Origin of the sequence: Salicibibacter cibarius (genome assembly GCF_016495725.1) — a bacterium.
Lineage (GTDB): Bacteria > Bacillota > Bacilli > Bacillales > Marinococcaceae > Salicibibacter > Salicibibacter cibarius.
In genome coordinates, this window is record NZ_CP054705.1 from 4,260,982 (window position 1) to 4,376,324 (window position 115,343).

The 115,343-nt window shown below is 46.6% G+C and carries 121 protein-coding genes, 2 pseudogenes and 1 riboswitch (2 of these 124 only partly in view); of the genes and pseudogenes, 31 read left to right on the forward strand and 92 right to left on the reverse strand.

Annotated elements, in window-relative coordinates; translation table 11 throughout:
* The 11 genes and pseudogenes from uvrB to hpf all read right to left on the reverse strand — a co-directional run.
* Positions 1–1,907 carry the 5' portion of an excinuclease ABC subunit UvrB gene (gene uvrB / locus HUG15_RS21455; RefSeq protein ID WP_200125654.1) on the reverse strand. Its footprint begins 76 nt before the window's first position, so 1,907 of the gene's 1,983 nt are visible here — the first part of the coding sequence; it begins with the start codon at positions 1,905–1,907; the stop codon falls past the left edge of the window.
* 143 nt (positions 1,908–2,050) lie between these two features.
* Complete coding sequence (locus HUG15_RS21460) at positions 2,051–3,202, reverse strand: PDZ domain-containing protein (protein ID WP_200125656.1); 1,152 nt, start codon at positions 3,200–3,202, stop codon at positions 2,051–2,053.
* A 245-nt stretch (positions 3,203–3,447) separates the two neighbouring features.
* Complete coding sequence (locus tag HUG15_RS21465) at positions 3,448–4,908, reverse strand: S41 family peptidase (protein WP_200125658.1); 1,461 nt, start codon at positions 4,906–4,908, stop codon at positions 3,448–3,450.
* A 204-nt stretch (positions 4,909–5,112) separates the two neighbouring features.
* Positions 5,113–6,474 carry a murein hydrolase activator EnvC family protein gene (locus HUG15_RS21470; RefSeq protein WP_200125662.1) on the reverse strand — a complete coding sequence of 454 codons (1,362 nt, stop codon included), beginning with the start codon at positions 6,472–6,474 and terminating at the stop codon, positions 5,113–5,115.
* Positions 6,475–6,493: 19 nt separating this feature from the next.
* Positions 6,494–7,381 carry a permease-like cell division protein FtsX gene (gene ftsX, locus HUG15_RS21475; protein ID WP_200125664.1) on the reverse strand — a complete coding sequence of 296 codons (888 nt, stop codon included), beginning with the start codon at positions 7,379–7,381 and terminating at the stop codon, positions 6,494–6,496.
* Positions 7,371–8,047 (reverse strand): annotated as a pseudogene (locus HUG15_RS21480) (cell division ATP-binding protein FtsE). The gene ftsX and the pseudogene HUG15_RS21480 overlap by 11 nt, the downstream one beginning before the upstream one ends.
* 1,272 nt (positions 8,048–9,319) lie before the next feature.
* Positions 9,320–9,691, reverse strand: a complete 372-nt coding sequence (locus HUG15_RS21490) for a c-type cytochrome (protein ID WP_200125668.1) — start codon at positions 9,689–9,691, stop codon at positions 9,320–9,322.
* Positions 9,692–9,753: 62 nt separating this feature from the next.
* On the reverse strand, positions 9,754–10,623 hold the full coding sequence (locus HUG15_RS21495; protein WP_200125670.1) for a YitT family protein: 870 nt from the start codon (positions 10,621–10,623) through the stop codon (positions 9,754–9,756).
* Positions 10,624–10,641: 18 nt separating this feature from the next.
* Positions 10,642–11,743, reverse strand: a protein-coding gene (gene prfB / locus HUG15_RS21500; protein WP_200125672.1) for a peptide chain release factor 2 whose coding sequence is annotated in 2 segments (ribosomal slippage) — positions 10,642–11,670 and positions 11,672–11,743 — 1,101 coding nt in all. Because the reading frame shifts where the segments join, the coding sequence is not laid out codon by codon here.
* Between the two features lie 35 nt (positions 11,744–11,778).
* Positions 11,779–14,307: a preprotein translocase subunit SecA gene (secA, locus tag HUG15_RS21505; protein WP_200125674.1), complete on the reverse strand. Its 2,529-nt coding sequence runs from the start codon at positions 14,305–14,307 to the stop codon at positions 11,779–11,781.
* A 410-nt stretch (positions 14,308–14,717) separates the two neighbouring features.
* Positions 14,718–15,284 carry a ribosome hibernation-promoting factor, HPF/YfiA family gene (hpf, locus tag HUG15_RS21510; protein WP_200125676.1) on the reverse strand — a complete coding sequence of 189 codons (567 nt, stop codon included), beginning with the start codon at positions 15,282–15,284 and terminating at the stop codon, positions 14,718–14,720.
* A 550-nt stretch (positions 15,285–15,834) separates the two neighbouring features.
* Between hpf and HUG15_RS21520 the strand changes: the two genes are divergently transcribed.
* Positions 15,835–16,737 (forward strand): DUF6612 family protein, encoded by a 903-nt coding sequence (locus tag HUG15_RS21520; RefSeq protein ID WP_200125680.1) that lies wholly within the window; start codon positions 15,835–15,837, stop codon positions 16,735–16,737.
* Between the two features lie 41 nt (positions 16,738–16,778).
* Here HUG15_RS21520 and HUG15_RS21525 read toward each other — a convergent pair whose 3' ends face one another.
* From HUG15_RS21525 to HUG15_RS21550, 6 genes are all read right to left on the reverse strand, one after another.
* Positions 16,779–17,153, reverse strand: coding sequence for a DUF8042 domain-containing protein (locus tag HUG15_RS21525; protein ID WP_200125682.1), 375 nt, complete (start codon positions 17,151–17,153; stop codon positions 16,779–16,781).
* Between the two features lie 638 nt (positions 17,154–17,791).
* Positions 17,792–18,148: a hypothetical protein gene (locus HUG15_RS21530; protein WP_200125684.1), complete on the reverse strand. Its 357-nt coding sequence runs from the start codon at positions 18,146–18,148 to the stop codon at positions 17,792–17,794.
* Positions 18,148–18,561 (reverse strand): flagellar export chaperone FliS, encoded by a 414-nt coding sequence (fliS, locus tag HUG15_RS21535; protein WP_246516429.1) that lies wholly within the window; start codon positions 18,559–18,561, stop codon positions 18,148–18,150. The genes HUG15_RS21530 and fliS overlap by 1 nt, the downstream gene beginning before the upstream one ends.
* Before the next feature lie 11 nt (positions 18,562–18,572).
* The gene (gene fliD / locus HUG15_RS21540) at positions 18,573–20,345 is read right to left on the reverse strand and encodes a flagellar filament capping protein FliD (protein WP_200125686.1); all 1,773 of its coding nucleotides are present in this window, start codon (positions 20,343–20,345) and stop codon (positions 18,573–18,575) included.
* 26 nt (positions 20,346–20,371) lie between these two features.
* On the reverse strand, positions 20,372–20,710 hold the full coding sequence (locus tag HUG15_RS21545; protein WP_200125688.1) for a flagellar protein FlaG: 339 nt from the start codon (positions 20,708–20,710) through the stop codon (positions 20,372–20,374).
* 50 nt (positions 20,711–20,760) lie between these two features.
* The gene (locus tag HUG15_RS21550) at positions 20,761–21,105 is read right to left on the reverse strand and encodes a DUF8042 domain-containing protein (protein WP_211202299.1); all 345 of its coding nucleotides are present in this window, start codon (positions 21,103–21,105) and stop codon (positions 20,761–20,763) included.
* A gap of 248 nt (positions 21,106–21,353) precedes the next feature.
* On the opposite strand from HUG15_RS21550, the gene HUG15_RS21555 reads away from it, so the two are divergent.
* The gene (locus HUG15_RS21555; RefSeq protein WP_200125692.1) at positions 21,354–21,809 is read left to right on the forward strand and encodes a competence protein ComK; all 456 of its coding nucleotides are present in this window, start codon (positions 21,354–21,356) and stop codon (positions 21,807–21,809) included.
* Between the two features lie 37 nt (positions 21,810–21,846).
* On the opposite strand, the gene HUG15_RS23235 is transcribed toward HUG15_RS21555, so the two are convergent.
* From HUG15_RS23235 to HUG15_RS21620, 13 genes are all read right to left on the reverse strand, one after another.
* Complete coding sequence (locus HUG15_RS23235) at positions 21,847–22,548, reverse strand: helix-turn-helix transcriptional regulator (protein WP_246516430.1); 702 nt, start codon at positions 22,546–22,548, stop codon at positions 21,847–21,849.
* Between the two features lie 312 nt (positions 22,549–22,860).
* Positions 22,861–23,082, reverse strand: coding sequence for a carbon storage regulator CsrA (gene csrA / locus HUG15_RS21565; protein ID WP_200125694.1), 222 nt, complete (start codon positions 23,080–23,082; stop codon positions 22,861–22,863).
* Positions 23,057–23,518 (reverse strand): flagellar assembly protein FliW, encoded by a 462-nt coding sequence (gene fliW, locus HUG15_RS21570; protein ID WP_200125696.1) that lies wholly within the window; start codon positions 23,516–23,518, stop codon positions 23,057–23,059. The genes csrA and fliW overlap by 26 nt, the downstream gene beginning before the upstream one ends.
* A gap of 105 nt (positions 23,519–23,623) precedes the next feature.
* Positions 23,624–24,511: a flagellar hook-associated protein FlgL gene (flgL, locus tag HUG15_RS21575; RefSeq protein WP_200125698.1), complete on the reverse strand. Its 888-nt coding sequence runs from the start codon at positions 24,509–24,511 to the stop codon at positions 23,624–23,626.
* Between the two features lie 232 nt (positions 24,512–24,743).
* Positions 24,744–26,222: a flagellar hook-associated protein FlgK gene (gene flgK / locus HUG15_RS21580; protein ID WP_200125700.1), complete on the reverse strand. Its 1,479-nt coding sequence runs from the start codon at positions 26,220–26,222 to the stop codon at positions 24,744–24,746.
* Positions 26,223–26,249: 27 nt separating this feature from the next.
* A complete protein-coding gene (locus tag HUG15_RS21585) occupies positions 26,250–26,750 on the reverse strand; it encodes a flagellar protein FlgN (RefSeq protein WP_200125702.1) in 501 nt (166 codons plus the stop codon).
* A 6-nt stretch (positions 26,751–26,756) separates the two neighbouring features.
* Positions 26,757–27,020, reverse strand: coding sequence for a flagellar biosynthesis anti-sigma factor FlgM (gene flgM, locus HUG15_RS21590; RefSeq protein ID WP_200125704.1), 264 nt, complete (start codon positions 27,018–27,020; stop codon positions 26,757–26,759).
* 13 nt (positions 27,021–27,033) lie between these two features.
* Positions 27,034–27,441 (reverse strand): TIGR03826 family flagellar region protein, encoded by a 408-nt coding sequence (locus HUG15_RS21595; protein ID WP_211202300.1) that lies wholly within the window; start codon positions 27,439–27,441, stop codon positions 27,034–27,036.
* A gap of 373 nt (positions 27,442–27,814) precedes the next feature.
* Entirely contained in the window at positions 27,815–28,513 is a 699-nt protein-coding gene (locus HUG15_RS21600; RefSeq protein ID WP_246516704.1) for a ComF family protein, read from the reverse strand.
* Positions 28,503–30,035 carry an ATP-dependent helicase ComFA gene (locus HUG15_RS21605; protein WP_200125710.1) on the reverse strand — a complete coding sequence of 511 codons (1,533 nt, stop codon included), beginning with the start codon at positions 30,033–30,035 and terminating at the stop codon, positions 28,503–28,505. Before HUG15_RS21605 ends, HUG15_RS21600 begins: the two co-directional genes overlap by 11 nt.
* A 50-nt stretch (positions 30,036–30,085) precedes the next feature.
* The gene (locus HUG15_RS21610; RefSeq protein WP_200125712.1) at positions 30,086–30,925 is read right to left on the reverse strand and encodes a DegV family protein; all 840 of its coding nucleotides are present in this window, start codon (positions 30,923–30,925) and stop codon (positions 30,086–30,088) included.
* 71 nt (positions 30,926–30,996) lie between these two features.
* On the reverse strand, positions 30,997–31,701 hold the full coding sequence (locus tag HUG15_RS21615; protein WP_200125714.1) for a response regulator: 705 nt from the start codon (positions 31,699–31,701) through the stop codon (positions 30,997–30,999).
* A gap of 47 nt (positions 31,702–31,748) precedes the next feature.
* A complete protein-coding gene (locus tag HUG15_RS21620; RefSeq protein WP_246516431.1) occupies positions 31,749–32,885 on the reverse strand; it encodes a sensor histidine kinase in 1,137 nt (378 codons plus the stop codon).
* Positions 32,886–33,125: 240 nt separating this feature from the next.
* Between HUG15_RS21620 and HUG15_RS21625 the strand changes: the two genes are divergently transcribed.
* The 3 genes from HUG15_RS21625 (at position 33,126) to HUG15_RS21635 (ending at position 36,428) form a co-directional block, all read left to right on the forward strand.
* A complete protein-coding gene (locus HUG15_RS21625) occupies positions 33,126–33,758 on the forward strand; it encodes a YigZ family protein (RefSeq protein WP_200125716.1) in 633 nt (210 codons plus the stop codon).
* Between the two features lie 144 nt (positions 33,759–33,902).
* Complete coding sequence (locus HUG15_RS21630) at positions 33,903–34,943, forward strand: LCP family glycopolymer transferase (protein ID WP_200125718.1); 1,041 nt, start codon at positions 33,903–33,905, stop codon at positions 34,941–34,943.
* A gap of 177 nt (positions 34,944–35,120) precedes the next feature.
* Positions 35,121–36,428: a UDP-glucose dehydrogenase family protein gene (locus HUG15_RS21635; RefSeq protein ID WP_200125720.1), complete on the forward strand. Its 1,308-nt coding sequence runs from the start codon at positions 35,121–35,123 to the stop codon at positions 36,426–36,428.
* A gap of 72 nt (positions 36,429–36,500) precedes the next feature.
* Here HUG15_RS21635 and galU read toward each other — a convergent pair whose 3' ends face one another.
* The gene (gene galU / locus HUG15_RS21640; RefSeq protein WP_281393572.1) at positions 36,501–37,370 is read right to left on the reverse strand and encodes a UTP--glucose-1-phosphate uridylyltransferase GalU; all 870 of its coding nucleotides are present in this window, start codon (positions 37,368–37,370) and stop codon (positions 36,501–36,503) included.
* A gap of 301 nt (positions 37,371–37,671) precedes the next feature.
* Between galU and HUG15_RS21645 the strand changes: the two genes are divergently transcribed.
* Positions 37,672–38,043, forward strand: a complete 372-nt coding sequence (locus HUG15_RS21645) for a single-stranded DNA-binding protein (RefSeq protein ID WP_200125724.1) — start codon at positions 37,672–37,674, stop codon at positions 38,041–38,043.
* Between the two features lie 1,360 nt (positions 38,044–39,403).
* On the opposite strand, the gene HUG15_RS21655 is transcribed toward HUG15_RS21645, so the two are convergent.
* Genes HUG15_RS21655 through ribD form a run of 5 tightly spaced genes read right to left on the reverse strand, consistent with a single transcriptional unit; the run spans position 39,404 to position 43,565 of the window.
* Entirely contained in the window at positions 39,404–40,177 is a 774-nt protein-coding gene (locus HUG15_RS21655) for a class I SAM-dependent methyltransferase (protein WP_200125726.1), read from the reverse strand.
* A gap of 3 nt (positions 40,178–40,180) precedes the next feature.
* The gene (ribH, locus tag HUG15_RS21660; protein ID WP_200125728.1) at positions 40,181–40,660 is read right to left on the reverse strand and encodes a 6,7-dimethyl-8-ribityllumazine synthase; all 480 of its coding nucleotides are present in this window, start codon (positions 40,658–40,660) and stop codon (positions 40,181–40,183) included.
* 10 nt (positions 40,661–40,670) lie between these two features.
* The gene (locus HUG15_RS21665) at positions 40,671–41,867 is read right to left on the reverse strand and encodes a bifunctional 3,4-dihydroxy-2-butanone-4-phosphate synthase/GTP cyclohydrolase II (RefSeq protein WP_200125730.1); all 1,197 of its coding nucleotides are present in this window, start codon (positions 41,865–41,867) and stop codon (positions 40,671–40,673) included.
* Positions 41,860–42,522 carry a riboflavin synthase gene (locus HUG15_RS21670; RefSeq protein ID WP_200125732.1) on the reverse strand — a complete coding sequence of 221 codons (663 nt, stop codon included), beginning with the start codon at positions 42,520–42,522 and terminating at the stop codon, positions 41,860–41,862. Before HUG15_RS21670 ends, HUG15_RS21665 begins: the two co-directional genes overlap by 8 nt.
* Positions 42,507–43,565, reverse strand: coding sequence for a bifunctional diaminohydroxyphosphoribosylaminopyrimidine deaminase/5-amino-6-(5-phosphoribosylamino)uracil reductase RibD (gene ribD, locus HUG15_RS21675; RefSeq protein ID WP_200125733.1), 1,059 nt, complete (start codon positions 43,563–43,565; stop codon positions 42,507–42,509). Before ribD ends, HUG15_RS21670 begins: the two co-directional genes overlap by 16 nt.
* A gap of 154 nt (positions 43,566–43,719) precedes the next feature.
* Positions 43,720–43,849, reverse strand: a riboswitch (FMN riboswitch).
* Between the two features lie 200 nt (positions 43,850–44,049).
* Here ribD and HUG15_RS21680 point away from each other — a divergent pair.
* Positions 44,050–44,572, forward strand: a pseudogene (locus HUG15_RS21680) (tyrosine-type recombinase/integrase).
* Between the two features lie 47 nt (positions 44,573–44,619).
* Positions 44,620–44,805, forward strand: a complete 186-nt coding sequence (locus tag HUG15_RS21685; RefSeq protein ID WP_200125734.1) for a hypothetical protein — start codon at positions 44,620–44,622, stop codon at positions 44,803–44,805.
* A 43-nt stretch (positions 44,806–44,848) separates the two neighbouring features.
* Here HUG15_RS21685 and HUG15_RS21690 read toward each other — a convergent pair whose 3' ends face one another.
* The 3 genes from HUG15_RS21690 to HUG15_RS21700 form a co-directional block, all read right to left on the reverse strand.
* Positions 44,849–46,174: a peptidoglycan-binding domain-containing protein gene (locus HUG15_RS21690; RefSeq protein ID WP_200125735.1), complete on the reverse strand. Its 1,326-nt coding sequence runs from the start codon at positions 46,172–46,174 to the stop codon at positions 44,849–44,851.
* A gap of 77 nt (positions 46,175–46,251) precedes the next feature.
* Entirely contained in the window at positions 46,252–46,446 is a 195-nt protein-coding gene (locus HUG15_RS21695) for a hypothetical protein (protein ID WP_200125736.1), read from the reverse strand.
* 4 nt (positions 46,447–46,450) lie between these two features.
* On the reverse strand, positions 46,451–47,017 hold the full coding sequence (locus HUG15_RS21700; protein WP_200125737.1) for a sigma-70 family RNA polymerase sigma factor: 567 nt from the start codon (positions 47,015–47,017) through the stop codon (positions 46,451–46,453).
* A gap of 715 nt (positions 47,018–47,732) precedes the next feature.
* On the opposite strand from HUG15_RS21700, the gene HUG15_RS21705 reads away from it, so the two are divergent.
* A complete protein-coding gene (locus HUG15_RS21705) occupies positions 47,733–47,987 on the forward strand; it encodes a glutaredoxin family protein (RefSeq protein ID WP_200125738.1) in 255 nt (84 codons plus the stop codon).
* 18 nt (positions 47,988–48,005) lie between these two features.
* Here HUG15_RS21705 and HUG15_RS21710 read toward each other — a convergent pair whose 3' ends face one another.
* Together HUG15_RS21710 and HUG15_RS21715 are read right to left on the reverse strand one after the other, a co-directional pair.
* The gene (locus HUG15_RS21710) at positions 48,006–48,692 is read right to left on the reverse strand and encodes an N-acetylmuramoyl-L-alanine amidase (RefSeq protein ID WP_200125740.1); all 687 of its coding nucleotides are present in this window, start codon (positions 48,690–48,692) and stop codon (positions 48,006–48,008) included.
* A 2-nt stretch (positions 48,693–48,694) separates the two neighbouring features.
* Complete coding sequence (locus HUG15_RS21715; protein WP_200125742.1) at positions 48,695–48,853, reverse strand: YvrJ family protein; 159 nt, start codon at positions 48,851–48,853, stop codon at positions 48,695–48,697.
* A gap of 182 nt (positions 48,854–49,035) precedes the next feature.
* Here HUG15_RS21715 and HUG15_RS21720 point away from each other — a divergent pair, with 182 nt between their 5' ends.
* The 5 genes from HUG15_RS21720 (at position 49,036) to HUG15_RS21740 (ending at position 52,144) form a co-directional block, all read left to right on the forward strand.
* On the forward strand, positions 49,036–49,602 hold the full coding sequence (locus HUG15_RS21720) for a hypothetical protein (RefSeq protein WP_200125745.1): 567 nt from the start codon (positions 49,036–49,038) through the stop codon (positions 49,600–49,602).
* A 4-nt stretch (positions 49,603–49,606) separates the two neighbouring features.
* Complete coding sequence (locus tag HUG15_RS21725) at positions 49,607–49,828, forward strand: hypothetical protein (protein ID WP_200125746.1); 222 nt, start codon at positions 49,607–49,609, stop codon at positions 49,826–49,828.
* 40 nt (positions 49,829–49,868) lie between these two features.
* Positions 49,869–50,300 (forward strand): IS200/IS605 family transposase, encoded by a 432-nt coding sequence (gene tnpA / locus HUG15_RS21730; protein WP_200125748.1) that lies wholly within the window; start codon positions 49,869–49,871, stop codon positions 50,298–50,300.
* A 221-nt stretch (positions 50,301–50,521) separates the two neighbouring features.
* Positions 50,522–51,829 (forward strand): peptidoglycan-binding domain-containing protein, encoded by a 1,308-nt coding sequence (locus HUG15_RS21735; protein ID WP_281393573.1) that lies wholly within the window; start codon positions 50,522–50,524, stop codon positions 51,827–51,829.
* Between the two features lie 117 nt (positions 51,830–51,946).
* The gene (locus HUG15_RS21740; RefSeq protein WP_200125752.1) at positions 51,947–52,144 is read left to right on the forward strand and encodes a hypothetical protein; all 198 of its coding nucleotides are present in this window, start codon (positions 51,947–51,949) and stop codon (positions 52,142–52,144) included.
* A 416-nt stretch (positions 52,145–52,560) separates the two neighbouring features.
* On the opposite strand, the gene dhaM is transcribed toward HUG15_RS21740, so the two are convergent.
* From dhaM to HUG15_RS21795, 12 genes are all read right to left on the reverse strand, one after another.
* A complete protein-coding gene (gene dhaM, locus HUG15_RS21745; RefSeq protein WP_200125754.1) occupies positions 52,561–52,953 on the reverse strand; it encodes a dihydroxyacetone kinase phosphoryl donor subunit DhaM in 393 nt (130 codons plus the stop codon).
* A complete protein-coding gene (gene dhaL / locus HUG15_RS21750; protein ID WP_200125756.1) occupies positions 52,953–53,567 on the reverse strand; it encodes a dihydroxyacetone kinase subunit DhaL in 615 nt (204 codons plus the stop codon). The genes dhaM and dhaL overlap by 1 nt, the downstream gene beginning before the upstream one ends.
* A gap of 12 nt (positions 53,568–53,579) precedes the next feature.
* Complete coding sequence (gene dhaK, locus HUG15_RS21755) at positions 53,580–54,551, reverse strand: dihydroxyacetone kinase subunit DhaK (protein WP_200125758.1); 972 nt, start codon at positions 54,549–54,551, stop codon at positions 53,580–53,582.
* A 78-nt stretch (positions 54,552–54,629) separates the two neighbouring features.
* Positions 54,630–54,782 carry a hypothetical protein gene (locus tag HUG15_RS23250; protein ID WP_246516432.1) on the reverse strand — a complete coding sequence of 51 codons (153 nt, stop codon included), beginning with the start codon at positions 54,780–54,782 and terminating at the stop codon, positions 54,630–54,632.
* 3 nt (positions 54,783–54,785) lie between these two features.
* A complete protein-coding gene (locus HUG15_RS23255; protein WP_246516433.1) occupies positions 54,786–54,938 on the reverse strand; it encodes a Uma2 family endonuclease in 153 nt (50 codons plus the stop codon).
* Positions 54,939–55,150: 212 nt separating this feature from the next.
* Positions 55,151–55,321 (reverse strand): hypothetical protein, encoded by a 171-nt coding sequence (locus HUG15_RS21765; RefSeq protein WP_200125760.1) that lies wholly within the window; start codon positions 55,319–55,321, stop codon positions 55,151–55,153.
* Positions 55,322–55,337: 16 nt separating this feature from the next.
* Positions 55,338–56,252, reverse strand: a complete 915-nt coding sequence (locus tag HUG15_RS21770; protein ID WP_200125762.1) for a cation diffusion facilitator family transporter — start codon at positions 56,250–56,252, stop codon at positions 55,338–55,340.
* Positions 56,253–56,263: 11 nt separating this feature from the next.
* Positions 56,264–56,569, reverse strand: coding sequence for an ArsR/SmtB family transcription factor (locus tag HUG15_RS21775; RefSeq protein ID WP_200125763.1), 306 nt, complete (start codon positions 56,567–56,569; stop codon positions 56,264–56,266).
* A 398-nt stretch (positions 56,570–56,967) separates the two neighbouring features.
* Positions 56,968–57,753, reverse strand: coding sequence for an SDR family NAD(P)-dependent oxidoreductase (locus HUG15_RS21780; RefSeq protein WP_200125765.1), 786 nt, complete (start codon positions 57,751–57,753; stop codon positions 56,968–56,970).
* Between the two features lie 21 nt (positions 57,754–57,774).
* Positions 57,775–59,385 carry a hydantoinase B/oxoprolinase family protein gene (locus HUG15_RS21785; protein WP_200125767.1) on the reverse strand — a complete coding sequence of 537 codons (1,611 nt, stop codon included), beginning with the start codon at positions 59,383–59,385 and terminating at the stop codon, positions 57,775–57,777.
* On the reverse strand, positions 59,378–61,465 hold the full coding sequence (locus HUG15_RS21790; protein WP_200125769.1) for a hydantoinase/oxoprolinase family protein: 2,088 nt from the start codon (positions 61,463–61,465) through the stop codon (positions 59,378–59,380). Before HUG15_RS21790 ends, HUG15_RS21785 begins: the two co-directional genes overlap by 8 nt.
* 110 nt (positions 61,466–61,575) lie before the next feature.
* Positions 61,576–62,250 (reverse strand): LuxR C-terminal-related transcriptional regulator, encoded by a 675-nt coding sequence (locus tag HUG15_RS21795; RefSeq protein WP_200125771.1) that lies wholly within the window; start codon positions 62,248–62,250, stop codon positions 61,576–61,578.
* A gap of 171 nt (positions 62,251–62,421) precedes the next feature.
* Between HUG15_RS21795 and HUG15_RS21800 the strand changes: the two genes are divergently transcribed.
* On the forward strand, positions 62,422–63,153 hold the full coding sequence (locus HUG15_RS21800; RefSeq protein ID WP_200129101.1) for a Fic family protein: 732 nt from the start codon (positions 62,422–62,424) through the stop codon (positions 63,151–63,153).
* A gap of 999 nt (positions 63,154–64,152) precedes the next feature.
* Here the strand turns inward: HUG15_RS21800 and HUG15_RS21805 are convergent.
* Positions 64,153–65,178: a DUF3231 family protein gene (locus tag HUG15_RS21805; protein WP_200125773.1), complete on the reverse strand. Its 1,026-nt coding sequence runs from the start codon at positions 65,176–65,178 to the stop codon at positions 64,153–64,155.
* Positions 65,179–65,281: 103 nt separating this feature from the next.
* Positions 65,282–65,599 carry an RNHCP domain-containing protein gene (locus HUG15_RS21810; RefSeq protein ID WP_200125775.1) on the reverse strand — a complete coding sequence of 106 codons (318 nt, stop codon included), beginning with the start codon at positions 65,597–65,599 and terminating at the stop codon, positions 65,282–65,284.
* A 117-nt stretch (positions 65,600–65,716) separates the two neighbouring features.
* Here HUG15_RS21810 and HUG15_RS21815 point away from each other — a divergent pair, with 117 nt between their 5' ends.
* From HUG15_RS21815 to HUG15_RS21885, 15 genes are all read left to right on the forward strand, one after another.
* On the forward strand, positions 65,717–65,887 hold the full coding sequence (locus HUG15_RS21815) for a hypothetical protein (protein ID WP_200125777.1): 171 nt from the start codon (positions 65,717–65,719) through the stop codon (positions 65,885–65,887).
* A 352-nt stretch (positions 65,888–66,239) separates the two neighbouring features.
* Positions 66,240–66,689 carry a hypothetical protein gene (locus tag HUG15_RS21820; protein WP_200125779.1) on the forward strand — a complete coding sequence of 150 codons (450 nt, stop codon included), beginning with the start codon at positions 66,240–66,242 and terminating at the stop codon, positions 66,687–66,689.
* 23 nt (positions 66,690–66,712) lie between these two features.
* Positions 66,713–67,501 carry a hypothetical protein gene (locus tag HUG15_RS21825; RefSeq protein ID WP_200125781.1) on the forward strand — a complete coding sequence of 263 codons (789 nt, stop codon included), beginning with the start codon at positions 66,713–66,715 and terminating at the stop codon, positions 67,499–67,501.
* Positions 67,501–67,965 carry a hypothetical protein gene (locus HUG15_RS21830; protein ID WP_200125783.1) on the forward strand — a complete coding sequence of 155 codons (465 nt, stop codon included), beginning with the start codon at positions 67,501–67,503 and terminating at the stop codon, positions 67,963–67,965. The genes HUG15_RS21825 and HUG15_RS21830 overlap by 1 nt, the downstream gene beginning before the upstream one ends.
* A gap of 16 nt (positions 67,966–67,981) precedes the next feature.
* A complete protein-coding gene (locus tag HUG15_RS21835) occupies positions 67,982–68,452 on the forward strand; it encodes a CBO0543 family protein (protein ID WP_200125785.1) in 471 nt (156 codons plus the stop codon).
* A 33-nt stretch (positions 68,453–68,485) separates the two neighbouring features.
* Positions 68,486–69,229: a DUF3231 family protein gene (locus HUG15_RS21840; protein ID WP_200125787.1), complete on the forward strand. Its 744-nt coding sequence runs from the start codon at positions 68,486–68,488 to the stop codon at positions 69,227–69,229.
* Between the two features lie 158 nt (positions 69,230–69,387).
* The gene (locus HUG15_RS23805; RefSeq protein WP_425504067.1) at positions 69,388–69,528 is read left to right on the forward strand and encodes a hypothetical protein; all 141 of its coding nucleotides are present in this window, start codon (positions 69,388–69,390) and stop codon (positions 69,526–69,528) included.
* Positions 69,529–69,564: 36 nt separating this feature from the next.
* On the forward strand, positions 69,565–70,491 hold the full coding sequence (locus HUG15_RS21850; protein WP_200125791.1) for a nuclease-related domain-containing protein: 927 nt from the start codon (positions 69,565–69,567) through the stop codon (positions 70,489–70,491).
* 279 nt (positions 70,492–70,770) lie between these two features.
* A complete protein-coding gene (locus HUG15_RS21855; protein WP_211202301.1) occupies positions 70,771–72,333 on the forward strand; it encodes a spore germination protein in 1,563 nt (520 codons plus the stop codon).
* Positions 72,334–72,368: 35 nt separating this feature from the next.
* Positions 72,369–73,466, forward strand: coding sequence for a GerAB/ArcD/ProY family transporter (locus tag HUG15_RS21860; protein ID WP_200125795.1), 1,098 nt, complete (start codon positions 72,369–72,371; stop codon positions 73,464–73,466).
* A complete protein-coding gene (locus HUG15_RS21865; RefSeq protein WP_200125797.1) occupies positions 73,463–74,662 on the forward strand; it encodes a Ger(x)C family spore germination protein in 1,200 nt (399 codons plus the stop codon). The genes HUG15_RS21860 and HUG15_RS21865 overlap by 4 nt, the downstream gene beginning before the upstream one ends.
* Positions 74,663–74,674: 12 nt before the next feature.
* Positions 74,675–74,875 (forward strand): CLC_0170 family protein, encoded by a 201-nt coding sequence (locus HUG15_RS21870; RefSeq protein ID WP_200125799.1) that lies wholly within the window; start codon positions 74,675–74,677, stop codon positions 74,873–74,875.
* Positions 74,876–74,896: 21 nt separating this feature from the next.
* Entirely contained in the window at positions 74,897–76,102 is a 1,206-nt protein-coding gene (locus tag HUG15_RS21875) for a Ger(x)C family spore germination protein (protein WP_200125801.1), read from the forward strand.
* 64 nt (positions 76,103–76,166) lie between these two features.
* Complete coding sequence (locus tag HUG15_RS21880; RefSeq protein ID WP_200125803.1) at positions 76,167–77,183, forward strand: DUF3231 family protein; 1,017 nt, start codon at positions 76,167–76,169, stop codon at positions 77,181–77,183.
* 905 nt (positions 77,184–78,088) lie between these two features.
* Positions 78,089–79,084 (forward strand): DUF3231 family protein, encoded by a 996-nt coding sequence (locus tag HUG15_RS21885; protein ID WP_200125805.1) that lies wholly within the window; start codon positions 78,089–78,091, stop codon positions 79,082–79,084.
* A 92-nt stretch (positions 79,085–79,176) separates the two neighbouring features.
* On the opposite strand, the gene HUG15_RS21890 is transcribed toward HUG15_RS21885, so the two are convergent.
* The 9 genes from HUG15_RS21890 to HUG15_RS21930 form a co-directional block, all read right to left on the reverse strand.
* Positions 79,177–79,476 carry a DNA primase gene (locus HUG15_RS21890; protein WP_200125807.1) on the reverse strand — a complete coding sequence of 100 codons (300 nt, stop codon included), beginning with the start codon at positions 79,474–79,476 and terminating at the stop codon, positions 79,177–79,179.
* A 177-nt stretch (positions 79,477–79,653) separates the two neighbouring features.
* Complete coding sequence (gene fabZ / locus HUG15_RS21895; protein WP_200125809.1) at positions 79,654–80,097, reverse strand: 3-hydroxyacyl-ACP dehydratase FabZ; 444 nt, start codon at positions 80,095–80,097, stop codon at positions 79,654–79,656.
* A gap of 1 nt (position 80,098) precedes the next feature.
* Positions 80,099–80,314 carry a DNA-directed RNA polymerase subunit beta gene (locus HUG15_RS21900; protein ID WP_200125811.1) on the reverse strand — a complete coding sequence of 72 codons (216 nt, stop codon included), beginning with the start codon at positions 80,312–80,314 and terminating at the stop codon, positions 80,099–80,101.
* A 44-nt stretch (positions 80,315–80,358) separates the two neighbouring features.
* Positions 80,359–81,174 carry a flagellar hook-basal body protein gene (locus tag HUG15_RS21905; RefSeq protein WP_246516435.1) on the reverse strand — a complete coding sequence of 272 codons (816 nt, stop codon included), beginning with the start codon at positions 81,172–81,174 and terminating at the stop codon, positions 80,359–80,361.
* 39 nt (positions 81,175–81,213) lie between these two features.
* The gene (locus HUG15_RS21910) at positions 81,214–82,038 is read right to left on the reverse strand and encodes a flagellar hook-basal body protein (RefSeq protein ID WP_200125813.1); all 825 of its coding nucleotides are present in this window, start codon (positions 82,036–82,038) and stop codon (positions 81,214–81,216) included.
* Between the two features lie 16 nt (positions 82,039–82,054).
* Entirely contained in the window at positions 82,055–83,056 is a 1,002-nt protein-coding gene (mreB, locus tag HUG15_RS21915; protein ID WP_200125815.1) for a rod shape-determining protein MreB, read from the reverse strand.
* Positions 83,057–83,256: 200 nt separating this feature from the next.
* Entirely contained in the window at positions 83,257–84,246 is a 990-nt protein-coding gene (locus HUG15_RS21920) for an LLM class flavin-dependent oxidoreductase (protein WP_200125818.1), read from the reverse strand.
* 246 nt (positions 84,247–84,492) lie between these two features.
* The gene (gene spoIIID, locus HUG15_RS21925; RefSeq protein WP_200125820.1) at positions 84,493–84,762 is read right to left on the reverse strand and encodes a sporulation transcriptional regulator SpoIIID; all 270 of its coding nucleotides are present in this window, start codon (positions 84,760–84,762) and stop codon (positions 84,493–84,495) included.
* 210 nt (positions 84,763–84,972) lie between these two features.
* Positions 84,973–85,599: a uracil-DNA glycosylase gene (locus HUG15_RS21930; protein ID WP_200125822.1), complete on the reverse strand. Its 627-nt coding sequence runs from the start codon at positions 85,597–85,599 to the stop codon at positions 84,973–84,975.
* Between the two features lie 444 nt (positions 85,600–86,043).
* Between HUG15_RS21930 and HUG15_RS21935 the strand changes: the two genes are divergently transcribed.
* Complete coding sequence (locus tag HUG15_RS21935) at positions 86,044–86,952, forward strand: nuclease-related domain-containing protein (protein WP_200125824.1); 909 nt, start codon at positions 86,044–86,046, stop codon at positions 86,950–86,952.
* Positions 86,953–87,200: 248 nt separating this feature from the next.
* Here the strand turns inward: HUG15_RS21935 and spoIIQ are convergent, their stop codons facing one another.
* The 28 genes from spoIIQ to prfA form a co-directional block, all read right to left on the reverse strand.
* The gene (gene spoIIQ / locus HUG15_RS21940) at positions 87,201–88,070 is read right to left on the reverse strand and encodes a stage II sporulation protein SpoIIQ (RefSeq protein ID WP_200125826.1); all 870 of its coding nucleotides are present in this window, start codon (positions 88,068–88,070) and stop codon (positions 87,201–87,203) included.
* A 364-nt stretch (positions 88,071–88,434) separates the two neighbouring features.
* Positions 88,435–89,520 carry a stage II sporulation protein D gene (gene spoIID / locus HUG15_RS21945; RefSeq protein ID WP_246516436.1) on the reverse strand — a complete coding sequence of 362 codons (1,086 nt, stop codon included), beginning with the start codon at positions 89,518–89,520 and terminating at the stop codon, positions 88,435–88,437.
* Between the two features lie 117 nt (positions 89,521–89,637).
* Entirely contained in the window at positions 89,638–91,098 is a 1,461-nt protein-coding gene (gene panF / locus HUG15_RS21950) for a sodium/pantothenate symporter (protein WP_200125830.1), read from the reverse strand.
* Positions 91,095–91,376, reverse strand: a complete 282-nt coding sequence (locus tag HUG15_RS21955) for a YhdT family protein (RefSeq protein WP_200125832.1) — start codon at positions 91,374–91,376, stop codon at positions 91,095–91,097. Before HUG15_RS21955 ends, panF begins: the two co-directional genes overlap by 4 nt.
* A gap of 616 nt (positions 91,377–91,992) precedes the next feature.
* Positions 91,993–93,318, reverse strand: coding sequence for a UDP-N-acetylglucosamine 1-carboxyvinyltransferase (gene murA, locus HUG15_RS21960; protein ID WP_200125834.1), 1,326 nt, complete (start codon positions 93,316–93,318; stop codon positions 91,993–91,995).
* A 378-nt stretch (positions 93,319–93,696) separates the two neighbouring features.
* Positions 93,697–93,936, reverse strand: a complete 240-nt coding sequence (locus tag HUG15_RS21965) for a DUF1146 domain-containing protein (protein WP_200125836.1) — start codon at positions 93,934–93,936, stop codon at positions 93,697–93,699.
* Between the two features lie 513 nt (positions 93,937–94,449).
* Positions 94,450–94,848 carry a F0F1 ATP synthase subunit epsilon gene (locus HUG15_RS21970; protein ID WP_200125838.1) on the reverse strand — a complete coding sequence of 133 codons (399 nt, stop codon included), beginning with the start codon at positions 94,846–94,848 and terminating at the stop codon, positions 94,450–94,452.
* Positions 94,849–94,881: 33 nt separating this feature from the next.
* Positions 94,882–96,282: a F0F1 ATP synthase subunit beta gene (atpD, locus tag HUG15_RS21975; protein ID WP_200125840.1), complete on the reverse strand. Its 1,401-nt coding sequence runs from the start codon at positions 96,280–96,282 to the stop codon at positions 94,882–94,884.
* Positions 96,283–96,318: 36 nt separating this feature from the next.
* Positions 96,319–97,191 (reverse strand): ATP synthase F1 subunit gamma, encoded by an 873-nt coding sequence (gene atpG / locus HUG15_RS21980; protein ID WP_200125842.1) that lies wholly within the window; start codon positions 97,189–97,191, stop codon positions 96,319–96,321.
* 30 nt (positions 97,192–97,221) lie between these two features.
* Positions 97,222–98,733 (reverse strand): F0F1 ATP synthase subunit alpha, encoded by a 1,512-nt coding sequence (gene atpA / locus HUG15_RS21985; RefSeq protein WP_200125844.1) that lies wholly within the window; start codon positions 98,731–98,733, stop codon positions 97,222–97,224.
* Between the two features lie 17 nt (positions 98,734–98,750).
* Entirely contained in the window at positions 98,751–99,296 is a 546-nt protein-coding gene (locus HUG15_RS21990; protein WP_200125846.1) for a F0F1 ATP synthase subunit delta, read from the reverse strand.
* Positions 99,293–99,796 (reverse strand): F0F1 ATP synthase subunit B, encoded by a 504-nt coding sequence (gene atpF, locus HUG15_RS21995; RefSeq protein ID WP_343073140.1) that lies wholly within the window; start codon positions 99,794–99,796, stop codon positions 99,293–99,295. Before atpF ends, HUG15_RS21990 begins: the two co-directional genes overlap by 4 nt.
* A gap of 86 nt (positions 99,797–99,882) precedes the next feature.
* The gene (gene atpE / locus HUG15_RS22000; RefSeq protein ID WP_200086201.1) at positions 99,883–100,104 is read right to left on the reverse strand and encodes a F0F1 ATP synthase subunit C; all 222 of its coding nucleotides are present in this window, start codon (positions 100,102–100,104) and stop codon (positions 99,883–99,885) included.
* 146 nt (positions 100,105–100,250) lie between these two features.
* Complete coding sequence (atpB, locus tag HUG15_RS22005) at positions 100,251–100,901, reverse strand: F0F1 ATP synthase subunit A (protein ID WP_200129104.1); 651 nt, start codon at positions 100,899–100,901, stop codon at positions 100,251–100,253.
* A 77-nt stretch (positions 100,902–100,978) separates the two neighbouring features.
* Positions 100,979–101,323: an ATP synthase subunit I gene (locus HUG15_RS22010; protein WP_246516710.1), complete on the reverse strand. Its 345-nt coding sequence runs from the start codon at positions 101,321–101,323 to the stop codon at positions 100,979–100,981.
* 44 nt (positions 101,324–101,367) lie between these two features.
* The gene (locus tag HUG15_RS22015) at positions 101,368–101,568 is read right to left on the reverse strand and encodes an AtpZ/AtpI family protein (protein ID WP_246516437.1); all 201 of its coding nucleotides are present in this window, start codon (positions 101,566–101,568) and stop codon (positions 101,368–101,370) included.
* Positions 101,569–101,789: 221 nt separating this feature from the next.
* Positions 101,790–104,003, reverse strand: a complete 2,214-nt coding sequence (locus tag HUG15_RS22020; RefSeq protein ID WP_200125852.1) for a S8 family serine peptidase — start codon at positions 104,001–104,003, stop codon at positions 101,790–101,792.
* Positions 104,004–105,209: 1,206 nt separating this feature from the next.
* Positions 105,210–105,839 carry a uracil phosphoribosyltransferase gene (gene upp / locus HUG15_RS22025; RefSeq protein WP_200125854.1) on the reverse strand — a complete coding sequence of 210 codons (630 nt, stop codon included), beginning with the start codon at positions 105,837–105,839 and terminating at the stop codon, positions 105,210–105,212.
* A 119-nt stretch (positions 105,840–105,958) separates the two neighbouring features.
* Entirely contained in the window at positions 105,959–107,194 is a 1,236-nt protein-coding gene (locus HUG15_RS22030) for a serine hydroxymethyltransferase (protein WP_200125856.1), read from the reverse strand.
* Positions 107,195–107,284: 90 nt separating this feature from the next.
* Positions 107,285–107,830, reverse strand: coding sequence for a TIGR01440 family protein (locus HUG15_RS22035; RefSeq protein ID WP_200125858.1), 546 nt, complete (start codon positions 107,828–107,830; stop codon positions 107,285–107,287).
* A gap of 18 nt (positions 107,831–107,848) precedes the next feature.
* On the reverse strand, positions 107,849–108,286 hold the full coding sequence (gene rpiB / locus HUG15_RS22040) for a ribose 5-phosphate isomerase B (protein WP_200125860.1): 438 nt from the start codon (positions 108,284–108,286) through the stop codon (positions 107,849–107,851).
* A 3-nt stretch (positions 108,287–108,289) separates the two neighbouring features.
* Positions 108,290–108,730 (reverse strand): low molecular weight protein arginine phosphatase, encoded by a 441-nt coding sequence (locus tag HUG15_RS22045; RefSeq protein WP_200125863.1) that lies wholly within the window; start codon positions 108,728–108,730, stop codon positions 108,290–108,292.
* A 66-nt stretch (positions 108,731–108,796) separates the two neighbouring features.
* A complete protein-coding gene (locus HUG15_RS22050; RefSeq protein ID WP_200125865.1) occupies positions 108,797–109,345 on the reverse strand; it encodes a manganese efflux pump MntP in 549 nt (182 codons plus the stop codon).
* Positions 109,346–109,942: 597 nt separating this feature from the next.
* A complete protein-coding gene (locus HUG15_RS22055; protein ID WP_200125867.1) occupies positions 109,943–111,100 on the reverse strand; it encodes an ArgE/DapE family deacylase in 1,158 nt (385 codons plus the stop codon).
* Positions 111,101–111,648: 548 nt separating this feature from the next.
* Positions 111,649–112,692 (reverse strand): L-threonylcarbamoyladenylate synthase, encoded by a 1,044-nt coding sequence (locus HUG15_RS22060; protein WP_200125869.1) that lies wholly within the window; start codon positions 112,690–112,692, stop codon positions 111,649–111,651.
* A 94-nt stretch (positions 112,693–112,786) separates the two neighbouring features.
* Entirely contained in the window at positions 112,787–113,374 is a 588-nt protein-coding gene (locus HUG15_RS22065) for a stage II sporulation protein R (protein ID WP_200125871.1), read from the reverse strand.
* Positions 113,375–113,458: 84 nt separating this feature from the next.
* Positions 113,459–114,343: a peptide chain release factor N(5)-glutamine methyltransferase gene (gene prmC, locus HUG15_RS22070; RefSeq protein WP_200125874.1), complete on the reverse strand. Its 885-nt coding sequence runs from the start codon at positions 114,341–114,343 to the stop codon at positions 113,459–113,461.
* Positions 114,330–115,343, reverse strand: partial view of a peptide chain release factor 1 gene (gene prfA, locus HUG15_RS22075; RefSeq protein ID WP_200125876.1) — the 3' portion only. 57 nt of this gene lie beyond the right edge of the window; 1,014 of the gene's 1,071 nt are visible here — the last part of the coding sequence; the start codon falls outside the window, past its right edge — the gene reads right to left on this strand; the stop codon is at positions 114,330–114,332. The genes prmC and prfA overlap by 14 nt, the downstream gene beginning before the upstream one ends.

Below are 115,343 nucleotides of genomic sequence, written 5' to 3' on the forward strand. Positions count from 1 at the left end.
GCGGCATCTTTCATTTCCTCCTCTATTTGGTCGATTAAACGATTCTTTTCGTCCTTCGTCATTTTCTTGTCTTTCGGCGTTGAGAAACTCACTTCATCTTCTGCGGCTACCGTAGCTTGTATCGCCTCTGGCACCGCTTTTTCAATGGTTTTCGGTGTAATGCCATGCTTTTCATTATACGCTTCTTGAATACCCCGTCGTCTTTTTGTCTCGTTTATCGCGACTTCCATCGATCGCGTTTCCTTATCGGCATACATGATCACTTGTCCATCCTCATGACGTGCCGCACGCCCCATCGTTTGGATCAAGGACCGTTCAGCGCGCAAAAACCCTTCTTTATCTGCGTCCAAAATCGCCACGAGCGAGACTTCCGGAATATCCAATCCTTCACGCAAAAGGTTGATACCGACAAGACAATCAAAATCACCGAGACGAAGTTGGCGAACAATTTCCAAGCGATCCAGCGTTTTTACATCCGAGTGTAAATATTTCACTTTAATGCCGACTTCTTTTAAATAGTCCGTCAGGTCTTCCGCCATTTTCTTCGTAAGCGTGGTCACTAACACACGTTCATTTTTTGTCTGCCGATCGTTAATCTCGCCGATTAAATCATCGATCTGCCCTTCGATCGGCCGCACGCTCACCTTCGGATCAAGCAACCCGGTCGGGCGAATGATCTGTTCGACCACCTCCGGTGCTTTCTCCTCTTCGTAGGGACCGGGAGTTGCGGAAACGTAGACTGCTTGCGACACGCGCTTTTCAAACTCCTCGAATTTTAACGGACGGTTGTCCATTGCCGAAGGCAACCGAAATCCGTGGTCGACCAATACTTGTTTTCGCGCCCGGTCACCATTATACATGCCTCTCACTTGCGGCAGCGTCGCGTGGGATTCGTCGATGATCATAAGAAAATCATCCGGAAAGAAATCCAGGAGCGTGTACGGCGCTTCGCCCGGTTCACGAAACGTTAAATGCCTGGAATAGTTTTCAATCCCGGAGCAAAAGCCCATTTCTTGCATCATTTCAATATCGTAGCGGGTACGCTGTTCCAGGCGCTGCGCCTCCACAAGCTTATCCCGGCTTTTCAGTTCCTGAAGCCGTTCGGCCAACTCTTGCTCGATATTGACGATCGCTTTTTTCATTTTTTGTTCGCGCGTAACGAAGTGGGAAGCCGGAAAAATCGCAACATGGTTGCGTTCGCCAAGCACTTCTCCCGTTAGTGCATCCACTTCGGTCATCCGGTCAATCTCATCTCCAAAAAATTCCACACGAATGCAATGTTCATCCCGGGAAGCCGGGAAAATTTCCACAACATCCCCGCGAACGCGGAAAGTCCCTCTTGTAAAATTAATATCGTTACGATCATATTGCACATCGACGAGATTATTTAAAAGTTCATCTCTTCCTTTTTCCATCCCCTTACGAAGGGAAACGACCAAATCGCGGTATTCTTCCGGCGAACCCAGTCCATAGATACAAGAGACACTGGCGATAATGATGACGTCATTGCGTTCAAATAACGCGCTCGTCGCAGAGTGCCGTAGTTTATCGATTTCATCGTTGATGCTGGCATCTTTTTCAATAAATGTATCCGACTGCGGGACGTAGGCTTCCGGTTGATAGTAATCGTAATAACTGACGAAATACTCGACAGCATTATTGGGAAAAAATGATTTAAATTCGCTGTACAGCTGACCGGCGAGTGTTTTATTGTGTGCCATGACAAGCGTCGGTTTGTTCACTTCCTGAATCACGTTTGACACCGTAAATGTTTTGCCCGTTCCCGTTGCTCCCAACAACACTTGGTGTTTCTTGTCTGCCTTAATTCCTTCTGCTATTTTTTCTATCGCTTTAGGTTGATCCCCTTCGGGTTGATAAACAGATTCAAGTGAAAACGTTTGTGGCAACGTTCACCCTCCTTCGCTGGCGATACCATTCCTTTATAGCGTATTATAACACAATTTGAAAATAAACGAACGTTTATTTGCTCACAGATGGCAAAAAGCCTCCCGAATGCATTTGAATGGCTCTTTCGGAAGGTTTTATTCCTTTATTCATCTTCCCATGATTCCTCGTTAGGATGCAAAAATAACAAGCCCAGCTCATGATGTTGATTGTCATACAAAGCCGCTTTCTCTACGCGCCGCTCCCCATTGGCGTCGATCACTTCAATACGGCCATATGCCGGATTGATCTGTAATTGCTGATAAAAATTCCATTCCGTATGGATGGGATTGCCATGCACCTTTGTCACAATTTCTCCGGGCAGAAGACCCATTTTCTCACCCGGGGATTCCGGTAATACACTGAGAATGACGATGCCATCATTTTTCGGTACAAAATAATAATCTTTCCTCCGATCGCTAACGTACTCGTAGAACTGCAAAAGCATCCGACCGATAATCGCGATAAGCACGACTGGCAACCACACCCATCCGGGGAGGTACATCACTAGAGCAGCGCCAACAAATAACAGCGCCCCAAATCCTATCATTCTCGTTCCGGCACTTTTTATTTTTATTTTCATGCGCTGCCCGAGCGTCGTTAGACGAAATCCAACGAGAAAAGGCACCAGGAGCATTGATACATCATCCGTAACCGGGAGTAATGGCCACCAATCTCCCGCTACGAACGTTTCACCGGGAATGAATATGCACACGGGGATGAGCCACATTCGATCAAGGCGTTGACCTCCGACCCATTTCCCCCTTTTGCTGCGTAAACGAAGGGGTGAAAACTGCTCGCGCTTTGACTGTAAGCGCATGAACACCCCTTCAATAAATAGCAATGACCCGATGATGATAAGGACGGGTAATGGGTCTACAGACGTTCCGCCGCCGAAAGGCAGAAAATAGGACAGAAGCAACGCTAACCCCAATGCATAGGCAGGAGAGGCAAATCCCGCGCCCCCGACAATAATCAGCACAAGATAGGTTGCTGTCGTTGTCAATAGGAATTCCGGGGTAAGCACAATACCGGACGCCAATGCAACAACCGATAAAACAACTCCTGCCAATACCCCCGGTAATAGACGGTGAAAAACGTCTTTCCCAACAGAGCCGGTGGACATATGAAACATCTTTCTTTCCCTTTTTAAACGGCGATAGCCAATGCCTATCATTGCCAATAAACCGATATAGGTCAACGGGTGAATAAAGAAGCTTCCTATACCAATCACTAGATCTATAAACCAATGATCCATTATTTGATCTCCTTCTAAAAGCATCGTTTGTTTAGCTCTTCATTTGATTTAAGTAACCGCTGCGGAAAAACACTACGCTAGCCAGTTGTCATGGCTACATTTATTCATATTCATATATTTCAACCATTGATTAAAGTGTTGAACATCTATTTTACTACACAATACAAAATAAAAAAGAGAAATACACCCTAGTGCTACGGATGTATTTCGACACAAAGTCATGGAATTCCTGCTTTTTCCCGAAATTAGGACACTTCACTAACTAAATGACTGATTGCCGTATCCAATTGGCGATCATTTTCATCGTCACGAATCTCATCCACAATTGCGCTATGAAGGTGCTGGGCAGTCTCTTCATCAATCTCCCCGCTTTCCTCCAAATCGTCCGTCTCTTGTTGGAAAGCAGCCACCGCTTCTTCTGTTTGCTCATCAAAATATCCATCGGTTCTGCCCGGATCAAAACCCAATCCCTCTAAAATATGTTGCGCGTTGCCCACTTGATCATTGTTGTCATCAAACGTGAGCGTCTCATCTACAGCAAGCGCGGCTGTATAGAAGTAATCCGGTTGGCTTTCCTCAATCGTCGGCTCCACGCCTTCTTCATGAATATTGTTGCCGTCGGAAGTCAACCATCTCGACATTGATAAATTCATTTCACTGCCATCTTCGAATTGATATCCTTGTTGTACCGTCCCCTTGCCAAACGTTGTATCGCCAATAAGGTCATATTCTCCCGCTTCATGCAGAGCAGCTGCCAATATTTCCGAAGCAGAAGCGCTACCTTGATTAATGAGCACCGCCATTGGATAATCTTTTTCTTCCTCGAGCGTAGAAGGAGTGGCGATCACCTCCCCGTCAGGTTGCTCAATTTGTACGATCGTCTCCCCTTCAGGGAGCAGCAAACTACCAATATCCTGAACACTGTTCAAGTATCCGCCCGGATTATCGCGAACATCAATGAGCAATCCATCAATGCCCTCAGATTCCAGTGCATTCAATTCATCTTCAAATTCTTGGGCTGTTTCCGCGGAAAAAGAAATAACTTCGAGTAAACCGATGGTCTCTCCATCCCGGTCAATCGTTCGGCTTTCGACGGTTTCCATCGGGATCGCGTCACGCTCCACTTCGACTTCAAATGGATCGGAAGAAGAGGGACGTTCAATTGTCAACGTCACGGAAGTGCCTTTCTCCCCGCGAATGTCCATCACCGCTTCATTCAAAGATTGGCCTTCCGTTGAATCTCCATCTATCTCCAAAATTTGGTCATCCGGCATTAACCCGGCTTCTTCTGCCGGTGAGCCCTGAATCGGAGAAACAATCGTTACATTCTCATTCACCATGTTAACTTCCGCACCGATGCCTTCAAATTCACTGTCCAACGATTCCTCAAACTGACCCGCTGTTTCCTGATCCATATAGACGGAATAGGGATCATCCAGTTCGTCTAACATTCCTTCGATTGCACCTTCATATAAGGTGCTTTCGTCAACATCATCGATATATTGTTCCACAATCAAGTCGTGTGCTTGATGAACTTTTTCCCAACCTTCTTCTGATGAAATTTCACCGTTTTCTTCATCCATTTGCGGAGTACGATTTTGGCTTTGTCCCTCTTCGCCGATAGAGACTCCCGCGATCACCCCTCCGGATCCGGCTATGATGACCGCACTCGCTAAGATAACGAGCCATTTTCCGCTAACGTTCATATTGTCACCTCTATCTTAGCTTTTGGAAAGCATGACATACCCATCTATTTCTAAATCTGAAGTATCGCCTGCTTTATTATTTGGTCTTCTTCTTGCCGTTCTCTTTTGCATATGCTATGTTTCTTTCTCCCATTTAAACACATTTTAACGGGCGAAACAAAAAAAATCGAGCGGGAAGCCCATTTCCGCTCGATTATCCTTTGCTTATAGATAATCCATTGGGTCGACGGTATTAACACCCGATCCGGCCCAACCACCTTCATGTACTTCAAAGTGTAAATGGGGACCTGTCGTGTTTCCTGTATTCCCCATGATGCCAATCTGTTCCGAACGGCTGACCGAATCACCTTCGGACACATCGGAAGAAGCCAGATGGGCATACAATGTCGTGATCGTTTGTCCATTAATTTGATGCGTAACCATCACCGTATTTCCGTAGCCGCCCATGTAGCCAACGTAACTGACGGTACCTGATTCAGCCGAATTAACTGGAACACCTGAGCCGCCAATATCAATGCCATTGTGCATTCGACCCCATCGCGGCCCATACTCTGAAGTCAACGGGCCCGATGCCGGCCTCGCCAACGTGCCGCCTCCGCCTCCATCGGAGCCGGAATCGCTGACACTTGCGGTTGACGGTGACGAAGAAGATCCGTCGCTGTTTACGTTGCTTCCCTCGGATTCATTCGACTCATTCGATTCATTTTCCTCATTGTTTCCGGAATCATCGGATTCCTCAGCTTCTTGCTCTTCTCTTTCCCGTTCTCTTTCCCTCTCTCGCTCCCGCTCTTCTTCACGTTCGATTTCATTCTGTTTGGCAGTTTCTTGCTGTTGCAGGATTTCTTCTTCGTTTTCGATTTCTTCCAGGTCATCAAGCAACTGACGCTGCTCTTCATCAAGCCCGTCCATCACAACTTCTTTGTCCTCTATTTGCTCGTCCAAGTTCGCTTGCAAAGTTTCCAATTCTGCAAGATTAGATTCCAAGGTTGCCAGATTTTCTTCAACTGCTTCTTTGTTTTCTTCAAGTTGTTCATGATCGGCAATATGTTCGTCAAGTATTGCCTGATCTTGCCCTGCAATCGTTGAGAGGGTGCGGATTCGATCCAGAAAGTCCCCAAAACTTTGCGCCCCCAATAAAACTTCTATGTATTCAACTGTTCCGTTGCCATTTTGATAGAGGGTCACAGCTCGTTCCTTCAACACTTCATCCCGTTTCTCGATACGTTCTTCAATCTCAGTGATATCGTTCTGTAACCGCCCGTTTTCGTCTTCGACTTCAGCCATTTCCGCTTCTTTGTCTCCGATTTCTTCAACAGTGGCGGACATTTCTTCATCCATTTCACGAATCTCTTCTTCGATTTCTGCCAACTCTTCCTCTACGCCCTCTAAATCCTCTTCCGCCTCTTCGCCATCATTTTCCGCCTCTTGTTGGGATTCACGTATGTCATCCAATTCGTTTTCCAACTCACTGACGGATTCAGCTTGTCCAATATAGCTTGTTTGCAACCAACCGGATAATCCAACCAGAAAAGCGGTGCCGAGCATTAATGTTTTTTTTCCTTTCATTTACCAATCACCCCCATCGCTATACTTTCAAAAATTTACGTACAGACATTTGACTTCCCAACATACCAACGACAACGCTAATGCCAAACAATACCAGCGCCACTTGCCAAACCATCGGAAAGGGCTCAACCATCGTAATAAAAGGCAACTGAGCATCAAAAAAATCATGGAGATAAACATAACCGGCCATAAGTGTTACAACCGGGACAAAAGCTCCGATCACACCGATGAGCAACCCTTCGATAAAAAAGGGAATACGCACGAATCTGTTCGTCGCTCCTACAAGTTTCATAATTTCAATCTCGTCTTTGCGCGAGATAATTGTAAGTTTAATCGTGTTTGATATCAGGAATATAGAAGTAAACAACAAACCGATAATCAAAGCCGCACCGATTACACGCACATAATTTGTGATCGTAAACAATTGCGTAAGAATCGATTCTCCATACTCAACCGTTTCCACTTCAACATATTCATCGACGGCGGTTGCGACAGCTTCCGTTAGTTCCGGTTCGGTCGTCTCGATAACGAGCGCATCATTCAAGGGATTCTCATCTCGGATGCTTTCATAGACAGCGCCTTCGGATCCGAGACTGTCGATAAATTGATCCAACCCTTCATCCCTGTCAAGGTACGAAACGTCTTCTACCGCGTTAGCGCTTGCAATGTCTTCCATCACTTCCGCCTGTGCATCCGCTTCAGTATCCATTTCCAGAAAAGCACGGATTTCAACTTCGTTTTCGACATCGGATGCCAGGCTGTTCATATTTAAAATCAGCAAGGAAAACGCGCCGACGACAAGCAGCATAATCGTCACGGCACTAATGGAGGCAAAGCTCATCCACCCGTTTCTGCTAATATTTTTAAACCCTTCTCTTACGTGCCGCACAAAGGCGCTACGCTTCATAGCTGTACGCACCCCGCATTTCATCCCGCACAACGTTGCCATTATCAATGGCAATCACTCGTTTTTTTAAATTGTTGACGATGTGGCTGTTATGCGTAGCCATCACAACAGTTGTGCCTCGATAGTTAATATCTTCTAAAGTGCCCATAATGCTCCATGCTGTTTCCGGATCCAGATTGCCGGTCGGCTCATCTGCAATCAAGATCGCCGGCTTGTTTGCCATCGCCCGTGCAATGGCCACTCGCTGTTGTTCACCACCGGATAGCTCACGCGGTCTATAGCGGGCTTTATCTTTTAATTTAACAAGCTCCAATACCTCCATTACACGCGGTTTAATACGATCCTTGGGCTCTCCGATAACCTCAAGAGCAAAAGCAATATTTTCAAATACGGACAAGTTGGGGAAAAGTTTAAAATCTTGAAAAACAACCCCAATCTTGCGCCGCAAATATGGAATTTGTTTTTTCTGAGATCACCAAGGTTGGTCCCATTCACATGAACGACACCTGCTGTCGGCTTAATCTCACGAATGATTAACTTAATGATCGTCGACTTTCCGGCACCGCTTGGCCCGACAACATAAACAAATTCCTCTTTCCCAATGTGTATGTCAATGTTGTTTAACGCTTGGATTCCATTTTGATAGGTTTTTTTCACCCTTTGCATATTGATCAAATCTCTCACACCTACAAATCACCTTATTCTGAGGATTTGTGGCAAATATCCACATCCTTAGTCATATTATATCATCTTTATACCTTTGTAAAAGGTATCTATATTACAGTTTATTTTCAAATGAATTACATATCATTAACTACAAATAGGTCTAATATCACAATTGTTGCTACGGTATTTACTACCCTAGTGCAGAAGAGTTGAATTAAATGATCACACCGCTGCCGACCACACGTGAGACTGTTTGTTGATGACCGAAAGACTTCCGGCTTTCGGAGTGACGGCGTCAAAAGTCGTCTTTGATAATCGAACGGCTTTCGCTTACCGGCGTTAATTAATCAAAATCTTTTGAAATATTTAATTAGGGAACCAAAGCGATTGTACTGGATGAATTGACCTTCGTACATCGGCCATAGAGTGCCAATAGGTCGGAACAAATCAATCCTGATTGGTGTGATCAAAAGATTCAGCCACCCTGCACTAGTGCAAGATGGCTGAATTACCCAATCATGGAGACAGTCGGAAGAGGTTCGGTCGGCAACGCTTCTGGCTCCCTAACGGACAATTTACCGCGTCATGGTGACCGAAAAAGCGGTCGGTTCTCGTGTTCGGTCGCCATAACCGTTTTATGACGACCGTAATGGCCTGAATCGAAAGCGTTCGGGCGTCATAGCCGCTTCATGGTGACCGAAAAGGCTTGTATCAAAGATATTCGGTCGGCATGGTTGCCTCATGGCGCCCGAACGAGCGATTGGCTTTTGTCTTCGGTCGCCATGAACTGTTTCATGGCGACCGGGGAGCCTGCTTCGCAAGAAACCATTCGGTCGTTGACGATAGCCTTTGATACCTTAACTCGGGCTGTGGCGGTTTAATCCAATCGACCACTAACCCCAGTTTGAAGCCCTAATCCTGTCTTCCGATCGTCGGTGTGACCGCTTATTTTCGACAGGCTGCACTAGTTTTTCGTCAATTCGGCGGAAAATGTAACGCAAGTCTATTTTTATGAATGTTTAAATAAAAAAAGAAAAAGGTTGTACTAAAGTACATGAAGCAACCACCCATGGTGACCGAAATCGACTCCGGATACCGCTTTCGTGCTCCGTAAATCCACTCATGCGGTCGATAATGGGTGTGGCGATCGTCGCAACGAAACACCAGCGCCGGGACACTTATATCTTTTTCGATATCATCCGTCCCGATATTAGTTAGGCGCAAAAAACGCCCTGCCATCATCGGCAGGACGTTTGTTATCTTTATTGAACCTTAACCTTCTTCTTCTACGTATTGCGCAACGGCGTCAGCATCTTCACCGGAAACAAGGTTCTCCGGCATGGCACCAGGGCCTTCTTCAATTGCATCGTGAACTTCGTCAGCGCTATACCCGTCAAGCGCCGGGCCTGTACCGCCTTCCATGTCCCCGCCGTGGCAACTCATACAATTCTCTTCGTATAGATCCATGCCTTCACCGGCATCAACGGTTTCGCCATTGTCTTCTTCTTCTTCTTCGGCTCCGTTATCGCCGCCGCCATTTCCACCATTGTTATCACCGACAGGCTCTTGTTCTTCACCTGCTTGGCCATTACAGCCGCCGATGATAAAAATCGCCGTGCCTAATACTAACATTGCTTTTTTCATGTGAACCTCCTCCATTTCATGCTTTAACGCGTAAAGATAACGCCCCATTTATTATACACGATTTAGTCCATTTTAAAACCACGCCCCAATACTTCTGTCGCGTTGGAAACAACAATAAACGCGTCGCGGTCAATGGTTTGCACGACTTGCCGCAACAAAGGAATTTCGTTGCGATTCACAACACACATCAGTACCGGCCGATCGTCTTCCGTGTACCCTCCATAGGCCTGAAGCTTGGTGACGCCACGGTCGACATCATTTAAAATGGCTTCTTTTATCTTCCCCTGTTCTTCCGCAATTATGAAAGCAATTTTATCATAACCAAAACCGGTTTGTACTATGTCAATGGTTTTACCGGTAATAAAAAGCCCAATGAGTGCGAACAAAGCAAATTCGACACTAAACGCAATTGCGGCCATGGCAACGATTAGTCCATCCATAATAAATACGCCGGCACCAAGCGAAACACCAGTATATTTATGGATAATCTGAGCCGCCAAGTCGGTCCCGCCTGTGGATGCACCTGTACGAAAAACAAGGCCTAGCCCTGTCCCGACACCAACACCGCCAAATATTGCAGCCAGGAGGGGCTCTGCCGTTAAAGGAGGCCAATGTTGTGTCAAAAAAACGACAAATGGGAGGAACAACGTTCCCACCAATGTCATTCCCCCGTATCGAAATCCGCCGAGCAAGAGCATTCCCAATAGAAATAGGGGGATATTAAGAGCGTATAGGGTAAGGTGCGGGGCGAAACCGAATACTTGATACATAATGGTGGCAAAGCCACTTAGTCCGCCCGAGGCGATCGCATTCGGCAGCAAAAACAAATTAAATGCGAATGCCACAATCGCCGAACCACTCAAAACGAGCAACACATTTATAAGCAATCGTGCCGAATCTTGTGTCGGCGCACGCCGCTTTTTCCGCCTCATCCAAACACTCCATTCCCCTTACGTTATCCTTGAGCGCAAGTATGCGTCAATGAAAACATCGATAGCACCATCCATGACAGCCTCCGTATTCCCGACTTCATGATTGGTACGATGGTCCTTCACCATATTGTAAGGGTGGAAAACGTAAGATCGAATCTGGCTCCCCCACCCGATCTCACTTTGCTCGCCGCGCATTTCGTCCAATTCTTGCTGTTGCCGTTCAAGTTCCTGTTGATAAAGACGGGCTTTCAACATTTTCATCGCATGTTCTCGATTTTTAATTTGTGAACGCTCATTTTGGCATTGCACAACCGTGTTCGTTGGAATATGGGTGATCCTTACGGCAGAATCCGTCGTGTTAACGTGCTGACCGCCGGCACCGCTTGCACGGTACGTGTCAATTTTCAAGTCTTCGGTTGCCACTTCAATATTGACGTCTTCATCCATTTCCGGCATCACTTCACAGGAAGCAAAAGACGTATGACGCCGACCCGAGGAATCAAAAGGGGAAATGCGCACTAATCGATGCACCCCTTTTTCCGCTTTTAAATGGCCATAGGCATCTTGTCCTTTGATCAGCAACGTGACACTTTTCAAGCCTGCTTCGTCCCCCGGCAAATAGTCGAGCGTCTCCACTTTAAATTTACGTTTTTCAGCCCAACGGGTATACATGCGAAGGAGCATTTGTGCCCAATCCTGCGATTCCGTCCCGCCGGCCCCAGGGTGTATCTCAAGGATCGCATCTTTTTCGTCATGGGGATCCGACAACAACATTTTCAACTCAAACTGATTAATTTGCTCTGAAAGCGACCGTATACCCTGTTCCAGATCCGCTCGCAATTCATCATCGTCTTCCTCTTGCAACAGCTCCCTGGTTACGTTTAAATTTTCCAGTTCTTCTTCCAACTCGCGAAACGTGTGAGCAGTTTCCTTTAGTGAATTGGTCTCATCAATCACTTCTTTGGAGGCATCCGGATTGTCCCAAAAACCGGGAACCGTCATTTCTTCTTCCAGCTCTTTAATCCTGTTTTCTTTTGCTTCCAGGTCAAAGAGACCCCCTAAATTCCGCGAGACGATTCGCCATTGTCGTTAATTCCGTTTTTATTTCGGCACTATCCATTCTCTCACCCTCTTCTCCTAGATATGCGCGAGCCTTTAAGCAGCCCCATGGCAGTGTTTGTATTTTTTTCCGCTTCCGCACGGGCACGGTTCATTTCTGCCGACTTGTTTTTCTTTCCGAATCGGTTGTTTTTTCTTTTTCTCTTGCTCTTTGTTGTTGTTTCCGTGGACCGCTTGCGACTTATTTTCATCCGCGACTGCTTCCCGTTGCATGTTATTCCTCAAACGCGCTTTTATCACATAGCGGGAGACTTCTTCTTCAATACTGGCGATCATGTCTTCAAACATGTTATATCCTTCGAAGCGATAGTCCCGGAGCGGGTTGCTTTGACCGTATGCCCGCAAGTGAATGCCCTGGCGAAGCTGGTCCATCTGGTCAATGTGATTCATCCATTTTCGGTCGACAGCCCGGAGCATAATGACCTTCTCAAACTCACGCATTTTTTCTTCGCCAATCTCGGCTTCTTTCGCTTTATAATTGGCCTCGGCTTTTCCTCTGACGAGTTCCTGCATCTCATCCTGTTCCAAGCCGTATAAATCATTTTGCGTAATGTCGCCATTATAAAGAACCATCGCGTTCAGTTCCGAAACCAAACCGGCCAAGTCCCAGTCTTCCGGAACTTCTTCTTCCGAAGTGAAACGTGCAACCGTTCGGTCTACGACATTGTTGATCATGCCTTGAACGATCTCTTCCAAGTTTTCCGATTCCAAAACTTCCATCCGTTGTTCGTAGATGATATCCCGTTGTTCCCGCATGACATCATCATATTCAAGAATTTGTTTACGCGCATCAAAGTTATGCCCTTCTACGCGTTTTTGCGATTGCTCCACGGCACGGCTAACCATTCGGCTCTCCAAAGGAGTATCCTCTTCCATGCCCATTTTATTAAGCATGTTCTGCATGTTTTCCGAACCGAATCGGCGCATGAGCACATCTTCCATCGACAAGTAAAATTGCGAAACCCCCGGGTCGCCTTGACGTCCGGAACGACCGCGTAATTGATTATCGATGCGGCGGCTTTCATGACGCTCCGTGCCAATGACAAAGAGACCGCCGAGTTCGGGAACGCCCTCTCCCAATTTAATATCCGTACCGCGACCGGCCATATTTGTGGCAATAGTAACAGCATTTTTTTGACCGGCGTTTTTTATGATTTCCGCTTCATTAGCATGGTGTTTGGCATTTAAAACATCGTGAGGGACCTTTCGCTTCTTCAACAACTTCGACACATACTCGGACGTATCAACGCTTGCCGTCCCGACAAGAATCGGTTGCCCTCTTTGATGGATTTCTTTTATATCATCTGCAACAGCCTTGAATTTCGCATCCATCGTTTTGTAAATGAGATCGGCCTTGTCCTCTCGGACAATCGGTTCATTCGTCGGAATGGCGATCACATTCATATTGTAAATATTTTGAAGCTCCTCTTCCTCTGTTTTAGCCGTTCCGGTCATGCCGGCAAGTTTTTCGTACATTCGAAAAAAGTTTTGAAACGTGATCGATGCAAGTGTCATGCTTTCTTTTTTGATCGGAAGTTGTTCTTTCGCTTCAATGGCCTGATGCAAACCGTCCCCATAGCGGCGCCCTTTCATGAGTCGCCCGGTGAATGAGTCGACAATCACGACATCACCGTCTTCCACGACGTAATCGTCGTCGCGTTGCATGGCGCGGTGAGCCTTTAATGACTGATTGATATTGTGGGTCAGTTGCACGTTTCCCTGATCATATAAGTTGTTCAGGTTAAAGTAGTTTTCCGCCTTATTGACCCCTTCTTCCGTCAGGCGGACGTTTTTCGATTTCTCTTCGTACGTGTAATCTTCCTCTTCTTTTAACAACCGTACGAATCCGTCTGCTTGCACGTACATCTCCGTGGATTGTTCTACCGATCCGGAGATGATCAACGGCGTTCGCGCTTCGTCAATGAGGATAGAGTCCACTTCGTCGACGATGGCATAATGAAGCTTTCGTTGCACCATTTGCTCCTTATAAAGAACCATGTTGTCACGCAAATAATCAAAACCAAATTCATTGTTCGTGCCGTACATGACATCGCAGGCATAGGCTTCACGCTTTTCATCTTTGGACATGCCTTTTTCGTTAAGCCCCACCGTCAAGCCGAGAAAATTGTAAAGACGTCCCATGTCTTCACTGTCCCGACGCGCCAAATAGTCGTTCACGGTGACGATATGAACCCCGCGGCCAGTTAAAGCGTTTAAATATACCGGCATCGTTGCCACCAATGTTTTTCCTTCCCCGGTTTTCATTTCAGCTGTATCTCCGTGATGGAGCACAATTGCCCCCATTAATTGAACCGGATAAGGGGTGAGTCCGAGCACACGAGTGGAAGCCTCGCGCACAACAGCGAATGCTTCCGGAAGAAGGCTGTCCAAATCCTCCCCGCCATTATATCGGGCCTTGAAGTTTTCGGTTTTTGCAGCCAAGTCAGTGTCCGAGAGCAATTTCATCTCATTTGCATAACCATCGATTTCATCGACGGTTTTTTGCATTTTCTTCGTTTTACGTTGGTCTGTATCACCAATGACCTTTTTTATTAAACCGATCATGCTAGTATCATCGTCCTCCCGCATCACAAATAATTTTTTATCCCGGTGGTAAACGCCCGCTATTCCGGAGGTTAGACATCGGAAGCCGGAAATCGGAAAATCATGGTTTTTCCGACCTCTGGCATCTGAAATCTGACTTCTGGCTAAACGAGTGACTAATAAGGAAGTCGACCGCCACATCCTGTGACAACGCCGACACTAGCCCGTCCTAGGCGTCGGAAAACCCACTCTGATGAAAGTTTCACATTATCATTATTTTTGGCATGCGCCTTGATTTGTACACACTATATAATTTATTTTATCAACTTGATCACTTTCTTACAAATACCGAAGATCTTCGGAAGTGGGCGCGATTAAAAAAAAAGCGCCCCACCTGCAATGATGGGGGCTCCCTTTATTATTTTCCGCTTTCAAGCCTCCGGTTCAATTAACCCGTAACGTCCGTCTTTTCTTCGGTAAACAACGTTTGTGTCTCCGCTCACTGCATTGGAAAAGACGAAGAACGAGTGGCCAAGCATATCCATTTGCAACACGGCCTCTTCCGCATCCATCGGCTTAAGGTTGAAACGTTTTGTACGCACAAGTTGGAAGCCGGGATCGTCATCTTCTTCCGACCAACCATTCTCCAATTGCGTAACGCCCATTTCATTCTTAAATACATCCTTCGTGCCGCTCTGTCTAAACTTACGGTTTACTTTTGTTTTATGTTTGCGAATTTGCCTTTCCAGTTTCTCGACGACAAGATCAATAGCCGCGTACATATCCGAATGGTCCTCTTCGGCACGCAGAAGAAGGCGAGACATGGGAATTGTAACCTCGATGCTATGTTGTTGGTTATTTTGAACGTGCATTTTCACGTGAACATCGGCGACCGGAGGCGTATCAAAATACCTCTCCACCTTGCCCACCTTTTTCTCCACATATTCTCGCAATGATGGTGTTACCTCCATGTTTTCCCCACGGACATTGTAATTCATCACCAAAACTCCTCCTTTCATGCTCTATACTTCTCTATTCCTCTTTTTATTCCTGCTAAAACGACAAAATGTGTTCCAATTAATAACTATTTTATCAAATGTCCCTTCGGTATACACTTATTTTTATGTTGCTCCTCTTCACTTAGAAGCGTTCAAACCTCCCAAAATTACTTTGCACAAATTCTCTCTGGACATACGCATTTTGATTTTCGAAAAAAATGTGCAAAAAAAATCAAATGTACGTTAAATCAATGATTACCATGTTTCCGAAAGGAACACTCTTCCGCCGCCGATTATTCCCGCTTGCCTCTTATGCGAAATTTGTCGAATCCATGCAAATAATTAAACAACCGTTGTTTGGCAACGCACCATAAATATGATTCACTACTCTATACTGGGAATCACCGCCACCGTTTATTTTCCACCGCAAAGTCACCAAGGAACATTTGCTTACCTCTCCCCCTATTTGTACACCCCCTTCGATTCATAGCGGTGATTCTTACCAGCCAAAAAGAAATATGATAAAATTGGAGAAAAAGGCGATGATTACATGAGGTATAAGCTCGGCTTCTTTATACTGCTCATCCTATCCACCCTTATTACCGCCTGCAATAATGATGGGGACTCGGAAGAAACGAATATTCCGGACGAAACTGACGAGGAAGAAAATCACACGATTACGGAAGAAGGCAGCAATCCGGCAACACTCTTGGAAAAGTCTATCGACACAATGAGCAACCTAAACAGCTTTTCGGTTACCATGACAACAGAGCAAGATATAGCTTTTGATGAAGAGACGTCTCGCACTGAAAGTACGACAGATACAATCGTCACCTACGCCCCTTTTGCCTATCATGAAGAAACGACCATCGTTGAAGAGGACGAGGGCGAGGAAATGAGCATGGAAACGTACTTTACGGATGATGGCTTTTATTCCTATGAATCGTTTCTGGACGAATGGGTGAAATTCCCCGAGGATATTGAAGGAGATATAAGGGAGTTGTCTGCCCGCCAACAAGATCCGGAGCTGTTGCTGGAAATACTAATGACGCAACTGGATGATGACAGCATGGAAGCCATAGAAGAGCAGGATCACTACACCATTACCGTACAGGGAGATACGGAAGGTTTACAGGAAGTGAGCACAGCGATCACTGATTCACTTAATGGCGGCATGGATATGGTGCTCGAAGATATTCTATCCGTCGTTGATGTAAATGATATTCATTATGAACTACTGATTGACAAAGAAACGTATGCCTTTCAGGCGTTTAATGCTCAGATTGATATGGACTTTGAGGCGGAGGAAGGGCAAAGGGTCGCCTCCCGACAAACGATAACAGCATCCTATGGATCCTTAAACGAAATTGATGATATCACCGTTCCCGAAGAGGTGGAAAGTGCCGCGGATGAGATTGATTTTCAACTGGATTTGGATGCTGAAAATGAGTAATCATAGAAGCGCACCGTCGGTTGAGAGGGACAATCATTGCATCAGCTTTCCAAAAGGATAGCCTCTACAATCGTGCGCCAACGTTTAAACGCCGGGAGTGTCTTTTTCGTTATGTGCCCAACCTTTTCAACAGGCTCCGAAAAACTTGGGACTTCCAGCGTTTCATTGATTTGTTGTTGAAAAAGATCCCACTCATGCAGATGCTTTTCGCTCCGGCCAAAGACACTATGCATGGTTATATTTTCTTCACCGAATCGTTCAAAACCGGCCATTGTTTCCGTTAACAGACGATCCCCTTGTTCTTCATGGCCGTCGCGATAAAATTGGACAACCATCATCAAGGCATCAACGACCTGATCAATCCACTCTTCATACCGCCGAATAAAACGCTGTTGTTTTGATGTTAGTATCTCCACGCCCAATCGCCCCTTTGAGGTTTATTAAGTGGGTGATACCCTTACCGCCAAAATTTTAAACCTAGAACTCCATGCCGCCCCTCTAGTGCAAAACGGCTGAAATAGGGAATCACCCTCGCCAAGGACGCTTTGGGTGATCAAATAAAGGGTATATGCCTTTAGAAAAACGTGACCTCTCCCAAAAAATGGCGAAAGTCCATGTCTTTTCTTATACGTTTATCCTTAAAGTGTAAAAAGGTATAACAGAGGATCATCAAATTTCTAAAATAGGCGTACACTGGCAGCTCCAGCGTCCTTAAAAAAAGCATGATCTTCGATATGGGGGACGTTGAAAGCTCTTGCGTCACTAGGAAAAGAAACATCCTCAATTGTCTGTATCTATATTCCCACGACGGTGGTCGTACCAAATATGAGAGGGACGGGATGATATTGCTTACTTTGTTCCACGCGGAGCGGCTCGATCCGGAAGAGGGATTACTAGCGCCCGCCCGATGCTGGGTGACCGATTAATTCAACCACCCTGCACTAGTTGCAGATTTCTCTCCCTTAAAGGAGCGAGCGGGAACGGTTCTCACAAGTAAAGAAGCAATGAGCTGAGCGCCTACCCCAGAGTTTAAGAGGATTAGGCGCTGCTTCATTTAATTTTTCTTATCAAAATAAATCCCTTCTAAAGTTGGCGAAGAAAAAGCGTTGGTATACCGATTTTCGACATGTAAACGGGCGCGGGTTTGATTTAAATCCCGGCCGATCTGTGCTTTGACAGCTCTTATTTTTTCTTCGATCGAATCATTCATTTCCACCATTTCCTTGGCGATAGATGGTTCCACAGTAGATGGGGCCGATTTAAAAGAAGCCATCATAAGACCTCTCTTTTCCAACAGAAAATCAATGATATCAAGATAATCCTCACGCGCATCATCCGCAGATGGCAAAGGCTCATGCAGATGATTGTCCAGTTGCTTCGTCACTTTATAAACTGCTCGCATCTCGCCCATTATCCATTAACACCCGATGCGTGTCTTTGTTTACGGTCAATCTTTATGACTTCTTTCCACGTATCACGAAATTCAGTGATTATGGAAGCCGCTTCTTCCAATGCATTTGCATCATTATTAATATTTGCCCTTACAAGAGCATCAAAAGCGAAATCGTACAACTGCAGCATTTGTTGGGTCGTTTCATTCTCTACCCGAAGGGTGACCATCAGTTCACGTATGATCTTTTGTGCTTTCGTGATATTGAAGTTTTTTGCTTCATAATCTTTTTTTTCCATGGCATTTGCGGAAAGCCGGATAAATTTCAAACATCCATTATAGAGCATTAACGTTAATTCCCCGGGAGAAGCTGTTTGAAAAGCATTTTGTTGATATACGGCACGCGTTTGCGTGCCCATTCCCCCATCATACATTCGTATTCCCCCTACATCATTTGATTGCCGTCACCAAACATAAAATTCATAAGCATTTGATTTTGGTTGTTCGCTTCGCTGATTGCTTGCTCCATAGCAGTAAATTGGCGCCAATACCGATTTTCGATCTGTTCCAAACGACGATCAAAGTTTTCAATCTGATCATCAAGCTGATTAATTTCACGACCCAATGAGAATTGATGGTTCTGATACCGCCCATTGGATCCCCCGGCTTCCCTGGAAATCGCTTCTTCCATATCAGTGGCCGTCTCACGCAAATTCCTGGCAATTCCACTCTCCGCACCGCTTTGGGAAAAGAAGTTAAACGCTCCTTCCGGATCTTCTTCAACGGCCGAACGTAACTCCCCTTCATCAATTTCCAATCTGCCGCGTTCCAGATAATCATTCGAAGTCGCAATCCCCAGATCGCTCAAATGCTCGATATCCGATCCTTCCACATTGACGGTTTCATAAAGATTCTCGCGCATTCGGTTCATGAAATTTCCCAATTGGCGATCGTGTCTTAATAAGCCGCTTTGTGCCTGTTCCTCCCAAAGTTCAATCTCGTGTTCAGTCATTTCCCGGCGTTGTTCATCCGTAAGCGGGGGGTAATCGCGATTTCGGGTTTCTCCGAGTTTCTCGTGAACCTCTGTCAGCAAAGCATTATATTCATCCACAAATTCAGTGATGTTTTCCACGATTGCATCTGTGTCCACCGATGATGAAACGGTGACAGACTCGTCAAATGCATCATGCAAGGTGACCGTTAAATTATCCATCGTGAACGTGTTGGAGCGGCGCTCGGTTTCCAAGCCATTGATTGTAAACTTAGCGTTTTGTGCTCCTTGATCCGCATCGTTGCCCAAGTTTAGAACGTCTGTAAAAAAACTGTCTTCATCAAATTTAATTTCTTGGCCGCCGTCCGGATTAAAAACCCCCGTTTCCGCGCGGGAAACGGAAACTTGATCAGAATGGCTATCATAAAAAGCGTTTATGCCAATATCGCTGTTATTAAATTCATTGAGAACATTTTGCAGATTGTCTTCCTCTGTGATGAACCCTTCATGGCGGCGTACCTCTCCGTCTTCCCCGAAGGTTTCGGCACCCGCGAACATAAACCGTCCTTCTCCATCATCATCCACATACTGAACTTCAACACGAGCGCCGTTCGCAATAGGTTCTGCAAACGTTAAGGTTTGGTCATTAGCGCCCAGTAACACTTCCCCTTCTCCCGGATCTCCTTCTCTAATAACTTTATGGGAAACACCATCCACATTTACAATCACATAGTCATCATTAAGGCTTGTGTCTTCGGCAAATTCAAAAGTCGTTGTCTCTCCATCGCCTCGCAAAAGTTCAGTGTGGACCGTCCCGTCCTCCCAATTTAATCCTTCCAACTCCCCTAAAGGCTGTGAAGGATCAAATTCCTCATCCCCTTCGCTAATCGGGGCGTCACTCTGCGTCGTAGCCGCCGTTGCCAACTGGCTGACTTCAGATACAGTATACTGTGAATTACCGGTACCGGAAGAGGAAATCACGGAAACGAGCGAATCGTTCGAAGATGTCCCCGTCCTTTGAAGAAAACTGCTTGGCGTCAGAAGCCGATCAAACACAGATTCTTCGAAGGCGCTAACCTGCGTGTTTAACTCACGATAAGCATCTACCTGCCAATTTGTAAACATTTGTTCTTGAACATATCGATCCTGCGGCACACGTTCGGCCCTCATTAGATCATCAACCATTTGGTCGATATCCATCCCGGAAGCCATCCCCGTTACTCTCATTTGCCAGTCACATCCTTAGTTAAAAATTACCATTGTTCATCTACGATGATACCTGCTTGTTTTAAAATAGCCGCTGTCATGTCAAGCAACTTTTCAGGTGGGATTTCCCGCAATATTTCCTCGGAAAAACGATCGACCACATGCACATAAATACGGTCCAAATCCTCGTGAATATTAAATCGTAAAGACGTCGGGGTTCTTTCCAGAATATCGTTGAATTCTTCAACGTAGTCTTCCATTTGCTTTTGCCCGAACCTATCATGTTTTTTCTCAATCCTTTGTGCATGCTCATTCGCTAACGATAGAAACCGTTGCATCGGAAAGGTGCTTCCCCCTCCTGCGGAAGTGATTGGACTGGAATCCATGATCGCCCCTCCTGGCCTTCTTTGTTATTTTTTAAATGCATCGTCAAATGCTATTTCGGAAAAAGCCCTTCCTGAAACCGTTTTAAGGCCGGGATCAAATGGTGCTCCAGCATCTCCTCCGCCTTCTCGAATTGTTTGAATTCCACGGCCGTTTTTGCATCTTGAAGCTCGCGCTTCACCCGTGTGAGTCGTGCCTTTATATTCCCCTTTTGTCTATACCCTTCTATCGTTAAAGCTGTCATCTCCAACTGTTCATAACTGTCCATCATCTGTTCGAATAATGGTAACATCTGCTCCTTGCTGTTTTGTTCCATCGTACGTAAACTATCTTCCATTTCGTTAATTAAGCGTTCACAAGTAAAATTGACTTTTTTAAACATGCCCCCATCATTCATTTCTTTACAACCCCATTGTATTTTTTTGCTGGTAAGAAAGTATAAATCAACTTTATTACCTGCATAAGTGCAACTAACGTACCGCCAGTGGTCTTATTATTATTATCGGCTATAAGTGCCAAACTTTTAGATTCCCATTATTATGTTTCATAATTCTCATAATATGAATTTTGAGATATTATTCTTTTAATTAGGTCAATGATCTATTATAATAGGGGCAAATATAAAATTATAGGGTGATAAGGCCTATGGAAAAATCAATAAGGGCAAGGTACCGGGTGAGCGCCAAAACGATGGCAATTTTGCCGGATACACAAGGTTCAATCATTTATGAGCGAGAGCAAACAGTTGTGTATTGCCGGGAACGACCGCTACATATCATTCGACGATCATGTTTGGATGGGGGAGCATCATTGGAGGGGAGGTTAGATGCCGTGCGGCATAAAACAAAACTGGGAAGGAAGCTCCCCATCCCGATTAATGTGGAAGAAAATTGGTTTGCGTTTCCAACATCAGGATTACGTGATCATGATTGTTGCTGGGTATTTTATCATCATATTGACACCGTTGTAGCTTCCCACGGAGGATTGTGCAATATTTATTTCCATGACCAACAAATGATTTCTGTAAAAAAAAGCCTGTATACGCTAAATAGACAAATGCAACGAACAGGCTGGATTATGTCATTGTTTCTATTTCGATAACGTAGTGGGAGCCACAGGTGATTCCACCAAGAATCGTCTAACCGTCGTATAGCCATCCCAGTTCTATGACCCGTTTTACCGTGTGGGTGCGATCGTTGGCATCCATTTTTTTCGTTATTTGACTGACATGATTATTCACTGTAGACACCGATAAGTAATCGTCTTCAGCAATTTTTCGGTTGCTTTTTCCTTTTAATAAAGCATCAAGTACTCGGCGTTCCGAAGCGGTAAGCTTTTCCGATGCCTTTGCATTATCCAAGTAAAGAACCCCGTCATCATGATCGGCAATCGCGGATGGATCATGGTCTTCCTTACCGGAATTGCTCCGTCGCACAGCTTGTAACAAGTCGTTCTGCAACAATGGATCCACATACGTTTTATACAATCGTGCCACAGAAAAATGTTGGATCATTTGCCGAAATGATTGGTTGATCGAAAACAAGATCATAACTTCTGATTCCATCGTTCTCTCCATTAGACCAGGAGAATGGGGAGGAATAATCGCACACAGACGGTATGCGTTCGCTAAAGCATGCAACACCCCGCTTTCCAACAATCGAAAACTCTCTTCCACTGATAAAACAATCACCTTTTCTTGACTTCGCGGCTTCTTTTTCGGTAAACGTCTGTGAAATTCTGCATAATATCCATTCTCCTGTAGGGCCGTTAGTAAATAATCATCATTTTTTTGGCCACTAAGCTGCAACCATAAATAATGATGTTGAGTTTTCCCCAGCATCAAGGGTTTCCTCCTCTATATGTACATTTAAATAAACGTTTGTTTAAATGTTGGGACCGCGTGCATAAACTGGATTTCCTTACCATCTGCAAATCGTAGCAATGTTTGCTTAAAGCAGCAAGGGGCGATAATCATAAAGTAATCATGAAGCTGAGAAAAAAGACCTGTGTTTATTCAGGGTCAACACTAAAATCTATGGTTGAAAATAGATGTAATCATGATCGATGTAACCGCTACGGAAAACACTACGCTAGCTCGTGTTATTACCATAATTATTCACGGATATCAACGATAGATTTTGGTGAAGACCCTTTATTCATTAAACGAAAACGATGATGGGATTTTCGCCGAAGAAATGGCGGCAACTTTATTTTCCTCCTGGATAGAATCGTAGATTTCTTTCCGGTGAATGTCCACATGTCTCGGTGCGTCTATGCCTAATTTCACTTGATCTCCTTCAACACTGACAATTTTCACTTCGATTCCATCGCCGATTTGTATCGATTCATCATGTTTGCGAGTGAGTATGAGCATGCCGGGAGGAAGACTCCTTTCTTTGCAAGAGTGGATATTGCCGGGAATATTCGCTGTCTTGCAGGATATATTGCTTGCCTTTTTTTACATCCACATTTAAAACAAGGGGCGCCGCCAAATTTGCCGTCGAAGTCTCGAAGGGGTCTTTTATCGTTAGGATTATCCATAAGGAAGCCTGCTTTGTGTCCGTTAACTGCAAGGGCTCGGTAACGGACGCAGGCAACTCTATTTGGTAATCCGGGAAAATAGAAAAGATTTCACAAACGAAAAAGGCAACTTCCGCGGTGTGAACCGATTGCAGTACGTAAAACGGACCTTTGTAATGCTGTAAGATCCAACGTGTTTCGTTTTCAAAGGCCGGTAACCCATTTGGAAAATCAATCACCTCTGATTCAGAGACTTCAATTTCTCCATTGTATTTCGTTGAGATTTTCAAGCTCATCCTTCCTTTCCCTACGCGCGATTACTCTTATATTCTAGCATGTTTTTAAACGAAAAAAAGAAGCAAACCAACGAGGTTTGCCGAATCATTAAGCGTGCATTATCTTAAGAAATCCATCAAACTTGGTTGAATAATCCGTGCACCAGCCGATAAGGCAGCTTGATGCAAACTTTCTTGGGTGACGAGATCCATAATGACTTCGGCGAAATCCGCATCTTCATTGTCAGACATGATCCGGGTCGCGATCTCGTTTTGGTCCCCTAAGCGACCTTCGATCATTTCAACCCTGTTCACCCTTGCGCCGAGTTCCGCTTCAACACGCAATACCTCATCCAAATGCCCGTCAATCGTTGATAAAAAAGCATCGAACGTTTCGTCGGACGTGTCAGGATCTTCGAGTTTGCTTTCAAGTTCTTGTAGATCGGTGAACATCTCCTCATGAAACACTTGATCTGCAGATACGTTAATCGGAACTTCAACCCCATCCATCAATTCGAGTGTTACCTCACCCGTGCCCGTGTCTGGGTCCGGGAAATTTCCTTCCGCAAGATCCACAGGCGGATTCGCTGTATCTGTTCCATTAAAGATATATTTATTGTTTACTTGCGTGTTTGCCAGATCTTCGATATGACTGATGAGCTGACCAACTTCTTCAGCGATCGCCTGCCGCTGGGTTTCATCATACGTATCATTGGATGCTTGTAAAGTAATTTCCCGCATTCGTTGCATCGCCTGATTTACTGTGTCAAGAGAACTGTCAGTACTTTCCATCCATGATTTTGCTTCCGAAACATTTCGTTCGTATTGCTCAATCCCGCGCAATTCCGTGCGATGACGCATGCTGCTCGTTGCCACCACCGGATCTTGGGATGGGTGGTTAATCTTTTTACCGGTGGAAAGCTGTTCCTGTAAGTTTGCGAGTTTACCATTGTTCTTTTGTATATTTATTAGCGTTTGACTGGAAATCATCGACTGCGTGACCCGCATGCGCTCTCCTCCCTTCTTTTATACCGGTGGTAAGCGCCCGCTTTGCCGGAAGTCAGACATCGGAAGCCGGAAATCGGAAGATGCTGAAAAAAGCCTTTCCGACCTGGCCTTTGAAATCTAGCCTCCGCATACGCGGGCGACTAACACCCCGATTCGCGACGCACAGGATGTGACGCTTTTAGCCGACTTCCTTATCCAGAGGGAGAGGAACCCCTCTGATGGAAGTTTTACTTTATCGCCCGACAATGCCCATCTGATTAATGACTTGCTCCAGCATCTCATCAATCACCGTAATCATCCGTGAGGAGGCATTGTAAGCGTGCTGAAATTGGATCATGTTCGTCATTTCTTCATCAAGGGAAACACTGCTTACCGATTGACAGTTCATTTCAATCGTATCGCGGCGCATGTCGGACGTTTCGTTCATGCGACGGGCCTCATGCACTTCAACTGCCATCTCCCCGATGACGCTTTGATAGGCGGAGTCAAAACCGGAGGTTTCTTTTACATTCGCCAACTCCAAAGCATTGGATCCATCACCGGCATTTCCGCTTTGACCGGCGGCAGCAATTAAGTCGGTGTCATCCATTATGTCGTCATTCACACTCAGTACTCCATCATCGAATTCAAAGAATTCATCCAATCCTTCCTCGCCATTTAAATCGTAACCATTGCTGTGAACATCGTTAAAAACGTCTCTGAAACCGCTCATCAAATGATTTAAATCTGTGATCTTATCTTGATAAAGGCCTTCCTCTCCTCCATATCCGAATGCATCCACTAAAGCACCCAACTTTCCATGATGATCACCCAAAAGCTCAAGATCATCCCCGAAGTTGATGCTTTCTACCAAGCTTTCTTCATCATCTTTTTCCACAGCAAGTTCAAGATGCCCTTCATTTCCATTTTCCCCTTGAACAATTGCAACACCATCATCATCCCCGAGGCGATTCCCATCATCGTCAACAACGTAGACGCTAATCCCTCCTTCTGCGGCTGGATGCGTATGCGAGCCCGGATTTTCAGGTTCAACTTCAATGTTGATATACTCGGACAATTCGTCAATGACACGGTCGCGTTGGTCATAGAGATCGTTCGGTATTTGCCCTTGGGCTTCGATTTGGGCAATCTCTTCATTTAAATCATGCGTTTGTGTCAGCAGCCCATTGACAACTTGTACGGAAGTGTCTATTTCATCCCCTATCCCGCGCTTATTCGTTTCCAGGGACCCTACCATATGATTATATGTATCGGCAAGCGCCGCGGCGCGCTGAGCGGTAATCTCCCGGGCACTGGCATCATCAGGGTTTGCTGACAGATCGTGTAATGATCCCCAAAATTCGTCCATCGCTTCTGCCAATAGACCGGTTTCGGATTGTTCATTCATAACTTCTTCGATACGCTCCATAGAGGTTAGCTTTTGTCCCCAGTATCCGGCATTTGCATTCTCCCCCCGGTACTGCGCATCAAGAAAGTGCTCTCGAACACGCTCGATATTTTCAACATCCACTCCCGTCCCTACTTGGCCGGGGATGGAAGGCGCGTTTTTGCCGGGGGCCGGATAAGCTTGGGAGGCGTTGAAGTTCACACGCTGACGTGTATACCCTTCTGTATTTGCATTGGCAATATTGTGGCCGGTCGTTCTTAAAGCTGATTGTTGGCCCATTAATCCTTTATATGCAGTTTGTAGTCCATGAAACGTAGAGGTCATTGCTTATGGAAGCCTCCTTTATGTTCTTCACGCCCTGGAATCGAACGTCGAAAACCGTTCGTGCTCATTCGTTTTCTTCGTATTGGCAGCCGATGTATACATCGTATAATCTTCAAATCGGATGGCATCCAACATTGCACTTACAAACGCGAGACCATCATTCAACAACTGCTGATTGAGGTTATTTTTAGCTTGCAAATGTCGGATTGCCGTCTGTAACCTCTCCCGTTGCTTCTCAACTTCCAAACGTTCTTTCTCCGGCACATAAGAAACCCACTGCATCATGGGAGCATCCGCCTCAAGATGTGGGCAGTGATGGTCAATGAACGTTGTAACGACACGTCGTCGTTCCTTTTCCAATTGCCGTAGTGTCCGCGCTTCCCCTTGTTCAAGACGCACAATTTCTTCGAGGGCTTTACGGTCGGATCTTTGAATGGCTTTCGTTTTCTTTCCGGCGAGTGTTAACAAGTACTCGTGGTGGTGAATCAGGTTTTCAAGGTTTTCTTTCAATGCTACAATTTCATTCATTTGCCGTTATCCCCGTTCATTCCAATATTGGTAGAATTGATGGGCGACCGCTCGTTCATCCACCCGGTATTCGCCCGCGTCTATTTGTTTCTGCAGCGCATCCACCTTTGCTTTGCGGGTTGCATCGATACCCGAGTGTTGCATTTCTTTTGCCGCTTGAGAAATTTCTACTTGATCTTGTTTGGCTTCTCTCGGGTTTTGGTGCTTTTTTACTTGCTCTGTTGCGTGTTGATAAGTCTGATGGATTTGATTGTGCGGATGAATTTTCATTACTGGCACCCTTTCATTCATTTTCTCGTGAATGAAGCCGTTTATTAACATAGACATTTTCCGTGTATGTCTTTTTTGTATCGTTTATATTCGCGATATCTCCTTGCAACTCAGTTTCACACGATTTACATAGTCGGCTATTACGGGTAGCATCCCCGCAAAACGCGCAGAGTATATGAAAATTGGGGAAGTCCGCGAGTTGTAGCCGTCCTTCGCGAATAAATTCCAGTATTTCAGTCTCTGAAACACCGGTGTGCACCGCCGTTTCCGATATTGTCGATTCCCTGTTTGCTTTCTTTCTTAAAAATTCATAAACCTTATCAAAACGCTTTTCTCTCGATCGACAACAACGATCACATAGAGAAATAACCATTTTTACATATAGCGCCCCACATTCCGGACAGTTCGCAAGCTCTGTCATCGTTGCTCCCCCAAACATGATTGTATATATCATATCGGTAACTTTTCCATTATGTTTAACGGGTTCTTTCCATTTCATAAAATTTTAACGGTGAGCGCGCCTCTCGCGTTTTGTCTTGACTTCAGCCCTATTCCGGATCGCCATGGAGTGGTTATGGTGACACTACACGAGTGACGACAGCCTTTTCGGTCTTCATGAAACGGTCATGACGACCGGGATCATTCGATACAGTGATTTTCGGCCATCATGAAGCAACCATGGTGACCGTAAACAGGGACCGAGCACTTTTTCGGGTTCCATGAAGTGTTCATGACGACCGAACATGAGAGCCAATCGTTCTTTCAGTCGCCATGAAGCAGCTTTCAAACCCCCGTTAACCTCTGGCGACCGTTAGCGCGGATACTTGTTTCGCGCCTTGTTCCAACAGAGGGATGGCAGCTTTGCGCAGGGTAGTTCCGGTTGTATAAATATCATCGATGAGCAACATATGTTTACCTGCCACACGCGCGGCACCCCCTTGGAAGGAAAAAGGACGAGCGTGACCGCGCAATCGTCCTCTGCGGGATTGTTTGCTTTGCTTATCCTCATCCACTACCCTCGCCAGGCAAGCATTGTAAGCAACCGGCAACTGCTCTGCCAACACTGCCGCTTGATTAAACCCCCGCTCCAAAAGACGCTCTTCACTCAGCGGAATCGGTACCGGTATCGCTCCTTTAAAATCCTTCAAGTATGTTTGTTTTAACGGTTCCGTAAATACGCGTGCAAGCGCTACGTCCCCACGATATTTATATATACTTATCAATTCTTGCAAATAGTCGTCATAGGAAAAAAGAGAAACATTTCGCACAAGCAAACCGGACCAGTGCCTCGTTCTTTCCCAACGCCGGCAATCCGCACAGCTTTCGGTCCGTGCCAGCGGACGACTGCAATACAGACACCACGGAGCTTTCAACGGTCTCAATTTGCCTTGGCACGTGTCACATAAATTCTTCTGTCTCCATGAAAATAACGCTTCCCAACTTGCATTTGCATTCAATGGCTGCAAACACTGCAGGCAACGGTTACGTACCATTTTCACGTCCAGCCCCTCCATTCATGGCCAAAATCTGTTTCCTGCAGCGATGCATCGCTTTTGTTTTCCCATAGTGAAAAAAGGTCACCTTGCCATCCGGGTCCTCGGCACTCCGGCCTGCCCTCCCGGCAATTTGCACAAGTGCAGATGCTGTGAACACGTCATCTTCCGCACCAAGAATCGCCACATCAATTCCATAAATGGTGACGCCTCGTTCTAAAATCGTCGTTGTAATTAACAAAGGCATATCCCCATTCCGAAAATTTGCAACAATTTCTTTGCGTTCCGGGTCTCCAGCGTGAACACTTACAATCGACGGCTCTCTTTGCTGCAAGACCATGCATAGCTCCTTGGCCGTTTGGACACTCGGAACGAAAATCAACGCTTGTCTTTTTGATGCCAGTTGTTGATCGGCCCAGTCCGAAAAAACCGCGGGTAATCGCTCTCGCAAAAGTGCCTTCCGCCAATCCCCGCACCATTGAAAACTCGGAACCGGTAACGGGAATCCATGAAAGCGTCGATTGACGCGGGTGACCGCATCCTTCTTTTCGCATCTTTTCCGTAATCGATCATCCGGAGTAGCCGTTAAATAAATCGTCGCCGCACTCTTTTTCGTCGCTTTTTTGACTGCATAAGCCAAGCTTTCGTCAAAATGATAAGGAAACGCGTCCACTTCATCAATGATGGCAACATCAAAAGCATCTTGAAAACGCCGCGTTTGGTGGGTCGTGGCCACAACAAGTTGGCCATAGGACAAGCGTTCCTCACTGCCCCCATATAAGCCGACCAGCGCCGTCGTCGGAAACGCCTGTCTCAAACGAGGCAAAAGTTCAAGGACAACATCCGTTCTTGGCGTAGCAATGAGCACCCGTTTTCCTTCCTCGAGCCCACGGGCAATTCCGGGAAACAACATCTCGGTTTTCCCGGCACCGCACACCGCCCAAACGAGCAGTTCTGTGGATCGGGATTGTTTAATCGCTTGGGTAATACGGTCAGCCGCACGTTGTTGCAAAGGTGACAGTTCCCCTCGCCAGGCCAATATGTCCACACGCGCTTGTTCCCCGTTAAAGGCCGGGCCTTCCCATGTGAAGAGCGGGGTGCACGTCGTTACACGCCCCATCGAAATACAAGCACGGCAATAGAGGCAAACATCGCCGCACCACGCGCATGAATAATGGGCAAACCAATGCTTATGGTTGTTGCCGCAACGGACACATTTCAAACGTGGACGGATATGGATCCCCGCTTGCATATGCACATAACCTCGCCGTATAAAGGGCTCCAATTTTTTATATGAAAAAGGGAGTTCATCGGGAAGCAACGCACGTCCGTTCAATAATTTCCGGACCTCATGCCAGTTCGGCAGATCGTTGATGGAGAATTCCGGGATGGGGGCTTGCGGATCGTTAAGCTTCGAAATCGGAGTCGGATCTGTTTGAATCTCATCATGATCGTTTACACAAATAAGGGGGAGGACAACCGGGGAGCGGGTATCACGAGGCGTAACGAGAACAACTTTCATCAATTGGCTCCTTTAAAATAGAGGTGAGAGACTTTTCCCACCTCTATCATTTATTTCTTATACCAAGTGAGTCCGAGGGACTTTTCGCCGAGATGCGTTCCGATCACCGGACCGAAAACGCCGAGGTCAATTTCAAGGTTATCGTATTTTTTATCGAGGGTGGATCGTATTTCTTCCGCCTTTTCGGGGACATTGGCATGAACGACGGTTGCTCGGACCGGTCCATCCGCGGCGTCTTGCTCCAATAATTCCATCACCCGTTTAATGGCGCGTTTTTCGGTACGTACTTTTTCAAAAGGGACAATGACTTTATCTTTAAAATGAAGAATTGGCTTTATTTGCAAAGCACTGCCGAGGAATTTTTGCGCACCGCTCATACGGCCTCCTCGATGGAGATGATTTAGATCGGCAACGATAAAGTAGCCGGCTAACGTATCACGAATGGATGTCAACGTTTCAAAAATTTCATCAACCGTCTTCCCTTCCCGGGCAAGTTTTGCCGCTTCCACTGCATAATACCCTTGGGCACTGCAGCTAATTTCGCTGTCAAACGGGTAAACGTTAACATCTTCTATTGAACGGGAAGCGGCTACAGCCGTTTCAAATGTTCCGCTAATCCCGCTTGACAAGTGAAACGAAAGGATCGAGTCAGATGATTCTCCCAGTTTTTCGTACAGATCAATAAACTCGCCGATGGAGGGTTGCGAAGTCGTTGGCAGTTTTTCGCGGGCACGCATTTTGCCGTAAAACTCTTCCGTTCCCATCTCCGTTTCCCGGATCGTCTCTTGATCAAATACGACACTCAACGGAATAACGGATATCTCGTTCTCCACTAATGTCTTCTCATCCAAGTACGCGGTACTATCCGTTACGATTGATATTTTTGGCATAATGACCCCACTTTTCGGTTCCATGTTTGTCTCTATCATAGAACGGGTAATTCGAGGACGCAAGCGAGGGATTAACGCACTTTTACCCAGCCTTTTTTAATGGATTCAACGACTGCTTGTGTACGGTCATTCACATTCATTTTTTGTAAAATATTGCTAACGTGGTTTTTGACGGTTTTTTCACTAATATACAATTCTTCTCCTACCATACGGTTGCTATAACCGTCAGTCATTAACTGGAGCACATCGCATTCCCGCCGGGTTAGAATATGCAAAGGTTTACGATATTCAATCTCTTTGTAGCTCACACGCCCGGTGGAATGATCCCCATCGTCGCTCGCGAGCCTGCGGTATTCTTTAATTAAATTATGGGTAACTTTTGGATGGATATAGGCACCGCCGGCACCGACTACTTTGACTGCCTCGATCAACGCGTCTGCATCCATTTCCTTTAATAAATAACCGGCTGCCCCTGTTTTTAAGACATGGGTGACATATGCTTCATCATCATGAATGGAAAGAATCAATACTTTAACATCGGGAAACCGTTCAACCAGGTTTCGAGTAGCCTCAACACCATTTACTCCCGGCATATTAATGTCCATTAGTACAACATCCGGCCGATGTTGAGCGGCAAGCCGGGTTGCCTCATTCCCGTCATCACCTTCAGCGACAATTTCTAACTGATCTTCCATCTCGAGAATACGTTTAACGCCTTCCCGAAATAATTTATGATCGTCGATGAGTATAAGTTTAATTTGTCCTCGTTCAGCCATCTTGCCCACCCTTTCCAGTTTATCTGTTTTGGCGTTTATCAATAGATCTATCCAGTATTAATCGGTACGATAATTGTGATTTTGGTTCCTATTCCTTTGGCTGATTCAATCTTCAGATCACCTTTGAGCTCGTTCACCCGTTCTTTCATGCCGATAAGACCGAATCCGGGCTGTGATGATTCTTCCGGATCAAATCCCCGGCCATCATCATGAATGATCAAATGAACTTGTGTTTCGCACATCTCGGCTTTCACTGAAATTTGCTTGGCATTCGCGTGTTTGAGTGCATTTTGGACTGATTCCTGAACTAGCCTGAACAAGGCTACTTCCATATTTACTTCCATTCTGTATTCATTGCCGTGGAGAACAAAGCGAATATCTGTCTCATCTTGTTCATCCGCAACGCCGTCCAAATACTTTTTTAACGTTGGAATGAGCCCCAAGTCGTCGAGCGCCATGGGCCGAAGATCATAAATGATACGCCTTACTTCGCCGAGGCTGCCTTTAATCGCTTCACGGACGTCCTGTATTTCATTTAATGCAGCATCGATGCCGCGCTCGTTGTAGACTCGGCCAATGATCTCGGAACGGAGAAGCACGTTCGCCAACAATTGCGCGGGCCCATCATGGATCTCCCTCGCCACTCGCCGGCGCTCTTCTTCCTGGGCTTGAATGATTTTTAGCCCAAATTCTTGTTTTTCTTTTGCCTCTTCGACTATTTCCCCAACCTCACGCAAATCGCCATCCAGAAAATTGTGCACAACCGATACTTGTCCCACAAGCAACTCTGCGCGCTTCAACGTTTCTTCCAACTGTAACAGCTGGCGTTCAATTTGATCTCGCCTTTCCCGTAACTGTTTTTCTTCATTTTCCATGACGGCGAGTTGGAGACGATACTCATTTGCATCATCATACACTTTTTTGGCTTCTTCATCGGAATATGTGTTAAAATCACGGTTGATTGTGGCGAGACGATTGCGTGCTAATTTCGCTTGACGTCGTTTTTCATCTGTTTGTTTAATAATTTCAGACACTTTATGGACCGTGTCCCTGAGCTCGCTTTCCAATGTTTCATACTCGCGCCTTGTTTGTTCACATATTTCGAAAATCTGTTCTTTGCTGTTTAGGATCGTGTCCTTCATTTGTACGATGATATTTTCTAAGGTTTCCTTTTGATTTTTCAAGCTGTACCACCAGCCTTGCCGAATCTAATGTTTGACATCAACGCTTGATTCGATATGATTATTTTAGCACATTCTTAGATGATAAAAGCCATTTGGAAATAAAAGTTTAAGAAATCACATATTGTGCCAAAATTCCGGGCAACTCCCTCGCTAATCTGACATTACCATTTTTTAAGGATTTCAGCTATTACAAAGAGATTATAATGCAGTTACAGATAATAGAAATCAAGGAGGGGTTCGATGTATCAATCGTACTATACCATAAAAAATGATGGCATATATGAACAAACGATCAAAAAGTCAAGGTTCATTGCCCACATGCAAAGGATTCAGGACGAAAACGACGCAAAGGCCTTTATTGATGAAATTAAAAATAAACATCCCAATGCCACTCATAACTGTTCCGCATACGTGGTCGGGATGGGAAATGAAACGCAAAAAGCAAATGATGACGGAGAACCGTCGGGAACAGCCGGTGTTCCAATGTTAAATGTGTTGGTTAAACAGGAATTAAAAAATACAGCCGTTGTCGTTACACGTTATTTCGGGGGGATTAAGCTGGGCGCCGGTGGATTAATACGCGCGTACGGAAATAGCGTCACCGAAGCCGTTAACTATATAGGAATCGTACATCGACAGCCGATGCAGAAATATCGTTTAGCCATTGCTTATGAACTTCTCGGAAAAATTGAAAATGAACTGCGGGAATCTCCTTATAAGTTGGTATCCAAAGATTATGGCACACATGTTGACATCCATGTCGCCGTAGACATGAATGATAAGGAAACATTCGAAAAATGGATCATCAATACTTCCAACAATCGTGTAACGATCACCGTATCAGGAACGTCATATATGGAAAAGGACATTTGACTACATGTTCGACAAATTTCCCGGGAAATAAAATTATTTGTCGATATTTCCAATCTATCATTTACTTTTACTACACTCTTCTTGTAAAATAAGATCGTATGCTATAAGCAACATCCGGATAAATTCCCGGAAGGAGACAATGAAATGCCAAAAAAAGAACCTTCCAGAACGATGCGGCATCGACGAAAAAAAAGACGAAATAAAAAATTAATCTTTACTTTTGCAGCACTTATCGGTTTGGTCATTGTCGCCGCAGGCGGTCTCGTGTTTTATTTCATTACACAGGCGAGCAATCTCGTGGAAGAGACACAAAGTCCTCTAGAGCGGGGAGAACATTCGGATATGCGAGAAGTTGCCGTAGACCCCGATGAAGATAACATCTCCGTTTTATTTCTCGGGACCGACAATCGCGATGGCGACCTGGACGGATTGTCCGACGCGATTTTATTGGCAACGTTTAACCGGGACGAAGGATCGGTAAATGTGATCAGCATCCCGCGGGACTCCTATGTGCAAATCCCCGGACGTCCAACCCAAGATCAAATTAACCATGCCCACGCCTTTGGCGGAACGGATATGGCGATTGAAACGGTGGAAAACTTGCTCGACGTTCCTGTCGATTACTATGTAACGTTAAATTTTGATGCCTTTATGGATACGGTCGATATATTCGGGGGAATAGAGGTAGATTCACCTTTTGCTTTCACTGAACAGAACGCGGACGGAGATATGGACGCGATTGAAATTGATGAAGGTCCCCAAATTTTAGATGGAGAAGAAGCTCTTGCTTACGTGCGCATGAGAAAACAAGATCCTGCCGGTGACCTTGGACGCGGGGAACGGCAACAAGAAGTGTTGGGAGCTTTAATTGATGAAGCCACCTCCCTCTCTTCAATTACAAACTACAATGAAGTGTTTGAACGTCTACAGGAAAATATGAACATGAACATGTCCTTCAATGAAATCCTTGGCCTTCACACTTACGCGAGTGCTGTGAATGAGATCGAGTACCATCAATTGGACGGTGAAAATTTCCGCGAGAACGGCGTTGATTACTACCGGGTCGATGACACAGACCTCGCGAACACACAGGTGATGCTAAAACAGCATCTTGAACTGGAAGAGGAACCTAATCCTGACGCGAACGAAACAATCAATGCCGAGGAAAGTACGGAACCCCAATAATCTACCCTCCTGCTCTTCCTTTGAGGAGCAGGCTTTTTTATTCGTTTCCCATACTCTTGATTGGGTTACAAGGTATGGTAGAATGGGACAAGATTATGGCGGAAAGGCCTCCTTTCCACTGAACCCGATCTTATAGACGTTTTTATTTTATTGGAAACAGAAAGTAGGTCAATCAGCATGAAATTAACAATCGTAGGCACCGGATACGTGGGACTCGTCTCAGGTGTATCCTTTGCCGAACTTGGGAATGACGTCGTTTGTGTCGACAAAGATGAGCGTAAAATTGAGCAGCTCAAAAAAGGGATCAGCCCGATCTATGAAGAAGGGTTGGAACCTTTATTGGAAAAAAACATCCATAACGGGAAGATCCATTTTAATACCGATTTAGGCGAATCCGCTTCCGACAGCGATATTATTATGATTGCCGTAGGAACGCCTCAAGCGGACGATGGCTCCGCCGATCTTTCTTTTGTATGGGCAGTTGCTGAAGAACTGGGAGATGTTCTTCCGTCAGATAAACGCACGGTCGTCGTCAATAAATCCACCGTTCCGATCGGAACCGCAGAAGAAGTGGAAAGCATTATCCGGGAAAAAAATAGCCGTGTCGACGTCGCGGTATGTTCCGTTCCGGAATTTTTACGGGAAGGTTCTGCCGTCAAGGACACCTTCAAGCCCGACCGTATTATCATCGGCACAAATGTGTCTTGGGCAAAGGAGCGGCTCATCCAACTGCACGCGCCATTGGCCGATGCCGAACAAATCATCACCACATCTCCGCACAGCGCGGAAATGATTAAATATGCTTCGAATGCCTTTTTGGCAACGAAAATCTCTTTTGTTAACGAAATCGCGAACATATGTGAAGCGTACGGCGCAAATATTGACGAAGTAGTCCAAGGGGTTGGCGCCGATCGCAGAATCAGCCCCCACTTCCTAAACGCCGGGCTCGGGTACGGCGGGTCTTGCTTTCCGAAAGACGTACAAGCGCTTATTGCTTTGGCAAAGGATAAAGATTATGAAGCCAATTTGTTAAGGTCTACCACCACCATCAACGCAACACAACGATTAAAGCCTGTAGAAATTTTACGCCAACGATTCCCGGAAGGGTTGGGGGATGTGAAAGTGGCTGTACTCGGACTGGCTTTTAAACCGGGGACAGATGATATGCGGTACGCACCCTCGATCGATATCATCCATGAACTCGTCAAAGCCGGCGCTGACGTGCATGCCCATGACCCGATCGTTTTGGATGATGCGGCACCGTTGCTTCCCAGAGCGGTTTCGTTGCACGAGAACATCGAACAAGCATTAGCGGACGCGGATGCCATGGTGCTCGTCACCGAGTGGGATGCATACAAACAATATCCGGCCGCCGACGTTTCCTCTGCAATGACCGGAAAAATCGTCGTTGACGGCAGAAATGCACTCGATGCGAATATGTTTAAAGAGCAAGGGTTTGACTATTACGGAATTGGGCGTAGATAATGCACATATGATTAAAAAATCCAGGCTAATGCCTGGATTTCTTTTTTAAGAGGCGCAAGTGTACGCCCGACCTTAAATATCCAACTGTCTGATATAAGCTTTCAGGTCTTCGCTTAAATCTTCGCGATGGAGTGCAAAATCAAGGGTTGCTTGGATAAAGCCAAGTTTATCCCCGACATCATAGCGGTCTCCGTCGAATCGAAACGCATTCACTTCCTGTATGCCGGCCAGTTTTTTGATCGCATCGGTAAGCTGAATTTCATTCCCGGCGCCGGGCGGCATTTCTTCCAAAATCGGCATAATTTCAGGCGTCAATACGTATCTGCCCATAATCGCCAACGTCGATGGGGCTTCTTCTTGTTTCGGTTTTTCTACAAGATCGGTCACATTGACAATGCTCGAATCGGTTCCATTTGCAGCCGAAACGATCCCATAGCTTGAAACCTTGTTCTCCGGAACATCTTGCACACCTAATACGGACGCCTCGCTGTCCTCATAGATTTCCATAAGCTGTTGCAAACAAGGTTTCCCTTCGGAACGGACGATATCGTCCCCGAGCATCACGGCAAATGGATCATTACCGATAAATGTGCGCGCACAGGCAATGGCGTGCCCAAGCCCTTTTGGTTCTTTTTGGCGGACGTAATGGATACTCGCCATGTTAGAGATTTTTTTTACTTCCTCCAACCGTTCCCACTTTTCGCTTCGTTCCAACGTCTCTTCCAATTCATACGATTTGTCAAAATGGTCTTCAATCGCTCGTTTTCCGCGACCGCTGACGATAAGAATATCCTCGATCCCAGACTCGATGGCTTCTTCCACTATGTATTGGATCGTTGGCGTGTCAACAATCGGCAACATTTCTTTTGGCAATGCTTTACTCGCCGGCAAGAATCGTGTGCCAAGTCCCGCCGCCGGAATGACTGCTTTTTTTACTTTCATCAAAGATCCTCCCCTCCCTTCCATTATATGATGCAATGTGCCATTGCTTCAAATAAACCCCTTCCCGTGAAAAAATTTATAAATCTTTCGGATTATCTATTTAAAATATACCGGGACGTATGTTATAATTATTTTGACTCCATGAAAGGAGGTTTGCAATGGAAAGAAAATGTACTAATTAGCACCGCTTTCTCAACTCCGAACCGTTTGGCAGCATTCCCCTCCGCTGTCATACACCCACCCTTTCAATTCCCATTACAACGTTTGTCCTACAATTGCATACAAGAAGGGTCGTGAAAGTTTGTTAAATCAAGTGACGTTGATTGGCCGTTTAACGAAAGACCCAGAGCTCATGTTCACAAATTCCGGAGTCGCTTATGTAAAATTGTTCCTTGCTGTGCAGCGCCCTTTTAAAAACAATGAAGGGATAAACGATGTTGATTTCATCCCTTGTACCATTTGGCGAAAACGTGCGGAAAATACGGCAAATTACTGCCACAAGGGCTCGCTCGTAGCTGTAACCGGCCGTATCCAGATACGACAATTTACGAACACAGAGGAAGAAAAAGTATTTATCACGGAAGTCGTCGGTGAAGATCTGAGATTTCTGAAACTTGAATCCAACCGGAGGCAACAAGAGCAGCAAGAAGCAAAAACGAATCAGCCATCTTGACAAAACAACAACAGGCGTACAGCAACTAACCACTCAATTTAAAATAATCTCCGTATAATTGTACGCCGGGGACTGCATCGGGGCTCTCTCACAAGATATCCCAACTGTCCCAATCATTTCACAAAAGAGGTTGAGCATGCAAAGGGCTGTTACAATACAACCGGAACTGATCGTTTCCCCTAACGGTCACATACAGATAGACATCATCGAACATAGCCTGCGCATATCAACCGTTTCGGTGCCGGTTTCTCCTCGGTCGTTTCCTACGCTTCATCGCTTCAGTACCCACGCAATATCCCTCAACAGAAATAAATCTCTTCGATGGCACCACCGCCCCGGGTGTGTAGGGGCGGTTTTTTGGTTTCGTTTAATGAAGTTACACCTTGAAAACATTTTACTTTGTCGGAAGCAAAATGAAGGGGCGAGTCACATGTCAGTAACTGCACAAAACTGGGGCAATAGCTTCGGTGTACGTATACCCAAAAATATATCATAAAATTTGAAATTTTTAATGGCACTGAATTGGAAGTAAGCGAAGACGGCAACGGCATTATTATAAAGCCAGTAAGCAATGACCCAACATTGGAAAAATTAATGGCAGGTATAACGAAAGAAAATCAACATGCAGAAATTGACTGGGGAAAGCCGGAGGGGCATGAACAATCAGCTCATAGACCCCGGTATTGTATTATCCCCTAAGCTATTAATTAGATTACCGGATCACTTAGTAATAACTGGGGTGATTTTGACAGATCAGGTAAAACCGTTGATTGGAGATCAAAACATTTGATTATAAAAGGACATGCGCCGGGCGAAATAACAACAACTTGTTTACAAAAGTATATACGTTCTTGCAACCGTTTATTGCATTTCAGGTGTTTTTTTGCCCGTTTCAGAAACAGTCATTTACTGTGCCGATTTCTCTCCCGTTACCTACGCTTCATTGTCCACGCAATATTCTCAACAGAAATAAACCCCTTCATTGGCACCACCGCCCCCGGTCCCCTGAGCCAGATTCCCTCACTGTTTTTCCTAACGCCTGTATTTGGATACGCTTTTTAGATTTTGTCGCTACCAAAGTTCAAACAATCGAGGATCGAACATTTTGTTAGTCATTACACGTGGTTAGACGTTCCAACGGTCACGGTTGGAGTACTTTTTCAGGCTGAAAGCCGTCGTTCATGTCCCAACGGCTGCTTAGATACCCTTGGATGGATTTATCACCTTTGTTCGGGCGCTAACTGTGCGGTTAGATACCCTTGGAACAGTTTTCCCTCTCTGTTCGGGTCCTAAATTGTTGTACTTTGATTTTATCTTGATCCTCACGTAAAATCTTTTCCGTTTAGGCATGTTGTCACTATTACTTACACGCTTCCAACAAGATCGATTCCCCGTCAAACGTGCGGACGTGGCCATCATCTTCATACCGAATGTTAAATTTCTGCTGAATCGACGGTGGGGCTTCGGCCAATAGCTGCTGTAACATTCTTCTTGTATCAGCATCGACGTCAAGCCGCTCGCACCAATCTTGGAAATCGAACGTTTTCCGGAATCGTTGCATATGTTCCACGGTAAAACCGGCCTTTTCTATTTTCGCGATCCATTCGCTCTTTTTCCAGGCCCGGACATGGCTTGGATCGCGCAGCTTTTCAACTTTATTATAAAACGTGTCAAACACGTCTGCTTCCGGGGCCGTATTATCCAACAAGAAAAAAGAGCCTCCGGATTTCAACACCCGAAAGGTTTCCCGCAAAAATACGTCCGGCCGGGAAAAATGATGAGCAGCGATGCGACATGCCGCTCCATCGAATGCTTCATCCACATATGGAAGGCTTTCAGCATCTCCTTCGGCGAAACGAACATTTTCATGTCCATTTCCGCGAATGAACGCTTCTGCCGATTGCAACATTTCCACGGTTACATCCATAGCGATGACTTCTTTTGCCAGTGGTGCCAAGGCATTGCTCACATGGCCGCCGCCTGTGGCAATGTCAAGCACCGTTTCATTACCGGTAAGATCGATGGTTCCTGCCAATGCCTGCAAATCTTTCCCCTTCGCATGCAGAGCGCTATTGACATATTTTTCTGCTGAGGCGGAAAATGTTTTTTGGACCGCTTTATGATTGTCTTTCATCTTTTAACGTTCACCGCCCGAAATAACCTTTGTAAGGTTTGCCATTTCAATCGCGGCAGTTGCCGCTTCCGCCCCTTTATTCCCTGCTTTTGTGCCGGCACGCTCAATCGCTTGCTCGATGGTTTCCGTCGTGATCACGCCGAAAATAACCGGTGTATCGTAGGAAAGCGACAGCGACGAAACGCCTTTCGAAACTTCGTTGCACACGTAATCAAAATGAGGCGTTGAGCCGCGGATAACGGTGCCGAGCGTAATAATTGCATCGTACTGTTCAGTTTTTACCATCTGTTTTGCGGCAAAAGGAATTTCAAAGGCACCAGGCACTTTGGCGACATCAATGTTTTCCGGGCTCGCCCCGTGTCGAACCAACGTCCCTTTTGCGCCTTCAAGAAGTTTGCCGGTAATGAATTCGTTAAAGCGACCGACGACAATGCCTATTTTTACATCTGTTGCGACCAAGCTTCCTTCAAATGTTTCTCCCATGATAAACCTCCTAAAATTCAAGCAAATGCCCGAGCTTATGAAATTTTGTTTGCAAATAAGATTCGTTGTGTTCCAATGGGGGCAGTTGCAGGCCGATGCGTTCATCCACATTTATGCCATAGCTTTCGAGCCCGCTGATTTTCCATGGGTTATTCGTTAACAGGCGTACCTTTTCTACTCCCAGGTCCCGCAAAATTTGTGCGCCGATCCCATAGTCGCGCAAATCAGCGGAATAGCCGAGCTCTTCATTGGCATTCACCGTGTCGTACCCCTCTTCTTGCAATTTGTATGCGCGTAGTTTATTCATAAGCCCAATGCCCCGGCCTTCCTGGCGCATATAGAGCAAAATGCCCCGGCCTTCTTCTTCAATTTTTTCAAGCGCCGCGTGCAGTTGTGGACCGCAATCGCAGCGTTCAGATCCGAAAACATCACCGGTCATGCACTCCGAATGAATACGAACGAGGACCGGGGCTCCGTCGGCAATATTCCCTTTGACGAGCGCAATGTTTTCCTGCCCTTCGTCTGCATCCGAGTACCCGACCGCACGAAAAGCACCGAATTTCGTCGGTAGCGCCGTTTCCACTTCACGCTGAACGAGCGAATCATGTTCGCGGCGATAATGGATAAGATCGGAAATTGTAATCATCGGGATACCGTACTCGTCAGCAATGGCTTTCAAATCCGGCACACGCGCCATAGTCCCGTCTTCATTCATAACTTCGCAAATCAACCCGGCCTCCGCGCCTGAACCGGTGGCTCTGGCCAGATCTACAGCAGCTTCCGTGTGCCCCGCGCGCTTGAGCACGCCACCATCCTGGGCCACAAGGGGGAAAATATGCCCTGGCCGCTTAAAGTCGGAAGCTTTTGCCGTATCGGATGCGAGTGCCCGCACTGTTTTCGCCCGTTCCTCGGCAGAAATGCCCGTTGTCGTATCACGATGGTCCACGCTGACCGTAAATGCCGTGCCATGGGGATCCGTGTTGTCATTCACCATTTGCGGGAGCGACAAGCTATTCGCGCGTTCCCGTGTAATAGGGGCACAAATAAGACCGCGGGCGTGTTTGGCCATGAAATTAACCGTATCGGCAGTCGCAGTGCTCGCGAGCGCCACCATATCGCCTTCATTTTCACGATCTTCATCGTCACAAACGACGATGACTCTCCCTTCGCGAAGGGCTTTAACTCCCTTTTCCACCGAATCAAACATTACCTTTCCCCCCTTTCGTTTTCTCGAGAAGTCTACCGATCATTTCTTCCGACTGCTCATCCCTGTTCGTTGGCTGTAGTAATTTTTCTACATATTTGCCGATAATATCCGTTTCTATATTCACATGGTCTCCGACAGATTTACTACCGAGATTTGTTTCTTTAAGCGTATGGGGAATGATCGCGACGGTAAAACGATCAGCATGTTCATGGGCGACCGTCAAGCTAATCCCATCAACGGTTACCGAACCTTTTTTCACAATATAGCGCAGTAAATCATCCGTAAATTTGACCTCAAAATTCACCGCTCCGCTTTCGGTTGTGCGTTTTATGATCTCCCCGACCCCATCGACATGGCCCGCAACGATATGTCCGCCAAAACGGTCCGTTGCAGTCATTGACCGTTCAAGGTTGACCGGATCATTGGGCTTGAGTTGGGAAAGGCTCGTGCTCGCGAACGTTTCTGCCATGATATCTGCTGTAAATTGAGCGTCGTGGATCGAAGTGACCGTCAAGCACACCCCGTTAACCGCGATGCTATCTCCGATCCGTGCGTCTTCCAATACGTGTGCACAACGGATCGTTATTTGCCCGTTTTGACCGGTTTGGACAATGTTGTCGACCACCCCGACTTCCTCAATCAACCCTGTAAACATGATGCATCCCCCTTCTTTGCTGTCGCTGTAATTTTTATATCTCCGCCAACCATTTGCGCATATTCCACCTCAAGCTCCATCGCGGTATCTGCACTGAACAATTTCGGAGCGACATAGGAGATGTAACGTTGAACTTCATTTTCGGCTATAAACGCGGAAATGATCGTTTTTCCACCCTCGACCAGAACGGATTGAATGTCGGCTCGGCCGAGTTCAGCAAGCACCTTTTTAGGCGTTACCGTTGGCAACGAGTTAACACGAACGCCTTTTTGTTCCAACACGGATGCGTTTTTAGATTTCGGGCTTTCTTCCGTAAAAATCCATGTGGGAGCCTTTCCATCGGTTACAAGTTGTGCATCTGACGGTGTGCGCAAATAGCGGTCCAGCACAACCCTGATCGGATTTCTTCCTCCGATTTCCAAACGGGTCGTGAGTGCCGGGTCGTCATCTATTACAGTGCCAACACCTACGAGAATCGCGTCATGAATATGGCGAAGTTGATGAACATCTTCAAGCGCCGCTTCCCCGGTGATCCATGGAGATAGGCCCTTTGGTGTTGCCATTTTCCCATTGAGCGATGAAGCTGTTTTAACGGTGACAAAAGGCTTGCCGGTTTGCACGTAATGAAAAAACGTTGCATTTAGCTTTGCCGCTTTTTCTGCCAGTACGCCTACCTCTGTTTCCACCCCGGCATTCCGTAGCGCTTCGATGCCACTCCCGGCTACTTCCGGATTCACATCCTTTACGGCAACGACGACACGGGCAATCCCAGCCTCTATGATTTGTTTTGCGCAAGGGGGTGTGCGTCCGTGATGATTGCAAGGCTCAAGCGTCACATACATGGTCGCGCCATCTGTACAGCCCTCTGCCATCTTCAACGCATGCACTTCGGCATGATCGCCGCCGGCACCCATGTGAGCACCGGTCCCGACGATTCGTCCATCTTTTACAACGACAGCGCCCACCATTGGATTCGGCGACGTCTGCCCTTCCATCGCGGCAGCCAAATCCAAGGCACGCTGCATATACCAATGATCATTCATGGCAAGCGGCTCCTTTTTTCAGGGACAAAAAAACCCCGGAGTTCGCGGACTCCGAGGTTCGTTTTTTTTGAATGAAGATGAAAGACGAATACACGAATGTATTGCCAATCACGACGCATACATCTCAAGCACGACGATCGCTTGATAATGCGCATCCAAACTTCTCCCATCCAGACTTTCACTGTCGGCTCTGGAGTTCCACCAGATCCACCGTTTTGCAAACGCAAACCGGGTCACGGACTGTCACCGCCGGTAGGGACTTTCACCCTGCCCCGAAGTTTTTTATTAAAATGTTTGTAAACACTTTATCATTATTCATCATGGATCAGCAAGTGATTTGTTTTAAGTTACCAGCTCGCTTCAAAAAACAGCCCTCATCAAAGCTATTTACGAACGCTGTACACTGTTTTGGCGTTTGGCTGATTGAAACACAACATGATGGCGTGTATCATTCTAGGTAACATAATGGAGGGAGCGAGGGAGGATGAACACCGTTCAGCCCATCCGAGAGCCCGCCAAAATTGGGAAGTGAAAGCGCATCTGATGCAAAGCAGCTACCTCATGGGAATCAATACCGGACTTAGGATCAGCGATTTGCTTCATCTCAAAGTGGTGGATATCAAAGGCAGGATCACTTGATGACCCAGGAGGGAAAGACACAGAAGTCGAAACGGGTCCGGATCGCCGAGGCTATTAAGAGGGAATTGGTGCGATATATCGAGGGGAAAAGCGATGAGACGTATGTCTTCGCCAGTCAAAAAAACCCGAAAGTCCCGATCAGCCGCATCCGAGCATACCGAGTGCTAAGGGCGGCGGCCGCAAAGGCGGGCCTGGAGGAGATCGGCACGCATATGCGCAAAACGTTTGGTTATCATTTTTACAAGCAAACCAAAGATGTGGCTTTATTGCAGAAGTTATTCAATCACGCGGCCCCGTCGATCACGTTGCGTTATATTGGCATCAATCAAGATGTGATGGATAACGCCATGGACGATTTCAGCTTATAGAGGGAGGGCGGGTGCAAAGAAAGCTATCCTTATTTGGAGGTGTTATAATGAACGTATTAAAAGTTATTGGGATTGGGATTATTTCACTTGTATGTGTTGATTTATTTTTTAGATTCTTTTTTGAACCATTTCACTATTCTTGGCACATAAGTATATTTGTAATGATTGCTTTTTTTGCTTTATCCCAGTACTTACAAGACCGAAATAAAAGCAAAATAAACAGTGAAAAGTGACCCTATAAGATCTTGAACATGACCTTATAGGGATTCTTTTTCATTATTGATTATCAGGATCCGGTGGTATATCGAGTGGATTATCTGCTATTGGGTTATCCTCATAAGGACACCATATAGTTGCGAGAACGCCGGCACCAAGAGTTCCACATAGAATTGCAGCCCCAGGACCAAGTCCAGCACATGTAATTATTCCCAATGCAGCTGCTTCAGTATTACAAACGAATTCATCGAAAGTATCGTCCTCTTGCTGGGTAGAGATCGACAGAAGCGTTTCGGAAATTTCTTTCTGAATATCTAAATCTGCATTAGTAAGCTCCAAATTAGTGTCTTCGATTGCATCAATTTCTTCACCATCTACATCATAACTCGTCAATGTCGTTGTATCTTCGTATTGGTCTCCCTCAACTTCTGCAAATCCTAATCCAATTAACTCATTTTCACCTTTATCGAAAAGCGCAAATACGTAAACATTGTCTCCTGATTGGCCAGACATATAAAACAAAGAAAACTCGTCTTCATCAGCGTATAAATCTATATCCAACCCTTCAGAAACGGTTAAGCTTGTTTCATCCGAGGGATTGTTGTCGAGGTACACCTCGTGACTTTCAACCAACTCTTTAAACACTTCTTGATCAGATTCATTGGCCTCAGTAATATCTGTTTCAAAAGGCCTTCCTTGAAAATATGCTTCAAATTCTTCCATAGTACCAGGATGAACAGCTTCAAGATCAAGTAAGTTCATGGTTACTGGTCCAGCAATCCCATCAACTTGTTGATCCGTGGCTTCTTGAAAATCCTCAACAGCTCCCTCAGTTTCTGGACCGAAAATACCATCGACATCAATGCTAAGATCGACGCTGTCTTGCTCATTCAATTGTTCTTGAATACGACGAACCAAACTATTCGTATCGCCTTCCTCAACAAGAATGGTTTCAATGAGCTCGTCCATCATTTCAAGGGTATTTGGACCAGCAATCCCATCGACGGAAAGATCATTATCGGATTGAAAGTCTCGAACCGCTTGTTCCGTACCTGGGCCGTAAATGCCATCAATGCCACCGTCAGGTTCAAAGTAGAACCACGTGAGGTCTTCCTGAAGCATTTCGACCCCTTCGCCTTCAGAACCTTCGCCAAACAAAATGGCTTCTCTGAGGGCATTATTGGTTTCCGGTCCGGCAATGCCATCCACGGTCAGCCCTTCTTGGCTTTGAAAATCTTGGACCGCAAGGTCTGTTTCTTCTCCATAAATGCCATCGATGCCATACTCCGGAAGGGCACTGGGATTTTCACGAATCAACTGTTTCTGGACCGTCTCAATGAATCGTCTCCTTGACTCTGCTGTCACTGTTCTGTCGTCAATACTCATGTTTATCCTCTCCTTTTTTGTGGGTCTACTCTTAAAAGAAAAGCAAACGCTATTTTGACAACCACTCTGCAAAATTTTTATTGATTTTCATCGAACCGTTCCTTAAACGTCCAAAAGGATATGGTCTCCATCTCATGGGTAACTTTGATCAAACGAGCACTGATATCCTGTCTCAAATCTTCGCGCTCCTGTGGGGACGTTGCCTTTAACCCCCGCCGAATCCGAGGATCCATATCCTCTAACACGTCCAGAATCAAAGCGTTTTTATCCATAATGTCAACTCCCTTGAAGTTGGGCCAAAGCCTTTCTTCTTGTTTTGGAAACGTTTTGAGGCGTGCAATTTAATATTCCAGAAATCTCTTTATCATTCAACTGGTCAAACGTATAAAAGTGCATCACATTTTTTCGTGTGTCACTAAAGGATCGATAGGTTCGCTGCATGGCTTCGGTTGGTAAAATCTCTGGCACCTCTCGAACGACGGCATCGTCCAATGCCAACTCTAAAGAAGGGGTGTAGTCCCCTTGTTTGAGTTGCTCTTCTCCCTCGGCATCAACAGGTTGATCAAACGTTAGCAGCGATCGTTGCTTTCGCTTCGATTGATCATAGGTGTTGACGTAAAGCCGCGTTAATGTGGCGATATATCGCATCATCCGGACTCTCAAATAGTAAACCTCAAACCGTTGGTCTAACTGATCTGATGCCCACAAATCATTCTGTTCAATCGCTGCCTTTAGGAGGTCCCAATGGTCATCGACGGCCAAAAAAGTTTGGATCACAGGTTCCTGGAAAAAACGGCCATTTTCCTGAATGAACTCGCCCCATTTTTTCTCTCTGTTCTTCATGTTGACCACCCCTTATGATTGATCGTTCTTCTATATAAAGAAAAAAGAGGAAGAAAAAAACAACCATATGAGAACTTTTGTTTGCATTTTATCATATGTTTTCTTCCGTGCCTATATCTCATTTTATTGGTTGTTCAAAGATGAGCTATTTTTCTTTATAGGAAAAGAGAGGAGGAATGGGAATGGAGCAATTGCCCGATTGGATTAGGGGATTTTGGATTTCCAACGCTCATTGCTGTCTATTCACTCGTTCGATTTGAAAAACGGTTTTCCAATAGAACAACCCGTACCAAGGGATTTGTTCATCTATTCTCTAGAAATAACCGCTCTTTTGGTTTAGTCTCCAGGGGTGATTACTTCTTTGCTCTATCGTATTTTTCATCATGACCACTAACGAGGCTACAGCCACGCAAAGCGTGGCTATTTTATATGTAATTACCATGATGGGTCACCTCCTTTCTCCCTGTTTTGTTCAAGTCCTAACACAGAAGCTTTGAAACACCAGGATCCCAAACAAAAGTAAACCGACCACATGCTGAATGACTTGATAAACGCCGCCGGTCATATAGGCAGTCACAAAATCTCAATTAAAAACATCATGGACCTGATGTTTATTCCTTTTATCTTTTTTTTCATAAGTTATGTACGCGTGGTTGTTTTTGCATTTTTTCTTTTTCTTTATATAGAGAACGATCATTTGAAAGGGGAGAGCGTTATGACGGTAACCGTTTATACGCAAACAGGATGTAGCCCTTGTAAACTTTTTAAAATGTGGCTTAAGCACAACAACATCTCTTATCAGGAAAAGAATATTACGGAACATGAAACGTATTTGCAAGAGTTTCGGCATTATGGTGCTTCAGGCATTCCGTATACGATTATTCACCAACAGGATGAGGAAAGAGCCTATGTCGGCGCGACACCAAAACTGAAAAAAGCGTTAAAACAAATGAGCCACTCTCTAAGTTAGGGAGTGGCTCATCATTTGTTATTCCATCATTTCTACATATTCCGGGTTCCCTGTGATATACAATCCACTTCGCAGTTGGTACATCAAGGATCCATTTACGGTTAGTTCCTCTTCAACCGTAAAAATTTCTCCCTCTTGGACCGTCGTATAACGTGCGTCCCAATCCGGTTCATCATAAACCCAAAGGGTATCCGTAATGACTCTAATTTGCTGGCCACTAGGCGACGGTTCTTCTCCATCCTCATCACTGATTTCATTGATAAAGTTACTCCAATCATTCAGTAAATTCGCTGGGCAGTTTTGGCCTGTCCACGATTGATGGGTTACCACATTTTCCAAGGAAATATCCAACTCCGCCATCAAAAATTGGATGAGAGACACCGCCCTTGCTCGGGTCTGTTCGAAATTCCCGTCTTGATTGACACAAAGCTCAATTCCTACCGATTGCTCATTTCCTTCACTTCCCGCATGCCAGCCAACTTCATTCGTGGGAAGATGTTGGATGATGACGGTATCATCCACAGTGTAATGCCAAGAAACTTGTCGATCCTGAGCATCGTCCCCTTTCACATAATCGGCATGCATGGCTGCATCGGCTCCTACGGCTGTATTGGCCGTTTCATGAACCGTTACATGCGTTGGGGTTAAGGACGTTCCTGGACGATTGCTATTAGACGTTGGAATCATGTCTTCGATAATTTCCATGATTATTCCTCTCCTTTGTGGTTGTTGGATGCTTGTAAATCTTGAATGGCATGAGTTAAGCCATCGATCCGTTTTTCAAAGCGCACGAGCAAATAGACGGCAACAAGCGTGGGGAAACCAAAATTCCCTAAAAATATCATCCAATCAGGTAATTGCTCCATTCCCATTCCTCCTCTCTTTTCCTATAAAGAAAAATAGCTCGTCTTTGAACAACCAATAAAATGAGATATAGGCACGGAAGAAAACATATGATAAAATGCAAACAAAAGTTCTCATATGGTTGTTTTTTTCTTCCTCTTTTTTCTTTATATAGAAGAACGATCAATCATAAGGGGTGGTCAACATGAAGAACAGAGAGAAAAAATGGGGCGAGTTCATTCAGGAAAATGGCCGTTTTTTCCAGGAACCTGTGATCCAAACTTTTTTGGCCGTCGATGACCATTGGGACCTCCTAAAGGCAGCGATTGAACAGAATGATTTGTGGGCATCAGATCAGTTAGACCAACGGTTTGAGGTTTACTATTTGAGAGTCCGGATGATGCGATATATCGCCACATTAACGCGGCTTTACGTCAACACCTATGATCAATCGAAGCGAAAGCAACGGGCGATGTTAACGCTTGATAAATCTGTCGGTACTGAGGGAGAGGAAGAACCCAAACGAGGTGATCTCATTCCATCATCAGAACCACCATTGGATGATGCCATTGTTAGAGAAGTTCAAGGCCTTTTACCAACCGAAAACATGCAGCAAACCTATAAAACCTTTAGTGACACACGAAAAAATGTAATGCACTTTTATACGTTTGACCACCTTAATGATCATGAAATTTCCGAAAAGTTAAACTGTACACCTCAAAATGTTTCCAAAACCAAAAGGAGGGCGTTCGCCCAACTTCGGGGAGAGTGACAACATGGACAGAAACGCTTTAATCCTGGAGGTATTAGAAGATATGGAGCCTCGCATTCGACATGGATTAAAGGCGACAACCTCACAGGAACGTGAAGATTTAAGACAGGATATCAGTGCTCGTTTGATCAAAGTAACGAATGAAATGGAGATCGTATCCTTTTGGACGTTTAAGTTACAGAAGCGTGGTCTAACTCCCCCGTCTTTAGACGGGATACGCTTTTAGCCTTGCTTTTCCCTGTCCATACTTAAACTGAGGTGAAAGTATGGATGGATATCGGAAAAGCAGTCATACGGTCTATGATATCAAGTACCACGTAATCTGGGTAACAAAATATAGATATCAAGTGTTGCGGGGAGATATCGCCCACCGTGTCAGGGAATTGATTAGACAGGGGTGCGAAGCAAGGAATATTACGATATTGCAAGGAAGCGTAGGCAAGGACCATATTCACTTGTTGTTATCATGCCCGCCGAGTATCGCTCCGAGTAAAATCATGCAATATCTCAAAGGAAGATCATCGAGATTATTGCAAGATGAATTCCCAGCTCTGAAGAAGAAGTACTGGGGGCAACACTTATGGGCAAGAGGATATTTTTGTACCACCGTAGGAAATGTGACCGAAGAAATCATTAGAAACTATATCGAAAATCAATCAACTGAGAGAAGGGATGATATCTTCGGGATTGATGAATGAGTTCAGTCTCATTTAGTGAGCTTGAGCTTAAGGTCTTTCAGCGGACTTCAGTCTGAACAGCGACTTTCAGTCGCGGACATTTATGTCCAAATCCACCTGCTTTAGCAGGTGGTCGTTTAAGGAACGGTTCGATGAAAATCAATAAAATTTTGCAGAGTGGTTGTCAAAATAGCGTTTGCTTTTCTTTTAAGAGTAGACCCACAAAAAAGGAGAGGATAAACATGAGTATTGACGACAGAACAGTGACAGCAGAGTCAAGGAGACGATTCATTGAGACGGTCCAGAAACAGTTGATTCGTGAAAATCCCAGTGCCCTTCCGGAGTATGGCATCGATGGCATTTATGGAGAAGAAACAGACCTTGCGGTCCAAGATTTTCAAAGCCAAGAAGGGCTGACCGTGGATGGCATTGCCGGACCGGAAACCAATAATGCCCTCAGAGAAGCCATTTTGTTTGGCGAAGGTTCTGAAGGCGAAGGGGTCGAAATGCTTCAGGAAGACCTCACGTGGTTCTACTTTGAACCTGACGGTGGCATTGATGGCATTTACGGCCCAGGTACGGAACAAGCGGTTCGAGACTTTCAATCCGATAATGATCTTTCCGTCGATGGGATTGCTGGTCCAAATACCCTTGAAATGATGGACGAGCTCATTGAAACCATTCTTGTTGAGGAAGGCGATGCGAATAGTTTGGTTCGCCGGATTCAAGAGCAATTAAATGAGCAAGATGAAGTGGATATTTCTATTGATGTTGACGGGAGTTTTGGGCCAGAAACCGAGGGTGCGATTGAAGATTTTCAAGAGGTTACGGACCAACAAGTTGATGGTATTGCGGGGCCTGTAACAATGAACTTATTAGACTTAGAGGCTTTTCATCCATCTACTGAAGAGGAATTAAACCAAGTTCTTGAAGATGAAGGTTATGAAATGGAAGTAGAAGAACAATCTGAAGAAGCAGCACTGAGCTTTGTTGATTTATTGCAATCAAGCGAAGCTTATCAAAATAACCTTCCTTCTGAAGCTAGTGACGAAATTTCTGATCCTGAATTAACTCGAATCAGTAGACAATTTGAAGAGGACGATCAAGAATTCTATCTGCTTTCAGGAAGCTTAGATGAAGAAAATGGTTATATCCATGTTTTTGCAACTTTTGATGAAGATGAGGAAATTCTAAATTTTGGATTTGGAGTAATTGAAGGAGATCTTTATGAAAGCCCTGCTACATTAAATGTTTATGATGTAGATGGAGAAACAGTTGAAGAAGAAGAAGACACTGTACTTGAGTTCACCAATGCAGAACTTGACATTCAAAACCAATTAACTGAAGCAATTTTTGAAGCTAACGAATCTGATATTCGTATTCAGGTTGAAGACCCTTGTGATTTTGCAGTTGCAGCTAGTGCAGGAATTGCTTGTGGTGTTCCTGGCCTTTTTGCCGGAACATTCACAGCAGGTATAGGGTGGTTGGTATTTGCAGGAGTGTGCGGCGCTACTGTAGACGCTGTAACTCCATCTGGTGCTTGTTCCTAAGACTAAAAAGGGATTGTCTCAAAAAAGACAATCCCTTTTTAGTTTAAATTTATGTAAATGAGGAAAAAAATCATTAATTGCGCTAATAATATAATTTAGGGAGAGGGGGGATTCGGTATGAACAAACTAACAGGAATTTTACTCTTTAGCTTATTTCCTGGAATAGTTATGGTAATTATTAATATCATATGGAGTTTAACTCAAAACACTCCTATCACATTTAATTCAATTCTTATATACTTCGTAATAGGCTTTACCATAGGCAGTGTATTAGTAATTTTACGTTTGTTAATTAAAGGGGAACTTTGGAAATAAACTTTGCGTCTTTAAAGCGTGATCCTTATCAGTGTATCGCCAAATGCTGGTATTGCAGGTGGAGCTACGATATGTGGTTTGGCATCAATAGGAACAGGAATTGGTTTTATTGTCATTATCAGTTGTGCTTGGTTTACTGGAGGTCTTATACAATATACATGTGAAGAAGGCTGATTTTATTAAACAAGTTATGAAGGGGGAAAACACTCACAAAAATATGGTTCGGTGCAGTGAGCGGTTTACGCATTGTCAAGCAGCGTATAAAAACGTGCATAAAATCCTCTTTAGAATAAATAAATTGGGAGCGATAGAATCAGCAAGAAAACGCCAGCAATTTTTTAGGCCATGAAACAAACTTATATTCCTGTTACTTGGGATGGGTGTGGCCAATTTGCTTTCTATGACCGGGCACTATTCTACCCTTCCTTGCTATATCCTTCTTCCGCTTCCCGTTTCACTTTCGCAAGCGATGACGTGCCAAGCCCGGCGGTCACTGTCGCCACGTATCCCCCTTCAATTAACGGAGCATTGCAAATCGCGATGTTTCGGCCTTCATACATTTCCTGTACCATTTCCGCGTTCATTTTCGCGCTTCCAATGTCATAAAAAATAAGAATAGCATCTTCCGGATCAATTTCTTTTACGATCGCTTCAATACGGTCCACGCTTGTGCCGATTTCGCCTCCGTCAAGCCCGCCGCAAGCATAGACGCCTACCTCCGGATTCGCTTGTTGCAACAGCTCCCTGGCACCTTCCGCCAACGTTTCTACGTGGGAGATTAAAAGGATCGCCACTTGATTTCCTGCCATTATCCTTCCCCCTCATCCATTGTCTTCGCCAGTGCTTGAAATAAATAAAAGCTGGATACTGCTCCCGGGTCGAGATGCCCCACCGATTTTTCGCCGAGGAGTGCTCCACGCCCTTTTTTCACGACCATACTTTCGGTTTCCTCCATCCCTGTTTGCGCAGCATCCTCGATTTTCTTCCAGTCCGGTTCATTTTCATCAAGGATCGCTGCTACCGGGGACCATACGTCCAAGAGCGTGCCGTCACCGGCTTGGGCTTTCCCTCGCTGGGCAATCCCTTCCACCGCTTTTGCCATCCCTGACATCCACGCCGGGCCGTCCACCTGGTCCACGTCCGTCCAAGCCGTGCCCAAACGCATAAAAGCTGTGCCGTATAACGGACCGGCAGCGCCACCCACGTTAGAGACGAGTGCACTCCCTATTTTTTGCATCAGTTGTGACAACGATAAATCTTTCCAATCATCCAGGTTTTCAACAACTGCCCGAAAGCCCCGTTCCATATTCACACCATGATCGCCGTCGCCGACGAATTGATCGAGCTTGGATAATTCATCTTTATGTTCGACCAACTTTTCCGCTGTTTGCCGCATCCATTGCGCTGCCTGTTCATTATTCATTTTCTCTACCTCCTAATACTGCGTCCATTGAACCGTATGCACAGGCGCCTCCAAGTACTTCGACAATTCTTCATCGAGTGCCAGCAACGTCAGTGACACGCCTGCCATATCCAGGCTTGTCATATAATCCCCGACAAATGTGTGTTGGATATCCCGATTCAATTGCTTCATCACATCGTTGGCAAACACATGCTGCTCCATAAGCGAAGTGCTACCCATGCCATTGATCAACAGCGCTAACGGCGCTTCCTCAGGGATTTCTTTTAAAATAGATTTCAGTAAAAGTTGCGCTGTCTTTTCGGACGTCGCCACGTCCCGGCGTTCCATGCCCCGTTCCCCGTGAATCCCAATGCCAACTTCCATTTCGTCTTCGGAAAGATCGAAACTCGGCTGCGCAACCGCCGGTAATGTACAGGGCTTGAGTGCAACACTCATGCTTCGAATCCTGCTCACCGCCTTTTCTGCGACACGCTTCACGTCGGACAAGGACGCCCCTGTTTCCGCAAACGCCCCCGTAATTTTTTGAACGAGCACCGTCCCGGCAATACCCCGCCGTTGTTCAGAATCGTTAACGGCAACATCGTCATTAATGATAACCATCTCTGTTTTGATCCCTTCTGCCTCCGCCATTTCCTGAGCCATTTCACCGTTCATAACGTCCCCATTGTAATTTTTTATGAGAAGCAATACGCCTTCTCCTTGATCAACTGCCTGGATAGCTGCGAAAAACTGGTCTGCGCCCGGTGACGTGAACACCTCTCCGGCGACAGCAGCATCAAGCATCCCTTTCCCAACGTAACCGGCATGAGCGGGCTCATGGCCACTTCCGCCTCCGCTAACGAGGCCGACTTTTTGCGGAGTAAGCGAGCGTCGGACAATGACATCCGTTCCTTCCAAACGATCAATCAAGGTGTCGTTTGCCGCGACAAGCCCGTCCAGAAAAGCAGACACAATCTGTTCAGGGTCATTCATTAATTTTTTCATATAAATCCCTCCGCTCGTAGTATGCATGATATATATACCCGTTAATCAAGCGAGAAAATCGTGAAAAAACGCGTTCACCTACTCGATTTCAGTGAACACGCCATTTAGATCTATTTTTAAATCTGTGAAAATAACCGAGTGAAGAACGTCTGAAGGGCCATACGTGTTTCTTTCCGAATACTTCCCATTAACCAATGGATGCAGGTGGACGAGGTTATGCTCTGTGTCCACAATCTAATATTCCTCCACGCCTGCTTGTTCATAGACGTTAAATTTTTCATTGAAATCCTTCATGGCTGTAGATGGGGACAGAGCTTCCGCTACAAGACTAGGCGGTCCTTTAAAACCTTTTTCGGTAAGCGAAGCAAAATCACATATGACCGACAAATCAAGTTGTACAATTGTGTCCGCTTCTTCATAAGTTTACTCGCGGTCGAGAAACACATCAAATGGGGCGAGGAAAACATGACAGTGATTTCGAAAGTGTTCTTTCAATGCAATGTGTAGTTCACTCAATATGTGTTCAGGCCTTGGGGCTGGCATCATATCATATGGCCGTCCGTGAATAATCTCCCAGCGTCCCCCGCCAGTTTCTCCATTCAGGATACTTGTAGCTGTCTTGGCGACCCGGCATCGTCATACGCTATCAGCTCCCTTTTTCTTATATATCCATAGCCAATGATTACAGTAGCTAGACGATCGTCACCCGATACGGAGCGGTTGTCCACACATTCTTCATCAAACATTTGTTTAATAAATCGTATCGACATATTCCCGCGCCCAATGTTACGTGGATGGTCGCGGACTTGAACACATGGATGTACATTCTATCCCTTCGCCTTCCATTTGAATGACCGCGTGCGAGATACGAAATTCTTCTTTTAACATGTGGGTCGCTTGCCGAAGCAATGCGTCGCGGTCCGCCCCCTCTTCCACAACAAGGTGGCAACTTAACGCCGGGAAGTCTGAAGTGATCGACCACAAATGCAAATCATGCAACGAATGGACATGCGGCAATTCTTTTAAATGTTTTTCAATCTTTTGCAAGGATATGCTCGCTGGTTTTCCCTCCATCAAGACATGCACCGACTCACTTGCAATGCGAAATCCAGCCGTTAAAATTAACAGCGCCACTACTATGCTAATAATCGGATCGGCAAATGTCCAATTGAAAAATAAAATCAGCAATCCGGCAACAAGCACCCCGATCGTACTGACAATATCTCCGAGCACGTGGAAAAAAGCGCCGCGCAAGTTCAGGTTTCCTTTCACATCACCTCCGCGCAAAAATATCCACGCGACGAGCAAATTGATGAAAAGGGCAAAGCTTGCAAACGCCAACATTCCTCCCCCGGCGACTTCGGGAGGTGCTTGAAAACGTTGAATTGCCTGCCAGAACACAAATACGGAGATGCCGATCAACACAACTCCGTTGATTAGTGCCGCAAGAATCTCGAATCGCCGGTAGCCAAACGTTTTGCTTTTGCTTGCTGCCCGTTCCCCGACTTTAAACGCTATCAAGGCGAGTCCAATGGCAAAAAAATCGCTCAGCATATGGCCGGCGTCTGCCATTAGGGCCAAGCTGTTCGTTAACAAACCTCCGATCACTTCCGCGATGACGAGGATAAATATCAACAATAAGGCTAACAAGAGTGCTTTTTTATTATCGGTATGATGATGGTGATGGTGGTTATGAGACATTTGAACACCTCCTAATCATGCAAAGAATGATGAATCGTTTGTTCCAGAACTTCGAGCACATGCCGGTCATCAGGGGAATAATAAACCGATGTTCCTTCTCTTCGCGATGTGACGAGCCGGATATTTTTTAACAAACGTAACTGGTGAGAAACCGTGGACTGGCTTAATGACAAGCGTTCGGCAATCGTGTTCACCGAACATTCTTTGATTGAAAGCAAGTGTAAAATACGGATTCTTGTCGGGTCGGATAAAGCTTTAAATGTTTGTGAAACAGTGAACAGTGTTTCTTCGTCGAGATCGTGCATAGACGCCTCCATATTATCACCCTTTATATGATCATATGTTCATGTTACCATGAAAAGAATGACGGTTCAAGGACCGCAACTTGTTGCTTGCGGTCAAAAAGGGTATCATGAAGCGTTTATAAAGACCGAAATTCGATAAGGCTTTTCCACAGGGGCTCCATGGGCCCTTCATGAAGACCGTTATCGGGTGGTCACCCCAAAAAAACAGCGTCATGAAGCGCCCATGGCGACCGTTTACCGTTAGTCACTCCCAATACGGATGCCATAGCTGATAAATCGTTTGTTTTCGCTGATATATTACTGATTTCAGCTGATACATTGCAGTTTCCAGCTGATACCGACGTGTTTTTGGCTGATAACCGATTCAACGCGCCCCTTCGTCACGAAAGCATCGATTAGCATGAGGATTTCTAGTCAAACATCAACGGACGGGCGATTTTGTTGATGGCACCGCCATCAACCATGAGCGTCTGCCCGCTTACGTACGTGGATTCATCCGAAGCAAGGAATAAACAAGCGTTCGCGATATCTTCCGTCGAGCCGATGCGTCCCATCGGTTGAAAATCAAGCGTTTGCCGAAAAGCTTCATCAGGGTCTTCGAGACTTTCGAATGTTTTTTGCAACAGAGGCGTATCAACGGTACTCGGTCCGACAGCGTTCACACGGATTTGATCAGGGCCGTAATCGAGAGCCATTTGCCGCGTAAGTGCCGTCAATCCACCTTTCGCGGTAGCGTAAGCGGCAAGACGGGTGATTGTCTTTTCCGCGTGCCAGGATGCAATGTTGATGATTGAGCCGCCGCCCCTTTTTTGCATTTCCGGCAACACATATTTGGAGCATAGAAAAGGACCGGTCAGGTTGATCCCCAAGAGTTGGTTCCACTCGTCCAAAGACGTCTCGTGCACGGGTTTGCGAAAATTGATCGCGGCATTATTTACCAAAATATCAATTCCGCCATAGTTGTCCACCACCGTTTTCACGAGATCCATCACGCTCGCGTCATCGCTAACGTCGGTCGGCTGAAAAAAAGCGTCCGTTTGCTGGTTTTGCAATTGCTGAACGGTTTCACGGCCTATTTCTTCATCGACATCGGCGACAACAACCTTTGCTCCTTCCTTTCCGAACGTCTCGGCAATGCCTTTGCCAATGCCTTGGCCACCACCGGTCACGACAGCTACTTTATCTTGTAAACGCATAAGCTTCCCCCTTTTTAATACCTAATACCCTTTTTCGCGCGTGACATAACCTTTGCGAAGATCATCTTTTCTTGCTTCCGGGTCGCGATCCGTGTCATTCCCGATGCCGCCTCCACCGGGTAAATGCATCGTAACAATGTCTTCCGGCGCTAACGTGTACAATTTTTTTGAAGCGCTCACGGGCTCATCATTGATGCTCACTTCCGCCTTTGCCCCTTCATCCCCGCCATCCAATCCTTTAGGCGCAAATTGTGTACGATCGAACATTAAAGGCAAGTGATAAGGTCGATTAGTCCGTACGCCGAAACGAATGGTCTGTCCGAGCCCTCCCCGAAATTCCCCAACTCCCCCTGAATCAGGACGAAGTTCTTTTTGATGCAGCAACAACGGGGACATATTTTCGATGATTTCCACCGGCGTGCCTTTAACACCCGATGGAAACGTCGTTGCCGAAAGGCCATCTTTACCCGGGCGGGCGCCCGTCCCGCCGGCATTGAATACGACATATGAGAAGGCCTCGTCTGCCAAATCCACCCCATGCACTTGCAATGCAAAAATGGCAGCAGCCCCTTCAGCCGGTATTTTTTCCGGCATCAGTGGATAAAGGGCACCGAGCACGCACATCGGAGCAAAATGGCCGATGATATGGCGTGCTGCCGTTGGCATCGGATGAACTGCGTTCAGCACACTGCCTTCGGGTGCACTAACACTCACCGGGCGAAAACTCCCCTCATTGCTCGGGATGTCCGGCGCAAGGGTTGCTTTCAATACATAATTCACATAGGCAAGCGTGTAATTAAGGCAGACGTTAATCGCTTTCGTGCTGCCATCCGACGTTCCGCTGAAGTCAACATGTACCTCATCGCCCCGGACGGTGAGCGCGCATTTCAACCGCACCGGTTTCTCACTGCCATCGCTATACAATTCATTTGCATACGTTCCGTCGGGCAATTCGGCGATCGCCTTGCGCATAGCCGTTTCCGACAAATGCATGATTTTGGCACCGACCGCTTCCAAATCCTCAAGGCCGAATTCCGCAAGCGTCTCCCGTAAACGCGCGATAGCCACTTCCTGCGCGACCACTTGGGCACGCAAATCGCCGAGCACTTGATCGGGCGCGCGTACATTGGCGCGAAGCAACGCCACGAGCGTCTCATCGATCACTCCTTCCTCATAGAACTTCATATAAGGAATGAGGACGCCCTCTTCGTAAATGCTTTCTCCCTCCGGACTGAAACCGAGCCCGCCAACATCGGCTACGTGACATGTGGAGGCAACATAACCGATAAACTGCCCTTTTAAGAATACAGGCGTTACGATTGTTATATCCAACAGATGACCCGATATTTCATAAGGATTATTTCCGATGAGGACATCCCCTTCTCTTAATGTTTCTGTCGGTATATTTTTTAAAAAATACCGGACACCGGTGGCCATGGAATTGATATGCCCCGGCGTGCCCGTTTGCGCTTGCGCGATCATATCCCCATTTTTGTTGAACAAGCCGGCCGACAAATCATTTGCATCGGACAAAATACTCGTAAAGGAAGTCCGGATCAATGTTTTCGCCTGCTCTTCAAGCAACGTGACGAGACGGTTCCAAAGCACCTCCAATTGAATCGGGTCAACCATGCGCTCCCTCCTTTGTCATCCATAAATTGGATAATTCATCTACTTTTAAAAGAAAACCGGGGTTGACGACAAGCGTCGATTCCCGCTCCTCCACGATTGCCGGCCCTTGGAACGCCGTGCCCGGGGCTAGGGTTGATCGTTCGTAGACAGGCGTCTGCTGAAAAGATTTATAAGCGCGAAAATAAACGTCGCGGTGCGCCTTCGGACTGGCAGCCGCCGTCGCTTGATTTTCAGACGCCCGGAGATAAATGTGCGGTTCGGGACCGCGCACGACGACCCGCCAATTCAATGCTTCAATCACCATATCCTCATTCGCTTCAGCGTAGCGTTTCGCGTATTCCATTTTAAAGTTTGCCATAACTTCGGGAATGCTTTGGACGGTAAGTGCTCCCGCGGGAATCGGCACGGCAATCTCGTGCGTTTGCCCGGCGTATTTCATTTCCGCATACCGCAAGGTTTCAATCTCTTCTGTCACACCCGCTTGCGCGAGCAGTACCTTTCCTTCCTGCTCCATTTCCTCATACAAAGCCGTGACATCATTCCATTCGAGTGTTTTCAACCTCCCATAAAAACTACGGACAAAATCAAACGCGAGCGGTGCCGCGAGAAAACCAAAAGCCGAATTCACACCGGCGCCAACCGGCAACAACACCGTTTCTACACCCAAAATCTCCGCCACGTGACTGATGTGCACCGGACCGGCTCCGCCGGAGGCAAAAAGCGGGTAATCACGAATATCCTTACCTTTTTCAACGGCATGAATGCGACTTGCACTCGCCATATTTTCATTCACGACTTCGTGAATACCCCATGCCGCTTCCACCACGTCCAGTCCGAGCGGCTTGGCAACCTCCTTTTCAATGGCCGCATACGCCCGTTTTTTATTCAACGGCATATCCCCGCCGAGAAAATAATCCGGATTTAAATAGCCAAGGATAAGATCGGCGTCGGTCACTGTCGGCCGCGTGCCTCCCAAATCATAACTGGCCGGCCCCGGATTGGAACCGGCACTCTCAGGCCCCACCTTCAAAAGACCGAGGCGATTGACATGCGCAATACTCCCGCCTCCGGCGCCGATTTCAATCATTTCTACGACTGGCACTTTCACCGGCATGCCGCTCCCTTTCATGAACCGTTCCGCTCGGCCAACTTCAAATTCATTCGTCGTGAGCGGTTTCCCATCATCGACGAGGCTCGCTTTCGCCGTCGTTCCGCCCATATCAAACACGAGCAATTGACCGAGGCGACTACGCTCGGAGTAATAAGCTCCGGCAATCGTCCCGCCGACAGGCCCGGATTCAAGAATGCGAATGGGAAAACGCATCGCCGTTTCAACCGTACACGTGCCCCCGCCCGAGAGCATCATGAGAAAATTTCCGGAAAACCCTCTCGCTTGCAATGCAGTTTCCAAATTACTCAAATAGCGTTGCACGAGGGGCTGCACAAATACATTCGCCACCGTTGTTGACGTGCGCGGATACTCGCGGATTTCAGGCGAAACTTCACCGGAAAGGGAGATGTACAGCTCCGGCGCTACTTCCTCGGCAATTTCACGCACACGCGTTTCATGCGCCATATTCCGGTAACTATGTAAAAAACAAACGGCCACGGCTTCCACACCATCTTCTCGAAGTCGACGAAAGGTTTCTTTTACCCCGGTTTCATCGAGCGGTTCCAGTACCGTTCCATCATTTAACATTCGCTCTTTGACAGTATACCGCAATTCCCGCGGAACGAGGGGAAGCGGATTGTCTACAAAAAGATCATAGAGATCATAACGGCTCTCGGTAGCGATTTCCAGCTGGTCCCGAAAGCCTTCGGTTGTGATTAATGCCGTTTTCGCCCCCTTCCGTTCAATCAAAGCATTCACAACAAGCGTTGTGCCATGAATAATCGTATCAATGTCTTCATAACGATACTCAAATTTTTGTAAATTTTCTTCCAATCCGTTGATAAACCCGTCCGAAGGGTCCGGGTACGTCGTCAACGTTTTTCCAAACGAGCGATTTCCTTGGCTCTCGAGAAAAACAAAATCGGTGAACGTACCGCCAATGTCAACGCCAACTTTAATCGATGTCATGCACAGACCTCCTCCCTGTGTGTAGTTTCTCGATGGAACGGGCAAAATCCTTTATTTCGGCCGTGAAAAAAGCGCCCTGGGGATGGAATCGGGCGCCCGGTGTTATCATTCTATGCTTTGTGAGCCGCGCGGTCGCTGGACCGATCGTGGAGCGCACCTGTGATCCAATCTAATTCAATTGCTCTTTTGATTGCATGCGTACGGTCTTTGGCATTGATTTTTCTTATGATTTGACTTACATGATTGTTGACGGTTGATTTGGCAAGATAAGCACTCTCTGCAATTTTTAGATTGCTTTTCCCTTCTAAAATTCCTTGCAAAATACGGCATTCGGCGAAGCTGAGTTTCGAAGAGGCTCTTTCAAAATCGAGCTGAAAATGCCTTTGTAAACCAGTCTCGCGGGTGGTCGCCTTATCAAACACCTTTAGAAAATCAATATTCAACACCGGATCGATATACGAAAGGCCCGATGTTCTGTTTTTAATCTGATATGCTAACGTTGGGATGGAATGTGAGCCGGCGATAACATGCGAAACTCCCGCATTCAGAACCTTCTCAAACGATTGTCGATCTCCGGGATTAATTAAGGCAACATATTTATGTAAAGGACGTTCTCTTAGTTGTTCAAGACTTGCCTTTTTTCCATTGACAACATGAATTTGATCCCGTTCGAGGATAATCCTTTTTCGATCCGGGTCGAAATACATATCTTTATGAAACTTATACAGTTCAGTTAACCGCTGTTGCGCTTCTGTTTCTTCGTAAAAGGTCAAACAAACAATCATCGTGTATCCTCCCATTTGTAAATATACCTAAGAATAGCACATTTCGCTTACATTATCAAAATATTAAGCAAAATTTGCGCCCGGTTTCGGGGAGGACGACGGAGCGGAAAGGATTATGTTACATTAATAGAAATGATCGTTTGTCACGGCATACTTAAGAGGTGAAATGAAATTTTTGCGCAAATTGATCAGAAAAAAGCTCGTCTTGATGCCAACCGGCCTCTGCCAAAGTATACATTAAAAAGTTTACGTGAAAAGTTGCTGCTTGAATGGACATACCACTCAAACGCAATCGAAGGAAATACATTAAGCTTAAATGAAACGAAGGTCGTCCTGGAAGGTATTACAGTTGGCGGGAAAGCGATGCGCGAACATTTAGAGGTTATTAATCATCGTGACGCAATTACGTATGTAGAGGGAATTGTCCAGCGTAAAGAACGTTTACCAGAGTGGCAAATTAAAAACCTGCATCGGCTTGTACTAAAAGAAATAAATGATGATTATGCCGGTGTTTACCGAGATCAACAAGTTTTTATCTCAGGTGCCGAACATATACCACCGGCTCCATTCCACATTCAGGAAGAAATGGAACAGCTAATGAACTGGTATGAATACGAAACGGGAGAATTGCATCCAATCACCCGCGGATCAATGTTACATGCTATTTTTGTCGGGATTCATCCTTTCATCGACGGAAATGGTTGCGTGTCACGTTTGTTATTAAACTTAGAGCTAATGAAAGATGGCTTCCCGCCAATCGTCATTAAAGTAGAGAATCGATTGGATTATTACAATGCATTAGATAAAGCCCATACCCAAAAGGATTATGGTGATTTTATTCGGTTAATTGCAAAGGACGCAGAGGATTCGTTAGATTTGTATTTACGTTCGATCGTTCGATAGAGTAACGAGGATAAATTGGTATTGACGACCGGGGTACCGGATCGAATCCGAGTTAGGTCGCCATAAACGGATGTTGACGACCTAAGTCCTGGCGCGACCCCGAGTTAGGTCATCATAATACGTTGTTGGCACCCTAATGGCTTCCGAAAAGAGAAGTTAGGTCGTCAAAAACCACTGGCGAGTTCTCAAGTGCGTAATAATGTTTTTTCGATTACTCTTGATAATCATAAAAAAAGGTATTACGATAAAGGTGTACCATCGTTACCTTGAGTCCTCTAGTCTCAAGGATGTAGCGGCTAAACTTGATCGTCTGAGTTCATTATTGAACCAGAAAGTGCCCGGTTTGTGGGAACCGGGTGTTTTCTTTGTATATTTACATTTCTTTTTGAATAAACTTTTTCATGAACGGGAATAAGGTAAAAAGGGACTGTGTTCACCGAACCCCATGGAACCCAGTGCCATAACATGAGATTGTGGGATCTCAAGCTATACGGTTCCGACAACCCCTTTTATACCCTTTTACCCGTTAAACATGTCTTTGATGTTGGACGCAATCCGGGCTATTGATGCGAATACTTTCGCAAGGTTCGCCCGGATGCTCCATTTCTTGTTGCGTATCTCTAGTTTTTTGTTGTAGCGGCTAATACTTATCACCTCCCCTGATCACAAAGGTGAAAATTTAGGGGGTGACACTGCTTGCCTTTGGGGTCCCAGTAAGATTTTACCACGGTTCCGCGATTCCGACTAAGATTTAAACATATTTTTCGCAAAAGAAAGAACTTTTTTTATGGAATCCATGTCCATTGGGATGATCTCAATGTGGATTCCTTTTTTATCGTCATTCATTCGGACAATTTAAAAGTTTTTCCTCACAAAACTGTCCGATCTGGCTCCTTGTTCGGACACTTTCACCCATTTCCCCCGCAAAAGTATCCGATGTTTGTTATCCTTACGGGCATATTTCCGCCGATCCTTCTAAAACATCCCCCAGCCTTCGACTCATTGTTTGTTACTTTGTCCCTTTGCCAATTGTGTTCTGTCCTCCGCTTGTGGGGGTTCTTCCAACCATCCATTTTCGACCATGACTTGACCGCTATTTTTAGCAAAAGAGAATATGTCCGTTGCGGTTTTTGCCAATTTCGCAGGTAAATCGCTTCGTAAACTAAAGGCTGAACCGATGGCATTGCTTGTCAGACCAAAATTGGCGAATACGCTCGTTTGATACATCATCATCTTGTCTGAAAATGGCGCATTGGTCGAATCGGTTGCGATGCCTGCCCACATGGAAGGGGTATGCACATCACTCTGACGCAATAGATCGCTTAATTTAGTGACGATTTGTTTTGCAAGATCCTTTCCATCAAAGAAAATTTTTGCAGCGTCTTTATTTCGCGCTGATTGGGCAAATCCGGTCATGAGTGTCATCCCTATTGTGTTTGCCTCTAGGGATAGATAAAGGTTGCCAATTTCAACCGCATTTAATGATCTTTTGTGTGAGAACAGATTAAACCCAGTCATATATTGTTTACTTTTTGCAAATTCAACATCTTTAGGCATCGTGATATAAGGAGGACGAGGGATCGCCGCATGCTTCAACAGAAAATCGGTTGTTTGGTCGTAAGCATCTTGCGCATCAGCCGTAAAGCGCTGGTACAATTTTCTTAAGTCATCCCGATAAGCCATCGTTAAATGGACCGTGAAAAGCCCCATATTGATGATGGTGATCAAACGCAAGTGCATGATATCAAACATTTCATCGAACAGACGATCCCCCCCTGGTTCAACGTCTTTCTCCGTATAGCCTACCGGCAACACAGCCCCCTCTTCCTGAAATATGTTTGTCAGTGTTTCTACATGTTTACTTTCTTTTTTGTAATAGGACTTTAAAATAGCTTTGGCTTCCGGGTTTTCCGCTTTTTCGATGTAGTGTTCCAAAAACCTCATGTTCATCGTCTTGTTTTCATAGCCCATCCAAAGTGATCCTAATTCTGCCGCTGAAATGGACAGGTGGTCTGACGTAGTCATTTTTAAATCCTCCTAAGCTCGGCAAACCGATTTTATCTTTACTCTCCCTCCAACTTTCAGCTATATACTTAGTAAAATTTTCGCCGGCTTCCGGAGCGACGTCTCATCCCTTCGCCAACCGATCCATGAGCGCGATGACATCATCGCTTTGTTCCTTGTCTTCCGCCGTTTTGTTCAGCTGTTCATGACCGCACCGTTGGCAGACGTGGACGATTTGGTATCCCTTTTTCGAATGATAGCTCAAGTTCACCGGTTTCATAAGCCCTCCGCATACGGATGCACGATCACCGGGGCGCTTATCCAAATGCTTGGAATGAAGGCAAAACGGGCAATGATTTCGGTAACTGCCGTTCGTTAGCGGTTGTACCTCTTTTCCGCATTGCTCACATGTAAAACCGGTGTTTTCCGTTGTTTTGCTCAAGCCGATCCCTCCAACTGTTTACGATTAATAGCAATTGCTTCCATCCTCTCATATCCGTGTTATTTTTTCGAGTTCATGGACATCATGATGAAAAAGAACGAAGGAGGCGTTGAACACATGAGTAGAAACGAATGTACGTCCTGTGATGGGAGAGGTCTCTTGGCGGATGATGAAGGATGGCAATATCCTTGCACGATTTGCGGCGGTGACGGGATTTTTACAGAAGGCGACCCCACACATCCCGATCACCCCATCAATGTCGATGACATGAATCGAACACTGGAATAAAAGGTACGCCGGCTAAAATCGCCACCTCCTGTGGCAACGCCGGCACTAGCATCTCCTGAGTGTTGCTGTTGTCGCGGTTAACCGATGCCGCGGCAACCATATTAATCAACGCATTGATTTTTAACGTTCGCACACACTAAGCAGAAAAGGGAGGACCTTCGATGCAAAACCGAGAGAACGTCCATTTAACTTCCGCAAAATTGGCAAACCTTTGGCGATTGTACATCGCTGAAACATTGATTTATCAGACGTGATTCAATACACGTAGGAAGGACTGCTCCTCATCATCGATAAAGGTTGGATGGAAGTTCCGCCACAATTTCCTAACACTAACTCAAGGTAGGAGAGGCCAATGGAAAAAAAGGTCGAAGCCATTATATGGAGCATTGCTTTGCCGGGATTTGCCCAGTTGTTAAACCGATCCTATGTGAAGGGGATCCTACTGATTTTGATTGAAATCGTCGTCAATGTGCAAGGCAATTTGAACACGTTAATCGTGTTGAGTTTTCAAGGATATACCGAAGAAGCGGTTCAACAAGCGGATTACTTATGGATTATGTTTTATCCTTGCTTATATTTTTTTGCAATTTGGGATGCTTACAAAGAGGCCGGCGGTGACGGAAAACCGTATATGGCTATCCCTTTTGCCTCGGCTGCATTCATTACGACGATTGGCGTTGCTTATTCTTCCCAAGCGATCGTGGGAGTGGTTATCGGACCGATCTTTTTGCCGATACTCAGCTCTTTTGTCGGATTGGGAATTGGATTTGGCGCCAGGAAAATAATTAAGACGCTCACCTAATGACTGTAAGGAGATCGACCATCATGAAGAATTTTTCACCGACGAACAATGAGCGTCGTTATACCGCGTATGTTGGTTCCCTCAACACGACACAACTCCATAAACAAAATCCGTACATCGTTGCCTGGTGGTCGGCGGCAATGCCGGGATTTGGGCATATCCTGTTGTCCAAGCATCTTCGGGGTATCATATTATTCGCATGGGAAATCATTATCAATGTCATGTCAAAGCTTAATCTCGCGATGGTTTATTCTTTTAACGGGGAGATGGACATGGCAAAACAGGTCATTGAACCTAAATGGATTTTGATGTACATACCGGTGTATATTTTTACGATTTGGGATAGTTATCGGTCGACCGTCGATATGAATAAACAATTTTTATTGGCAGAAACTGAAAATGCCCCATTTCCCACTTTCAGTATCAACGCTTTGGAAATCAATCATTTAGAACAAAAAATACCATTTATGGCCACATTATGGTCGCTTCTCACACCCGGTTTAGGACAACTTTACATTCATCGGGTAATGCTTGCTTTTATTTGTATTCTTTGGTTCATTATTTTTGTCATTTTTTCGGATGTTCTCATCGCCATTCATCATCTTTTTTTGGGGCAGATTAATGAGGCAACAGACGTCTTAGACCCGCAATGGTTTATGTTTTTCCCATCGCTCATCTTCTTCTCGATGTACGATGCTTATGTCCATGCGGTGGAAAACAATAAACTTTATAAACACGTACAGCGGAATGTTTTGAAGGAAGACTATCAAGCAACACATGTCCATTTCCCTCGCCCGGAAGGAGGGGGGTAATGCAAATCTTCGCGACGTTTGAACAGACGACATCTCTGGAACTGGCTTTGGCGGCAATCGAACAAACAGGCATTCCAAAAAGCAGTATGTTAGCCGTGCCGCTCGATAATCGTAACGACCGCAAACTGTTCGATACGATTCAACAGTCGGACGGCGTCAGCTTATTTGACAAAGGGGCGGCGCTCGCCGTTGTGTTTTCGGTCATTTTCGCAAGCAGAGGATTTGCATGGGAATGGGGACCTATTTACTGGGGACTGATTGGTGCTGCTTTCGGCTTTCTGCTCGGGTTTCTCATTAACTTCATTTGGCTGAAAGTGTTTCATAAACGAAAACGATTGAAAAATGGAGAACAGTCCGAGGTCATTGTCGTGATCGATTGCAAGGCAGAAGAAATGGAAGCGGTCAAAAAAATACTATGGGAACATTTTGCTTTCGGTGTAGGCAAACTCGAAGACCAACAATGAAAGGAGACACCTTTTTGTGGAACGACTGATTTTACGGCTATTACTCGTGATTGGTTTGGCATGCTTGCCATTCACATTCGCTGGGCGAAATGTCAAAGAACGAGCTATTGTCTTCTTTTCTACAGGCTATTTCGCCAGTTCTGCTGCCCAGTATGTTGTGCGAGAAAAAAAATTGAATTATACAGTGCGTCCCCTTCGAAAGTATTTTGATACGAATGTCCTTTACGAGCACCTACTCCTGCCTCTCTTGTCCGTGTGGTTTATGCAAACAACGTCTCGCTCTAAGTTACCGGGAATTATCGCACAAGCCTTTATGTACAGCGGCGCGCACACTTCGGTCGAATACTTCATTGAAAAGAAAACCAAATTAATTAAATGGAAGAAATGGTCATGGGTTCATAATGTATGCGCCCTTACGATGGCTTTATTGGGAAGCCGCGGGATCCTTAGCGTCTTTAGATGGCTGTCAAAGCGATATGATGATTAGTGTAGCAAATATTGATAACCGAGGTGACAAACGTTGGAAACGAACCATCACTCGCCGTTAACGGCATCAGAAATCGGTACGCTTTGGGGTTTTTATCTAAAGAGCAGCCTTTCTGTCTGTGTGATGACCTATTTCTTAGAAAAAGTTGAAGACACGGGCATCCGTGACTTGCTACAACTGGTCAGGAAACAAGAACAAGATACATTGGCTATGATTGAAGATGTGTGTCAACGTGAGCAAATGGCGATCCCGGTCGGATTCACGGAGGAAGATGTGGACCCTTCCGCACCGCGCCTGTTTAGCGATGCGTTCATGTTGGAGTACGTCCGGCAAGTGGAGGTCGCGACAATTGCAGCCATTCCTAACGTCACGCGATCGGATGTAACGAACATTTGTCAATCCGGTCTGCAACTGGCGATGAAGAATCATGATATCGCCAAAGATACATTAGTGGCTAAGGGGCAGTACAGCCGACCGCCCGTGATTCCTGCGCCGAAACAGATTGATTTTGTGGAAAAACAAAAATTCTTGAGAGGGTTCTTAGGGGAAAAAAGGCCGCTGAGTGCCGTCGAGATCTCACATCTTTTTATGAATATGCAAACAAACGCCCTCGGCAAAGCACTCATGATGGGGTTCGCACAAGTCGCCAAGGATGCAAAGGTCACAAAATATTTGGTGCGCGGAAAAGAAATCGCCCACAAACACGTTGAAATATTTCGCTCGCTTTTGGCTGAAGAAGATTTGCCGGGGTCGGAATGTGGGATGATAACGTCATGACCTCATCCACCGAATCTCCGTTTTCCGACAAGTTAATGACCTTCCATACAACGGCGTTGGTGGACATCGGGATCGGCAACTACGGATTATCGACAGCCGGTAGTCCGTGACGTGACATAGGGCTGACGTATGCCCGTTTAATGGCAGAGGTCGCAGCGATGGCACAAGACGGCGGGGTTTTAATGATTGAGAACGCGTGGCTGGAACAGCCGCCGCCCGCGCCGGATCGGGACGCATTGGAGAATGAGGGGGGGGTGAGGCGTAGGCGGGCTCGCCTCACGCGCTCCGTTTTGGTATAATGTGATTGAGTGAGAATTCTGAGAAAGGACGTGGCGATGAAGAACATTAAACCGCGTGAAGTCCCTGCCGAGCTGAAGCTTTTGCGAATGTTACATCCTCGAATGCGAATGAAACCCCCCGACTACCAACGTTACCTCAATCTCGAGCAAGGCTATGCCGGAGAACTGATCATGGATGCTTGGTTGGAAGACCTATCCATTGATTGTCTCGTCATCAACGACGTCTTGCTTGAACAAAACCGTAATCTTTTTCAAATCGATACGCTGGTTATTTTTCAAGAAAAGATTTCTGTTTTGGATGCCAAGCATAATGACGGTGATTTTTACATCGACGGCGATAAGTGGAAGGCGTCCTCCGGCACCGAAATCCAAGACCCTCTGCTCCAAAGGAAACGGAGCATGACCCTCCTGCGAAAATTGCTTCAATCCCATCGAATTAATATCCCGATTGAATCCTTCCTTGTTTTTACTCACCCTGAATTTTACCTTTACAATGATTCCCCACAGCTACCTGCCGTTTTTCCAACGCAAATGCCTCGTTTTTTGAAAAAAATGAACAGCCAGACGTCGCGCCTTGGCCAGAAACACGAAAAAATTGCCGAGCAGTTGCTCGCGTTGCATAAGGATGAGAATCCACGTACGCGCCTGCCTGAATATGATTATGACGGGTTGAAGAAAGGTGTTGTGTGTTCGGGATGTCATTCGTTTATGCAATACCGCAGAAAAACATGGTTTTGTTCCGGATGTGGAATGGCGGAAGACAACGAAACAGTCGTTATGCGCAGCGTTGCGGAATATCGACTTCTGTTCCCGGATCGGAAAATCACAACGAACGCGATTTATGATTGGTGTGGATTGAGCGCGTCTACGAGAAATATTAATCGTATTCTCGCAAAAAATTTTTACCGTATTGGACATGGCATAGCGTCGTATTATAGCAATCGCTCAAAGGATCAGGCATAGGACTGATCTCAGGCGCTATAGGTACCGGGTGGCGACTATTTTCTGGTGATCTCCTGGTTTTTGGCGCCACACACGCCAGGTGACGTCTAATTTCGGGCGAACCCCCTGTTTTTGGCGCCACAACCGCCCGGTGGCGACTAATTCGCGGCACACAACCGCCACGTTACGTCTATTTTTCGTCGGCCTCCGCGTACATTTCGCATAAATCTGTTACTAAATGGCACGATAAGGTAAACGAGGCAACCGCCCGGCAGGTCGTAACTTAGAGGATGATCCATTATGTCGTTCCTTTTTATGAAAAAAAAGCATCAACAACAAATGTCACAGGTGCTCTCCGGAAATCTGGAGGAGTCGGTTCGTTTTATACAAGACGCATTGGGACAGAACGAGGATTTCGTGACGCGCCGATTTCATGTGTTCGGGAATTTTTCGGCGGCGATGTTCTACTTCTCGGACATGGTGGATCATATGTCGATCAACACTGATATTCTCAAAGCATTAATGTATGAACCCCCTCACTTGACCGCTAAGAATATTAAAAAAGAACAGTTGCTGGATGTATTACTGAATGAAACCATCTACCATAGTGATACAGAGCTGGAAAATCAGCTAACCACGCTTGTTCAAGAACTCTTAAGCGGGAAATCGGTCGTTGTCATCGAAGGTCTCGATGAGGCGCTTCTCATCGAGACGAGTCAACGTGAGAAAAGAGCGATCGACGAACCAAAGACGGAACAAGTCGTTGTGGGACCTCGGGAAGGGTTCATTGAACAATTGGGAACCAATCTATCCTTATTGCGTTACCGTCTGGCTACCCCTGCTTTTCGGGTGAAAACCCTTAAACTCGGCCATTTGAGCCAATCAAAATTGGCGATTTGTTATCTGGAGGGGACGACCGATGCATCGTTAATCGAAGAAGTGGAAAAACGTCTATCTTACATTGATATGGATCTCATCCCTGATATCGGCTACGTCGAACAATTCATTGAAGACAACAAATTTTCCCCGTTTCCACAGGTCCAAACGACAGAACGACCGGATAAAACGATTGCCAATCTGGCGGAAGGAAGAGTGGCGCTGCTTCTCGATGGTTCGCCGTTTGCTTTATTATTGCCGGTTGTATGGAACCAACATTATCAAACAACGGAGGATTATTCGAACCGATTTCTAATGGGGAGCTTTATTCGCACGATTAGAACCTTGGCACTCGTGTTTGCGTTAGTGACCCCTTCTCTCTACGTCGCCTTTATTTCCTTTCATCCGGAACTATTACCGACGGACTTTGCAGTCGCGGTTGCGAGCGGTAGAGCCGGGGTGCCTTATCCGGCCGTGCTGGAAGTTCTATTTATGGAGATAGCCATGGAGGTCTTACGGGAAGCAACCATTCGTTTGCCGACCCAAGTGGGGGGCGCGCTCTCGATCATCGGTGTGCTCATCGTCGGCGAAGCGGCTGTCCAAGCCGGGCTTGTCAGCCCGATTACCGTTGTCGTCATCGCTTTAGCCACGATCAGTTCATTTGCGACACCATCCTATAGCGCTGCATTTGCTTTACGTATGTTACGTTTTCCCATCATTATTTTTGCCGGCATATTTGGGCTATATGGCATTGTCATTGGAATCGTCTCTATCTTTAATCACATGCTTTCGTTAAAATCGTTCGGGGTTCCTTATATGAGCCCGGTTTCGCCGGGAGATGCGCAAGGATGGAAGGATGTTGTGTTTCGGGCACCGATATGGAGGCAATGGAAACGACCGGATTTTCTCCGTTCACCGAATCAAAGACGCGTAGACAGGAAAGAATCCGAGCAGATGTCCAATGAATCAAACAGCACACGCGATTAACGGAGCATCGTCGGGTCGACGGGAGGGTAAAAGGCATGGATTTTCCAAAAAATTTAACCGTTTACCAAACAACGGCCATCGTTATCAACGCGGTGCTCGGTGTTGGGCTTCTTCCTCTCCCGTTAATTGCAGTAAGAGCCGGGGATACAGGGGCACCAATGGTTACATTTTTGGCCATCCTCGTTACCTTGTTCGGACTTGCGGTTCTGACCATGTTGGGGATGCGATTTCCGGAGCAATCAATCATTCACTATAGTGAAGATATCATCGGCAAATGGCTGGGGCGAATTGGCAGTTTGTTCATCATCGCTTTTTTCATTACACTAACGAGCCTTGTCGCGCGGGAATTCGGGGAAGTCGTCATTACGAACATTCTCCCGGAAACGCCTTTGGAAATCACGGTCATCGTCATGCTTGTACTGGCTTCCATCTTTTCTCGCAACGATATGATGACATTCGCGTATATTCATGTGTTCTATCTCCCGATCCTCTTTGTACCTAGTATCGCGATCATCGCCCTTTCCTTAGGGGACGCGGACCCTCTTTACCTGCAGCCCCTGTGGGGACATGATGCAAGCGGGATGGTCACAGGTGTTTTTACTATCGCCGCGTTGCTGCAAGGCTCGTTTATCATCACTATGATTATCCCGTTTATGCGCGCCCCGGAAAAAGCAATGAAAGCTACCATATGGTCGATTGCGGCCGCGGGCGGTTTGTACGTCTTGATTGTCATCAATACGTTGGCATTGTTTGGACCGGAAGAAATCAAAAATTTACTTTGGCCGACGTTAGAGTTGGCAAGAACGGCAACGATCCCCGGGGAATTCGTGGAGCGGCTCGATATATTTTTTTTAGTCGTATTTGTTACAGCCGTTTTCACGACAATGTATGCAACATACATGTTTACCATTTATGCCATAAAACAACTTTTCCGGCTTCGCGATCATAAGATGTTTTCCTTTTTTATACTCCCTTTCGTCTTTGTTATAGCTATGCTTCCGCAAAACACGATTCAGATGTATGAAATTATTGAAAGGATTGGAAGGGCGGGTCTTGTATTGACCATCATCTACCCCGTTCTTTTATATGTGATCGCGCGATTGCGAAAGAAACAAGGGAGGCGTTCCCAATGAAGCGGATCGGTGTCCGGTGTCTCTTATTTTTATTTATTCCATTGATCACCGGCTGTTGGGACAGTGAAGACATTGAAAACCGGGCAAACGTGCTTGCGATTGCCATTGATGAGGTAGATTCCAACACAGAAGAAGAGGAAGACAACATTACCCATCTCGGGGATACGCCGCAAACAGAAATGATTCGCGTCACGGTGCAAATTGCCGTTCCGGGTGAAGTCCCTTTGGGACCGCCAATGGGTGGGGAAAGCGAGTCAGAACCGGTATGGGTGTTAAGTACTATCGGACATACACTGGAGGAGGCCATCAGCAATTTGCAACAAGAAATCGCCGAGCAATTATTCTTGGGGCAAATACGAGTGATTGTCCTCAATGAAGACGTGGCCAAAAAAGGGGTAGACAGATTCAACGAGTCTTTACGGCGCAACCCGGAAATAAGGAGAAGCGCTTGGATGGTTGTTTCCGCAGAGGAAGCCGCGCAATATATGGATATCGCCCCGGAATTGGAGCAAGTACCTACGATCTATCTTTCCAACATGATTGAGAATGCAGTCGGTTTAGGAAAATTTCCCGAAGATTATATGGGGTTATTTTGGCGAAGGACCTCAAGCAAAGGGCAAGACGGATACCTCCCCTATCTCAAAGTCATGACCAGTGACAATATTCAAATGAATGGCCTTGCTTATTTTAAAGGGGATCAAATGGTCGACAGTACAGAGCCGGTCGACATAGGAACTTTTATGGGAATTATCGGATTTCAAAAAGGCGGGTATGATTATTTTGATTCTGTCCCCGGAACAGACGCTCATGTACTAACGGAAGCGATTCAGCGTCAATCAAAAATAAATACCGAAATGAAAGAAGGAGAACCTCGACTTTCCGTAACGATGCGCTATGAATTTGATATTATTGAAAAAACGGATGACGACGTGGATTTAAGTGATCCACAAGTGATTAAAAGAATCGAAACAAAAGGAAGAGAGGGGCTGATTGATAATGCTGAACAGTTCATCTCGCAAATGCAGGAAGAACAATCGGATATTTTCGGATTCGGCGAATACATTCGCGCCAAACACCCCGGCTACTGGAAACGGGAAATTGGAACGAAAGAGAATTGGCATGAGCACTTTCAAGATCTCGATGTCGATGTTGATGCTAAGTACAATATCCGGCGTGTGGATACACAAGCAAGATGATGGGGGCACATGATGGAAATTGGATATACGAATTATGTGGTGACGTTACTCGTTGTGACCGGGATTCTCATCTTGTATTTTGATGTCAAGGCTTACGATCGGGAGAAGAAAAAAAAGGAAAAAAAGACAGCAACCGTCATTGGCAGCATTAATCTTTGCGGTGGCGTTTCCTTATTGATTTTAAATTGGATGATTGATCAATGGTTTTGGTGAAAGAGACGGAGGCGGTCTTTAATGCACGTGGGTGGCAAACGACTCGTTTTATTTCCTTTAATGATTCTTTTTTTAACATTGGCAGGTTGTTGGGACAGTAACGATATTGAAACCCGGGCTAATGTCCTCGCGCTTGCCATCGACGATGTGAAAGACAAGGCTGAAGCAGAAGAATACAAAATTAGCCATGACGAGGATGCGCCAAAAACAGAAATGATCCGAGTAACGGCGCAAATTGCCATACCCGGAGAAGTTCCGCTGGGACCGCCAATGGGAGACGAAGGCGAGTCAGAACCGGTATGGGTGTTGAGTGTTGTCGGCCATTCACTCGGAGATGCAATCAGCAATTTACAACAAGAAGTCGCCGACCAGTTATTTTTAGGGCAACTACGCGTGATTGTCATCAATGAAGACGTCGCAAAAAAAGGGGTGGACAGATTCAACGAATCGTTACGGCGCAACCCGGAAATTAGAAGGAACGCGTGGATGGTTGTCTCCCAAGAGGAGGCCGCACAATATATGGATATGGCGCCGGAATTGGAAGATGTCCCAACGTTATACTTGGCAAACGTCGTTGATAATGCAATCAGTTTAGGGAAGTTTCCCGAAGATTACATGGGTTTATTCTGGCGTATGATATCAAGCAAAGGCCAAGATGGATTTCTTCCTTACCTTCGGATCAAAGGACCGGAAGAAATCCAGGTCAATGGCCTTGCTTATTTTAAAGGGGATCAAATGATGGGCCATACGGATCCGGTCGATATCGGAACCTTTATGGGATTAATCGATTATACCCAAGGCGGATATGAATTTTTTGCATCGATTCCCGGAACCGATGCAGACGTTTTCATTGATACGGAGTCACGGGACACAAAGATGAAAACCGAGATCAAAGAGGGAAAACCCCGTGTGAACGTTAGTATTCGTTACGAACTGGTCATCACGGAAAAGGCTGGTAGAAACGCAATAGATGATTCACAAATCATTAAGGATATAGAAGAAAGAGCGAAAAAAGACAATAATGAGGCGGCCAAACGATTCATTAACGAGATGCAAGCGGAAAAATCAGATATATTCGGGTTCGGAGAATATATTCGCGCCAAACATCCCGGCTACTGGAATCAGGCAATCGGCACGAAGGAGAAATGGCAGGAAGTCTTCCAAGACATTGATGTCAACGTCGACGTAAGCAGCAACATTCGTCGCGTGGACACGGGCGCAAGGTAGGGAGTTTCATGCATAGAACGTTACCTTTTCCCAAACAATAAAGCTAAAATTGGGAGCGGTGATGATGAGCGAAACGAGTCATAAACTATTGACAGCCTCTGAAATCGGTTGCCTTTGGACGACGTATATTGCAAAAAGTATGTTACGATGCGTCTATATTTACAGCCAGCAAATCATTAAAGATGAAGATGTACGCACGTTAATTCAAGGAAGCTACGAGCAAACCGTTCAGGACATGGACACCATTCGTATGATTTTCGATGCGGAGAATTTAGCCATTCCGATCGGCTTTACAGATCAAGATGTGAACACGAAGGCCGATGCCTTGTTTGACGATACCTTCTTTTTGGACTATCTTAACAAGGTCGGAAAATTAAGTAACACGCAATATGCGACGTTTCAAGCCATGTGTACACGAAAAGATATTCGCGCATTTTTTGCCCACTGTCTGACAAACGCCAGCCAGCTGTACGATCAAACGACGGAAACAATGCTCGAGAAAGGATTGTTAATCCGTCCCCCGAATATTAGTCCCCCTCAACAGGTCGATTTTATTGACCGAACAAATTATAAGTCAGGTTTTTCGCTTTTCGGCGATAAGCGATCCCTTAATGCCATTGAAATCTCACATTTATACGGAAACCTAGAAACCAACGCACTCGGTATCATGTTATGCACCGGTTTTGGGCAAACAGCTAAATCCCAAAAGGTAAGAGACTATATGTTGCGGGGGAGAGATATTTCGAAAAAACACGTGAAATTATTTAGCGACTCACTCGTCAAAAGTGACATTCAAGCGCCAATGACTTGGGATGCGTCCGTACTGAACTCGACAGACCCTCCCTTTTCGGATAAACTCATGATGGTTCACACTAACTTACTTATCCAAGCGAGTATTGGCCGTTATGGTGTCGCTGCAGGCTCCAGCTTACGAAATGACCTTGTTACGATGTACACGCGCCTGACCGCGGAAATTTCCGCGTATGCAGAAGACGGTGCCGATCTAATGATCCAACACGAATGGTTGGAAGAACCGCCGCGAACGGTCGATCGTGAGCAAATCATCAAGAAAAAGAATTAAGAAGCGCATAATGGAGCAACTGTGATACCAAATAATGGCGATAAGCCTTATATTTGGCACTATCAGGCGGCTGTTTGTTTTCATGGCACCCCGGATTCGCGTTTTCTGCCTTGCAGAGGTGCGTTGGACGCTTCATCGCACCCCGGATTCGAAGCTTCTGCTATGCAGGGGTACATTGGGTGCTCGAATTCGGTTGAAGCTGGGCTGTTCAGGCGACATGGAGCGTTCATGATGCCCGAATACAAGAGCAGATTGGTCTTTCGGTCGCCATGAAGAGGTCATGACGCCTGTATTCGGTTGAAGCAGGACTTTTCAGGCGCCATGGAGCGTTCATGAAGCCTGAATGCAAGAGCAGATCGGTCTTTCGGTTGCCATGAAGAGGTCTTGACACCTGAATTCGGTTGAAGCAGGCTTTTCAGGCGCCATGGAGCGTTCTCACACCTCCGGATCCGGTGCTTTGGACTCGTAACCCAAATTATTTACTTCCCTTGTTCCTCTCGGAGCAACTCGGCCTCCGTTTGAGGGATTACTTAGCTTCCCTTGTTCCTTTCGGGGCAGCTCGACCTCCATTTGAGGGATTACTTGGCTTCCCTTGTTCCTCTCGGAGCAACTCGGCCTCCATTTGAGGGATTACTTAGCTCCTCTTGTTCCTCTCGGAGCAGCTCGGCCTTCGTTTGAGGGATTACTTGGCTCCTCTTGTTCCTCTCGGAGCAACTCGGCCTCCGTTTGAGGGATTACTTAGCTCCTCTTGTTCCTCTCGGAGCAGCTCGACCTCCATTTGAGGGATTACCACCAAATCTGCGTTTTGCCTTACTGTCACAAAGGAGTCCAATTGCAACACCAGAACATAATTATATACGAACTGGTAACCATAGAAATATATCCTTTACCAGAGGTGACATCCGATGTCTAATGCTCGATTGACAGCAGCAGAAATCTCTCAGCTGTGGGGCTCTTACCTTAATGACACATTGTCCGTTTGCATCCTTCGTTATTTTTTGGCACATGTGGAAGATAGCGACATTCATGCATTATTGGCCGATGCTTTAGCGATATCCGATGGGCATATCCAATCATTGACGTCTTTCTTTAATGATGAGCAATTTCCGATTCCTGTTGGATTCACAGAGGACGATGTCAATGTGAATGCCCCGCGCCTGTATTCTGACACATTTATGCTGTACTATTTGCAGCAAATGGGAGCATTAGGAATGAACGCGCATAGTATGAGTACCGCGTTATCGGCCCGACCGGACATGCACGACTATTTTTTTGCATGTCTAAAACAATACGGCGACATTCATGAAAAGGCAAATAATCTTTTGCTATCAAAAGGTCTTTTTATTCGCCCGCCGTACATGCCGTATCCGGAAAAGGTGGCGTTTGTACACAAAAAAAGCTTTCTCAGCGGTTGGTTCGGAGAACATCGCCCATTAGTATCACTGGAAATTACGAATCTGCATGAAAATATTCAGCGGAATATGTTAGGCATGGCAATGTTAATGGGGTTCAGTCAAGTGGCCAAAACGAAGGAGGTTGTCCAATATTTACTCAGGGGCAAAGACATGGCGGCCAAACACGTGGAAATATTCGGCTCCGTATTGAGCAAAGATGACATTCCCGCGCCCGTCACCTGGGATACGGAAGTCACAGCCTCTACGACTGCGCCATTTTCAGAAAAACTGATGATGTTCATGACGACAGCACTCATAGGCATTGGTATGGGCTACTACGGAACAAGCATGGCCGGCACCGTGAGGAGTGACATACAGACGCATTATATCCGTCTTAGCGCGGAAATTATGAAATACGCCGGTGACGGCGCAAAACTCATGATTGACAACAGATGGATGGAGAATCCACCGCAAGCGCCAGACCGCGATGAATTGGCAAAGCCTTAGTCATAAGCGACAAGAGCAGCCTAAATAAACGTTTGTTTAATTTTTGGAACATGAAAAAAGGCGCCCGTGGGCGCCTTGCTATTGATCTTTAATTAAAGATCAAGCTCATCGTCTTCTTCTTCGTCATCTTCTTCATCGTCTAGGCCGTCTTCGTCTTCTTCTTCGTCGTCAGCACCTAGATCGTCGTCTTCTTCTTCGTCATCTAGACCATCATCATCTAGGCCGTCATCTTCTAGACCGTCATCTTCTTCACCTAGATCTTCTTCTTCTTCGTCGCCAGCAGGATCGTCGCCAGCAGGATCATCGCCATTTTCTTCTTCGCCGTTGCATGCAGCTAGCATACCGACGGAAAGGATTCCTGAAAGTACTCCATAAAGTAGTTTCTTATTCATGATTAACTTCCCCCATTAATTGTAAGAGTTAGTTGTTAACAGCGCTTCCTGTTAACTGTGCTTATCATAACAACGTGTTGGACTCTCGTCTATGGGTTGCGGTTGTTTTTGAATGTCTTTATACATTATTTCATATTCTCTTATATTCTCACACCATCGCGAGAGCCGGTTTTTTCATCAATCCTTCCCTTTTTCACGTTCCACAAGCCCAAACATCAAGTCCATTTCCGCGACCACTTCACCGTTGACCGTTGCCGTACCATGACCTTTTCCGACCGAACCGCGTACGCGCGTCAGTGTCGTTTCCAACTTGAGTTGGTCTCCCGGTGTTACCTGCCCTTTGAATCGACAGTTGTCAATACCGGCAAAGACAGCTAATTTACCCCGGTTTTTTTCATCTTTTAACAACGCAACCGCCCCCGTTTGCGCCAGCGCTTCAACGATGAGCACTCCCGGCATAACCGGATAACCCGGAAAATGACCGTTAAAATAATCCTCATTGGCGGTCACATTTTTAAGCGCGAGGCATCGCTTTCCCACTTCGAGTTCCGCCACACGGTCAATCAATAAAAACGGATGGCGATGGGGAATAATCGCTTGTATTTCTTCTGTCGTCAACAATTTATGTACCCCCTGAAATATATTGATAAAGGTCTTGCCACGTCTCTACGCGTAATATCCGGAGCCCTTCCCCGTCACCAACGATCGAGTAGCCGGGGACCAAACCGACCATCACGCTTGCGAAAAGCAAAAAAGAACAATGAGAAAGCGCAGCCAAATAGGGACAAGACACACCTTTAATGCGTGTTGTTGTGCCTTTTTTCGCTACGCTTTTCATTTTTCCCTTCCTCGCCTTCGTTACGCATGATCATGAATAACCCCTTATCGAAGGCTGTTCACGAGCCCCATCATCTCATCTTGTTGCGTAATATTCCGCGCATGCATGCCGTAACTGCGTTGCATTTCCATCAAATTCGTCATTTCCGTAGCCATATCCACATTAGACTGTTCCAATGCACCTTGGGTGACTTGCTCAACACCCGCGGCATCGAACCCCAGCACATCGGCTCCGTCTACACCCAGCGCTGCCAAATCAGGGAGTTGAAACAAATTATCCCCAATCGCTTCCAACAGTTGCGGGCGTTCAATGGTCGCTACTTCCAATTCGCCCAATGTAGCGGTGCCGCCTCCTGTTAAATCAGCGACGAGCGCGCCATCCGGATGCAACGTAAAATCGCTCGCTTGACCGGGAACAACAAACGGTTCCCCGTCACCGTTTGTCAACACATCCCCCTCCCGGGTCACAAGTTGCCACGTATCAGCCCCCGGGGCAGTTTCACTTAAATAAAAGGCGCCATCTCTCGTAAACGCTTGTCCGTCTTCTGTTTGTACAGGGAAAAAGACCCCGGCTTCCGCCAACGCAAAATCAAGGGCACGTTCCGTTTCTTGCACAGCTCCTTGATCATAACGTAGCGCTGTTTGCGAAACGCCGGCACCATTTCCGACACGTATACCTTCAGGCGTCAAACGATTGCCTTCCGGTTGAGGCACACGTTGATGATCCATCTGTTGAAAAAGCAAATCGGAAAATGAATCCTCCCGGCGTTGATAGCCGGTACGGTTGATGTTGGCGATATTATTTGAAATCGTATCCATGCTTTGCTGCAATTGGCCCATTGTGACAGTCGATGATAACATAATCGCCCTCCTTATTTTCGACATATTTCCCGGGAAATATTAGCCGATACTGCCAATATCATTCACTGTTCGTTGCATATTTTGGTCGTAAGCCTGTAGAACCGATTGATTTGCCTCAAATTGTCGGTATGCCTGTGTCATGTCTGTCATCGTTTGACCAACATCTACATTGGAGCGCTCCAAAAACTGTTGTTGCAATTCATAAGGATACGCATCATCGCCCACTGCACTCGGCAATCCCTCGGGATCCTCGCCTTCATATTGCAAAAGACCGGCGCCTGTCTTTGCCAATTGCACGGGGTCAGGTGCGTAGGCAACTTCCATTTGCCCGACGTATTCACCCGAGTCAGCCGTGATTTCCCCGTCACTTTCAAGCGTAAACCACTCATTTCCTACGTCCAATGGCTCGCTATCCGTTCCCAATATGTAATGGCCTTCACCAGTTGTGAGGAACCCTTGTCCATCAACGGCAAAATTTCCGTTGCGTGTATACTGAACATTCCCGTCTTCATCTTGCACGGCGAATAACAGCATTCCGGGCTCACCGGTTTCCGCTTCAGGCTCCAGTGCCCCTTGTAGAAGGGCGACATCGGTTCCTGCGCCGGTTTCACGCAAATCCCCCTGCCGGACGTCCGGTGCCCGTTCCTGCATGTATACACCTGTCGGAATATCCCCGATAATTCCATTTGTTCCGGCATCCCCATTGTTCATCGCTTGAATCAACATGTTCGGAAATGTCCGTGTGGGGCCATGATCGCCTTTATGGCCGGGGGTGTGCATATTCGCGAGATTATCCCCGAGCATTTCCGTCTGCCTTTGCTCTGCAATCATGCCGGAAGCCGCTTGGTAAAAACCTCTGATCATTCCGATGCCCTCCTTTTTAAGCGCGTATTTTATTGGACATTTTATCTAAGTTCTCCAACATAACTCCGGTACCGTTCGCTACACACTGCATCGGTTCTTCCGCAATAAAGACAGGGATTTTTAATTCCTCGGCGAAAAGTTCCTGCATCCCATGCAACTGTGCACCGCCGCCTGTAATAAACGCTCCCTTATCAATAATATCAGCTGCCAACTCCGGGGGCGTCTGTTCCAATACAAGCTTGGCTGCCTGGGTGATGGTAGCCACTGATTCTTTCAAAGCATTGTTTATTTCTTCCGAGTGAATCGTGACCGTACGGGGTAGCCCGCTGACCATATCACGTCCACGGATATCGAATGTCCCTGTACGTCCGGCCGGCGAAACACTTACGGCCTCTTTTTTTATATCCTCTGCTGTGCGCTCTCCAATTAATAATTTATAATGTCGCTTGATATAATGGAAAATATCATTGTCGAATTGGTCACCTGCCGTTTTAATCGACTTCGAGGTGACGATCCCTCCCATGGACAAAACAGCAACGTCCGTGGTGCCCCCGCCAATATCGATGACCATGTTGCCACTTGGTTGAAAAATCTCCATCCCTGCGCCAATCGCGGCTACTTTTGGCTCCTCTTCCAAATACACATGTTTTCCGCCACTTTTTTCAACCGTTTCGCGAATGGCTTTTTGCTCTACGGAAGTAATGTCTGCCGGGCAACAGATCAAAATTCGCGGTTTCATAAAAGCTGAACGAACATTAATTTTTGACAAAAAATGACGCAACATCGATTCCGTTAAATCAAAGTCGGCAATAACCCCATCTTTCATTGGGCGCAATGCCACGATATTTCCGGGTGTGCGGCCAACCATTCGAAACGCTTCTTCCCCCACTGCCATCGTTTTGCCGGTCGTGTTATCAACGGCAACAACAGAGGGTTCTTCCAACACAATGCCTTGACCTTTGACGTGTATAAGTACATTTGCGGTCCCCAAATCTATCCCGATATCTCTTCCGAACATGCTGCACCTTCCTCTCCGTGAATGTTAATTTATGTAAAAGAAAACGTTCTGATGAATGCACACTCAATGCTTAATTTTACCACATTCGAATCGAAATATGAATCTTCATATCGATATTTGTGAAATTTTGTGACTTGGAAAGGGAATGATACGTTACATAGACAAAACCGGCAAGGTACATTCTCCTTGCCGGTTTCTCATTAATCCCATATATTAGCCAACAACTCGTAACTGCGCCTTCTTTTTTCCTGATCGTAAATGTCCGAACTAACAATGAGCTCATCGAACTTAGCTTCGGCGTGGAAATCTTCCAGTTCTTTTTTCACTTTTTCCTGATCGCCTACGAATGTGTATTTTAATGATTGGAGCACCTGAGCTTTTTCAAATTCTGTCCAATGGTCATCCATATTATCGACCGGTTTTGTATCGATTTCCGCTTTGCCGCCACGGACGATGGTTAAAAACCGCAAATAATTCGTCGTTGCCAGTTTTTCAGCTTCCTCTGTCGTATCAGCAAGAGCGGCATTGACCGTGACCATCGCGTACGGCTCGCTTAGATGCTCCGAGGCTTGGAAACGTTCGTGATACAGGCGCAAAGCATTAAACAATTCACCCGGCGCAAAATGACTCGCGAACGCAAACGGCAAGCCTAAAGCTGCGGCAAGTTGAGCACTGTAGGTACTCGAACCCAACAAATAGATCGGCACTTCAGAACCATGGCCGGGGATGGCCTTCACAGGCGCGTCTTCGTTGCTAAAATACTTCAGCAGTTCATTCACGTTATCGGGAAAGTCATTGACACTACTCATTTGATCACGACGTAACGCGCGAATCGTCATCGGATCCGTACCGGGAGCTCGTCCCAAACCCAAATCAATGCGATTCGGATACATCGCCTCCAGTGTCCCAAATTGTTCCGCGATGATTAAAGGCGCGTGATTCGGGAGCATCACACCGCCTGAACCGACGCGAATATTCTCACTATGGCCGGCTAAGTAACCGATAAGCACAGAAGTAGCTGAACTGGCGATCGCTTTCATATTATGATGTTCAGCCACCCAATAACGGTGATACCCAAGCTTGTCCGTATGTTGAATCAGTTTTTTGCTATTTTCAAATGCATCTGCCGGCGTCTGTTCTGCATGGACCGGCGCCAAATCCAATACGGATAAGGAAAAATCTGCATTCATGCCTTTCACCCTTTCCTAATCCTTTTATGAGGATGAACCTATACAATAAAAACAATACAAGGGAATTGCCTTTAAGAAAAGAAAAATGCTCAGAAAACCGCCATCATCTAAAATAAAAAGACGAATACGAAGCACGTAACGCGAGCCTTCGTCACTCGTCTTTTTGGCGGGTTTATTTCGATCGCGTTATATGTTCATGTTTTGCAACGGCGAAAAAACACGAATTTTTCGACAGTAGTAAAGGTACTACGAATGAATGATTTTTTCCCCCTTATTATTATATTTTACTTTTGTTGCTTCCCCACCGCGCAAATGCCGGATCGATTTATGATAATCCAATATGCTTTTTACTTCATTTGCCAGTTCGGGATTAATGTCAGGAAGCCGCTCTGTCAAATCTTTATGCACGGTACTTTTCGAAACGCCGAACTCTTTAGCGATTGTTCGGACAGTTTTCCGGGTTTCCACCACATACCTTCCTATCTTGATGGTCCGTTCTTTGATGTAGTCATGCACACCCCTCGCCTCCCAGTCTGGATGGTTTGTTACAGTTTATTATCCAAGACCGGTATATATACCAAAAACTCAGGCAGGACAAGGGTTTGAAGAAAATCTTCAGCGTAAACTCAGATGTAACAGGCACTCCCGCTCACAGTTCGTTGACCGCGACCATTGTCGAATCAAAAAATTCGCCAACAAATTGATGAGTCATTACGTTTTTTATCTTTATAATTCGGTGATTGTTTTCAAAGCATGTAAATCTTCATCGATCACCTCACGAAGCGACGGATTGTAAAAGACAGCCGCGGGGTGATATAGAGCGCACACGTCGTACGTTTCCGTACTCCATTGATAGTTGTTTTTAACGCGATTTTGCACAGGTGAATGATGGATCGTCCCGTGCATCATTGACATTTTTGCTGAGTTTCCGAGCAGGCGTTTAAGCGCGACGCCTCCGAGACTAACGATGATCCTTGGTCGTATAGCTGCAATTTGATAATCAAGCAAGGGCGCGTGGGCAAAAATTTCTTTCTCCGTCGGTTTCCGGTTTATTTTTTTCATGACCGGGGTTCCGTTTGGACGGCGTTCGCCCCATTTGAAAGGGCGGCTGCGCACCGCGCTTGTGATGTATACGTCTTTGCGGGCAAGTCCTAACGTTGTTAAATAGCTGTCGAGCACTTTCCCTGACCGGCCACAGAACGGTTCGCCGGTTTCTGCTTCTTTTTCGCCCGGGGCTTCGGCGATAAACATGATATCAGCGTCCTCATTCCCCGCGCCGGTTAAGAATCCTTCAAGCTGATGGGTTTCGAGGGCGGATTGGCATTGCGCTATGATTTCCGCAGGAAACTGCATTGGTCGTTGATCCTTTCTGCTGATGAGTATGGACAATTCGAGTATAACATTTGGATGCGCGAATGTGCTTACGGCTACCTCGAAAAGGAAGTTTGAGGGGGGAGTTAGGGACTGGAATGCTTCTATGACATGAGTTAGGACTCCATTCTACTCGGTTGACGACCTAACGCCCTCCGTGGATCTTAGTTAGGGCTGCAACGGGACCGGTTGATGACCTAAGTGCTCCCTAGTTCATGAGTTAGGGCTTCATTCTGCTCTGTTGACGACCTAACGCCTTCCGCTATCTTCAGTTAGGGCACCATTTCCCTTCGTCACGCGTAGACTATCATGTTTTTCCTACAAGTCGCTTGGGGCGTATTAATGATAGTGCTTGCAATTCGATGAGTACAAATTCCCACTGATGTGGTAGAATAAAAGATATTCTATCTGAAAGGAGCGTATGCGGTGTTTTTGAAACCTCGTGATGTGCCGCAGGAATTACAAAAGCTCAGGTCTTTGGATATGCGAATGCGCTTACTGCCAGAAGACAAACGGTACTACCTAAACCTAGAAAAGGGGTTTGACGGGGAAGTCGCATTTGACGCAAAGTTAGTAGAGTTAAAGCCGGAATGCCTCATTTTAGCCGACTTGCTACTTGAACAGAATTTTTCACTGTTTCAAATTGACACGCTAGTTCTTTTTAAGAAAAACATCCATCTTTTTGAAATTAAAAATTTCGAAGGGGATTTTGACATCAAAGCGGATCATTGGTCTTTGCTTTCAGGAGAGGAAATTAAAAACCCCCTGCTCCAACTGAAAAGGAGCGAATCTCTGTTTAGACAACTGCTCCATAGACACCTCAAAATATCCATCCCGATTCATCCCCACCTTGTGTTTGTTAACCCCCATTTCACTTTATACAACGCAACCCCGGATATGCCCATTCTATTTGCCTCCCAAATTGACCGTTTTATAAAAAAATTAAACGGCAATTCCTCCAAAATAACCCAAAATAATATCCAGATCGGCAATCAATTAGCATCACGTCATCGTACGGATTCCCCGTTTTCCCGCTTGCTCGATTATAATTATGCACAATTAAAAAAAGGGATTGTGTGCGCATGGTGTGCATCATGGATGATCGCGGGAGAAAGAAAAATGCTATGTAACAAATGCGGCAACATTGAAGACAATGAAACGGCAATTATGCGGCATGTGGAAGAATTTAAAGCCCTTTTTCCGGAACAAAAAATAACAACCAATACGATTCGAGATTGGTGCGGGGACATCGTTTCATCGAAAAAAGTCCAAAGAGTATTGGCAAAAAATTTTAATCGTGTCAATCATGGGAAAGTCTCCTATTATATTGATTGAAACGATGGGGGGAGAGCTTCATTCTGCTCGATTGACGACCTAACGCTCTTCGCGATCTTCAGTTAGGGCTTCATCCCGATCGGTTGGCGACCTAACGACCTTCACGGATCTTAGTTAGGACTTCATCCGGCTCCGTTGACGACCTAAAGGCCTCCAAAATCTTCAGTTAGGGTTTCATCGCCGGGCCGCCATCCTTCCCCATACGAAAAAAAGCCCTCATACGAGGGCGTGCCAATTGGTTTGCACTTCTATTGTTCTTCGTCGTTGTCCGAGTCGTCCTCTTCGTCGTCGCCTTCATCGTCGTCTGATTCAGCAGAAGGAGGATCTTCTTCCGCAGGGTCATCTTCCTCGTCATCACGGTCCCCTTCTGATGGATCCGTCGCTGCATCGAGTCCTTCTTCCTCATCGAATGTCATTTCCGAAATGGTTTGATGCAACATATCTTCCGGATTGAACGCGACACCGTCTTGACGGACTTCAAAGTGAACGTGAACACCGGCATCACGGTTATACGTATTTTCTCCGGCTGTGCCGATGACGTCTCCTTTTGCAACGACATCACCTTCTTCAACGTCCAAGTCCTCCAAACTATGATAGGCGGTCACGATTTCATCTTCGTGACGAAGTTCTACGACATTCCCCAGCAATGAATCTTGTTCTGCTTTTACGACTTCACCACTGAGCGATGCGGCAACTTCAAACGATTCGTTATCCGGATGTGCTAGATCAATGCCTTTGTTTTGATAGTAAATCTGGTTGTAGTAAACGAGTGCAGCTTCCTGTTCTTCGGCAGAAGCATCATGGTCATAGAAATAACCGACAACATCAACGACGTCTTCATCAACTACGGGTAGTTGCATTTCTTCGGCTTCGGCACCAACCGGTAAGGCTTCTTCTTCCTGATCGCTTTCAAAGCCGATCCCTTCACTATCATCGCTTTCCTCCGCAAACTCTGTATCTCCGCCTTGGAACGCGAAAAAGGAACCGAGCAACACCGCACAGACTGTCAAATAAACCGCAGGCCAGAACCAAGGTTTTTTCGACCATTGTTTTATTTGACCCCCCGGATTTTCTTTTTCTTCCCGGGATTCAGAGGTTCTTTTCTCCTCATCTTTCATCTTATCACCACCTCAGCAACCAGTCTGATCAAAATGATAGAAAGATATACTCCGATTAGAAATTTTTTTCTGAATTCATATAAAAAAACAAAAAACCACCCCTAAGAAGAGGTGGTGACGAAAACAGACCGCAGGACGCTTTCATTCATGGCGACCGTAACGCGCTGACTTCCCTTCGTCCGGGCGCCATGACCCTTTCATGGCGACCGTAATGAGTCACTTTTCCGGTTTTCGGGTTTCATGGGCCCTTCATAGTGACCGTAACGCGTCGCCTTCTCATCGTTCGGTCGCCATGATCCTTTCATGGCGACCGTAACGTATCGCTCTACCCTCATTCGGGCGCCATGACCTTGCTTTCAATCATCTATGATTCTTTTTCTTCCTCTTCTTGATGATGGACAAAAGCTTCCGTATGGGCCTGGTCTTCGCTGATTTCTACGTCGTGATAATAGTGATCGACGATTTCACGATAATTCATGCCTTCTTGCGCCATGCCATCAGCCCCGTATTGGCTCATACCGACACCGTGCCCCCAACCTTTTGTATGAATAACGATTTCATCGCCGTCGAGTTGCCATTCGAAATCACTGGAATCGAGATCAAGCGCCTCGCGAATTTCTCTTCCTTGAAACGACGTGTCGCCAATGGTGACCGTTTCGACCCGGTCCCCTTCTGTTTTTTCTTTATTAGCGCTTAAATCTTCCCCCTCGGGAATCTCAACCCCCAACTGTTGTTCAACTTCTTCGACGGTATAACTGATCGTATTTGCGTAGCGCGGGGAATCCACATCCCAGGGGCTTTCGACACTTTGCAAGTATGGCACCGAGGCTTCCCAATAATCCTCCGCGTTTTCGGTATACCCATTGCTCGTCGAGAAAAAGGAAGCCGTAATCGGCGTGTCTTCATAGGTAATAATTTCACCGGCGGTCGCCTCAACGGCTTCCGTAATTTTTTCTTTTGTTTCTTCAGCGTCTGCTCCCCATTCTTGCTCCAATTCTTCCGAGCTTTTATATACTTGATGGGCTGTCGTATCAGAAACAATCGCGTCTCCCGGCAAATCGGCACCTTCGGCAAACTCCATTTGTTGTGCAATAAAGGTGCGAGCCACCAATGCCTGTGCTTTTAGTGCTTCCATTTCAAAATCCGACGGCATTTCCGCGGAGACAACACCTGCAACATATTCTTCCAATTCTACATGATCGACTGTATCTTGGGCATCACGATATACGGGGACAACTACTTCACTTTCAGGATCGCTTTCCTGTTCCCCGGAGGCATCCGGAGCAGTATCCTCCATTGTCTCAGAGGAAGTAGCCTCCTCCCCTTCCGAACCGGAAAAAAGAAGCACTAATAAAGCGGGAAGGACGATGAGACTGCCTGTAAACATTAAGATCGCTGCTGCCATTTTTTTTAACGGCGTAGCCCTTCCCTGTAATTTCGAGATCCGCAAAGTCTATCACACCTTTTCCGACTTCTAGCTTGGTGGCATCGGCAATTCTCCTGCTGTTAACCTCTATTCTACATATATGGAGAAAAAGCCATTACTAGAACAAAAAACGGCAACGTGTTATGCAGCTACTGTCTCCGATCCTTTGTTTTGCGTAGCCATACTTGCAAGGACATAACCAATCAATGAGAGTACAACGGGAACAACGACCGAATGCATCCCGAATGGCCCCATTTGCCCCAATGGTTCTCCGATGAAAATATAGATGACAATGTAGGATCCAATCCCAAGAATCATCGACGCCAACGCGCCATAACGGTTTCCTTTTGCCCAATACAAACCCAACACAAGCGGCCAGACGAAAGCAGCTTCCAAACCGCCAAATGCAAATAAATTCAACGTGATTAAAAATTCCGGTGGACTGAGGGCAAAAAGAACGACCGTTATCCCCAAAAATGCAGTCACGCCGATGCTAACTCTCCTGATTTTTTTTACCGTAGCGTTTGGATTAATGTAGTTGTAATACACATCTTTTACGACAGCAGAACTAACCATCAAAAGAAGCGCATCGACGGTAGACATGATCGCAGCCAACGGCGCGGCCAGAACAATGCCTGCCAACCACGCGGGTAAAACAGTCATCGCCAGTGTAGGCATAACGTTATCGGCAACCTCTAGCCCGGGGATGATTGGCCTAGCCAGCGTTCCGGCCAAGTGCATGCCGAACATCATGAACGCAACGACAACTGTTCCAATAATCAAGGCCCGGTGCATGGAGCGGGAATCTTTGTAGGACATGGCGCGAACAGCGATTTGCGGCAAACCGACAACACCGACACCGACAAGAATCCAAAAGGAAGAAACATAAAGGGCTGTCAAATCACCTTCGGCACCGAACGGAGAAATCAGGCGTTCGTTTTCGGCGGCAAGGCTGCTCATGATATTACCCATCCCCCCGCCGGCAATAATCGTGGCCACAAGCAGGACGAGGGTCCCGAAGAACATGATCAACCCTTGCACGGCATCGGTAACCGCAATTGCCCGAAATCCGCCGATAATAACATAGATAAGAACAGCAACGGCAAAAATAAACAGGGCCGATGTATAAGACAATCCGGTCACGACTTCAATGAGCCGTGCGCCGCCCACCCATTGCGCTGCCATGGCCGAAAAGATGAAAACGATAATGCTCCCGGCGCTTATGATTACAACGAGCGTACTATTATATCTTTTTTTAAAAAAATCAACCAGAGTGACGGCATCGTATTTACGAGCCATAATAGCAAATTTTTTCCCCAAGATCATAAGGACAAAATAACCTGTTGCCACTTGCGACATGGAAAGAAGCACCCAGCCAAGCCCTTCATGATAAGCGGCGCCGGGCCCACCGATAAAACTGCTCGCGCTTCCGTATGTAGCAATCATCGTCATCGCCAAAATCAAGCCGCCTAGTTCACGGCTGCCAAGAAAATATTCCTGCATAAAATTGCTTTTGTTAAACACGTGTTTGGAAGCCCAAAACCCGATCAGGAAAACGACAGCAATGAAAAAGAGCAGTGGAATAATGGTCTCCCAATTCATGAAGCATCATCCCCCTCGTCATCAAGCGCCACTTCTTTGAAAAACAGCTTCACCATCACGGCGACGAGAATAATCATAATCACTGATCCAATCAAACAGCTATAAAAAAACCAAGCCGGCATCCCCAAGATAAAATCGTAATCCGCAATCGGTTGGGAACCCAAACCGTAAGCAAACGCATACCACCAGACAAAATTAAAACACGCGAGACCAACGCCGATAAGCGCTTCGCGATTGGCTACTTTAAAGCGCGGGTCATAATAATTTTTTCCGTTCACATTGGCTCCCTCCCTTTCCTGCTATCTTAGCGGATTATGTCGAGATGGAAAAGAAAAATTATTTAGGGATTGCTGAGCAACTTGCCTATATCAGCTGAAGCCGGGATGCCGCTTCCATGGCTTCGCTTTTCCGCGGACGAACGCGCGCTGCGGAGTCTTAACACATGCATCCAGCTTTGACAACATCAACGGAAAATACTTATGTGCCAGGCTTTTTCCGTTATTCAACAGTCCCTATTTAAATTCAGGAAAATGACGTTTATCATGGAAAATAGTGGATAATTCCCATCTGAGGGATGAAGTCGGGTTTGGCGTACCTCTAGGAGCAACATTCCTTCCCTTTGAGGAACAAGGTTTGCGTTGTTGTTCCTCTCGGCGCAGCTCATCCTCAATCCGAGGAATTACTTAGCCCCTTTTGTTCCTTTCGGAGTTATTCTGTCTCGGTCCGGGGGATTACTTTGCCTTATTTGTTCCTCTCAAAGTGACTCGACCTCATTTTGGGGGATTAGTACGCCCCTCAAGAATCGCTCTGCCATCTGCTAGGCAGTATGGAGGCCGATAATTTATGCAAAAAGAAAAAACGGAAACCGGCGAGCGGTCTCCGTTCTTTTTCTTTTTAGTGAATGGCTTCATTGTTCATTTCTACCGGTGCTGTGTCAACGGCATCCGTTTCATCCTCGATGGGGACACGTTCAACTTTGGCTCCCAGTTGTTGCAATTTCTCGTGAAAGTCGACATACCCGCGGTCAATATGGCGAAGTTCCATTAACGTCGTCTCTCCTTCGGAAACGAGCCCGGCAATGACAAGGGCCGCGGCTGCCCGTAGATCCGTTGCGGAAACTTCTCCGCCCGTCAGGCGAGTAGGCCCCGTGACGATGGCTGAACGGTCCTCAATTTTAATGGATGCGTTCATTCGCCGAAATTCTTCCACGTGCATGAATCGATTTTCAAAAACCGTTTCGGTGACGACGCCAGTTCCTTTTGCTTGCGTAAGCAAAGTCATAAACTGTGCCTGCATATCTGTCGGGAAGCCAGGATGCGGCAAGGTTTTAATATCCACCGGCCGTAAAATATCCGGACCGATGATGCGCATGCCGTGGTCCTTTTCTTCAATAATAACACCCATCTCGCGCATTTTTGCGACGAGCGGACGCAAATGTTCGATAAGCGCGCCTTCCACAAACACATCTCCGCCTGTAATGGCTGCCGCTACCATAAATGTACCGGCTTCTACTCGATCGGGAATGATGGTGTGATCAGCAGCTTCCATGTGATCAACCCCGTCGATGCGAATCGTGTCTGTTCCGGCACCACGAACAATGCCGCCCATGGCGTTCAAGTAATTGGCGAGACACACGATTTCGGGCTCTTCAGCCACATTTTCAATAATCGTCGTTCCTTCGGCCATGGCTGCAGCCATCATAATATTTTCCGTTGCACCCACACTCGGGAAATCAAGGTAGATTTTTGCCCCTTTTAAACGATCTTCCACACGGGCTTCAATATAGCCTTGACCGATTTCCACTTTTGCGCCCATGGCTTCAAAACCTTTTAAATGCTGATCAATCGGCCGTGATCCGATCGCACACCCACCGGGGAGCGCAACATTTGCGCGTCCGGTGCGCGCAAGCAACGGACCCATGACCAGGAATGACGCACGCATTTTTCGGACATACTCAAACGGGGCATTCGGGCGTAACGTATTTCGCTCCGCATTCGCTTTAAAAACACCGTCTTCATATGATACATCCATTTGCAAGTGATTCAATACATTTTTCATCGTGTATACATCTGCTAAAGGAGGCACATCATAGATGGTGCTGGTTCCTTTTTCGGCCAACAATGAAGCCGCAAGTACAGGGAGAACAGCATTTTTCGCACCTTCCGTTCGCACTGTCCCTTTTAGCTTCTTTCCTCCTCGAACAATAATTTTTTCTTCCAACGTATTCCCCTCCGCGTCCAGTAATCATTTTTCCGCATGTGCTTATCGGTCGTTGACGAACAAACCGTTTGGATCGCTAGGCAACCATTCATTTGGTTTATCCTATTCATTTGCTTAATTAGGCGTTCCCTTTGCCGAGGAGAGAAAACATGCCCATTCTACCCGTTTCGAAGCAGTTCGACAAAAACGAACCAATAAGTAATATTGAGTGTCTCCGTTTTATTTGACGACATTGTCCACTAAAGGTTACAGCCCATTTTCAAAATCTTCTTCCCTTGTCAATCTCTTCCCAGTCCATTGCGCGGTTAAACATTGTGTCGATTTCCGTTGATTTATCGTTATTGTTTGCAGGTCGTGCTCGTGGCATACTTCATGCCGTTAGAAAAAATAACGAAGATTTAACGCCTGGTTTAAGTAATCAAGGAAAAAGCTGCTAACTAAATGGGTGATCGAAATAGCCACCAGAAAAAAAAGCATGGTTCCTTTTGCCCCTTGCGGATGACGAACAAGGACATCAAATTTAAACGCCTGTAAGCTCCACCAAACGATAACCAACACGAACAGGTTAAAGAAAATATGTAGCAAAGCTTGTTGTCCGAATTCAATTTCACCCGGCATTCGTTTCAACGTTCCTTTCTTACGTGCTTCTTTTTTTCTACTACACGCTCGTTAATTGACCCCCTGTACGATTCTCCCGGTGATAAGTGCCCCGATTCGTTCAACTAACCATCAGAGGGACTCTGTTGGAAGTTTCACTTCATTTGTACAGCAATAAAATTATACCAAATCTGATATGCTCTGTCGACAACGTCTTTGAGCTATTTGTTACAAATCTGTATCCATCTGAATGTATTCGGACATTTCGTGTTTATGCGGGCATGTTTAGAAAAACTTGGCTTCCGCCAAGTCCTTATAGCGGAAGCCTTAGTTTTACTTATACTTTAATCCTTTAACAAAGTTAAACATTCTTAAAGTGTAAAAAATGAAATTCACTTTGAGATAGGCTTCTCGCGGGTATTCATATATTTCCCGTGGGTATTTACATATTTCCTGCGGATATTCCCATATTTCCTAGCGATAATGCATTAAAAAGAACCGGCAGAGTGATTCTCCTCACTCTGCCGGTTCTTTTTATTTGCGCTCCGCTACTTTTAAGCGGATTTCCGCGCGTAACAATGCTTGTTGTGCTCGTTTTTGATCGATCTCTTCATCGTCTTGATTAAGACGATTTTCCGCTCGTTCTTTTGCCTTTTGGGCACGGTCAACATCAATGTCTGCCGGGAGTTCCGCTGTCTCGGCAAGAATAGTGACTTGATCGGGCCGGACTTCCAAAAATCCTCCGCTCACCGAAATGCTATCTTCCGCACCTTCATTTTTCACACGCACGGCACTGGTCACAAGCGGCGCAACTAAAGGAACATGGCGAGGCAAGACGCCGATTTCACCTGATTCAGTTTTCGCCGAGACGATATCGGCATCATTATCATATACGTTCCCGTTTGGGGTAACGACGTTCACACTCGTTTTCAACGTAATCGTCCTCCTTCTCCTTTACCCACGGGTTTAGGCCATTTCTTCCGCTTTTTTCGTCACATCTTCAATCGGGCCGACAAGGCGGAAAGCGTCTTCCGGAACATCGTCATGTTTTCCGTCAAGAATTTCCCTAAAGCCACGGATGGTTTCTTTCACCGGCACGTACGATCCCTTTTGACCAGTAAATTGTTCGGCCACGTGGAAATTCTGGGAAAGGAAAAACTGAATGCGGCGTGCGCGGGACACGGTCAACTTATCATCTTCGGATAACTCGTCCATCCCGAGTATCGCGATGATGTCTTGAAGTTCACGATATTTTTGCAAGGTTTGCTGCACTTCTTGCGCCACTTCGTAATGCTCTTCCCCGACGATTTCCGGAGCAAGTGCTCTGGACGTTGAATCCAATGGGTCCACGGCAGGGTAGATCCCCATATCCGAGAGGCTACGCTCGAGGTTTGTCGTTGCATCCAGGTGGGCAAACGTTGTTGCCGGTGCCGGATCCGTATAGTCATCGGCAGGGACATAAATCGCTTGGATCGATGTAACGGATCCTTTTTTCGTCGTCGTGATCCGTTCTTGAAGTTGCCCCATTTCCGTTGCCAATGTTGGCTGATACCCAACAGCAGAGGGCATACGTCCGAGTAGGGCGGAAACCTCTTGCCCTGCTTGCGTAAAACGGAAAATATTATCGATGAAAAGAAGAACGTCCTGGCCTTCTTCGTCACGGAAATGCTCAGCCATCGTAAGGCCGGTCAACGCCACACGCATACGGGCCCCCGGCGGCTCATTCATTTGTCCGAAAACCATCGCTGTTTTTTCAATAACGCCGGAGTCTTTCATTTCATAATAAAGGTCATTTCCTTCACGGGTACGTTCACCAACGCCGGCAAAAACGGAAATCCCGCCGTGCTCCTGGGCAATGTTATTGATTAGTTCCTGGATTAATACGGTTTTTCCAACTCCGGCACCGCCAAAGAGACCGATTTTCCCACCTCTAACGTAAGGTGCAAGCAAATCGACAACCTTTATGCCGGTCTCAAGGACTTCCGTGCCTGTTGTAAGTTCCGTAAACTCCGGAGCTTCACGGTGGATAGGCTTTCGTTCCACTTCGTCGCCAATCGGCTCATCCAGATCGATATTTTCCCCTAAAACATTAAAGACACGGCTTAGGGTAGCGTTACCGACCGGTACGGAAATGGGTGCACCCGTGTTACGGACAAGCGCTCCGCGCTGTAGGCCTTCACTCGCACCCATGACGACCGTACGCACGTTATTATCCCCTAAGTGAAGAGCAACTTCGAGCGTTACATCCGGCGTTTCTTTATCGCTTTGGTATACGTTGAGGGCGCTATTCAATTCAGGAAGCTCACCGCTCTCAAAGTGAACGTCAATGACCGGCCCCAGCACTTGGGTGATATATCCTTCACTCATCTTTTTACCTCCTTGCTTATCTGGTTGTCCCGATGGTTACTCCAATGCTGAAGCTCCACCGACGATTTCATTGATTTCTTGTGTAATAGCGGCTTGGCGAGCGCGATTGTAAGACAATTGCAGCTCATCCAAGAGGTTATCCGCGTTGTCGGAGGCTGCTTTCATCGCCGTCATCCTTGCTGCGAACTCTGCCGCTTTTGCGTCCAGCAACGCACCGTAAATTAAGGTTTCGGAATACTGAGGGAGCAATCGCTCAAGGATCGCGTTTTCCGATGGCTCATATTCATAGTTGGTCGTCGCCCCTACGGTTTCTTCAAGTTGCTCGGCTAAGTCCGTTAAAGGCAAAAGCTTTGTCTCCGTCACATCCTGACGCATCGTGTTGACGAAGTGGTTATACCAGATGTAGAGCTCATCAATGCTCTCCTCTTCAAACATACCGACAGCCTTGCGGGTAATCGTTTTAACCTCATCAAAGGACGGATTATCCGACAAGCCCGTGTATTCCATTTCAGTCGGAAGTTGCAGTCGTTTCACGAGGTCACGGCCAATTTTACCGATAATGATAACCGTGTATTCATCCGCAGATTGATGGCGCTCCGCGATTGTTTGCCGCAAAGACCGCATCAGATTGGAGTTATAACCGCCTGCCAATCCTTGATCCGATGTGACAACGATGTAGCCGGTTTTTTTAACCTCACGCTGTTCCATCATCGGGTGGCTGGCATCAGAATCGCCCATGGCGATACTGGCCACAACTTCCTGGATTTTGTTCATATAAGGCTCATAGGCTTGCGATTTCGCTTGTGCCCTTGATTGTTTTGAAGCAGCGACCATTTGCATCGCGCCCGTGATCTGCTTCATATTTTTTGTAGAGCCAATTCGATTTTTTATTTCACGGAGTGAAGCCAATCTCGAATCACCACCTTTTCACGTCGGTCTTTATTCATCAGAAGGGTGGAAGATTTGCTTAAAGTCTGTGATCGCCTTATCGAAGTCTTCTTTTTCCGGCAATGTACCCTTCTGGCGAATGTGATCGAGCACTTGTTTATTGTTTTGTTGCATATGCGTATACAGTTCTTTTTCAAAACGGCGAACATCTTCTACCGGAATGTCATCCACAAAACCGTTCACGAGTGCGTAGATGATGGATACTTGATATTCAACGGGTAACGGTTGATTTAAGTCTTGTTTCAACAATTCCATCGTCCGCTCGCCCCGGTTTAACTTGGCTTGGGTCGATTTATCCAGTTCGGATCCAAATTGGGCAAATGACGCCAATTCACGGTAAGACGCCAAATCGAGGCGCAATGTACCAGCGACTTTTTTCATTGCTTTCAGCTGTGCCGAACCGCCAACACGGGATACGGACGCCCCGGCGTTCACCGCTGGCCGCTGACCGGAGTTAAATAGCCCGGACTCCAAGAAAATTTGTCCGTCGGTAATGGAAATAACGTTTGTGGGAATATATGCGGAGATATCACCCGCTTGCGTTTCAATAAACGGCAACGCGGTCAATGAACCGCCGCCTTTCTCATCATTTAACTTCGCCGCTCTCTCCAGGAGACGAGAGTGCAAATAGAAAACATCCCCGGGATACGCTTCACGCCCCGGTGGCCGGCGCAGCAATAGGGAAAGCTCACGATAAGCAGACGCTTGCTTTGTCAAGTCATCATAGACGACGAGGACATGCTTGCCGTTATGCATAAATTCTTCGCCCATGGATGCGCCTGCATACGGAGCCAAATACAATAGCGGAGCCGGATCGGAGGCGTTTGCCGCGACAACAATTGTATAGTCCAATGCGCCTTTTTGACGAAATGTCTCCACGAGTTGAGCAACCGTCGATTTCTTTTGTCCGATAGCGACGTAAATGCAAATAACATCTTCTTCTTTTTGATTCAATATCGTGTCGATCGCCAACGATGTTTTCCCGGTTTGACGGTCTCCGATGATCAGCTCTCTTTGGCCGCGGCCAATGGGGACCATCGCGTCAATCGATTTAATCCCGGTTTGCAATGGTTCCTCGACCGATTTACGATCCATGACCGAAGGAGCCGGGCTCTCAATAGGGCGTGTTTTGTTCGTCGCCACATTCCCTTCTCCGTCCAAAGGCTGTCCAAGCGGATTTACGACCCGACCGAGAAGTTCCTCGCCGACAGGAACCTCCATGATACGTCCCGTACGCTTTACCTCTTCTCCTTCGCGTATATCATCGTAAGGTCCGAGGATAACGACCCCAACGTTGTTTTCTTCAAGGTTTTGCGCCAAACCCATAACACCATTTGAGAATTCAAGCAACTCTCCGGACATGGCGTTGCTTAAGCCATATACACGGGCAATCCCGTCGCCGATCTCTATAATAGTACCTACTTCGCTGACTTCAACGTGCGATTGAAAGTCTTCAATCTGATCCTTGAGCAGCGAACTGATTTCATCAGGTTTGATGCTCATTTACTTCACCCCTTCAGTTACCGATTTGTAGAGACGATTTTCCGTTCCATTCGTCGCAACATGCCTTGCACACTGCCATCATAAACGGTATCTCCGATTCGAACGATCAAACCGCCGATCAGCTCTTCGTCCTGATGTTCCGTGACGACGACTTGTCGATTGTTTACTTTTTTGGCAAACTGATGTGCAATCGCTTCTTTTTCCTTATCGGAAAGCGGCCGAACCGCGCGCACGTCTGCTCGCGAAATCTGAAAGGCATCGTCCGTTAGGTTTTGAAATGCATCCACGAGGGAATCAATGATATGGATACGCCCGCGATCCACCAATACGAAAAGCATATTCATGATGAAAGGATGGCTATCGGAAAAACCTTTTTCCAGCAACGCTTGCTGGTCTTTCTTTGACATCTTCGGATGCGCCATAACTTTATACAGTGCCGGCACGGAATGAAAAACGGTTTGAACGCGGTGCAGTTCTTCATTGATCTGCTCTACGGCACCTTTTTCATTCGCCAGTTCAAAAAGCGCCTTCGCATAACGATTTGCTACTGCCGGTGTACTCATTCATTACCAACTTCTTTTAGATAGCTGTCAATGAGCTTCTCTTGTTCGTCTTCATCCAGTTCCTTTTCAATCACCTTCGTAGCAATCGCTACCGAGAGGCTGGCGACTTGATCCCGGACGGATTCCAACGCTTGTTCTTTTTCCCGATTGATATCGGCAGCCGCCGCTTCTTTTAAACGCTCTCCTTCGGCCTTCGCATTATCGAGAATTTCTTTTGCTTGTTGCTCGCTCATTTTATTCGCGTTATCAATCATCGCTTGCGTATCTTCGCGCGCTTTTTTCAATTCCTCGCGTTGTTGTTCAAGATATTGTTCCGCTTCTGCGCGGCTTTTTTCGGCATTATCCAAGTTATCGTTGACTTGCTGTTCCCGTTTTTTCATCACGCCGAGAAGCGGTTTTAACGCCCAGCGGCTGACAACCCAAATGAGCAATGAAAAGATAACCAACTGATACAATGCATTGCCCCACTGAATATCCGCTATAAAATCCATCATATCCATACCCTATCTCACTCCTTCCAGCGATACATAAGGAATGGCGAAGGTTCCCACAGGAAACGTCATCGCCATTCCTATAACCTTATCTGTTATCCGCCGATGCCGAATACCAACATGAACGAAATCGCGATAGCGATAATCGGCACGGCTTCCGCAAGCGGAATACCAATGAACATAAGCGTCTGTAATGTTCCCCTTAGTTCCGGCTGACGGGAAACCCCTTCTAAAACACCTTTTACGATAATCGCGACGGCAATACCCCCGCCGATCGCTGCGAGTCCTGCTGCAATCCCTGCTGCCAGTTGAGCCATTGGATAAATCCTCCTTTAATGTAATAAAAAAATATTATTGATAACATACCCTGTTACAGAAGTCAGAGTTCAGAGGCCAGATGCTTTTGGCCGACTTCCGGCTTCCAATGTCTGACTTCCGAAATGGGCAAGCGTTATTCATATCCTTAGTGCGATTCAACTTTATGTGCCATATAAACCATCGAAAGCATGGCAAAAATAAACGCTTGCAAGGCACCGATGAAAATGCCGAACGCCAGCCATGGGGCTAACGGAATCCATGCCAGCAAGGCACCTAACGTCCCTAAACCCGCAAGAGAAATGATCAATATCGTGACGAGCTCTTTTGCGAAAATGTTTCCAAACAAACGCAAACCGAGTGTCAAGAAGTTCGAAAATTCCTCGATGATCTTAAACGGAAATAAAATCGGCGACGGGCGAAAGTAATCGGCAAAATACTCCTTCGCTCCCCTGAGCTTAAATCCATAGATGTGTGTGAGAATAATCACAAATGCAGCCATCGTAAGCGTCAGGACAGGATCCGACGTTGGTGAATTCCATAATGCGTAGTGGTCTGTTTCGGTTGCCAACTCAAAGGGGATACCGAGCATATTGGCCACGAATATATAAAACAAGAGCGTGTAAGCCAATGCAATAAATCTTCCACCTTTTTCCCAGGCCATGTTCGATGTGATGATGTATTTTGTGAAATCCATGACCCACTCAATGAAGTTTTGCAAGCCGGTCGGCCGCATGGCGAGCTTTCTCGCGCCGACAATGCTGAAAATCGCTACGATAAGCGCGGCGACGGTCGACATGAATATCACGGAAAAACTAAAATGCAGATCAAAACCGCCGATCTCCCAGGTCAAGGTTAAATCCTCATGCACTTTGTTCACCTCTCTTTTTGTAATTGTAGGAACATATCCACCATAATGTAGAGATAAAGACCCGCGTATCCTGCCAATACGGTAGCAAGGTGAAATGTTTCGGAAAAGACAATGGCAAGGGCAACCGCGACCGCGATCAAACCGTACCGAATGACAAGTCCAAATGCTGTAACCAAGTATGAAAGTATACCGGGCGATTCCCTTTCGGCAACTTTATCAAAGACAAATGCTTTAATATAAATAGAAGCAAAGCTCAGCAAGCAGGAAACAACACCGAGCAAAAAACCTAATGAAAGAGAATAGTACGGTGTCAGGATGAAAACGAGAATACTTATAAGAGCGGCAACCATCGTAACCAAGCAGTAAAGCTTCATCCTATGTTGGAGAAATGGCATTAATCATCGTCTCCCAAAAAGGGTTTGACCGCACGTACCACTCCATAGAACCCGGCCGATATACCCAGTAACATGCCTATAATGACAAAGACAGGTGATGTGTCGAAGTTACTGTCGAGCCAATACCCAAGCATTACCCCGCCCACCACCGATCCGACAATGGACGACAAAATGGCGGATACGAGCACTGAACTACGCAAGGGACTACGTTTCCCGTTACCTTTGGCCATGAAGTCTCTCCCTTCGGCCGTCTTTCCATCACAACTGAAATGAACCACCAATCAGATTATCCTTTGTAATCGTACAATAGGGACTACCTCCTGTCAACGGCTCAATTCGTATAAAAGCGGGAGCAGCAAGGATTTCGGTGTGTTCCAATGTGTCAAAACGATGACAATTGCAATCACCCCTCTAGACGCCGCTATTTTTCGACAACCGCAATTTGCGTTTCCAGCGTGTCCTCACGATCTTTATATTTCGCATAAACGATGACATGGTAGATTCCCGGGTCCAAATGAAGCTCATCTGCATGGAATTCTTTTTCAAATGGTCCTTCGGGAAGATTTTTTTGGCTGTCAAGGGTGCCGACATATGCGAATGTATCCGGCTCATAAAGGGTGATTTCCAGCTCTTCCGCCCCTCCGGGCAAGAAAACTTCATACATCCAATAATCGCGGTCGGGCACTTTGGCAAATTGAAATCCGCTGAGCCGAGGATAATCCGGCTCATCACTAAAGAGAAGAAATGGAAGGGAGATGTCTTGCCTGCCACCACTCACGTTGATTTCTCCATCAATGCGTTTAAAGTCGATGATATCTGGTTGGATTTCAACGTTAACGGTTGCTGTCTGTTTTTCCCCCGGATCCAATGTGATCGGCATCGGCATTTTCCAATTCAATCCGGTCCCTAAAGAAGTTGGAACATCGAAAGAATACGTGCGTTGGTGCGCGCTTTGATTCTCAATCGTAATCTCCCTTTCCAAACGCTGATTTGATTCTTCCGCTTCCCATACACCAAAAGACAAGGCCCCTGGGTAAACAAGCGTATCATTTTCAATCGCGGCGCCAATGTCCACACGTCCTGCCCCTTGGACAAACGGCGGATAAGTCTCTCCTTCATCGTTAGAGAGGGAAACAGCCGTATTCATTAGCGTCGCTTTCACCTGTTCCGGCTCCCAATCCGGATGCGCTTGTTTTACCAGTGCCGCCGCCCCTGCAATATGTGGCGCTGCCATACTTGTGCCGTTTAATCCTTGGTATCCTTCCGGAACCGTGCTATCGATATCTACACCGGGCGCAACAACATCCGGTTTAATATCCCACGTTTGCGTCACCGGTCCGCGGGAACTGAATATGGCCATATGATCAGTTTCTTCTACGTAATTGGTCTCGATGACGACTTCCTTATTTTCATTGTCGTTGATCACTTTTTTTAATTGATTGCCTGCTTTATTGTCAATAGACGCAGCTATGACGTCCATCTCTTCTTCCATCCCGGCCATAAACGGTCCCGGTATGTTATTCATAAGCAAAACCGCGTCAGCCCCGGCATCATTTGCATTTTCCATTTTAGCTTGGATCGGAATGCCCCCGCGTTCGATCAATACCGCGCGGCCACGTACATCTGCCAAGTCTTCCGGCAAGCCAAGGCCGCCATCCACGATATTTATTCTTCTTTTCATATTCCAAGGAGCGGTCCCCTGTATCGGTTGCAAGTCCAATTCACGGTCTTCTTCATGAATCTCGGGTACCGTTAACTGCGGGACTTTTAACGGTGGGGTTGAAGCACCGACGGAAATCGATTTTTCCGATGTTCCGGGTGACCCTACGCTCCACATGTCAGGACCGCTGTTGCCGCTTGAAGTAACCGTGATTATCCCGGCTTCCGCCGCTTCGTCCAAAGCTTTGCTCGTCGGCCAATCAGGACCGTTTACAGGATTCCCCAATGAGAGGTTCAAAACGTCCACACCATCAACGACCGCGCGATCAATCGCTTCAAGAACATGTTCCGTTGACCCTTGGCCTTCAGGTCCCAGTGCGCGGTATGCATAGATGTCCGCATCAGGAGCGACTCCCCGCACACTTCCATTCGCAGCGATGATCCCCGCGACGTGTGTCCCGTGGAAAGTAATCGCTTTCCCCTTTGCTTTTGTTTCCATCGGGTCGTGATCGTCATCGATCACATCATAACCGCCCGCGTAATTTTTTTGTAAATCGGGATGGTTGTAATCGATGCCCGTGTCGATGACACCGACCTTTACCCCGTGGCCGCTAAGCCGAATGCCTAAGTCGTCAAGTTGTGTGCGGATATCTTCAGCGCCGATAAAGGGCACACTTTCCCTTAAGGCATGATCATATTGAACACTATCGTCGACACGGCTTACGCCCGGGACGTTTTCCAATTGATCTGCACTTGTCTCGGGAAGCGTGTATGCCATGCCAAGAAAAGCAGATGAAAATATGTAGTCCGGCTCGTAATCGGTACGTTCTTGAATCTCTTCTTGGACGATTTCCGGATCATCGTCGACGTGTACGATCACTGTTTTCGCTTCTCCTTGGCCCTGAACATTACTGCCTACGCCTAGGGCCAGGCCAGCGAAAGCCAGAATAAATAATAAACGCCAAAGAAATTCCATGTGAGCCCTCCTAGTGTGGGTTAGAGGCGGGAGGATCCATCCTCGTCATCCGCTGCCTCTAACTGCTAAAGAATGCCGGACCCTCATAGTTTGTTCGTTCCTAGCAAAATTCATGCAGATGTAATGGAGAGCTGTTTATGACGACCGAAGTGCTCGGCTTCGTTCAAGCTCGGTCACCATGGGCTAATCATGGTGACCGTAATGTGTCGTTTCGATCCAGTTCGGGCGTCATGACCGCTTCATAGTGACCGTAATGCGCCGTTTCGATCCAGTTCGGGCGCCATGATCGCTTCATGAAGACCGAAATGCTCGGCTTCGTTCAAATTCGGGCGTCACGGCCGCTTCATAGTGACCGTTATGCGCTGTTTCGCTCTAGTTCGGACGCCATGGCCGCTTCATGAAGACCGTTACCCCCTGCTTCGCTCGAGTTCGGGCGTCATGGCCGCTTCATGAAGACCGTTACCCCCTGCTTCGCTCGAGTTCGGGCGTCATGGGCTATTTATGAAAGCTGTTTCGTTCCAGTTCGGACACCATGTGACCCCTTCATGACGACCGGAATGCCCCGCTTCGTTCTAGTTCGGGCGCCTGGCCGCTTCATGAAGACCGTTACCCCCTGCTTCGCTCGAGTTCGGGCGTCATGGCCGCTTCATGAAGACCGTTACCCCCTGCTTCGCTCGAGTTCGGGCGTCATGGCCGCTTCATGAAGACCGTTACCCCCTGCTTCGCTCGAGTTCGGGCGTCATGGCCGCTTCATGAAGACCGTTACCCCCTGCTTCGCTCGAGTTCGGGCGTCATGGCCGCTTCATGAAGACCGTTACCCCCTGCTTCGCTCGAGTTCGGGCGTCATGGGCTATTTATGAAAGCTGTTTCGTTCCAGTTCGGACACCATGTGACCCCTTCATGACGACCGGAATGCCCCGCTTCGTTCTAGTTCGGGCGCCTGGCCGCTTCATGGCGACTGAAATACCCAACTTCGCTCTAGTTCGGACGCCATGGCCGCTTCATGGTGACCGAAATACCCAACTTCACTCGAGTTCGGGCGTCATGACTGTCTCATAGCGACCGTAATGGCGCCGGGTTTTCATTTCCGGGCGCCATGCCTGCCTCATGACGCCCGAAATTGCGAGCTACCCCCGCTTCCGGGCGCCATGACCGACACCCGCACACCAAAAAAACCGCCACTATGTATGGCGGTCTTCAACTTTCTTATTTTGTTCCGAAGAGACGATCGCCTGCATCCCCTAAACCGGGAACGATGTAACCTTTTTCATCGAGCTTTTCATCCAATGCCGCGAGATAAATATCAACGTCCGGATGCGCTTTTTGAACTTCCCCGACTCCTTCGGGAGCCGCGATTAGGCACATCAATTTCATGTTGCTGGCGCCTCGTTGTTTCAGCGCATCGATTGCTGCCACGGCGGAACCCCCGGTGGCGAGCATAGGGTCAATAACAATGAGGTCGCGGTCTTCAATATCTTTCGGGAGCTTAATATAATATTCGTGAGGCTCAAATGTGTCCGGGTCGCGATACAACCCAACATGACCCACCCTAACGTTCGGCATTAATTTAAGTATTCCGTCCATCATTCCCAATCCTGCCCGCAAGATGGGGATAAGCCCCAGTTTTTTGCCCGCGATCACTTTCGATGTGGACGGCCCGACCGGTGTATTAACGGTCACTTCTTCAAGGGACAAATCCCTTGTAATCTCAAAAGCCATCAAGGAGCCGACTTCATCCACCAATTCGCGAAACTGCTTCGTCCCGGTCGATACATCTCGGATATATGTGAGTTTATGTTGGATGAGGGGGTGATCAAAAACATAAATTTTTCCCAAGCGATTCACTCTCCTTTACGTATCCCGCATCTTTTATCCTTCAAAATTGTACAGAAAAAAAGAAGCAGCATCAAGTAGCGACCTGCCATTTTGATGGACAGGTCGCTTACATCTACACATTATGCATACAATGGATACTTATTCGTCAAGGCGCTCACGCGGTCACGCGCTTCTTTTTGTTTCGCTTCATCATCCATATTTTTCAACACTAAGCCAAACAGCGCGCCGATTTCATCCATATCCTCTTCTTGAAAGCCACGTGTCGTGACCGCTGCCGTGCCGAGTCGAATGCCGCTCGTGACAAACGGACTTTCAGGATCGAAAGGCACCCCGTTCTTATTCGCGGTCAAACCTACATCATCCAATGCTTTTTCAGCTGCTTTTCCGGTCAAATTCAAGCTTTGCAAGTCCAAAAGCAACAAGTGATTATCGGTACCGCCGGAAACAAGGTTGATGCCTTCGTTTTGCAAAGCAACGCCTAAGCGTTTGGCGTTTTTTATAACTTGACCTGCATACGCGGCAAAAGAAGGCTCGAGCGCTTCTTTAAAAGAAACCGCCTTGGCAGCAATTACGTGCATGAGCGGCCCGCCCTGCATTCCCGGGAATACCATCTTGTCGATTTTCTTCGCGAATGCTTCTCCACAAAGAATCATACCGCCCCGAGGGCCACGCAATGTTTTGTGGGTCGTCGTTGTAACGAAGTGAGAGTAAGGAACAGGGTTCTGATGCTTGCCTGCAGCGACCAAACCTGCAATATGGGCCATATCAACCATGAGATACGCGCCTACATCGTCTGCGATTTCCCGAAACTTATTAAAATCAATGCCACGAGGATATGCAGAAGCACCGGCGACAATTAGTTTTGGCGAATGTTCACGGGCAGCCTCCAATACTTTATCATAATTGATGCGCTGATCGTCTTCATTCACGCCGTACTCGATAAAATTGTATTGAATGCCGCTAAAATTAACCGGGCTCCCATGGGTAAGATGGCCACCATGGGATAAATTCATGCCAAGCACTGTGTCCCCGTGTTCTAAAATGGCAGAATAAACCGCCATGTTCGCCTGGGCACCGGAATGGGGTTGGACATTGACATGTTCAGCACCGAAAAGCTCTTTTGCCCGGTCCCGTGCCAAGTTCTCCGCCACGTCCACATATTCACAGCCGCCATAATAACGGCGGCCCGGATACCCCTCTGCGTATTTATTCGTCAAAACCGAACCTTGAGCTTCCATAACTGCCTCGCTTGTAAAGTTTTCGGAAGCGATCAATTCGATTTTATTTTTTTGCCGAGATCGTTCATCTTCAATAGCGGCAAAAATTTCCGGATCTTGTTGCTGAACATTTTTCATGATTCGTTGTCTGCCCCTTTCAAACTGAAAATGATGTATGTTTTTCACTTCATTTTAACACGGAAAAGGCCTTGTGGGCAGATAAGTTTTCTATTCAGGATAACTCGCGCGCGGGCCGCCAATATATTTCGGGCGTGTACACGCCATCGTCACGGGAGCTTGGCCGATAAAAGCTTTGCTGCCGCGAACCGGAACAGCGACATGCTTTAAATGCATGCCGATCAATGTCGCGCCGATGTCAATGCCGGCATCGGCACGAACAGCTTCCACAACAACCGCGTCATCCTCCTGAGCATATGCATACGTCGCGAGCGATCCGCCTGCGCTGCGGCAGGGAACGACCGACACAATCTCTAAATCATAATCTTCTGCATACTCACAGGGGACAACGAGGGAACGGTTAATGTGTTCACACCCTTGATAAGCAACGGTGCATCCGATGTGTTTTCGAAAGCGTTCAATGGCGTTAAAAACATCTGCCGCGATTGCTTCCGAACCTGCGCTGCCGATACGTTCGCCTGCGATCTCGCTCGTACTTGCACCAACGACGAGCAAGGATTTCGGACACAATTGTGCTTGAGCATTCAATTCGTGCAGAAGTTTTTCCAAAACATTTCCGGGCGCTTCCCTGCCCATGCGTTCACCCCCTCGACGTTATTTTTCCGTCTCCATCACTTTTTCCACTCTGTTCGCATGACGCCCACCTTCAAACTCGGTGGAAATCCATTTTTCCACAATTGCTTTTGCCAGGCCGGGACCGATGACCCTCTCGCCCATCGCGAGTACGTTTGCATTGTTATGAAGCCTGGACATTTCTGCGCTGAATACGTCGTTTACGAGCGCGCAACGGACACCGGGAACTTTGTTCGCCGTCATCGACATCCCAATGCCGGTGCCGCAAATGAGGATTCCGAGATCGTAATCCCCTGCCGCTACCTGTTCAGACACAGGTTTGGCGAAATCCGGATAATCCACACTTTCCGAACTGTTGGTACCAACATCTTTATACTCAAATCCTAACTGTTCAAGTATGGGGAAAATTTCTTTTTTTAATGCCCAGCCGGCATGGTCTGATCCAATAATCACTTTCATTTTTTAAAGCCCCTTTCGCCACTCGATACGTTCCAGCATTTGATTGATTTGCCCGGCGGTCCGGCGATACTCATCAAGGTCACCGCCGACCGGATCCGCTATATCTTCATGGGAGCCGCCGGCACTTGCCAACGTTGTAATTTTATTTTCATGGGCGGGATATTGTTGCTTTATCTGTAAAGCTTGCGCCTGTGTCATTGTCCATACTCGGTCCGCCCAGGCCAGCAACGCCCCTGTTAATCGTTCGGCATGGTGCTCATCCAAAGTGGCTCCATGTTCACGGACAACGATGCGCGCGTGGGGAGCAGCAGGGCCACCTGCCAATGCCTGCATGCCGGCCGATTTCACTTCCACGCCTGTCTCTTTTGCGGCTAATAGCGCCTCGGCCATCGGACTGCGGCACGTATTGCCCGTACAAACGAGCAAGACCCGTTTTACGGCCATTCTTTTTCCTCCTCAATCTCTCTCTTTTTGTTTATTTTAACATAGATGGATGACCCATGCCGTGTTTCACATAAACAAAGGACGAATCGTGTTTAATCCATACAATAAAAGAATAATGCCACCCAATAATTCTCCCCAATTGCCGATATGGCTGCGCGTCAACCTTGCAAGGATCAGCCCTGTCCATGTTAAGACGGCACTCGATAAACCAAACGCGAAAACGACCGCAAAAGTTTTAGCACCGAAAATCCCGAGTGAGATGCCGATGGAAAAACTGTCCATGCTGACGATGAAGGCAAATAAAAATAAGCCAGTGCCATGTAATTGTAAGATTGGATTTTCTTTACTGTTACGACTTGAAATCATCATTTGCAGCCCAATCCACACAAGGATAACCCCTGCGATAAAATAAACAACATCGAGGCTATAAACATTTGCCATCCAATGCCCAATTCCGATGCCGGCAATGGGCATGAGCACGTGAAACAAACCTACCGTAATGCCAGCTTTAACAGCATGAATACGAAAGGCTTGAAAACCAAGTGCCATCGCCATTGAAAACGCATCCATCCCCAATACAATTGCCAATGCTAACATACTGATCGATTCGGCCATAGGCGGACCCCCTGACTCTCACCAACTTATGCGGACAAGGAGTCGAATAGAAATCAGAGAGGGCAAAAAATTAAGGATGAACGGTGTGAGGCAGGACGATGATTCAGCGGTTGAGGGTTCGATGGCTGTTCATGGCGACCGAACAGGCGGCGCTTAAACGCTTTCGGGGCTCATGGCACGGGCATGGCGACCGAAAACGTGGCGATCAATCGGTTTCGGGCTCCATGACCCTTTCATGGCGACCGAACGGGCGGCGCTCACTCGGTTTCAGGGCTCATGGCACGGGCATGGCGACTGAAAACGTGGCGATCAATCAGTTTCGGGCTCCATGACCCTTTCATGGCAACCGAATGAGCGGCGCTTACTCGCTTTCGGGGCTCATGGCACGGGCATAGTGACTGAAAACGTGGCGATCAATCGGTTTCGGGCTCCATGACCCTTTCATGGCGACCGAACAGGCGGCGCTTAAACGCTTTCGGGGCTCATGGCACGGGCATGGCGACCGAAAACGTGGCGATCAACCGGTTTCGGGCTCCATGACCCGCTCACGACACCTAAACAGGCGGCGTTACCCCCAGCTTCATTAACGATAATAGCTCATCTTAAGTATTCCTGCGCAACAGCCTTGAACAAATCAATCGTCCGTAAGTAATCCGCGATGTCCACATACTCATTCGGTTGATGAGCGGTGCTCCCTTGAATACCGCTCCAAATAACAATCGGAAAATCTTTTTTATTTTTCATGAATTGAGAACCATCGGTGTAGCCGCTCATTCCCCGCGGTGTTTTGCGCTCGCCTGTTTCCGATTCGTAAAAATCCAATAAAAAATCTACAAAAGCATGATCCGGCGCCGTTTGCATTGGGGACAAATCATTTTCCACATGGATATCCGCGTTTAAATCCGGGAGGCTTTCTTTCACCTCGTCGATGATGCTTTGTATGTCAGCAACAATCTCTTTATGGTCCTGGGAAGGGACTGAACGGATGTCTAATTTTAACGTACAGGAATCAGGAACGACGTTTGTGTTTGCCCCGGCGGAGATGGCGTTCATGCTAAAAGTAGGTTCACCGAGAAGCGTTTCACGGCGATACTTCATCTGAAAACGGTCACTGAGAAGCGCATTCATGATTTCATTCATATGCATCAATGCGTTCACCCCGTGATGCGGGCGGGAACCATGGGCTGTTTTTCCATAACAAGTGATCGCTATCCAAAGCGCACCCTTGTGGGTGACAACGATCTCCGATTTCGTCGGCTCGGCAATGATTAAGGCATCAAGATCATCGGCATGTCCTTCCTCAACGAGCTGCTTTGCTCCGACGGCACCGACTTCCTCCCCAACGGTTGCCAATAGCTTCACATCTCCCGCCAGTTTTACGCCCGCTTCTTTTAACTGGATCATAGCCATGACACACGCCATAAGGCCGCTTTTCATGTCACAGGCTCCACGTGCATAAATCTTTCCATCCACTTCATCCGCAGCGAATGGATCATAAGACCATTGCCGATCGCCTGTCGGGACAACATCCATATGGCCGCAGAGCCCGAGCACCTTGTCCGAACCCCCATCTCCTTTAAGAGTGGCGATCAAATTCATGCGCCCATCTGAATAAGGGACTCGTTCGGTTTGAATGTCGCATTCTAAGAATAGAGCCTCAAGTTGTTTAGCTACCCGTTCCTCATTCCCCGGTGGATTAACCGTATCCGTTCGCAAAATAGCCTTTAGCCAATCGATTGCTTTCGTTTGTTCCATTCTTCTACCCCTCCCAATTCTTCTGCATGTTTCACGTGAAACAGAGCAGTGATCTAGCGCCTATTGGTATAATTCACCGCTCACACCATCAGCGTTATCATCGATGATGTCCGACTAAAATTTCGCGGACATAAAAAGCTCTGCATTGGCTGTCACAACTACAGATAATCATTTATTTCACCCGTTTAACACTAGTGAAGGGCTGAATCTCTTGATCACACCAATTTAGAAAACTTGGTTTTCGCCAAGCTTTTATGGCGAAAACCCTTAGTTGCGCTTATGTAGGTCAGAAAGTACAAATCAACTTTCTGACCTACCAATGATTGATTTGTTCCTACTGGCCTCTACTGCCGATGTTCGAAGGCCATAATCCACTACAATAGCTTTGGAATCCCTAATTCGAGCTTTGACGACTTGACGCCGTAACTCCAAAACTCAGGCGTCTTTCGGTCGTCAACAGACAGTCTCACGCGTGGCCGGCAGTGGTGTGATCATTGTCACCCGATTTATACGCTTCCGAAGCGTGGTGACTCCTCATCTCAAGCCACTTATGAATGGGCCGCCTTATACAATCGGTTCATAATCGCCTTGCCGAGCCCTTTCTCCGTAAATGTTTGTACGAATAGGACATCTACATCCATTTTATCAACAGCTCGCAAATGATTGTATAGATGGGATGATATGGTTTGTAGATCAGACGCGTCCCCCAAGATCAGAACTTCGTCTGCCGAAATTTTTTCCACTCGTTCCGAAGTGATCGCGGCTGCCACCTTTTCGCCGCGCTTTCTTGCCTCATCAATGCGCGCTTGCATGTCCTTGCTTGGGCCATCCACAAGCTTAACGTTTGTATCCGGGGAATAATGGCGGTATTTCATGCCCGGCGCTCGCACATTTTGTTTGCTTCGCTCCCGATCTTCGACGACCATTGATAAACCAAGCGCCTCTTCCAACTCTTCTTCCGTAATGCCGCCCGGACGCAAAATCCGCGGGGGCCTCTCTCCGTCACTTACATCTACGACGGTCGACTCGAGGCCATATCCGGTGCTTCCCCCATCAATAATCGCGGCCACACGTCCATCCAGATCCTCACTTACATGTTCCGCTCGCGTCGGACTCGGCTTTCCCGAACGATTCGCACTCGGTGCCGCTATAGGCACATCCGCTTCTGCAATGATCTCACGTGCCAATGGATGCGCCGGCATACGCACGGCCACCGTGTCGAGGCCAGCAGTCACCACCGGCGGTACACGGTCACTCGCGGGAAAAATAAGCGTTAGAGGTCCCGGCCAAAAATGTTCGATCAATCTTTCAGCGTGAAAAGAAAGAGGCGCACGTATCAGCGGATGTAATTGTGCCAACGAACCAATATGTAAAATAAGCGGATTATCACTCGGGCGCCCTTTAACTTCAAATATTTTTTTCACAGCCCGTGTGGACAATCCGTTCGCTCCCAAACCGTAGACCGTTTCTGTCGGAAAAGCAACAAGCTCCTCTGCACGCAGGATGTGCGCTGCCTTTCCCACACACTCCCGCCATGCTTTTTCATCAACATAGTTGTCCACAACTAAATGCTCCGTCTGTTGGCAACTCATCGATTTTTCTCCTCCATGTCCGCGAAACCCTTTTAGAACAAGGGTTTTTGCTACATTTTACTTATCCACATGAAATCGCCCTTTATGCACATTTCTATGCTCCGAACCAGTCATCCCAAACTTCAGCAAGAAAGAACGAAAATTCAGGCTCCTCTTCAACGTTTTCTTCCTTTTCTTCTTTCTCTTCCTCTTCTTCCCCGATCCCAAGGTCGGATAAACAAAGAGGGGGAAAAAGCACGCACCACCAGTTTTCTCCTTCCCCGTCCCCGATATCAATGACCAACGCTTCATAATTCCCTGCCGGATAAACGAGCGGACCATACACACGGGTTGGAAACTCCACGTTTTTTTCCAATGACACATCCACAGGCATCGAAGCGTCATAAGCATGGACGACGTCTTCCGCTTTTTTTTCGATTGTCTCCAAATGTGCGTCGAATACGTCTCGCGCCTCTTCTTTTGTCGGCACCTCATCCATATGCTCGGCACTATAGACCGCCACTTCATCTCTCACTTCTCGCTTAATTTCCTGTTGGAGCAATGAATCATCATGGGAAAAAATCCGCAGCCGAATCGAATCCTCCGGCACCGGATCCTCTTCCTGCCAATGCTGTTGCTGGCTTTCCCAATTCCCCACAACCAAAAATAAACCAATAAAAACATAAATAATAGATAATTTCATCAGCCGATCCCATCCTCTCTACCCGCAAGTCTGGGCAAAAAAAAGGATGGCCTAAACACATAATCGTCCGACAAAGTTTGCGATTTACCTTTCAATCATAACAAAACGATCTTTTCCGTTGATGTCTTGAACAATATCTATATTCGCACCGGGCAACTGTTGTTCCATGAGCAGCATGACGGACGGACCTTGCATCTCACCAATTTCAAAAATAGCCAGTCCATCTGCCGAAAGCACGTAAGGGATGCCTTCTGCCAATTTTCGGTAAAAAAACAGCCCATCTCCACCGCCATCCAATGCTTGCCGTGGCTCATAGCCGCGCACGAGCAAGTCCAACTCTCGCCATTCGCGGGTAGCGATATAAGGAGGATTGGCCACGATCACATCCATATGCATGCCTTGATCCCGCAAAGGCCTAAGCATGTCCCCTTCGATAAACGCCAGGGAGGAAGCCCCCAAGCCTTCTCCATTCTTCCTGGCAATTGCCAGTGCTTCACGGGATGCATCCAAAGCCGATACTGTCGCCTCCGGCCACTCCAGGGCAAGCGTGATCGCGATCGCCCCGCTTCCCGTGCCGACATCCGCAATCGCCGGCCGCTGAAAACGTTTCTGTGCCTTCGCTATCACGAGCTCCACCAGTTCCTCTGTTTCTTGGCGGGGAATCAATACGGACGGATTTACACTGAACCGGCGCCCGTAAAAATAGGCACCGCCTGTAATGTATTGTACCGGTTCACCCTCGCCATGGCGCTCTGCCCACGCTTTATATCGTCCCCACTGTTCATCGCTTAATTTTTCTCTTAAATGGAGATGATAGGCAACGTTATCCAATTGCAACAAATCTTGCATTAAGTATTCCGCCGCTTTTTTTTCCATCCCTTTTTCCTGAAAAAAAGACGAAGCCCACTGCAGGGCTTCCGATACACGGGGGGGCGAGGCAGATCTCCCCTGTCCGTTATTGCTGTGCATTCTCCATCAGCTCCGCCTGTTCCTCAACAATCAATTGCTCGATAATCTCTTCCAAATTTCCTTCCATCACTTGATCAAGCTTTTGCAACGTTAATCCGATCCGATGATCGGTGACACGGCTTTGCGGAAAGTTGTACGTACGAATTCGCTCGGAACGATCGCCGGTCCCCACGGCCTGTTTACGATTCTCCGCGTACTCATCTTCCGCTTCTTTTTGATATTTGTCATAAATACGTGCCCGTAACACTTTCATCGCTTTATCGCGATTCTTGATTTGCGATTTTTCATCTTGGCAAGAGACGACGATACCGGTGGGGTCATGGGTAATGCGGACAGCGGACATAGTCGTGTTGACGCTTTGGCCGCCGGGCCCGCTGGAAGCAAAGGTGTCGATGCGCAAATCCTTATCGTGAATTTCCACCTCCACATCCTCTGCTTCCGGCAATACGGCAACCGTCGCCGTGGACGTGTGAATGCGGCCGCCGGATTCCGTGGAAGGCACTCGCTGGACGCGATGGGCGCCGTTTTCATACTTCATTTTCGAAAATGCATCTTCTCCGTTAATCGCGAAAATAATTTCTTTAAATCCGCCCATATCCGTTTCGTGGGATTCGATGACATCCGCTTTCCAACGGTTTTTTTCCGCATAGCGGCTGTACATTCGAAATAGGTCTCCCGCAAATAAGGCAGCTTCATCTCCCCCGGCGGCACCGCGAATCTCTACAATGACGTTCTTTTCGTCATTGGGATCTTTTGGGATAAGCAAGACTTTCAAATGCGCTTCGAGCTCCTCTTTTCTACTGCTTAATTCCTCAATCTCTTCGGCAACCATTTCCTGCATGTCATCGTCCATGTTGTCATTTAACATCGTTTTAGCTTCTTCGAGTTCTTCTGTCGTCTGCTTATAATCACGATATGTTTGTACAGTTTCTTCCAAGTCCGACTGTTCTTTTGAATAATCGCGTAGTTTGTCGGGATCATTCACAATATCAGGGTCGCT

Coding starts and splice junctions, on each gene's coding strand:
- HUG15_RS21460 (WP_200125656.1), bottom strand. CDS start 3,202: ATGGATCATTGGTTTATAGATCTAGTGATTGGTATAGGAAGCTTCTTT.
- HUG15_RS21465 (WP_200125658.1), bottom strand. CDS start 4,908: ATGAACGTTAGCGGAAAATGGCTCGTTATCTTAGCGAGTGCGGTCATC.
- HUG15_RS21470 (WP_200125662.1), bottom strand. CDS start 6,474: ATGAAAGGAAAAAAAACATTAATGCTCGGCACCGCTTTTCTGGTTGGA.
- ftsX (WP_200125664.1), bottom strand. CDS start 7,381: ATGAAGCGTAGCGCCTTTGTGCGGCACGTAAGAGAAGGGTTTAAAAAT.
- HUG15_RS21490 (WP_200125668.1), bottom strand. CDS start 9,691: ATGAAAAAAGCAATGTTAGTATTAGGCACGGCGATTTTTATCATCGGC.
- HUG15_RS21495 (WP_200125670.1), bottom strand. CDS start 10,623: ATGAGGCGGAAAAAGCGGCGTGCGCCGACACAAGATTCGGCACGATTG.
- secA (WP_200125674.1), bottom strand. CDS start 14,307: ATGATCGGTTTAATAAAAAAGGTCATTGGTGATACAGACCAACGTAAA.
- hpf (WP_200125676.1), bottom strand. CDS start 15,284: ATGAATTACAATGTCCGTGGGGAAAACATGGAGGTAACACCATCATTG.
- HUG15_RS21520 (WP_200125680.1), top strand. CDS start 15,835: ATGAGGTATAAGCTCGGCTTCTTTATACTGCTCATCCTATCCACCCTT.
- HUG15_RS21530 (WP_200125684.1), bottom strand. CDS start 18,148: ATGGGCGAGATGCGAGCAGTTTATAAAGTGACGAAGCAACTGGACAAT.
- fliS (WP_246516429.1), bottom strand. CDS start 18,561: ATGTATGATGGGGGAATGGGCACGCAAACGCGTGCCGTATATCAACAA.
- fliD (WP_200125686.1), bottom strand. CDS start 20,345: ATGAGAGTAACGGGGATGGCTTCCGGGATGGATATCGACCAAATGGTT.
- HUG15_RS21545 (WP_200125688.1), bottom strand. CDS start 20,710: ATGGATTCCAGTCCAATCACTTCCGCAGGAGGGGGAAGCACCTTTCCG.
- HUG15_RS21550 (WP_211202299.1), bottom strand. CDS start 21,105: ATGAATGATGGGGGCATGTTTAAAAAAGTCAATTTTACTTGTGAACGC.
- HUG15_RS21555 (WP_200125692.1), top strand. CDS start 21,354: ATGGAAAAATCAATAAGGGCAAGGTACCGGGTGAGCGCCAAAACGATG.
- HUG15_RS23235 (WP_246516430.1), bottom strand. CDS start 22,548: ATGCTGGGGAAAACTCAACATCATTATTTATGGTTGCAGCTTAGTGGC.
- csrA (WP_200125694.1), bottom strand. CDS start 23,082: ATGCTCATACTCACTCGCAAACATGATGAATCGATACAAATCGGCGAT.
- flgL (WP_200125698.1), bottom strand. CDS start 24,511: ATGCGGGTCACGCAGTCGATGATTTCCAGTCAAACGCTAATAAATATA.
- flgK (WP_200125700.1), bottom strand. CDS start 26,222: ATGACCTCTACGTTTCATGGACTACAAACTGCATATAAAGGATTAATG.
- HUG15_RS21585 (WP_200125702.1), bottom strand. CDS start 26,750: ATGAATGAAATTGTAGCATTGAAAGAAAACCTTGAAAACCTGATTCAC.
- flgM (WP_200125704.1), bottom strand. CDS start 27,020: ATGAAAATTCATCCGCACAATCAAATCCATCAGACTTATCAACACGCA.
- HUG15_RS21595 (WP_211202300.1), bottom strand. CDS start 27,441: ATGACAGAGCTTGCGAACTGTCCGGAATGTGGGGCGCTATATGTAAAA.
- HUG15_RS21600 (WP_246516704.1), bottom strand. CDS start 28,513: ATGGTACGTAACCGTTGCCTGCAGTGTTTGCAGCCATTGAATGCAAAT.
- HUG15_RS21605 (WP_200125710.1), bottom strand. CDS start 30,035: ATGAAAGTTGTTCTCGTTACGCCTCGTGATACCCGCTCCCCGGTTGTC.
- HUG15_RS21610 (WP_200125712.1), bottom strand. CDS start 30,925: ATGCCAAAAATATCAATCGTAACGGATAGTACCGCGTACTTGGATGAG.
- HUG15_RS21615 (WP_200125714.1), bottom strand. CDS start 31,701: ATGGCTGAACGAGGACAAATTAAACTTATACTCATCGACGATCATAAA.
- HUG15_RS21625 (WP_200125716.1), top strand. CDS start 33,126: ATGTATCAATCGTACTATACCATAAAAAATGATGGCATATATGAACAA.
- HUG15_RS21630 (WP_200125718.1), top strand. CDS start 33,903: ATGCCAAAAAAAGAACCTTCCAGAACGATGCGGCATCGACGAAAAAAA.
- HUG15_RS21635 (WP_200125720.1), top strand. CDS start 35,121: ATGAAATTAACAATCGTAGGCACCGGATACGTGGGACTCGTCTCAGGT.
- galU (WP_281393572.1), bottom strand. CDS start 37,370: ATGAAAGTAAAAAAAGCAGTCATTCCGGCGGCGGGACTTGGCACACGA.
- HUG15_RS21655 (WP_200125726.1), bottom strand. CDS start 40,177: ATGAAAGACAATCATAAAGCGGTCCAAAAAACATTTTCCGCCTCAGCA.
- ribH (WP_200125728.1), bottom strand. CDS start 40,660: ATGGGAGAAACATTTGAAGGAAGCTTGGTCGCAACAGATGTAAAAATA.
- HUG15_RS21665 (WP_200125730.1), bottom strand. CDS start 41,867: ATGTTTGATTCGGTGGAAAAGGGAGTTAAAGCCCTTCGCGAAGGGAGA.
- HUG15_RS21670 (WP_200125732.1), bottom strand. CDS start 42,522: ATGTTTACAGGGTTGATTGAGGAAGTCGGGGTGGTCGACAACATTGTC.
- ribD (WP_200125733.1), bottom strand. CDS start 43,565: ATGAATGATCATTGGTATATGCAGCGTGCCTTGGATTTGGCTGCCGCG.
- HUG15_RS21685 (WP_200125734.1), top strand. CDS start 44,620: ATGAACGTATTAAAAGTTATTGGGATTGGGATTATTTCACTTGTATGT.
- HUG15_RS21690 (WP_200125735.1), bottom strand. CDS start 46,174: ATGAGTATTGACGACAGAACAGTGACAGCAGAGTCAAGGAGACGATTC.
- HUG15_RS21695 (WP_200125736.1), bottom strand. CDS start 46,446: ATGGATAAAAACGCTTTGATTCTGGACGTGTTAGAGGATATGGATCCT.
- HUG15_RS21700 (WP_200125737.1), bottom strand. CDS start 47,017: ATGAAGAACAGAGAGAAAAAATGGGGCGAGTTCATTCAGGAAAATGGC.
- HUG15_RS21705 (WP_200125738.1), top strand. CDS start 47,733: ATGACGGTAACCGTTTATACGCAAACAGGATGTAGCCCTTGTAAACTT.
- HUG15_RS21710 (WP_200125740.1), bottom strand. CDS start 48,692: ATGGAAATTATCGAAGACATGATTCCAACGTCTAATAGCAATCGTCCA.
- HUG15_RS21715 (WP_200125742.1), bottom strand. CDS start 48,853: ATGGAGCAATTACCTGATTGGATGATATTTTTAGGGAATTTTGGTTTC.
- HUG15_RS21720 (WP_200125745.1), top strand. CDS start 49,036: ATGAAGAACAGAGAGAAAAAATGGGGCGAGTTCATTCAGGAAAATGGC.
- HUG15_RS21725 (WP_200125746.1), top strand. CDS start 49,607: ATGGACAGAAACGCTTTAATCCTGGAGGTATTAGAAGATATGGAGCCT.
- tnpA (WP_200125748.1), top strand. CDS start 49,869: ATGGATGGATATCGGAAAAGCAGTCATACGGTCTATGATATCAAGTAC.
- HUG15_RS21735 (WP_281393573.1), top strand. CDS start 50,522: ATGAGTATTGACGACAGAACAGTGACAGCAGAGTCAAGGAGACGATTC.
- HUG15_RS21740 (WP_200125752.1), top strand. CDS start 51,947: ATGAACAAACTAACAGGAATTTTACTCTTTAGCTTATTTCCTGGAATA.
- dhaM (WP_200125754.1), bottom strand. CDS start 52,953: ATGGCAGGAAATCAAGTGGCGATCCTTTTAATCTCCCACGTAGAAACG.
- dhaL (WP_200125756.1), bottom strand. CDS start 53,567: ATGAATAATGAACAGGCAGCGCAATGGATGCGGCAAACAGCGGAAAAG.
- dhaK (WP_200125758.1), bottom strand. CDS start 54,551: ATGAAAAAATTAATGAATGACCCTGAACAGATTGTGTCTGCTTTTCTG.
- HUG15_RS21765 (WP_200125760.1), bottom strand. CDS start 55,321: ATGTCGATACGATTTATTAAACAAATGTTTGATGAAGAATGTGTGGAC.
- HUG15_RS21770 (WP_200125762.1), bottom strand. CDS start 56,252: ATGTCTCATAACCACCATCACCATCATCATACCGATAATAAAAAAGCA.
- HUG15_RS21775 (WP_200125763.1), bottom strand. CDS start 56,569: ATGGAGGCGTCTATGCACGATCTCGACGAAGAAACACTGTTCACTGTT.
- HUG15_RS21780 (WP_200125765.1), bottom strand. CDS start 57,753: ATGCGTTTACAAGATAAAGTAGCTGTCGTGACCGGTGGTGGCCAAGGC.
- HUG15_RS21785 (WP_200125767.1), bottom strand. CDS start 59,385: ATGGTTGACCCGATTCAATTGGAGGTGCTTTGGAACCGTCTCGTCACG.
- HUG15_RS21790 (WP_200125769.1), bottom strand. CDS start 61,465: ATGACATCGATTAAAGTTGGCGTTGACATTGGCGGTACGTTCACCGAT.
- HUG15_RS21795 (WP_200125771.1), bottom strand. CDS start 62,250: ATGATTGTTTGTTTGACCTTTTACGAAGAAACAGAAGCGCAACAGCGG.
- HUG15_RS21805 (WP_200125773.1), bottom strand. CDS start 65,178: ATGACTACGTCAGACCACCTGTCCATTTCAGCGGCAGAATTAGGATCA.
- HUG15_RS21815 (WP_200125777.1), top strand. CDS start 65,717: ATGAGTAGAAACGAATGTACGTCCTGTGATGGGAGAGGTCTCTTGGCG.
- HUG15_RS21820 (WP_200125779.1), top strand. CDS start 66,240: ATGGAAAAAAAGGTCGAAGCCATTATATGGAGCATTGCTTTGCCGGGA.
- HUG15_RS21825 (WP_200125781.1), top strand. CDS start 66,713: ATGAAGAATTTTTCACCGACGAACAATGAGCGTCGTTATACCGCGTAT.
- HUG15_RS21830 (WP_200125783.1), top strand. CDS start 67,501: ATGCAAATCTTCGCGACGTTTGAACAGACGACATCTCTGGAACTGGCT.
- HUG15_RS23805 (WP_425504067.1), top strand. CDS start 69,388: ATGGCACAAGACGGCGGGGTTTTAATGATTGAGAACGCGTGGCTGGAA.
- HUG15_RS21850 (WP_200125791.1), top strand. CDS start 69,565: ATGAAGAACATTAAACCGCGTGAAGTCCCTGCCGAGCTGAAGCTTTTG.
- HUG15_RS21855 (WP_211202301.1), top strand. CDS start 70,771: ATGTCGTTCCTTTTTATGAAAAAAAAGCATCAACAACAAATGTCACAG.
- HUG15_RS21860 (WP_200125795.1), top strand. CDS start 72,369: ATGGATTTTCCAAAAAATTTAACCGTTTACCAAACAACGGCCATCGTT.
- HUG15_RS21865 (WP_200125797.1), top strand. CDS start 73,463: ATGAAGCGGATCGGTGTCCGGTGTCTCTTATTTTTATTTATTCCATTG.
- HUG15_RS21870 (WP_200125799.1), top strand. CDS start 74,675: ATGGAAATTGGATATACGAATTATGTGGTGACGTTACTCGTTGTGACC.
- HUG15_RS21875 (WP_200125801.1), top strand. CDS start 74,897: ATGCACGTGGGTGGCAAACGACTCGTTTTATTTCCTTTAATGATTCTT.
- HUG15_RS21880 (WP_200125803.1), top strand. CDS start 76,167: ATGAGCGAAACGAGTCATAAACTATTGACAGCCTCTGAAATCGGTTGC.
- HUG15_RS21885 (WP_200125805.1), top strand. CDS start 78,089: ATGTCTAATGCTCGATTGACAGCAGCAGAAATCTCTCAGCTGTGGGGC.
- HUG15_RS21890 (WP_200125807.1), bottom strand. CDS start 79,476: ATGAATAAGAAACTACTTTATGGAGTACTTTCAGGAATCCTTTCCGTC.
- HUG15_RS21900 (WP_200125811.1), bottom strand. CDS start 80,314: ATGAAAAGCGTAGCGAAAAAAGGCACAACAACACGCATTAAAGGTGTG.
- HUG15_RS21905 (WP_246516435.1), bottom strand. CDS start 81,174: ATGTTATCATCGACTGTCACAATGGGCCAATTGCAGCAAAGCATGGAT.
- HUG15_RS21910 (WP_200125813.1), bottom strand. CDS start 82,038: ATGATCAGAGGTTTTTACCAAGCGGCTTCCGGCATGATTGCAGAGCAA.
- mreB (WP_200125815.1), bottom strand. CDS start 83,056: ATGTTCGGAAGAGATATCGGGATAGATTTGGGGACCGCAAATGTACTT.
- HUG15_RS21920 (WP_200125818.1), bottom strand. CDS start 84,246: ATGAATGCAGATTTTTCCTTATCCGTATTGGATTTGGCGCCGGTCCAT.
- HUG15_RS21930 (WP_200125822.1), bottom strand. CDS start 85,599: ATGCAGTTTCCTGCGGAAATCATAGCGCAATGCCAATCCGCCCTCGAA.
- spoIIQ (WP_200125826.1), bottom strand. CDS start 88,070: ATGAAAGATGAGGAGAAAAGAACCTCTGAATCCCGGGAAGAAAAAGAA.
- panF (WP_200125830.1), bottom strand. CDS start 91,098: ATGAATTGGGAGACCATTATTCCACTGCTCTTTTTCATTGCTGTCGTT.
- HUG15_RS21965 (WP_200125836.1), bottom strand. CDS start 93,936: ATGCCGGGTGAAATTGAATTCGGACAACAAGCTTTGCTACATATTTTC.
- atpD (WP_200125840.1), bottom strand. CDS start 96,282: ATGAGTGAAGGATATATCACCCAAGTGCTGGGGCCGGTCATTGACGTT.
- atpA (WP_200125844.1), bottom strand. CDS start 98,733: ATGAGCATCAAACCTGATGAAATCAGTTCGCTGCTCAAGGATCAGATT.
- HUG15_RS21990 (WP_200125846.1), bottom strand. CDS start 99,296: ATGAGTACACCGGCAGTAGCAAATCGTTATGCGAAGGCGCTTTTTGAA.
- atpF (WP_343073140.1), bottom strand. CDS start 99,796: ATGGATATGATGGATTTTATAGCGGATATTCAGTGGGGCAATGCATTG.
- atpE (WP_200086201.1), bottom strand. CDS start 100,104: ATGGCTCAACTGGCAGCAGGGATTGCAGCAGGACTCGCAGCGATCGGC.
- atpB (WP_200129104.1), bottom strand. CDS start 100,901: ATGTCGACCGTCGCCGCGCTTATCGTAGCGATTTTCAGCATTGTCGGC.
- HUG15_RS22010 (WP_246516710.1), bottom strand. CDS start 101,323: ATGGTTGCCGCTCTTATAAGTATTCTCGTTTTCATCCTGACACCGTAC.
- HUG15_RS22020 (WP_200125852.1), bottom strand. CDS start 104,003: ATGGAATTTCTTTGGCGTTTATTATTTATTCTGGCTTTCGCTGGCCTG.
- HUG15_RS22030 (WP_200125856.1), bottom strand. CDS start 107,194: ATGAAAAATGTTCAGCAACAAGATCCGGAAATTTTTGCCGCTATTGAA.
- HUG15_RS22035 (WP_200125858.1), bottom strand. CDS start 107,830: ATGGGCAGGGAAGCGCCCGGAAATGTTTTGGAAAAACTTCTGCACGAA.
- rpiB (WP_200125860.1), bottom strand. CDS start 108,286: ATGAAAGTGATTATTGGATCAGACCATGCCGGCTGGGCATTAAAAAAA.
- HUG15_RS22045 (WP_200125863.1), bottom strand. CDS start 108,730: ATGGCCGTAAAACGGGTCTTGCTCGTTTGTACGGGCAATACGTGCCGC.
- HUG15_RS22050 (WP_200125865.1), bottom strand. CDS start 109,345: ATGGCCGAATCGATCAGTATGTTAGCATTGGCAATTGTATTGGGGATG.
- HUG15_RS22055 (WP_200125867.1), bottom strand. CDS start 111,100: ATGGAACAAACGAAAGCAATCGATTGGCTAAAGGCTATTTTGCGAACG.
- HUG15_RS22060 (WP_200125869.1), bottom strand. CDS start 112,692: ATGAGTTGCCAACAGACGGAGCATTTAGTTGTGGACAACTATGTTGAT.
- HUG15_RS22065 (WP_200125871.1), bottom strand. CDS start 113,374: ATGAAATTATCTATTATTTATGTTTTTATTGGTTTATTTTTGGTTGTG.
- prmC (WP_200125874.1), bottom strand. CDS start 114,343: ATGCACAGCAATAACGGACAGGGGAGATCTGCCTCGCCCCCCCGTGTA.